The organism is Rhodohalobacter sp. SW132 (assembly GCF_003390325.1).
Classification (GTDB): Bacteria; Bacteroidota; Rhodothermia; order Balneolales; family Balneolaceae; genus SW132.
Genome location: NZ_QUOK01000005.1, coordinates 1 through 115,343, shown reverse-complemented (window position 1 = coordinate 115,343; position 115,343 = coordinate 1). Strand labels below are relative to the sequence as shown.

Below are 115,343 nucleotides of genomic sequence, written 5' to 3'. Positions count from 1 at the left end.
CTTTTACCGTTTCATTTTCAACCAGTAGAATATTGGGATCATTACCAAATAGTTTGAGTAGTAATTCGTAACCATTATCAAACGTCAACGTAATCCAGCGATCCCGGTCTGCCAGACTTACGTCAATAATTAAATTTTCTTTAAGAATTTCGAAAAATTCAGTTACGTTCGATTTTTTTGGATTTCTGAAGGAGTCAGCGAAAAGTGCGGTCTCATTACTGTGGGCACTGAAAATCAAACGAAAAGTTTCTTTTTTTGTGGAGAAAAAGCCTTCCCATACATTTTTGTGGGGTGAATAACTGTAAGTTAAACTGCTCCCTGAGCATTTGAGTTTTAGGTACTCAGTTAGGTATATTAATACATAAAAGTTATTCATTACGGGATCTATAGCAACTAATTAATAGATTAATTGTTTTAATATGGAATATCCTATTTTTCAATCGATTGTTAACACAATTGATAGTTCGTTAAACAAGAGAAATATAAACGTAACGACATTTAAAACATGGGAGGAATCGAAAATAAACGCCACAGGTCTTGAAATTTTCATTGACCTGAGCAACTCTACGAATCACCTGGAATCGCTTTCTATTAATTTCGATTGGGACCGGTTTCGGGAAGCGTCTCTCGCTCGCCAGCTAAATGGTACGGGTAATCACCCGGTGCTGCAATCAGAAACGTTTGCCGAAACAAAAGTAGACCCGGTGATTGATATCGAAGTTACATGGCATTTTCGGGAAGACCGCTGCCAGCCGCAACAAACCAATGGCGATGCAAATTACCGGATTCAGAAAGCAAGTGAGTGGATGGATCATGCCAGCAGAGAAGTCAATGAACTGCTGCTCACCGATGATATCATTACCCGTTGGCACCTTGAGATTGATGGTGACCAGCATGGTAAATATCTGAACGCGATCAACCTGATTTCCTATTTCCAATACTCATTTCAGGGACTAAGCAGCCTGAGCGATGTTCAAAAATTCGTTGAGCGAAAACTCATCCACATACTTTTCAGGGCAAAACGTGTAGTTACGATCGTGGATGATACTGTACATGAACACGCAGCCTGATACAAAAAAAGGTGCGCAATGCGCACCTTTAAGTTGATAGGATGTTTAAACGAAATCGTTACTTTTTCTTCTTGTGTCGGTTTTTTCTAAGACGCTTTTTCCGTTTGTGCTTAGCAATCTTTGCGCGCTTTCTTTTCTTTCCGCTTGGCATAAATAATCACCCTGTAGAATTAAATTGAAATTGGTTTATCTGAACAGTTGAGCAAAATACAAAAAAAGTACATAACTCAATAATCGGGTTTCCTTCTTCTCCTCACACCTGCCCAGAACGTTTCGATAAAAGTGAATTAGTGTATTATTCTCGTTCCGAAAGTATTCCTCGCAAGGCATTTTTTTATCGTGTTTTAACAGGTACACAGAACGCCGTGAGTATACATCAACGGATTAACTGTGGCACTCAACCGAGGAAAGGAATGAGCTTGTATGTATCAACAGGCCAGAACCCGCCATAATTCACTAAAACGGAAAAAAGGTGCTTTTGCCGATTTCCTGTAGATCCAAATAAAATTATGCGCGAATCTGATCTGATAAGAAGGTGCTAAATCTGTATATTGTGAAGCTCTGAATCTCAAGAATAAATAAAAATGCCGGATCTGATAAAAGTAGCTAAGTTTGGCGGCACAAGTATGGCCGATGCTGAAGCGATGAGGCGAAGTGCCCAAATTGTTGCCAACGACCCCGATAAACGACTGATTGTTGTTAGTGCAACTTCAGGAACCACGAATCATCTGACCTCTTTTTGTGAATCGGTTACTATTCCGGAAAAAGAGGAACTATTCCGGACGATTCAGAAAAAACATACAGATATTTGTAACGAGCTTCAGCATCCTGAAAACGTACGTAAGAAGCTTGATGATGTCCTGAATGAACTCCGGAAATACACCAAAATTCAGGTGATTGGAGCCCGGGAGAAAGATGCGATTTTGTCTTGCGGTGAGAGGCTTTCTTCCCTGCTTTTTACAGAAATTGTGAATGAGGCAGAATCCGGTGCTACCTGGTTTGATGCCCGGGATGTGATCATAACAGACGATGCACACGGAAATGCCGAACCCGATATTAAAGAAATTGAAAACCGGTCGGCAGTAAAGCTCCGGAATCTGGTGAAGGAAAAACGCGTAATCACCCAGGGGTTTGTAGGTTCAACACCGGAAGGTGAAACCACAACACTGGGAAGGGGTGGCAGTGATTATTCTGCCGCACTTTTTGCAGAAGCTTTGAACGCTGATGTGCTTGAGATTTGGACGGATGTTACAGCCATATACACCACTGACCCTCGTATAGAACCGAATGCGAAGCCAATTACTGAAATTAGTTTTGATGAAGCCGCTGAGCTTTCAGTATTTGGCGCGAAAGTGCTCCATCCTGCAACCCTCAAGCCGGCCATTCGAAAGTCGATCAAAGTGTATGTTGGGTCGAGTTTTCATCCCGATCAGCCCGGAACATGGATTGTGAAGGAGACATCGGAAAAACCGGTGATCCGGGCCATAAGTTTGCGGCGTAACCAGACTCTTTTAACGGTTCACAGCCTGGATATGCTTCATCGTCACGGTTATCTCGCACGCCTGTTTGAGGTGTTATCAAAATATAAAATCAGTGTGGATTTGGTTACCACAAGTGAGGTGAGTGTTTCTATGACGCTCGATACGGATGTGCAATCTGCCGAACGAAATCATCTTTCTGAAAAGGTGCTGAATGAGCTCCGGTCATTTTGTGATGTAAATATCGAAAAAAATCTCGCCCTGGTAGCTTTAGTGGGGAATAATTTGCATGCTACAGCAGGGTTAAGCGGGCCGGTTTTTGGGGCATTGCAAGAGACGAATATCCGTCTGATTTGTCATGGTGCAAGTTCGCATAACCTCTGTTTTCTTGTGGATGAAACGAAAGCGGAAGATGCAGTTCGCACACTTCATCAAACATTTATTAACAAATAATCTGATCTTTTACTGAACATGAAAATATCTGTTATCGGTACCGGCAAAACAGGGGGTGCAATTGTTGATCTGTTGGGTGATTCAGCAGTACCTTTTAATGAATTAAATAAACCAACGGTTGAAAAACTAAAAGAAACAGACGCAGCGATTGTATTTGTGCCGGGTGATGCGGCTGAAGAGATTTTAGAGTTGCTTCTTCAAACCGACATTCCTGCCGTCTGGGGAACCACAGGGTATCAATGGCCGGAAAACCTGCCAAAAAGGGTGAAACTGGCCGGCAGCCGTTGGATTATTGGATCTAATTTCAGCCTTGGCATGAACCTGGTCCGGAAGGCTCTTCACATATTTGGCAGCGGAAGTGAAATGCTTGATTCCCCTGAGTTTCATATTCACGAGATACATCACACCAATAAAGTGGATCAACCGAGTGGTACCGCACTTTCATGGAGGGAATGGCTGAACCGTGATGCATCCATTTCGTCAAACCGGGTAGGCGATGTGAAAGGTGTGCACGAATTGCACATTAAAACTCAAAATGAATCGATTTACCTCAAACATGAGGCACACGACCGAAAACTGTTCGCTGAAGGTGCGATCTGGGCGGCGAAACAGCTGATCAATGACTCTACAATCATGCCCGGACTTTACCCGTTTTCAGAACTTTTTGATAAGGAATTTGCTCTGCAATGATGACCGATCTAAAACAATGGACAGCACTGATTACTCCTATGGAGAACGATGGGAGCATTCATTTTGAAAGCTTACGGCGGATGGTGGAGCGCCAGGAGGCTGCCGAAAATGGCATTTTACTGATTGGCAGCACCGGAGAAGGACTCGCCCTGAGCGACAGTGAGAAAAAGGAAGTTGTAGATTTTGTATCCGGTATAAACCCGGATGTTCCGCTGATGGTTGGAGTGGGAGGTATGAACCTCTCTGTACAAACCGAATGGGTTGAGTATTGCAATACGTTGAATATTGATGCATTCCTGATGGTAACTCCGCTCTATTCAAAACCCGGGCCGGAAGGGCAGTACCAATGGTTTAAAGCGCTGCTGGACAGATCTGAAAAACCTTGTATGTTATACAATATCCCGTCCAGAACCGGGATCGATCTGCCGTTTGTGGTAGCCGAAAAACTTGCAGAACACCGAAATATGTGGTCAATTAAAGAGGCCAGTGGCAGTCTGGCGGTCTTTCGTGAGTTTCGGGAACGAGTGCCGGGTATACCTCTTTACAGCGGTGATGATGCACTCGTTTCAATATTCAGGCCTTATGGTTGCAGCGGATCGGTCTCGGTTGCGTCGAATGCGTGGCCTGAAGCTACAAAATTGTACACTAATTTATGTTTGAGTGGAAAAACGGAATCTCTTTTTCCACTATGGAACCGGGCAGTTAAGGCGCTTTTTTCGGCATCAAACCCTATTCCTGTAAAAAAATTACTTCACAGCCGCGGTGAAATATCTTCGGCGACTCTTCGTCTTCCATTAACAGAAGATGAGCTGACTGATCTGACCGAATTGGAAACGATTGACAATGAAATCAATAACTGGTACAAAGAAAACTACGAACAATGAGCTGGAATAAAATTTTAGATCAACTTGAAGCCGGAACCATAAGAGCTGCTGACAGAGACGGTGATACGTGGATTGCCAATGTTAAGGTAAAAGAGGCAATCCTGGATGCATTTAAAGCGGGTAAAAATGTTAGTTATGGCGGTATTTATGAAGGTTTTGTAGATAAAGATAATCTGCCGCCCAGAATCATGCACCCCGATGAAGGTGTACGTCTTGTGCCGGGAGGATCCTCAATTCGTCGCGGCGCATATGTTGCTGAAGGTGTGATTCTGATGCCGCCTGCGTATGTTAATATTGGTGCCTATATAGATGAAGGTTCTATGGTAGACAGCCATGCACTGGTGGGATCCTGTGCTCAAATTGGTAGAAACGTACACCTGTCTGCTGGAGTTCAAATTGGCGGAGTGCTGGAACCTGTTGGGCTGAGCCCGGTAGTAGTGGAAGATGATTGTTTTGTCGGTGCCGGATCTGTAATTGTTGAAGGCATCCTTGTAAAACGAGGCGCAGTAATCGCACCCGGAGTTACGCTCTCAAAATCTGTTCCGGTCTACGACTGCGTACATGAAAAACTCTTAGGTAAAGGAGCACCAATACCTGAACGGGCAGTGGTTGTTCCGGGATCAAGACCGGTCTCGAACGAATGGGGAAAATCGCAGGGTTTGAGTATCTCCTGCCCGATTATTATTAAGTACAGAGATGAAGGAAGCAATGCCTCTCTGGAACTGGAAGAAGCACTTCGTTAAAAAAAAGTGTAAGGGATTCCCAATTTTTCAACCATATATACAGTATTTAACTTTTAATAAAACGAGGAGTAAATCATGAGTTCATTAAATAAAGCAATGATAATCGGGAGACTTGGTGCTGATCCGGAAGTTCGGTATACGCAATCGAATACAGCAGTTGCAACGTTAAGTGTGGCAACAACGGAGCGGTACAAAGACAGAAATGGTGAACAGCAGGAGAGTACAGAATGGCATCGGATTGTAGCATGGGGCCGTCTTGCTGAAATTTGCCAGGAATATCTGAAAAAAGGCTCTCTTGCCTATTTTGAAGGCCCGATTCAAACCCGTCAGTGGGAAGATAAAGATGGGCAGAAAAAATATACCACGGAAATCAAAGCATTGAACATGCAAATGTTAGACAGCCGTGGCAGTAACACCGGTGGTGGTACCGGTGCTCCGGCTGCAGCTTCAGCGGGTAATTCACCCCAGGGAAGCAGTGCCACGATCGATAACAATTTCGACGATATGGACGATGATTTGCCGTTCTAAGGTAAATTATCCGAAATAATGCGATATAATTGATAAATTGGGTGGCAGTTCCATTTGACTGTCACCTTTTTTTATTCAACTTTATTAAAGAATTACACTCAAAACAGCTTTTTGGATACATTGGACGAACCTCCAGGAGACCCTCTTATTTATATTTTCCGGCATGTGATGTTTGCTTCTGCTGAATTTGGTGAGGCATTAAGCTGGGGCGTGATTTCTATAGAAGCCGCGATAATGGTTCTGGGTTTACTGATCAGTGCTCTCTACTCCGGATCAGAAGTTGCGTTCTTTTCTCTCGTAAATCAACTTGATCAGCTGAACCGGGATCCCGATCACTCCGGCGCAGATTCCCGGATCACAAAAATGCTGGAAAAACCCAGGCGACTGCTTGCCACTATTCTGATTGGGAATACATTTGCCAATATCGTTAGCTCAGTTCTCGCAGCGGTTATAACCGGAAAAATAGTAGCTGCCTATGGTCTGCCCTCGACTTTCGTTTATGCAGTGGAGATTATAGTGCTGACATTCATGATTCTGATTCTCAGTGAGATTACTCCAAAAGTGATCGCAATCAATAATCCGCTGAAAGTATCCCGGCTGATGAATACATTTATTTATGCCAATTTTGTTCTTCTCACCCCGGTATCCAAAATGATCGCCGAGAGCACAATGACGCTCGAACGGGCCCTTCCAAAACCGTCGAATAAAATGACGACAGAGGATATTAAAACCATGGCCGAGGTTGGCGAAAAAGAGGGATCCATACATGGTGATGAGCGGGAAATTATCGAAAATGTAATTGAATTCGGGAATATTGCAGTTCGGGAAATTATGACATCGAGAGTGAATATTGTTGCTGTTCCCGTGGATGCTACTCTCCCCGATGTGATTGAATTGATTAAAGAAAAAGGTCTTTCGAGAATGCCGCTGTACGACAGCGACCTGGATTCTATTATCGGGGTTATTTATGCAAAAGATGTTCTTCCTTACATTAATACTGAAATGCAGGATACCATCATCAACTGGAAAACCATCGCGAGAAAAGCTCTGTTTATACCGGCCACGAAAAAGCTGGATGATCTGCTGCGCGATTTTCAGCACGAAAAAACACACATTGCAACGGTTGTTGATGAATATGGTGGCACCGAGGGAATTGTTACCCTCGACGATATTCTTGAAGAGATAGTTGGGGATATTGTGGATGAATATGGAGATACTGAAGAGAAACTCTTCACGAAATTTAAAAGCGGCGTGTATGTTTTTGATGCTAAGATAGACCTGGATGATCTGGATGATATCCTGGATGTGAATATCTCATCTCCCGAAGATGAATTTGAAACGTTAGGGGGATTGGTCTATCACCTGACGGAACGAATACCGAATGTGGGAGAGAGGATGGTCTACAAAAATCTTGAGCTTACAGTACACTCACTGGAAAATAACCGGGTAAAAAAAGTTCGCGTGAAATTGAGAAGCCGCTCAGAAGTAGAAAAAGATTCCATTAAATAATGAGCAGTCGTTCAGAGTCGTTGATGAAGAAGCCGGAAATCCAGAAAAATGTAAATCTTGCCAGCCTTAATTCTATGGGGGTGGAGGCTGTAGCAGGTGAATTTATCGAAATCAGAGATCATCGGGAGCTGGCCGCGTTATATGAAAATCACTTTTTTAGCCGGTATTCCCCGCTGGTTCTTGGTGGTGGCAGCAACATGTTGCTGATCGATAATCCCCTTCAACCGGTCATAAAAATTTCCATTCCAGGTGTTCATTTTGATAAGGAACCAGACAGTTCAGATACGGTTTTGATGCGTGCCGGCGCAGGGGAAAACTGGCATCAGCTGGTTCATTCAGCAGTTGAATTAGGATACGGAGGCATCGAAAATCTTGCGTTAATTCCCGGTACGGCTGGTGCTGCTCCGATTCAAAACATCGGCGCGTATGGCGTGGAATTAGAAGAAGTTTTCGTATCTCTGACAGCTTTAAACACCGAAACCGGAGAGTTCGAGATTTTTGAAAAAGATGATTGTAAGTTTGCGTATCGGGATAGTGTTTTTAAGCGCGAATTGAAAGGGAAACGGATTATCACCGAGATTAAGCTGAGGCTCACAACCTCTGCTCACCGTCTTGAAACCGGCTACAGTGCACTGAGTAATTATCTGGAAGAAAAAGGGATCAAAAAGCCCGCTACCCGTGATATCTTTGATGCCGTGGTATCTATCAGACAATCAAAATTGCCTGATCCAAAAGACATTGGAAATGCCGGAAGTTTTTTTAAAAATCCGATCGTTGATTCTGAAACTTATACCCGGCTATTGAAAGAAAACCCCGGAATTCCATCATATGAGATGGGCGGAGGTGAACGAAAAATACCGGCGGCATGGCTCATTGACCAGGCAGGCTGGAAAGGGAAACAGGTTGGAAACGTTGGGACTTTCAAAAACCAGGCACTCGTTCTGGTGAATATGGGTGGAGCCACCGGCAGGGAAATTTATGATCATGCGATGAGAATTCGCGACTCCGTTAAATCAGCATTTGGTGTTGATCTGCAGCCCGAAGTCAATATTATTGGTCAATCTGTTTGAAAACATCCCAAAAAGAACATATCAGAGATTATACATTCAGAGAAGCGATCTCTTGTCCGCTGAAGCTCTCATTTATCCGACAGGAGTCCTATAACGAAGGCCGGAGTGATCTCTTCAGAAGAAAATCGAAACGACTGCTGAGAGAAGCTGCAGCACAACTTTACGGAACTGTTCAATACACATCCAACTCCACAGCAGCTGCTGATAAAGAGACTGAGGTGTGGCTGCAATCAGATGAAACGGTAATCTGCGGGGCTGTAATCGTTTCAGGAACGTATCAAACGCGTATTCCTATTCTTGTCAAAAAGGGAAATAAGCTGACGATAGTGCAGGTTCATGGGAAAGCTTTAAAAACAGATTCTGAAAATCTGTTCAAACGAATTCCGCAAAGCCGTTCGCTGAACCGCTACCTTCTTATGGCAGCGTACCGGAGACACCTCTTGAAATTGCAGTATCCGGATCACATAATTGAGTGCAGGTTTCTTTTTCCAAAGAAAAAATTTACAGCAAATTCAGACCGTCTTTTTCATCAAACCACGGGAGAGCGAAATATCAAAAAAGAGAGACTTGATGAGATTGCCCGGCTTTTTGCCGAAATTGATGGAACCCGGGAAGTTCAAAATACAGCAGAAAGTATTCCGACTGATGTATCACATCATACCTTTAACGGTATGTCTGTGGAAGAGGCACTTCAGCAAATAGACGAAATTTACCGGCTGGGTGGAAAACAGTTTGTGAAAACCGTTCATTCAGCCTGTAAGCATTGTTCACACCGCAGAAGACCAGAAAGCGGCGTGAAAGGGTGCTGGGATATACATTTCCAGGAGTCGAACCTGCTGAATAGTGATCTGCATCAATACGAACTAATTGGTCACAGTGTGAATATGGATGAGGAAAAATCCGCATTGTACCAGGAGAAACTGAGCCATCTTCCCGGATTAAACTCCTCTCAAAACATCATAAGCCATACTGATGAAACCATAGGGCTTTCTCACCGAAAAGCTATGCAAATCTTACATGCGAAAGATCAATCGCTGCCTCTTATTTTTGCTAAACCCTTTTCACGGTTTCTGAAATCAATCCGCTTTCCGGTCCACTTTCTTGACTTTGAGGCTGCCACAAACCCCATTCCGTTTCAAGCAGGTAAAAGACCGTACGAGCCGCTGATCTTCCAGTTTTCATGCCACACACTTTCGGACAGCGGAGAGCTCACACACACCCAATGGCTGGATGTTGACAGGCACTCCGATGTGCACCGGGAGCTGTTGAATAAACTTTCTGAGATTCCGGAATATGAGAAAGGAACAATTATCCAGTACTCGCCGTTTGAGAAACAAGCTTTAAACAAATTATACCGCGAATTCAAAACCGATCCGGTCGCTAATCGTAAAGAGGTTCGCATCCTTGAAAATATATTGCAGACCCGATCTGCATATCACGGGGGAAGATTCATTGACATGAGCAAAATTCTCCGCGATGGGTACTACAATCGATTTATGAATGGTGGATTGAGTTTGAAAGAGATTCTCTATTCTGTATTGAGAGTTGAATTGATCCTCAAAAGGTTTCAAAACCCCGTGATGACAGTTAGCGATACTGATATCAACCTGTTGAAAACCTGTGAGAATGGAAATTTAATTGATCCGTACGAGCAGATATCAGACGAAAGGTGCCAGATCAGGGATGGAATTACTGCGATGCACGCGTATATTTGTATGAAAGCGGGTGCCCTGAACAAGGAGCAGAAAGAGCTGGTGCCCACACTTATGAAACGGTACTGTTCGATGGATACACTTGCATTATATCTTATTTTTGATCATCTGGTTCACCTTGCAGAAATGAACGGGGGAGAAGGTGATATCGTAATTGAAGGGTAATTGAAGATGTGAATATCTATTTGATGTTGTACCTTTTACTAATCCACAAAAAAGGAAGGTTGCCATGAGACAGATTATACGACACTCCGTTCTCTTTTTATCAGTAATCCTTTTTGCCAGTGCATGTTCTGTGCAAAAAAATCCGGTTTCCGGAAATCAGCGCCTTATGGCGTACTCCTGGAGCCAGGAAGTGCAGATCGGCCAGGAAGTTGACCGCGAGATGGTCGCTGAATTTGGCCTGTACGATGATGAAACTGTTGCAAATTACATCACCGAGCTTGGTGAAAAAATACTTGCTGAAAGCCACATGCGCAGAGAAAGCACCGACCAGCAGTTTCGCGAAACGGAGTTCTATTTTCGCGTACTCGACAGCCCTGTTGTCAATGCTTTCGCACTGCCGGGAGGATATGTTTATTTCACCAGGGGACTTATGGCTCATATGAATAACGAGGCGCAGCTGGCCGTGGTTGTCGGGCACGAAATCGGACATGTGGCCGCCCGGCATGCATCACAGAGAGCGTTAAGGCAACAGTTCGGGCAGATTGCAATTCTCGGAGGGGCGATTCTTGGACAGGAATTCCTGGGTCTGCCGGGTGAAAGTATTCTGAACCTCAGCAGTCAGGCAGCCCAGCTCATATTTCTAAGTTATAGCCGGGATGCAGAACGGGAATCAGACCGATTGGGCGTTGAGTACACTGCAATGGCCGGGTACGCAGCTGAAGAAGGCGCTGCTTTTTTTACAAGTCTCAAACGAATTTCTGAAGAATCGGGTCAGGCAATTCCCACTATGTTATCCTCTCACCCGGATCCCGGTGAAAGGGAGCAGAACATTCCCAGACTTGCAGAACAGTGGCGAGAACGGGGTTATGAACAAAATATTCGAAACCAGGAGGAGTACCTGAGTTTACTGGAAGGGATGGTTTTTGGAGAAGATCCGCGGCAGGGATTTCAAAATGAGGATCAGTTTGTGCATCCCGAACTCGAATTTCAGTTTCCGATCCCGGGTAACTGGCAGCTCATCAACCAGCCTCAGCAGGTGGTACTTGTCAGCGACGAAGGAGACGGTGTAATTATTTTTAGAATTGACGGAGAATCCGAATCCGCTGAACAGTCTGTTCGCAGTTTTATTCAGCAGGATGGCATCTCAGTTAACAGCCAGAATGCAGCTACGAGCAGCGATGAATACACTGCATACTATGCCGATATTACGGTGTCACAGCAGGAAGGAGATCTGCGCGCAATTATTTACTCTGTTGAGTTTGATGGCAGAGTCTACAGATTTGTCAACTATACTTCACCTAATCGGTTTTCAGCGTACGAATCAGCGCTCACAGGTGTTCCAGGGCAATTTGACCGCTTGACGGATCAGGAGCTCTTAAATATACAGCCGGCACGAATTCAGCTCGTTACGACGGATCGCTCCGACACCTTTCGCAGTTTTTTACCCGATGAACTGCCCATGAATCTTACCCCCGAACGGTTGGCGATCATTAACCAGGTTCACCTTGATGATACGATCGAGGCGGGTACCACACTAAAAATTCCATCCCAATAATTTTAAAATAATTTATGATTGAACGATATGCACGCCCCGAAATGTCAGAAATATGGTCTGAACAAAATCAATTCCAGGCGTGGCTTGATGTTGAACTTGCCGCCTGCTGGGCGTGGAGCAAGCTGGGCAAAATCCCTTCTGAAGATGTAGATAAACTGTACAAAAATGCCCGGTTTGATGTTGACCGAATCCATGAAATAGAAAAAAAGACCCGGCACGATGTTGTGGCGTTCACCCGCTCTGTTTCCGAATCTCTGGGTGATGAAAAAAAATGGGTTCATTACGGTCTCACATCTACCGATGTGGTTGACACCGCTAACGGCTACAGGCTCAAGCAAGCTAATGAACTGCTGCGCGAAGGACTAAACCGAATGGTTGAAGCACTTGCCGCCAAAGCGAAAGAACATAAGCTGACCGTGATGATGGGGCGAACCCACGGCGTGCACGCCGAGCCGACAACTTTCGGGCTGAAATGTGCTCTTTGGTACGCAGAAATGGAACGGAATATCGTCAGATTTGACTCCGCAGCGCGGGATGTGGAGTTTGGAAAGCTCTCCGGCGCAGTTGGTACGTTTGCCAATATCCCTACCGAGGTTGAAAAATATACCTGTGAGAAACTGGGAATTCATCCGGCGCCTATCTCCACACAGACTCTTCAGCGAGATCGCCATGCTTATTATATGGCAGCACTGGCTGTGATCGGCGGTACACTTGAAAAAATTGCGGTGGAAATTCGCCATCTTCAGCGAACTGAACTGCGCGAGGCAGAGGAGTTTTTCCGAAAAGGTCAGAAAGGATCCTCGGCTATGCCGCATAAGCGTAACCCGGTCAGCTCTGAGAATATCACCGGTTGCGCCAGAGTTCTTCGCGGTTACATGGTCTCAGCATACGAAAATATGCCGCTCTGGCACGAGCGCGACATTTCACACTCTTCCGTCGAACGGATCATTCTTCCGGATGCCACAATTCTGCTCGATTACATGCTGAACCGATTTTCGGGTGTGATCGAAAAGCTGATGGTCTACCCGGAGAATATGAAGCTGAATATGGATAAAACCCACGGGCTTGTATTTTCACAACGTCTGCTGCTGATGCTGATTGACAAAGGGATCAGCCGGGAAATAGCGTACGATACGGTCCAGCCGCTGGCGATGAAAGCGTGGGAAGAGCATACGGCATTTCGCCCGCTGGTGGAAGCCGACCCAACGATTCAGGAGCATCTTTCCGAAAAAGAAATCGAAAGCGCATTCGATCTCACGCACCATACGCAGCGTGTGGATGAAATTTTTGAAAGGGTAGGGCTTTCGTGAATCGAAAAACCCTAAACCCTCCAAGGGTTTGAAACCCATGGAGGGTTAAATTCATACCCCAGAAACTATTTTTAAAATATTTAAAGAAGGGGTGACATTAAGTTGTCACTCCGCTGTTTTATCATACGGGTGAACATCAATCAAACCACTCAATTATGATGAATGCAGCTTTAAAAACACCCCGACTCTTTCGCCCTGAACCTGTTCTCCGATCAATTTTCAGGGAAGCTGAACTCGAGCACAGACAAATCCTTGAAATGTTTAATCTTCTCGGATGGGGAGAACTGCCTGAGGAGTTAAAGTATACCATCAAAGAAGATGTGAAAGGGTATATTGATGAACTGAACGGGAATTTCTCGACAAACTGTCCGCTGGTCCAAAAACGACGGGAAAGTGTGGATTTCTGGGTCAGAAGTTTTCAAGACGGTACCTGTACTTTGGATACAGCTGTAGGGGCATTGAAAACTACCCGTCTCCATTAAAAACAGGGGAGTTTCGGTTAAAGAAGTTGATTCGGTTTTCGTATCTTTACTAAAATGTAAATGAAACGATTCTCCCGACATGAATAATCACTCCCCCTTTAAAAAAATTACACGGCAGGGTCTAACCTACGACGATGTGCTCCTGGTGCCCAGCCACTCCAAAGTACTGCCTCGTGATGTTGATCTGTCCGTTAAACTCACCCCTTCCCTTGAGTTGAAAACTCCCATCATCAGTGCGGCGATGGACACAGTTTCTGAATACCGGCTTGCAATTGCCCTGGCCCGGGAAGGCGGTATTGCTATGCTGCACAAAAATATGTCGATTGAGGATCAGGCTGAGCATGTTCGCCTTGTGAAACGGAGTGAAAGCGGCATGATCGTAGACCCGGTAACTCTGCCGCCCGATGCAACGGTAAAGGATGCCAGAGCACTGATGAGAATGCATAAAATTGGCGGAATCCCAATTGTTGAAAATGGTAATAAACTAATCGGTATCGTTACAAACCGTGATCTGCGTTTTGAGCATTACGTTGATAAACAGCTCAGTGAGATCATGACAAAAGATAACCTTATCACTGCTAAGCAGGGAACGGATCTAAAACAGGCTGAAAAAATTCTGCAGGAATATAAAGTAGAGAAACTGCCGATTGTAGATTCCGGTGATACTCTCGTGGGGCTGATCACATTCAAGGATATAGAGAAAAAGATGAATTTCCCTAACGCCTGTAAAGATAGCATGGGAAGACTTCGTGTGGGGGCTGCAGTTGGGGTAACACCCGACACGATGGACCGCGTGACAGCACTTGTTGATTCCGGTGTGGATATTATCACTGTAGACACTGCACATGGCCATTCGGATGGCGTATTGAAAATGATTTCCAAAATTAAATCTGTCTATAAAGATCTGAACGTCGTTGGCGGAAATATCGCAACCCGTGCGGCGGCAGAGGCACTTGTTGACGCAGGTGCAGATGTGGTAAAAGTAGGGGTTGGACCCGGCTCAATCTGCACAACACGTGTGGTGACCGGGGTTGGGGTGCCTCAGCTTTCTGCGGTGATGGAGATTGCCGAATATACTCAGAAACACGATATCGGCTTGATTGCTGATGGCGGAATCAAACAAACCGGCGACATTCCCAAAGCGATTGCGGGCGGAGCACATGCCGTGATGATGGGATCGATGTTTGCCGGAGTGGATGAAAGTCCCGGCGAGACGATTATTTATGAATCCAGAAAATATAAATCATACCGCGGCATGGGAAGCCTCGGGGCCATGGATAAAGGTTCAAAAGATCGATACTTCCAGGACGTTGAAGACGACCTGAGAAAACTAGTGCCGGAAGGAATTGAAGGACGTGTTCCTTATAAAGGATATCTTGGTGAGGTTGTTCATCAAATGAATGGCGGCATTCGAGCCGCAATGGGATATGTTGGCGCTCCTACAATTGAGGAGCTGCAAAACGCAGAGTTTGTACAGATTTCGGCCGCCAGTTACAGGGAAAGTCATCCGCATTCCGTTCAAATAACAAAAGAAGCTCCGAACTACTCAGTGTCGTAACATTGAAAAAAAAGGTATTAATGATCGCGTACTACTTTCCCCCAATGGGGGGGAGCGGCGTGCAGCGGCCACTTAAATTTGCGAAATACCTGAAAAAATTTGGCTGGGAACCGATCGTTCTTGCCCCGGAACCCGGAATGTATCACACCTTTGATGATTCACTTCTGCAGGAAGCAGCACAAGCTTCCATTCGGATTGAAAGAGTGGAAAATAGCGCCATATTCCAGCCCGGCAAGAAGAAGCGATCAGCGAAACCCAAAGGGCGCCTGCTTTCATTCTTTATAAAGTGGATCACTTCCTGGTTTTTTCTGCCGGACAATAAGAAAGGCTGGATTGAACCTGCCGTTGAACGCGGACTTGAAATCATCAACAAAGAGACTATCCACGCCATATTTTCAACCGCGCCACCTTATAGCAACCTGATAATTGCTCATCAGCTGAAAAATAAGACCGGACTGCCGGTTGTGATGGATTTGAGAGATGACTGGCTCGGCAGCCACTGGATCAGCTATCCCACAAGGTGGCACTACCGGAAAATGAAAAACATTGAGAAACAGACACTCTCAGCCGCGGATGCAATCACTGTGGTGAATGATACCTACAATAAGAAAATTAAAAAGAGACTTGGTGAAAATTCGCCGCCAATCCAAACCATTCCAAATGGATACGACAAGGAGAACTTCAGAAAGGCGATTCCTGCCCGTGATCGTGAATCGTTCACAATACTTCACAGTGGCCTTTTTTATGATCGAATAAAACCAGACTCGTTTTTGAAATCGATAAAAAAACTGATGGTTCGTGATGATGAGTTCAGGAAACATGTTGATCTGCAGTTTCAGGGAGGACTCAGACAAACACACTGGAAAATGATCAATCAATTGGGCCTGACAAAATATGTCACCGATTTTGGATATTTGAATCATCAGGATGCCGTTCAAAATCTGGTCAATGCCGATCTGCTCTTTCTCACACTCGGTAAAATACCCGGTATTGATGCTGTTACTCCGGGGAAAGTGTTTGAATACATGGGGAGTCTGAAACCGATCCTTGCCTACGTTCCGGATGGAATTACCAAAAAGCTGCTCGAAAATTACGGGGCAGCAACAGTAGTTGGAATAGAGAGTGTAGATATGGGGGCAGACGCTATTCAAAAATACTTTTTGCAGTGGAAAGCCGGAAAACTCCCTTCCGGCGACATTAATTACACTTTGCAGTTTGAACGCGAATTTACTGCTAAACAATTATCAGAAATATGCGATAACGTAGGTATGAAAGATACAGCAAAATCGAATTTTTATAATTGACGACTGCCTGATACATTAATATATGTGGGATTTTCTAAAGAAAATATTTTCAGAGCGTGAAGGAGATGTGACGGTAGTGGTTCTTGATGATCAGAATCCCGACGGTTCCAGTTCGTTCAAACTTGCAGCGCAGGATATAGTGAAAATAACACTGTTTGTGGTTATCGTATCCGTGCTGTTTACAACCATTATTTTTTTTGCGACTCCGCTTGGTTCACTCTATCAGCGCCAGCAGGATGAATCGCTTAGGACTGAGGCGATCGCAATAACTGAACGGCTCGTTTCTTTGCAGGACTCTCTTCAAGCGAGAGACCGGCAGCTGACCGATATGAAAAATGTTTTGCAAACAGTTCCGGATACAACCTTTGAAGTTTCGACATCGAACCGTGTGCAGCAAACGCAGTCAGGCGATGGATTTACAGAAACTCCATTTATCAATGCTTATGACATGCTTTCACAAAGTGAAATTATCTTTTCAGGCTCCTTCGAAAGGGCACCCGAGTTTCCGGCTGCATTTCCGGTGAACGGTTCATTAAGCCAGAATTTCGAACCTGACCGCGGACATTTTGGTATCGACATTGCTGCCCGAACGAATTCTAATTTTACAGCACTTGCCGATGGTGTTGTAATCCATACAGAGTGGACTATAAATTACGGATATGTTCTGTATTTACAGCATAGCGAAGGAATTGTAAGCGTGTATAAACACGCGTCAAAAATATTGAAACAACAGGGCGATTTTGTACTAAAAGGCGACATATTGGGCACAGTGTCCGATACCGGCGTATTGAGCAGCGGATCACACCTGCATCTTGAAATTTGGAAAAATGGAATCCCCCAGAATCCAGTTATGTATTTAATGAACTAATCAAACCATCCATGTTTAAAAAAGAGGATAAAAGAACAGTGACCGGATCAAAAAATCAATCACCTACGCTGAATATGATCAGTGAAGGGACCACACTCACAGGAAAAATTACAACCGAAAACGATATCCGAATTGCCGGAAAAGCAGATGGCGAAATCGACTCAAAAGGTAAATTAATCGTTACCTCAAGCGGCGTCGTTAAAGGCGGTTTCCAGGCACAGGATGCGGATATTGCAGGAAAAGTAGAAGGTGAAATAAGGGTCAGTAATAAACTTACGCTTCGGCAATCTGCTGTGATAAACGGCGATATCTACACGAAAACTCTGATTGTTGAGGAAGGTGCTGAAATGAATGGCGAATGCAGAATGGGTAAACAGGCTGACGAGAAGAAATCGCAAGCCGCCGTTTCGGCATCAGGGAAAACAGGTGCAGCGACTCTCAGAGATAGCTCAGGAACAAAATAACGGATTTGGAAACACCCCGGGATAAAACATACCTGCAATATTTATCACTCGGGGTTGAAATAGCCGCGGGTTTAAGTATACCTATATTGGCGGGTTACTGGGCTGACCGTACCTGGGATACACTGCCTTGGCTTACATTTCTGGGGATTCTTATAGGAGTAGCAACAATGCTGGTCATTATGATTCGTGTAGCCCGCGATGTTTCGGGCGATAAAGGGAATGATAAAAATCAATCATGATAAAAGCCGGTACAAATCTGCCCAAATTAATACTCGCAGGTTTAGCTCTTTTTTTTTTAATCTCAGGTTTTCTAATGTCCGGTGATTCAAGAACCGGATGGTTTGCAGGGTACGGTGTAGGACTGCTTGCAATAATACTGCATTATGTAACTTCATTATTCTCAAAACGTTGGAATGATGAACTGTTTTTTGTCGTCTATACACCGGCTATTTTTGTGCGCCTTATCATTGTTCTGGCAATCTTTATCGGTCTTTTGGTTTGGGAAAAATTCGATCAATTTAGTTTTACTGTTAGTTTTTTAATTTCTTATATTTGTCATTCTGTAATCAATATTATTCTACTGAATAAAGAACTAACAAACCGATCGGGTTGAAGTAAATAAAAATGCGACAAGCTTTGCGCCATTTACTGATCTTTTCTCTACTTATTTTGGTGCTAAATCCTGCTGCTCACGCAAATCAGAGTGATGCTGATACCGGGGATGAACCGGTTATCGATGTGATGGGTAAGGTTGTTGATCATGACTACCTCGAAGTTTTGGGAGCGAAAATTTATCTTCCAAAAATTCTTCTTGTAGACGGCAGCTGGTACTTCTATTCCAACACACAAAGTGCTATTGAATCCGGTGATTTCCAGCGTGTGGAAGGCGCTATTGTACGGAGCGATGGCGCGCCTGTCACGCTCGACATGTCCATCACCTCACATCTGATGTATGTATGGTTTGGGATTATTTTAACTCTATTCTGCACAATTTGGGCTGCCAGAAGATATCGAAGGGGGATTGGTGAATCCTCTGAGCCAAAAGGGGCTGCTCACAATATATTTGAAGTCTTTTTTGTTTTTATTCGGGATGATATCGCTAAAGAATATATCTCACCGGACAAGTATAAACGCTATGTGCCATATCTGTTTTCAGTATTTATGGCGATCTCTTTCATGAATTTGTTTGGTCTTTTCCCTTGGGGAGTTTCTGCCACAGCAGATTTGACCGTAACGGCAACCCTTGCGGGTATCACATTTTTTATTACTCAGTTCAGCGGCAGTAAAGACCATTGGCGGCATGTATTTCTCTTTCCCGGTGTTCACCCGCTGATTCGTATCATTCTGACCCCGGTTGAAATTCTCGGACTTTTTACAAAACCATTTGCCCTTGCGATACGTCTGTTTGCAAACATGCTATCCGGTAAAATACTGATCGTTTGTATTCTGGGATTGATATTTATTTTTACAGATATTTTCGGGCCGATGATTGGAGTCGGCTCCAGTGTGGTGTGGGTGGCATTAACTGCCGCGCTTTATATTCTGAAGGCGTTTATTGCGCTGTTACAGGCATATATTTTTACGCTTCTGTCTGCGGTATTCATTGGGATGGCCGCAGAAGAACATCACCACGAAGAGCATGATACTTCTGTTGCAACGGCAACAGAAGTAAAAACATAACAACTACTACAACTTAACAAAACAACAAAGGTAAAAGATATGGGATTCTTAGCAGCAGGACTTGGAGCTGGACTTATTACACTCGGTGCCGGAATCGGAATCGGGTTGATCGGTAAAAGCGCGGTAGAAAGTATCGCACGTCAGCCTGAAGCAGCAGGAGACATTCGTGGCGCCATGATTTTGACGGCAGCTTTTATTGAGGGTGTTGCTCTCTTTGCAGCTGTGGTTACCGCTATTCTGGCTCTTAATATTACTGTCTAAACCATTTCACTATGTTCTTTATAGCAAGCGGAGGAGGTATCCTTTCCTTTAATACGGGCTTTGCAATATGGGTTCTTATATCCATGGTTGTATTTCTGATTATTATGGGGAAATATGCGGTACCTCCTATTATGAAGGCGCTCGATGAAAGGGAAAGGCGGATCAAAGATTCGCTGGCATCTGCCGAGCAGGCTCTTGCAAAGGCGGAGCAGATCTCTAAAGACAATCAGAAAGCGCTGAAGGAGGCTGAAGTAAAAGCTCAGCAAATCCGAAAGCAGGCTCTCGAAGAGGCCGAACTTCTCCGCTCTGAAAGGATTGATAAAGCCAGAAAAGAAGCTGTGAAGATCGTTGAGGATGCAAAGCGCACGATCGATCAGGAGAAAAAGCAGGCTTTAACTGAACTCAGAAATGAGGTTGCAGAGCTTGCTGTGCAGGCTGCATCAAAAATCATAGACGCAGAACTGGATCAGTCAAAAAACAAAAAGCTTGTCGATTCTTTTATTGGTGATCTTTCTAAAAACTAACATACAATGATGGTTTCAAAAGCAGCCAGAAGATATGCCAAGGCACTTCTGCAATCCGCTCTGGAGCAGGATAAACTTGCCGAAGTTGAAAAGGATGTCCGGTTTATTCAAAGTACAATTGATGACTCAAGGGAACTTAAAGTCTTTTTGAGAAGCCCGGTCATCAAAAGCGAAGATAAGCTTGAAGGTCTACTTGCTATTTTTGGATCACACGTAACAGATGAATTAAAAAGTCTGTTTCGGTTATTGTCTGAAAAAAGAAGAGAAGATCTGCTGGCTGATATCTGTTCCGGCTTTATAAAGTTGTACAACGAACACCAAGGTATTATCCGGGTTGATGTTGAAACTGCGTATGAGCTGAAGGACACCCAGAAACAGGCGCTTCACAAAGAACTTACTGATAAGACAGGTAAAAAGGTGAAGATGAATGTTAGTGAAAACAAGGACCTGATTGGCGGACTTGTGGTCAAAATTGGTGATACTGTCATCGATGGCTCGGTAAAATATAAAATCAATAAGCTTAAAAAACAGTTTGCAGTAGGAACTGCAGTTTAAAAAATTAAGGTACGAATATGAGTCAAGTACGACCTGACGAAGTTTCAGATATTTTAAGAAAACAACTCTCCGGTTTCGATAATGATGCTGAATCATACGATATGGGGACCGTTCTTGAAGTGGGTGATGGTATTGCCCGGGTTTATGGACTCTCCAAAGTCCAGGCAGGTGAGCTTGTCGAACTGCCTGATTCACTGGATCGGGACGGAAATCCTATTCGCGGAATGGTTTTGAACCTCGAAGAGGACAATGCCGGGGTTGTGCTTTTTGGTAATTCTACTACTGTTGAGGAAGGGCATACCGTTAAACGAACAAAATCCATCGCATCACTCCCTGTGGGAGATAGTATTCTTGGACGGGTTATAGATCCTCTCGGGAGGCCCATTGACGGAAAAGGTGCGATTACAGGCGACAAAATTAACGTACCACTTGAACGAAAAGCACCCGGTGTGATTTATCGGCAGCCGGTGGATGAACCGCTGCAAACCGGTATCAAAGCTATTGATTCCCTGATTCCAATCGGCCGTGGTCAGCGTGAGCTTATAATTGGTGACCGTCAGACTGGGAAAACCGCTGTTGCAGTGGATACGATCATCAATCAAAAATACACACAAGATTCCGATAAACCGGTTGTTTGTATTTATGTTGCTGTTGGACAGAAAGGTTCTACCGTAGCGAATATTGTAAAAACCCTTCAGGAAAATGAGGCGATCGATTACACAGTAGTTGTTTCTGCTCCGGCCAGTGCATCTGCCCCCATGCGATATGTTGCTCCGTTTGCCGGCGCTGCAATTGGCGAATATTTCCGCGACACCGGCCGGCATGCGCTTGTGATTTATGATGATCTTTCAAAACAGGCTGTTGCATATCGTGAACTTTCACTCTTGCTGAAACGTCCTCCGGGCCGTGAAGCATATCCCGGTGATGTATTTTATCTGCATAGTCGTCTGCTCGAAAGGGCTGCAAAAATCATCGATAATGATGATGTAGCAAGAATGATGAACAACATCCCTGAAGAGCTTAAGCCTATGGTTAAAGGCGGGGGATCTCTAACGGCGCTTCCTGTTATTGAAACACAAGCGGGTGATGTTTCTGCGTATATTCCAACAAACGTAATTTCAATTACCGATGGTCAGATCTTCCTGGATACGGATCTGTTTAACTCCGGTATTCGCCCGGCAATTGATGTTGGTATTTCTGTGTCTCGTGTAGGTGGATCAGCGCAGGTTAAATCGATGAAGAAACTTTCAGGTACCCTGAAACTTGATCTGGCCCAGTATCGCGAACTGGAAGCTTTTGCAAAATTTGGTTCTGATCTGGATGCAACAACACAGCGTCAGCTCAAACGTGGAGAACGGACCGTTGAATTGATGAAGCAGGGTGAATATCAGCCGCTTCCGGTTGAGCAGCAAATTGCTCTTTTAAAAGTGAATAATGCAGGCTTACTGGATAAATTGCCGGTAACAAAAATCAGTGAATTTGAGACAATGTTTCTCGAAACACTGGGTGCTAAGTATAGCAAGAAGATGAGTGATCTGTCGGTTTCAGGAATACTTAATGATTCATTTGGCGAAGAAATCATTGAAACGGCCAACAGCGTTATTGATCAACTACTGGCAGCAGAAGGAGTGAATTAATGGTAAATCTTCGGGACATACGTAACCGGATTTCATCGGTAAATAATACCCAGCAAATTACCAAAGCCATGAAAATGGTTGCTGCTGCCAAACTGCGTAAAGCGCAGAACAGGATGACTTCCATGCGCCCTTTCGCCAATAAGATGAAAGAGGTTGTTTCGAGACTCGTTTCATCATCCGATTCATCGAACAAACTCCTGAGGAAACCCGAGACAACCGATCGTGTGCTGATGATTGTTGTGGGGTCAGATAAAGGATTGTGTGGTGGTTTTAATAACAATCTGTTTAAAGTCGTCGAAATATACATCACCAAGCATCTCTCTGATTTGCGCGACAGCGGGAAGCTGGATTTGATAACTTTAGGAAAAAAGCCAACAGCTTACTTTAAGAAGCGTAATTACAAGGTTGTAAAATCATTTCCTGGATTTTTTGATAATCTGAATTACGACGATACTGCTGCAATCATGGAAGATGCACTCGATGGTTTTACCAGCGAAACGTATGATAAAATTATTATCGGTTACAATGAGTTTAAAACCGTAATTGCACAGAATCGTATCATCAACCAGGTTCTGCCGGTAGATACCGAATCTTTGAAAAAAGATGAGAATAAGGATGATTCTTTGTCCACAACAGATTATATTTACGAGCCTGATTCGGATGCGATTCTGGATGAAATTCTGCCGGTGCATTTGATAATGCAGCTATGGAAAGCAGTCCTCGAATCGAATGCTTCCGAGCAAGGTGCCCGAATGGCCGCGATGGATAACGCGACTGAGAATGCTAAGGAACTCGAAGAAGAGTTAACCCTTAAATATAATCAGGCACGCCAGAGCGCAATTACAACCGAGATATCAGAAATTGTTTCCGGTGCCCAGGCACTTGAAGAGTCTTAGATATTGATTTACTGAAATTAGGGTGTGATTCAATTCATATCTTACTACGACCGGAGGGATGGCAGAGTGGTCGAATGCGGCGGTCTTGAAAACCGTTGAGGCGCAAGTCTCCGGGGGTTCGAATCCCTCTCCCTCCGCTTATTATTTTTTATATTTTAAAGCTCCAATTAAAAACTGGAGCTTTTTTTTTAATATTTCACCTCTTTCTTCGTTTGTGCGATGCAACCTTATTCATGAATTGAAATAGAACCGTAAATGAAGACTACTTTTCTCGCCACACTTTTTTCAATATTCTTTTTATTATCTACAATCACACATGCGGTTGCTCAGGATACGGTAAGGGTGTCTCTCCCGGAGTTTATCGAACGCGGGCTGGACCGATCGGGTCAAACGGATTACCTTTATAATGAGGTAGACCTTGCAAACAACCGGGTTGAACAGGCCAGAAATCAACGATTTTTGCCCCGAATTGAACTGAGTACACAGCACGGTGTAATACCCGGCGTTGTGAGTCAGGAAGATTTGAGCCCTGGACAGTACTATCTCGACCCAAACTTATCAAACGACTGGGAAGACTGGGCCATCTTTACACGGGCAGAGCTGAGTGCTGTACAACCAATTTATACATGGGGAGCTATTGATAACGCAATTGAAGCGGCTACTCTCGGTGCACAGGCTGCTGAGTTTCGGTTTGAAGCCGAACGTAAAGAGATTGAAATTCAGCTGTATGAGCTCTATTACAGCTATCAGCTGGCTGAAGAGATGAATAGAATTCTGGGAGACGCAGAAAGCCAGATGCGCCAGGTTGAACGGCAGCTGCGGGAGATGGAAGAAGAGGGTGATCCCGACCTGAAACAATCCGATATTTTTAAATTTGAGCTGTTTCAAGCTGAATTTGTAGTTCAGCGTGTTGAAGTAGAGCAAAGCCTCCAATCGATAAGAAGAATCTGGAATTATGCAATGGGCGGTGATGCAACCGTTGTTTATATACCTGAACAGAATTTTATTGAAGCCGTACCTTTTGAACTTGAACCGTACGATTATTATGAAACTTTTGCAATGGAAAGCAGGGCTGAATTAAAAGGCGCGGATGCCGGAATTGCAGCAACACAGCGATCGATTGATGCCACAAAAGCACAAAATTACCCGGCACTTTTCCTGGGGATCACCGGAAGTTATGCAAATACACCCAATCGTCCCCGCCAAACCAATCCGTTTATTATCAATAGCACAAATTACGCATCTGCGGCAGTGGGACTCAGCATTCGCCAGAATCTGAACTTCAGATCAAATCGAAACAGTGTTGAAAGGGCCCGAATTGAAAACCGACGCGTACAGAATCTCAAAGATGCATTAACAGACGGCATTATTCTTGAATTGAACGAACGGTACCGCGAAGCATTGGTGGCACAAACACGGGTTACACAACTTGAGGAAAAGCTTACCATATCCCGGAACTGGGTTCGTCAAGAACAGCTGGACTACGATTTTGGTTTTGGCGAAGTAGATGATTTAATTGAATCTGTACAGAATGAACTCGAAACTCGTGTTGAATTGAAACAAAATGTCTTCGAATTGAATAAAAGAGTAGCAACGCTATACAAGGCTGCCGGGATTCCAATCTCACAGCTCGGCATTAATTAATATTACGACTATGCATTTAAAAAATATTTTAGCTGTATTTATTTCACTACTGTTGGCATCCAGTTTAATCGCTCAAAATGGTGCTGATGAAATACGACAGATGCTTGATGACAGAGATGAGGAGATCAAAGAGCTTTTGGGCCCAAAGGGAAGCACCTACACCCAGGAGCAGCGTGATGAGCTTAAAGAAATCATAAACGGTGTCATTGATTTCAGATCGATGGCAGCTTATGCACTCGATGATACGTTCAATGAAATCAGCAGTGATCAGCGAGAGCGTTTTGTATCACTCTTTTCAACGATTGTACGCGATCAGTCACTGAACCGTCTCGATATTTACAGGGCTGAGGTTACATATGAAAATATTTCTGTTGACGGCAGCACAGCACGTGTAGAAACCATCGCCCAGCTCGAAAACGTTAGAACACCTGTAAATTACGATATGGAACGGCAGGATGGAGAATGGATGATCATCGACATGGAGATTGATGATGTATCCACCGCCCAATCGTATCACAGGCAGTTTCAAAATATTATTCGTCAGCGTGGTTTTGATGCTCTGATGGACAGTCTGGAGCGACGTGCATCTCGCTCATCTACCTGATTTAACATTGCGGAATGGCAGACAAATTTGCGGAAAAAAAACTTGGGGCTGAAGGGTACGTTTACAATAGTTATGGTAACGAAAAGTATTTGAAATATGCTGTTACGAGCGTACAGACGCTTCGAAGGTATGATGCGTCCCGGCCGGCAGCGATTTTTTGTACTGAAGAACATCGTAAAATTCTCGATCAGCCTCACCTGAAATCCGTTTTTCAGCACATCTTTATCCTGCCTGAACAAAATCGGTCTATCACAGGGTTCAAGCATAATATTTGTGATTTTATGCCGTATGAGCGGAATATCTACCTGGATGGTGATATTGTCGTATGCAGAGATCCCGACCGTCTGTGGCAGACGTTTTCATCTTACCCATTCACCGCAACCGGCAACCACTCCGCCGATAATTTTTTTGGAGGCCCGAAAGGAGTCGGGATCATCAAAGATATGCTGCTTGGCAGGCGAAACCGTACCCTGAAACGATTTGGTTTGACCTACCTTCCCAGAATTCAGTCAGGTGTGATGTATGCTGCGGATTACAATACCGCAAAAGCCGTTAGTGATAAAGCAAAAGAAATGCTGTACCGAAAGGCGGAAACGCATTTTCGAAGCCGGACAGAAGAGGCGGGAAGGAGTGAAGAATCGTGCGAGTGGAGCCTGGCGATGGCAATGGCAGACCTGGAACTGCAGATACACCCCTGGTTTAACAGTTATGAAAGTGTGCAGCTCGATTTCATTGATGATTTCACCGTGTATGATTCTGAATTCAAATCGGTTTCCTGTCTCTATTACAAAAAAAAATTCGTGTATAATTTTCGTGGTTTCCCGGTCCGCTGGCTGCAAAAACTGCTGATACAAATGTTTACTATCCTTCCCGGATCGGGCGATTATCACTATGTTACTCCCTATTTTCTTCATTTCGGATGGTATCATCAAAAAAAACCTTTCTTTCAGCTGGCTGATCAAATCTGGAACGATCTTCATCAAAACGGCGGACCAGTTGCGAGCGAAAGCTGATTCGATTCGGACGTTTTATCTCTACCTGATGATGCCTACCTTCCTGCAATGAAAACGGTTTTCATGATAGCACCCTATTTCGTACCCCGCAGGCGCGTGGGTTCACTGCGTCCATACAGATTTGTAATTCATTTGCAGTCGTTTGGATGGAAACCGGTTGTATGTACCATCCAGGATCAATCACAGGAAAAAACCGATGCCGAAATACAAGCTCTCAAAAATGTTGAAATTCTGGAGCTCAAGCCGCCCTTTGACAGAACAGGCGGGCCGCCGGCATCGTCCGGTATGAAGAAAAAGCGCACTCTTTCCTCTAAGGCGGCTGATGCGCTCGCTGAATGGTTTGATAGTCAGGTACCGATGGATACCTGGATTTTTCTTTTCAGAAGCTCCTACGGCAAAATACTGGAGAAAGCGAGGGCCGAAAATCCCGACATCATCTGGAGTACCGGAGATCCATGGTCGGGGCACTGGGTTGGGCATAAACTTTCACGGGATCTGAACAAGCCGTGGATTGCTGATTTTCGTGATCCCTGGACCCAAACTAACCTGAACCTGCGAAGGCGTTCCCGCTTTTCAGATTGGAGAGATCGTAAGCTTGAAAAGAAATTTATTTCAGCGGCTGATCGTGTTGTATTTACTTCAAAGGCGACAGAACGGGCCTACCAGCAGCATTACAGACTTGACGAAGAAAAAACAGCAACGATTTATAACTCCTATCATCCTGTTGATCAAGAATCCAGCGATGGAGAATGGGATGCCGAGATAGATTCATCCAGGGTGAACCTTCTTTTTTTTGGGTCATTTCGTCGTCTGAGTCCGGCGGCACCGGTGGCAAATGCTGTCGGCAAACTAACGCCGGAAGAGAGAGAAAAGATTCGTATTCACTCCTTCGGAAATCTTGAAGAGAGCGATACAGAATATCTCGAAAAAATGAGGTTGAAGCATCAATTCATAACACACGAAAAAGTTCTGCCCACCATGGCTCCCTCGGTTTTCAAAAAGGCGGATCTTCTCTTATTGAGCACCAGCAGAGAGCGAAAACATATTATTCCCGCGAAACTCTGGGAATATCTGAACAGCGACAAGCCAATTCTGTCAATCGCTCCAAACCCGGAGATCGGGGAGATTCTGGCCCGGGCGGGTGCCGGGGTCCATTTTGAAAATCAGGATAGTGATGCCATTGCCCGGTTTCTTTCAGCTGCAGTTCAGAAAAAAGAGAAAGGTGAAAAACCGGTGGAGATTACCCGAAAACCGAAAACGGACCTGGAATTTTCACCTGAATATACGACCCGTCAACTTGCCGGCATCATGGAGGAACTGACCACAGATGGGTGAAAAGAAGAAAGATAATCTGACCGAAAAAGCGGGAGTTGTGGTATTTGCCCGGATCATTACCACGGTGATTGACCTGGCAATTGTAATCGCGACAATTCAGATTCTCTCCAAAACCGATTTTGCGATCATCGGGTACCTGCTGATGATACACGAGGTTGCGCGGAATCTCGCTACGCTTGGTTTTCCAGAGAGCATATTTTACTATTTCGAGCGGATCAGCGGGAGTGCAAAGCGCGGATTTTTTGCCCAGACTACAGCTATTCTGCTTTGTACCGGCCTCATAGCGGGTGCTTTTGTTTTGATTGTCGCTTACTTCGCGCCGAATATGCTCACGGAATGGGATCCGCTTAGCGTAAATCGCGTGCAGGATCTGCTTCCCTGGATGGGGCTTCTGGCCGTACTCGAAATTCCGACCTGGCCGGTTACAAATGTTTTGCTTGCAATCGATAAGCAGCGGCAGTCTGCCTGGTACGAAATGCTAACCAGCCTCCTCTCTTTTGGCTGCCTTGTGGTGCCGCTTGCGCTTGGATATCCGCTTGAAATTGCGGTTTACGGGTTGGTAATCTACGGTGTGATCCGCTTTTTCGGTTCATTTATCTGGATCCATTATGCCCTGCCGGATGGCAAACTGAGCGAATCAGAAGTAACCATTAAAGAGCAGGCTGATTTTTCGCTTCCGCTCGGGTTTTCCTCACTCACAAATAAGATCAACCGGTACGTGGATAAATTTGTGGTATCGATTTTGCTGCCGGCCGCTGCGTATGCCGAGTATACCATCGGAGCGCAGGAGGTGCCGATAATTCGTGTGATTCCGTTTGCGGTGGGTTCGGTTCTGATCAGCCGCTACGTGAGCCTGCAGCTCGATGAAAAGAAAGAGGAGCTTCTCGAGCTTTGGTACAAAGGCGTGGAAAAAGTGAGTCTGCTGGTGATACCTCTCACGATTCTTTCGATTGTCATTGCCCCTGATTTGGTGTCACTTATCGCAGAATCAGAAGGGACTGATTACTCAAATGCTGTTCTGCCGTTTCAAATATATAACCTCATTGTGTTAATGCGGGTTACGCACTACGGCAGTATTTTGCAGGCGTTTGGTGATACGAAAGGTGTGTTTTATGTGAGCCTTAATCTTGTGGCGGCAAACATCATCCTGAGTATTCCATTTACAATGATCTGGGGCATCAACGGAACAGCCACCTCAACACTCATTGCCAATTTCTATAACTGGTTCGTGGTGCTGCGAAGAATTGGCGGGCATATGAATCTGCCTGTTCACAAAGTGCTGCCGTTTCCATTCTACTTCAAAGTGCTCGGAACGTCCGTTCTGGTGGCAATTCCTGCCTGGTTTGCCCGCTTTACACTTTTTGACCCCGATATGATTATCCGCGGACTTGGATTCAGCATCGTCTCATACCTGCTGATGTTCGCTATAGCCGGAACCCTTTTCAGAGTGATTACTCCTGACGACTGGAGCAAGTTTAAGAACTGGATTATGCTGAAGTTTTTGAGTTCTAAAAAAGAAGAGTGATTTTTCGGAAATTGGATTACTTGTTTATAAATGCGTTATTAAATTCACATTTCTGATTTTAGCTCTGTAAATGATGTTTTAGGATAACTAATTATAAATTTTAGGACTTTTGTAATTGTGTTTCTTAAAATCTGCGTGGCTTCTGCGTGGATAACTGAAATAGGGCTTAGAGAGCGTTACAGGCTAAGAAAGTATATATGAGACAAATCCTGTTTTATGATTGAGGTAACATGAAGAACCCATTAACGAAAATAAAAAGATCTGTAAAATTTCATTATTACAGAGTTAAAAATGATTGGATGTTTCCTGAGGGTACATCACACTTAACCGGGGGGGATATAGCGAAGGGTGATTATGAGCCTATGATGACAAAAAATGTCGAAAATTATTTGAGCGAGGGAGATCTGTTTATCGATGTAGGAGCCAATGTAGGCTATTATTCAAGGATTGCTTCTGATAAAGTTGGAAGCGATGGAGCAGTTTATGCATTCGAAGCAGAAACCAATAATTTTTATGCTTTGTATAAAAATACTCAATTGTTAGATAATGTAGTTGCGATGAATTTTGCTGCTTCTGATAAATGTGAAATCGTAAAATTATATCAAAGCAGGCATCCTTCTTCGCATAGTATGCACCAATCGAGTAGAAATCTTGATGGGAAACGTTTTACAGTACCGACAATCACATTAGATGATTTTTGGGAAAAGTATCTTTCAAAATCAAAAATTAAACTCATCAAAATTGATGTTGAGGGTGCTGAACTAAACGTTCTTCGCGGTATGGAAAAAATACTTTCATCAGGGGCTGTAAACAATATTCTGATAGAATATCACAGGAAAATTCTTCACAATAAGGATGAGATATCAAAAGAAAAATTCAATGAAATACTCTCTCTGTATACCGTAACACTGTTAGACAAAAAAAATAGGGTTAACACCAAAATCACAACGATCGAAGATTTTCTAAAAATTACAGAGTATGAAAAAGATGATGAGTATCAGAGAAACATAAATTTTATCATCTCATTAACTAAAGTGAACTAAAATTTCCGATACCTATTTACAATAAACTTTTGTAAAGTTTTTCAGTTTTGGTGACTTGAATATCAATATTATGCTCCTCCATCACCTTTTTCCTCCCCCCATGACTCACTTGTTTTACGATTTCAGGTGATTGAATCAGCTTATGCATCGCAAGATACAACGCTTCCGGATCACGTTCCGGAACCTGAAGACCGGTTTTCCCATCATCGATTAATTCCGGAAGCCCAGCGTGGTCTGTGGCAATGACCGGTATTCCCGTCGCCATCCCTTCAACGGTAGTCTGCGGGATGCCTTCTCTGTCGCCATCTTTGGCCTGTACACTTGGCACAAGAAGCATATCGTGATGATATAGCTGACGGATAATCTCATCATTATTTGTGAAACCCTTAAAGTGGACACGGTTTTCAAGATCCAGTGCAGCAACTTCCAGTTTTAAAACTTCAAGAAGTTCACCGTCTCCGAAAATATTCATTTGTGCTTCGGGGTACTTTTCGCGGAGCATACTTAATGCTCGAATTGCGAAAATAAATCCTTTTTTCTCAACCAGGCGCCCAACCATCATAATGTTCAATCCGGCAGAATCACGCTGCTGAAACTGAATCTTTTCCAGGTCCACGGCGAGTTTGATGGTCTGAATCCGCTCCGGATTAAATCCCAGGTCAATCAGGTTGCTCTTCATATCATCAGAACCTGCAATGGCGAAATCGAGATGCTTTTTCAGCCGGTTGTACCTTGCCGTCCATCCAAATTCTTGCGGGAGCCGGATAACATCATGACCGTAAAAATTAACAATAAATGGTGTTCCAAATTTTTTTATGACCGGGATCAACCGATAAGAGTCGAGTCCAAAATGACCGTGCACCACATCCGGCTTCTCCTGTTTAAAAACCTTATACAGAAATTTAGGACTGCTATTGAGCTTGAGCTGAATGGTGTTTACCAATCCCGCAAAGCCAGATTTTGGCATCTCATGAATGTTTAAACCTTCCGTAAACGCTAGTTTATTGCATGTTGCAATAACGGGAGAAAACTCCTGATGATTTCGTACCAGGCGATCGATGAATGTTTCAGATTCGTTCAGGTACGTCGTTTTAAAATGGAGTACTTTCATAAATTAAACGTTAATCTGCACGGGGTAGAGTTCCTATTATCAGATCGAAGAGGGTTCAGTTCCATAAATAATTAAGTTTTCAGTAATTTATAGAGTCGTTCTATCAGAAAGAACATAAAAAATTATAGTTGGAGTGATAGAATAATATTGGAGAAATTTATCCTGCTGATATGAAGTCTACTCAAAGAAAAACAGTTAAACGAATTTTTATTTTTTTTCTCTGTTATCTGCCGATCCAATACGGTCTGGTTGGAGTTATTGGCTACTATCAAGCCGAACCCTGGCCGGCATTTGTGTTTCCCGGGTTTAAAAATGTTTATGTATACGACGGACATTATGCGGTAAATCAATTTTTTATTGAGGTATCTCACCCCGATCAAATTGAACCCACCCGCCTTACGCTGCAAACTTTTTTTGATGATATGCCGCTCTCTATGATTCCCGCTTTCATGCGCAGCAACCTGTCGGACCAGGAGTATGTCAATACGTTTTCTGATGAAACGCTGGATTGGTTTAATCAACGCGCAAGTGAGAAAACCGGAAGGGAAACGAACGAAATTCAGATGCTTCATGAAAGAAGCTTCATGCAGCGAACGGCAGACGGACTTGAGCAGGATTCGGTACAGGTGATTCAGCGCGTGCAGATTTTGAGAGGGGAGTAGCTGATGCAGAAAAATAAATTTGAGCAATGGATCTTCGAGAGCTACTCACCGGGTGCAGAAGGTCTTGCCATCTACCGCATATTTGCATCGCTGTTGTTCCTGTTTTTCCTTCTGCCGGATTTTGGTCTCTATTCTGTTCTCACAAGTTATCCGACTGATTTTTTCACGCCTCCGCCCGGTCCTATGATGCTGTTTGATGATTTTCCTCCCGAGATCTTTCTTCAGGCCGTGCACATTCTGTTAATTCTGAGCTGGATTGGGGTACTTCTGGGTATCTATACGAAAATCTCATCCGTCACTGCCGGCATCTCCATGCTGATTCTCCAGGGATTTATGTTCAGTCTCGGTAAGATCAATCACGAACTTCTGCTTTCTGTTACGCCAATTATTATGGCGTTTAGCAACTGGGGTGCAGCCTTCTCCTTCGATTCAGCGAAAAGAAGGGTATCTGAAAAAACGGAAGGGTGGCCGCTGGTTCTGCTGGCCCTGTTTATTGGCTTTATGATGTTTACTGCCGGTTTTCCAAAAATCCTGGGCGGCTGGCTTGATCCAACCACACAAGCTACAAAAGGCCACCTGTTAAACCAGTATTTTATGAGAGGCCGGCAGGACCTTCTCGCTGATGCAGCTGTTCAGATCGATTCAGCCTGGATCTGGGAATTCCTCGACTGGGCTACCATTCTTTTTGAAGTCGGATTTCTGGTTGCGGTTTTAAAAGCCGGATGGTTTCGACTGTTCTGCTGCTTTGCCGTGATGTTTCACTTTTCAACGATGATGACCTTGAACATCGCGTTTCTGCCCAACTTCCTCGCTTATGCGGCTTTTTTCAAATGGGATGATCTGGCTGATAAGCTGAAAAATCAGAGCCTATCCACAAAAACAAAACAGAATTCAGCCCGGATGGCGCTTTATTTCGGCGGCGCACTCTTTCTCTTTTTCTTTGTGCTCCGATGGGTCAGCGACCGGGGATTGCTGATTAGCACAACCGAACCCACACTTCATGAAGTGGTATTGATCAGCCTATTTCTTTTAATCGTGATTTTCCTCGGGATAAAAAAGCTGATAAAATTGCTTAACAGTACAGGCGAGGTTTGATTTTGGAGTGAAATCAAATGCGCAAACAAACGGCGCGATATCTGATACACCCTTTTCTGCAGGTTTGCTGAACAGCTGAAAGATGATTAAACTCCCGCTCATTCCGGAAAACCGGACGTAATATTTGTGGTCGCAAATAAAGAAAACTATTCGAGCGACTCAGATTTTTGAACTCTTAATTAATCGAAACAGACAAGATGGATTTGAAAAAAAGTAAACGGGGCACAGCATCGGTATGGGCGGGTGAAGAAGAACTGTTTCAGGACGGCAGTTCAACAGTACCTATTGTGAATACCGTTACATACGCTTACAAAAATCTTGATGAATGGGTTGATGTGGCGTTGGGCAAAAAGCCGGGCTTTATCTATAGCCGAAATACCAATCCAACCGTAGCCGTGCTGGAAGAGAAAATCAGGTTGCTTGAAAATGCAGAGGCGGCTACGTCATTCTCTACAGGAATGGCAGCCATCAGTAACACTCTGTTTGCGCTTCTTAAACCGGGTGATCGGGTTGTTTCTATAAAAGATTCGTATGGCGGTACAAGCAAGTTATTCCTGGAATTTCTGCCGAAACTAAATATAGAAGTTCAGCTCTGTGAGACGGAAGACCACGAACAGCTTGAAAAGGAGATTGCCAAAGGCTGTACGCTGGTTTACCTGGAGTCGCCCACAAATCCCACGCTGAAAATCATAGATCTTAAGCGAATTGCTGCTGCATCAAAGAAAGCCGGGGCTTTGGTTGTTGCGGACAATACCTTCGGCACACCGATCAACCAGAACCCGCTGGAGCTGGGCGTTGATCTTGTAATCCACAGTGCTACGAAATTTCTTGGAGGGCATTCTGATACACTCTGCGGGCTGGTTTGTGGTGAAAAATCGCTGGTCCATAAAATCTTTCAATACAGGGAAATAACCGGGGCTACCCTGCATCCGGAAACGGCGTACAACGTGATACGGGGAATGAAAACCCTTGAACTTCGCGTAAATCGACAAAACGAAAATGCGTTGAAGATTTCCCGGTTTCTCTATGATCACCCCAAAATTTCCAGGGTATTTTATCCCGGGCTCGATACGCACCGGGGTCATGACATTGCCAAACGGCAGATGAAAGGTTTTGGAGGTGTGCTGAGTTTTGAACTTGATGGCGATTATGAATCCGTGAAGACGTTTCTGCATCATCTTAAGTTTGTTCACCTTGCGGCAAGTCTGGGATCAGTGAGTACGCTTGCGGGACCTCCAAGTGTCACGAGCCATGTTGAACTCTCGGAGCAGCAGCGTAAAAAACTTGGTATTTCAGAGAGCTTGATTCGCTATTCGACCGGTATCGAAAACAGCGAGGATCTGATTGATGATCTGAAACAGGCGCTTGAAAAAATTTGATTCAGAAGTCATTCAGGCAAGCTCATGGTTGACCGCAAATTCATCTTAAAAACAGTTCAGGACCTGGTTCAGATCAACTCCGTAAATCCCGGTCTTGAAGAAGACGGAAAGGGCGAAGCCGGGGTTGCCCGATATATCAGCAAAATCCTGGACGATTTGAAAATTCCGTATGAGATTGACGAGCTGGGGCCAGACCGTGTGAACATTACGGGAATCATAGAAGGTACCGGAGGTGGCAAATCCCTGGTTCTTAATGCTCACATGGATACGGTTGGAGTGGAGGGGATGAGCGATCCGTTTTCCGGGAAAATCGAGGGTGACAAACTCTACGGAAGAGGAGCTTACGATATGAAAGGGAGTATTTCGGCAATTGTCGGGGTGGCAAAGGCTGTAAAGGATCATCGGGTGAAGCTGAAAGGAGATCTGATACTTTCATTTGTGGCGGATGAAGAATTTGAGAGTATTGGTGCGAATGCACTGATACAGAAAATCAGCGCTGATGCCGCAATCGTCACTGAGCCAACCAACCTGGAACTATGCATGGCTCACAGAGGATTTTGCGTCTTCAAAATTACAACGGAAGGAAAAACAGCCCATGGAGGCTGCCATAATGAGGGAGTTGACGCCAACCTGAAAATGGGAGCGCTGCTCGTGGAACTGAATAAACTGGCAAATCATCTTCAGAAGGAGCGAAAGCATCCGCTTTGCGGGGAGGCATCCATGCATGTGCCTATGATTTCGGGAGGACGAAGCCTCTTTATCTATTCAAACAGCTGCACCATTCACGTGGAGCGGCGAACAATTCCCGGAGAAACACCTTCCGGAGTTGAACAGGAACTGAAACAGATTATCAGAAAAATACAGGATAAGGATCCCGAAATTAGCGCCTCTCTTGAGTTGATGATGTGGAGAAGCCCATACGAGGCGGAAGAAGGAATTGGAATTGTTGCTGCGGCAGATACTGCAGCCGAAGGGGTATTTGGGAAAAAACTAAAAAGGACGGGACACACCTGGTGGGAAGACTCAGCCATTTTTGGTGAAGCGGGAATTGAAACGATCATTATCGGCCCAAAAGGCGGCGGTATCCACGAGGAGGTTGAGTGGGTTGAGCTGGATTCTATACATCAGCTGGCAGAACTTCTGTTATCAACTGCGAAGAAATTTTGCTCGGTTAGTACACTTGATTAGGAAGAAGCCGGCTCTGGGTGATGAAAATTTTTTTAATTAGGTATTGCCGGTTTTTGAGGTGTAATAAAAGTGTAATGATATCCCAATCAATTCCAGCCTATGCTTAATCGAATAATTTTCCTATCCATCATTTTTTTTGCAATGGTAATGTTACCAGGTTGTGATCTTTTTAATTCGGCGGATGATACAGATGAACCGCGCCGGGAATTGCCCCGCGAACTGTCTGTTCATGAGCTGATGATCTCTGAAGCATCAAATGATTTTAGTTTTCGCCTTCTGCAAACATTGATGGAAAAAGAGGGAGGTCAATCGTTTTTCGCCTCACCGCTTAGCATCTCCACTGCGTTTGCGATGGCCCTGAATGGGGCGGAAGGAGAAACCTATGATCAGATGCGGGATTTCTTTGGTTATACGGGAATGACCAACAACGAAATCAACCAGGCATACAAAGATTTGATCGAGCTGCTTACTACCCTCGATGCACAGGTGGTGATGAATATTGCCAACTCCATTTGGATCAGGGAGGGGTTTCCGGTTCTGGATGATTTTCTGAACAGCAACAGTGAATATTTCAATGCGGAGATAAGCGAACTCGATTTCAGTTCGCCTCAGGCGCCGGATATCATCAACGGTTGGATTGACGAAAAAACCAACGGATTGATTGAAGAAATGATAGAAGAAATTGACCCGCTGGTAGTGATGTACCTGATCAATGCCATCTATTTTAATGGTGACTGGACGGTTCAGTTCGATCCCGAAGAGACCCGCGACGCACCCTTTTACCTGGCAGACGGTACCCAAACCGAAGTGCCTATGATGCAGGCCCGCCAGGAATTTCGCTATTACGAAGACTCAGAATGGACAGCTCTGGATATGTGGTACGGAAACGACGGATTTTCATTTACAGCCCTGATTCCCACAGATAACAAAGTGCTGGAAGAACAGCTGCCTGAACTAACAGAAAGCAGGTTTTCATCCATCACACGTCAGCTCGAACAGGATACCCTCAATGTTTTTGTGCCAAAATTTGAGCTGGATTATGAAATTGAAGGCTTTCCCGAGATGCTAAAAGAAATGGGACTGACGCTGCCATTTGGTGAACCAGAAACCGATTTTTCGAGAATAAACAAAGATGAATATCTATACATTTCGGATGTAATGCACCGGGCAGTCATTAAACTTGACGAAGAAGGCAGCGAGGCGGCAGCTGTTACTGTAATCGGATTTTATACAACATCAGCAGGCGGAGGCCAATCGTATAAAACCATTCGTCTTGACCGGCCATTTGTCTTTTTTATCCGCGAAAACAGTTCGAATACCATATTGTTTATGGGGGTTTTTAGCGGGAGGTAATGATTTTCGTCAGACCCCTCTAATATGCATGAAAGCGATCTGCTTTCACGGCTTTTGTTTAGCCATCCTGCTTGCCGGTTGTGTCTATTTGAATCAACAGGAGATGATAGAAATCAGAACGGATTATTTTTGGCGCGAATTGCCGCATGTCTTATTCCGCTCAAGAGACAGCATAAATTGAGGGTTCAGACGCATTCGGATTTATCATGATGAACAGAATTCATGAACACGATTCCGATTAAACCAGTCCAGTAAAGTCATTTCTAAACGCAGTTTTACTCTATTTACAGAAATAATCAGAACTCACGAAAAAAGACCGTATATTTAAGGCTATCAAGTTTTCGGTTTGCAGCCCATAGTCGGAGAGATCGAAAATCACCATAATTATACATTTTCCCGGGCAGTACGCGCGGACACATCACACACTTTTATGATACAGGACATTCGAAATATCGCCATTATTGCTCACGTAGATCACGGAAAAACCACACTGGTGGATCAGATGCTGCGGCAGAGCGGAACTTTCAGAGAGAACGAACAGGTTGCAGAGAGGGTCATGGACTCCGGAGATCTGGAAAAGGAGAAGGGCATTACCATCAGCTCAAAAAATACAACGATTGTGTGGAATGGTACTAAAATCAATATCGTGGATACCCCCGGTCACGCCGATTTTGGCGGTGAAGTAGAGCGTATCCTCAAAATGGTAAATGGTGTGATTCTGCTGGTGGATGCTGCGGAAGGACCTCTGCCGCAAACAAAATTTGTGCTTCGTAAATCACTCGATCTTGGGTATCAGCCAATTGTTCTGATCAACAAGATCGACCGGCAGGATGCACGTCCGGATGCCGTGCTGGACATGGTTTTTGATCTGTTTGTGCAGCTTGATGCAACGGATGAACAGCTCGATTTCCCGGTTCTTTATGCTGCCGCTATCGATGGCTATGCCAAAGAAGAGCTGGAAGATGATGATGTGGATATGGCTCCGCTGTTTGATAAAATTGTAGAGCACATCCCCCCGCCAAAACAGGTGATGGATGCTCCGTTTAAAATGCTGGTCAGCAGCGTTGACTGGAACGATTACGTGGGACGGATTGCGATTGGCCGTGTGGAGCAGGGGACCATCAAAACCAACCAGGAGATTGTTCTGATGGACCGCAAGGGTACTCACAAGCAGAAAGCCAAGGCAACAAAACTGTTTACATTTAACGGTTTGAACCGTGAACCGGTAGAAGAAGCAGTAGCAGGTGATATTTTTGCACTTGCCGGATATGAGGATGTGGAAATCGGTGATACACTGACCCATATTTCTGACCCGACTCCGATCGAATATTTTGATATCGATCAGCCGACAATGGCCATGTATTTTCGGGTCAATAACTCGCCGTTTGCGGGTCTGGAAGGCGATTATGTTACATCAAACCAGATTAAAGATCGTCTGAATAAGGAGATTCGTACCAACGTTTCAATCCATGTGGAACAGACAGACAACCCCGATATTTTTCGCGTTGCGGGAAGGGGAGAGCTTCAGCTTTCAATTTTGATTGAAACGATGCGCCGTGAAGGGTTTGAATTTTCTGTATCCCGTCCCGAAGTTCTTTACAGAGAAGTGGACGGCGATCTGCATGAGCCGTTTGAAGAAGTTGTGATCGATGTTCATTCTGATTACAGCAACAGGGTGATTGACAATCTTCAGAAGCGGAAAGGGATTATGACCTCAATGGTCCAGGAAGGTGAGAATAATCGCATTGAGTTCAAAGTTCCCGCTCGCGGACTTATTGGGTTTCGTGGTGAGATGCTCACCGAAACACGCGGCACCGGAATTATGCATCAACAGTTTTTAGAATACGGACCGTACGCAGGTGAGATTCCCGGACGCACACGCGGCGCGCTAATCTCACTGGAGAAAGGCGACGTAACACCCTACGCTCTTGAGGGACTTCAGGATCGCGGCAACTTCATCGTAGAACCAGGCGATCCGGTCTACACGGGTCAGGTTGTGGGAGTGAATAACCGTGCGGATGATCTGGTAATTAACGTGGTGAAGAAGAAAAACCTCACAAACCATCGTGCCACGCAAACCTCCGATTCGGTTAAAATTTCACAGGCACGAAAGATGAGTCTCGAACAGTGCATCGAATTTATCGACAACGATGAATTGCTTGAAGTAACCCCTAAAAGCCTGAGAATCCGGAAAACGCACCTGGATCACAACGAAAGAAAAAGAGCTGAGAAAAAGAAGGAGACGGTTTAACAGCTCCGCAATTCGAAGTGTATATTTTGATGTAAGCTGCAACTCTATTTCTTCAAATGAGAAGGAAAAACTGCCTCAAAATTATGAGGCAGTTTATAGTAAAATTGAATGGCAAAGTATTTGTAATCCCTACGGCACCGGTTCGCCCAGTGATGCTTCAAGTAATTTGAACCAATCCTGGCGATCAAGGTCCATTTTACTGGCTTTAACCGCTTTTTCGATGTGCAGAATCTGGCTTGTTCCTACAACAGGGAAGGGCTGAACCGGAAGCTGAAACAGCCATCCAAGCGCAATTACATCAAATGTGCACTCATACTTCTCCGCCAGTTTTATAAGTTCAATCCGTACCCGAACGGATTTATCCTCCTTGCCCTCGAACAATTCCCCTCCATTCAGGGGTGACCAAATCATCGGCTTGATCCCATTCTCTTGCAAATGGTCAAACACTCCGTTAAATAACGGTTCAGTGTGAAGGAGTGAGGCCTGTACCTGGTTGGTTACCAAAGGTATATCGAGGTACGACTGCAGCCAGTCGAACTGGCGTGGCGTGAAATTAGAAACCCCCACATGTTTCGTCTTTCCCTCATCCACCAGTTTGGTTAGTACTTCTGCAACATCTTCAATCACCATCAGCGGACTTGGACGGTGCAGCATCAGCAGGTCGAGATAGTCTGTATGAAGATCCTTTAAAGTGGTTTCAACAGAATCACGAATATGTTCTTTCGTGAGATTATAGTGATTTACCTCATGGCTGGGCTTGTTTTCTGATGTTAGTACATTCCCGCATTTGCTGGTTAGTTGAATTTTTTTGCGAATGCCGGGATTATCTTTTAGCATTTCACCTAAAATTGGCTGACTTTCATATTCACCATAAATATCGGCATTATCGATGGTGGTGACGCCAAGTTCAATACAGGCTTCAATATACTCTGCGAGTTCTTTTTTTGAATAATCCCATTCCGGTAACCGAAGCATTCCTACTGATACTCTGGAAACTTCCGGCCCGTCAGGGTGGATCTTTTCGAGCAGTTCACTCATCTCTTGTTCTCCTTTTTTATTTAACTAAATTGTCATTTTAATAATGAATTAATATACAGACGATAATAAACTATATCGAAATATTCATTCAGATTTAAAGATTTTATACATTTATAGTTAATATCCGATTAAAATAAAGCCTTTCGGAACAATGTGTAACAGAATGTGTTAAAAATCGGTTATAGAGTATTTAAACTGCTCTTTTACGAGTAATAATAAACCTTAAAATGATTAAAATCATGAGAAAAATACTAAGAACATTTGTAGGCAGCGTCATCATTGTTTTAAGTGCAATAACTTTGAGTGAGGCACAACTGGTAGTAGAGGAAGTTATTGAGGAATCGGTGAGCAGCGAAAAAACTGATTTCAGGATAGTAAAAGTAGTTGAGGGCCTGGAGCATCCGTGGGCAGTGAACTGGCTGTCTGATGGAAGGATGATCATCACAGAGCGCCCCGGAAGACTGCTAATAGTTGATGGGAATTCAATTACTCCTCTCACGGGACTGCCCGAAATTGATACCGATGAGGATCAAAAAACAGCGCCTGAGGGTGGAAACCAGGGTGGTTTACTTGATGTGGTTCCGCACCCTGAGCATGCGGAAAACGGGTGGGTCTATTTTACTTACTCAAGCCCTGGTGATGACGACTCAAATTTTGGTGATGAAGATTACGCCACAGGTACCGCACTGGCACGGGCAAAAATTAACAGCGATGGAACCGCTCTTGAAGATTTAGAAGAACTCTATACACAGGTGCCTCGAACTGAACCCGGCAGGCACTATGGCTCCAGGATTGTATTTCCGGGAGATGGAACGGTAATTTTTTCAATAGGAGACAGGGGAATTCGCTATCCATCTCAGGATCTTACTGATCCGGGTGGCGCAATGATCCGTTTGAATGAAGATGGCGGTGCGGCGGATGATAACCCATTTGTTGAAATGGAACCCGGTAACCTTCGCCCGGAAATCTACTCGTTTGGGCACAGGAACAACCAGGGGCTTGCAATTGATCCGGATAATGGGAATATCTGGACAACAGAACACGGCCCGTATGGCGGCGATCTTGTGCATATTGTCGTTGAAGGCAGAAACTACGGCTGGCCACAGGTAACACAGGGCGTTGAGTATGATACCAAAGCTATGATCGGCATAGGAAAATCAGCTCCCGGTGTGGAGGAACCCAAACACATTTGGGAAGAATCCATGGCACCATCCGGACTGGCTTTCTACCACCAAGGTGAAATTGAAGAATGGAATGGCAGCCTTTTTGCCGGATCACTCTTAAAAGAACAGCTGCACAGGCTTGAGATCGATGGGGAAGAAGTTGTGCATGATGAGGTTCTGATAACAGAAGTTATTGGCAGAATCCGCGATGTTAGAATGGGCCCTGATGGAAACCTTTACCTGGTTACAGATGAAAGTGATGGCGGAGTGTACAGGATTGAAGCGCAATGAGTTTTGATGATATCATGAAAAAAAACGGGCTTAACCAAATGGATCTGCCGGTTTGAGCCCGTTTCACTTTATATGAACTCATTCACATTTCATACCTGGAAGTTCGAATAATTATGTCTTGTTTAATTTTAGAATCGAACTCAGAAAAATAATTAAACCTCACTACATGAGGGCTTTACAAAACCAGGGATTTTGTCATAGTTCAAGACCAGAGTGGAATCGGAACCGGAGCGTATGTACAATACGTGAGGAATTCGATTCCACAATAACGCCGAAATCTGGCGAAAGCACGGTTTTGCTAAGCCCTCTGCAAATTCTTAGCGAGGGTGAGATGATAGAGATGCAAAATTATGCAGTCTCTTTGGGTTTCGTTTTTTGAAATTCATGAATCATGGCTTTGTTAAAAGCTGGAATATCATCGGGGTTACGGCTGGTTATGATATTTCGGTCTATCACAACTTCCTCATCAACCCAGTTTGCGCCTGCGTTTTTAAGATCCGTTTTTATGGCGTGATAAGATGTCATTTTCAGGCCATCTACTACATCTGCTTCAATTAAAAGCTGGGGACCGTGACAGATTGCAGCAACCGGTTTATCTGATTCGATAAAATCCCTGATAAATTGAATGGCCTTCTCCTCAGTTCGTAACTGGTCGGGATTCAGAACACCGCCGGGAAGCAACAATGCATCGTAATTTTCGGTATCTGCTTCATCAAGAGGTACGTCCACTTTATACTCACTGCTCCACTCTGTATGCTTCCAGGCACGAATCTGATCCTGCTTTGGAGATACAATATGCGCAATCATCCCGGCATCTTTCAAAGCATTGCGAGGTTCACTTAATTCTGACTCTTCAAATCCATCTGTAGCAAGAATTGCTATGGATAACTTATTTTTAGGTTTCATAATCCTGATATTTGGTTTCTTGATTAATTTAGAAGCTCTTATAACGTTTTAATGATTTTCTCTGTGAGGTGTTCCCTGTAAACTCCATTCTGATAGATGTACCAATTAATTCATCAGAACATTTCCAATAATTTGTGGTACATGTCTATACTTAATTGTTAATATAAAATGGAGAAAACATGCCGTACGACCGATTATCCGACCTTCCGGATTCTGTAAAAGATAATCTGCCCAAACATGCGCGGGAGATCTATAAGGAAGCCTATAACAGTGCCTGGGAGGAATATAAAGATCCCGCGGACAGGCAAGGTGATGCTTCCCGCGAAGAAACGGCCCATCGTGTAGCCTGGGCTGCAGTAAAACAGAAATACAAAAAAGAAAACGACAGGTGGGTGAAGAAAGAGTGATACTTTTAAATCACTCTTCTGCCACCTTAAGCTAACTTTTATACGACCTGCTTTACTTTTTGTGGCAACTGCCCCCTGATATGGTCTATTTGCTCTTCCGAACAATATTTTTCCAGTGAGTCAAGTACTATGGAGATAATTTCCTCGGTGGACTTGCCCCATGGGAAATCCTGTTCGCCATATTCATTTTGTAGATGTTTAACCCGGGTTTTCATCTGCTCGATAGTCTCATATGTATAGGGCGGTGATTCGCTGTATTTCCATCCGAGAGTAAACATCCCTTTAAGAATCAATGGCAGCGAAGAGAGCAGGTCCAGTGACTCTGAGATCTGAATGCGATCGCGGATCGTATGCATTACAGCACGCCAGATAATCATCACCCTTTGTTTTTCTTCCGGGTGTCCGAGATCACTTGCTAACTGATTAATATATTCATGAGTTTCATGTACGAATTTTTCTAACTCTATATTTGAAGATTCCATAATATCCTGATTTTTTGATTCGGTTTCTCTCTGAATTCCTAAACGGAATGATTACTGTAAGATTTCCTCATAAATTTCCATGGTAGAGATCAATAAAAAATGAATCTGAGAATAAAATGGTGGTTTATTCAGCCTATGATTTTTGAGCTTTCAGCTTATTTATAAGTTCATCTCTATCTAATTCAATGTAGTTTTTCAGACCTTCCAATCGGGCTTGCCTGTGGAGTTCTTCCAGCTTCATATTCTCATATAATGGTTTCCCCGCATCAGAAGATCCCGGCTCCTTTTTTTCAGCGATTCCCTCATCTATAAATTCTTCCTGAGGTTCCTTGAGTATTTCTTTTTTCTTTTTATCTGACATAACAGGTTGATTATTTTTTTAAAAATCTGAGGATCACTATTAGTACTGTTATCTTTTATATAGTTTGTAATGGGAATTGTTTCTATAATTAACAGGATAAAGTGCCAGATAGTTTTATAGAAATTAATTAAAGGTGCCAACAGGGCCAGGATCAAGCGTATACACAAAAAAAATGAAGTAGAATCTAAACAAGGGAAAAGTCGCACGAATTAATGCAGATCTCCTGATAGAAACCGGAACTCTATTTCATTACTTCAGTTGGATTTGAGTGAAAATCTGCAAAGATTTAATTGGTGCAGTTTTTTTTAGAAATGCATACTATCCAAACTAAAATATCGATTTGTACGGATTGAGGAAGTTTATATTACCGTGCAATGAGAGTCTTTCTTTTTTAAAATTATGAGTGATATTCCAGCTTCAGCAAAGTACTTGATATGGCTTTTATTGGCTATTGCAATTGTGTTTTTACTGAATGTTCTGCAACATCTGCTCGTGCCCCTGTTATTCTCCATTCTATTTGCTTATCTCCTGTACCCGGGAGCAAGACGTATGGAAAATGCAGGCATCCCCAGGATATTAACCAACTTGTCACTCATCATCGGTGCGCTTCTTCTCATTGCAGGCATTTTCTCCCTTCTTGGATTCCTGATTGCTAATTTTACTGAGGACTTCTCAGATGTAAAAGAGCAAATTGAAGAAAACGCAGCATTTTTTATAGGTTCTGTAGGTAACTTTTTTGGCGTTAGTGAAGATCAGATGCAAGATGCTGTTGAGAATATTGACGGTCTTGCTGAGTATGTTCTCGAATTTTTCACTGCCACAACTAATACGATTGTTGCCTTCGGGTTGATGCCGGTTTACACTTTTCTACTGCTTCTTTATAGAAATAAATTTCAGACTATACTTCTTGATATATCTTCAGACAAGAACCGGAGAACGGTTCAAACAATCATCCGTGAAATCGCCGAAATTGTACCCCGCTATTTGAAAGGGCTGATTGTGGTGGTAATTCTTCTGATGTTTATTAATAGCGGAGTATTCTGGCTGATCGGGCTGGACTATCCCATATTGCTGGGTGTGATTGCGGCTCTTTTTAACCTGATACCCTATCTGGGCACTATTTTGGGATATGCTTCTGTGCTCATACTTGTGCTTGCAACTCAGGATCCTTCTCTGGCATTTTGGGTAGTGGTTGCTTTTTTTCCGGTCCAGTTTTTTGAAAACAACATTCTTACCCCCAACATCACGGGATCATATGTTCGGATGAATCCACTGATTATTATTCTGTCACTGCTCGCAGGTGCGATGTTGTGGGAACTTGCAGGCATGCTTCTGGTCATTCCTTATCTCGCCATGCTAAAAATTATATGTGATAATGTGGATTCGCTCAAACCGGTTGGGTTTCTGCTCAGCAGTAATGGCACGGAAGAGTTTATGCCTTCATTAAATGGGGTGAAAAAGTGGTTTAGTTCCAGTGAAAGCCATTCCTGATTGTCGGGAATTGATTCCCGGAGCAGATTGTTTTTGACATCATGAAAAATTTCAATAGCGATCGGGTCTTTCCACGTAATCAAACCGAACCAAACGCAGAGGGAGAGTACGTACTCTACTGGATGCAGATTAACAGAAGGTTTCACTACAATTTTGCCCTCGAATATGCAGTAGGCTGGGCAAATAAATTGAACAAGCCGCTTCTCATACTCGAAGCTTTCTCGTGTGATTATCCCTGGGCTACAGACCGTTCCCACACCTTTATGATGCAGGGGATGAAAGAACATCTCAATTATGCCCGGGAACAGGATCTCAATTACGTCTCCTTTGTTGAGGCAGAACCGGGTCAGTACGACAATCTTCTTCGGAAACTCTCTTCGAAAGCTTCAGTTTTGGTAACCGATGAATACCCCGTATTTATCATGCGGAAACGAAATGAAACGTACCCGGATGAGCTGAAAATTCCATACTACACGGTTGACAGTAACGGTTTGATACCGCTCGGTCTCACCGATAAAGATCCCTACAGCGCCTACTTTTTCCGCAAGATCATGCAGAAGAATTTTATCGAAGCGTATACAAATCCGCCTCGGCAAAATCCCCTGGATGATCTTGAAAACAGGGAATCGATTGAACTTGATGGATCCACCTTCAGCAATCTGCCGGATGCTGAAGATGCCCTGAATTCCATTCCCGATTTTATTTCCGGACTCGAAATCAATCATGATGTGCATCCGGTGGAAATGAATGGGGCACGGTCTGCAGCCACCGGAAAACTGGGCAGTTTTATACGGAACGGATTGCATGTATACGACGAGAAGCGGAATCATCCCGATGAAAATATAACAAGCGGACTGAGTCCCTGGCTCCACTTTGGAAAAATTTCTGAGTACGAAATTGTTCGTGCGGTTCTTCAGCATCAGCCAGAAGGGTGGGACCTGGATAAAATTTCGTTCAATAAAGGATCCACTGGCGGTTTTTTTAATGGCGATCCGAATATCGATGGTTTTTTGGATGAGGTGATCACCTGGCGCGAGGTCGGGTTTCATTTTGCTCACCATCGCAAGGATTATGATGCGTATGAAAGCCTGCCAGATTGGGCTCTTAAAACGATGGAAGAGCATAAAGATGATCCTCGGGAACATATCTACTCATACGAAGAGCTGGAAAATGCGCAGACAGGTGATGATATCTGGAATGCTGCACAAACTCAGCTGCGCAAGGATGGTATCATCCATAACTACCTGCGGATGCTTTGGGGAAAGAAAGTAATTGAGTGGACACCTGACCACAGAACAGCCCTTCAATATCTTATTGATCTCAATAACACATACGCTATTGATGGACGCGATCCGAATAGTTACTCGGGAATTTTCTGGTGTTTCGGGCGGTTTGACCGCGCCTGGCAGGAGCGGCCGATCTTTGGGAAGCTGCGCTATATGACCAGCAATAGTACGCGTAAAAAAGTGAAACTGAAACAGTACTTAGATACATATGGGAATCAAAAAACACTGTTATAGCACAGTTATCTCACTTCTTACGCGGCCGATCATTACGGGTATATATTATCGTCCTATTACACGATAATAGATAATTATCGTTAAATTAGACGATAATTTGAAAATATCGTTTAAAAAGACGATATTGAGATATGATCGCCACCATAACAGGAGATATAGTTCAATCACAAACCGTTAGTAATCCATCAATCTGGATGGATCCGCTAAAAAAATGGTTTCAAAGCCTGGGAGAAACTCCAACAGATTGGCAAATATACCGGGGTGATAGTTTCCAGCTTGAAGCAAATTCTGAAGATGCACTGCGTGTGGCGATTGTCATTAAATCAATCATCAAAAAGTTAAACCACAAAAAACTTGATGTAAGACTTTCGATAGGTGTAGGAGAACGAGGGTACAGGGAGGGGTACATAAGCGAATCGAGTGGAGATGCCTTTGTGTACTCGGGTACGCTTCTGGATGAATTGAAACAAGAAAATGTCCATCTGGGCATCCGAACACCCAGTGAAAGTATAAATAAAGAACTAAATTTGATGTTTAAGCTCGCCCTGGTGATTATGAATTCATGGACGAGTAAAACGGCCGAAGTATCTGAATTACTGTTTAGCGAACCCGGGATTACTCAAACAGATATTGCGGATAAACTGGGAATTGCTCAATCAACTGTAAATGAAAGGATTAAGCGAGGTTCCGTTCATGAGATTATTGAGTTAGAGCAGTATTTCAGGGATAAGTTAAATAACGAATATAATTGAAAGTCTCGTAGGGATGATACTTGTAAAATTACTTTTAGCGCACCTTGTAGGGGATTTTATCCTCCAGCCAAAAAGCTGGATTAAAGACAAAAATGAGAGAAAATGGAGATCACCCTGGCTTTGGGTACACTCGCTCATTCATTTTTTGTTAATAATGGGGGTGCTTTGGAATTGGTCGGTTTGGTCTGTTGCGCTTTTCATCGCCGGAACTCATCTTGTAATTGATGGCATAAAACTTACATTCCAGCGCGAAGAAACCCAGTTGCGGTGGTTTACGATCGACCAACTTGCTCATCTGACTATTTTATTATTGGTCTGGAGTTTCTACTGGGAATTTTCAATGGTTGATGTACCGGTGAATACAATTTGGGTTGTCTTAACCGGCGTTTTGTTTGTCACCTATCCAGCAGCTATCATCATACAGCGGTTCATGCAGGGGTGGAGTCAACAGTTTGAATCAAATGATGACGGGACTCTAAGGGGAGCGGGAACATATATTGGTATTCTTGAGCGGCTCTTTATTATTATCGCAATGCTTACATCAAACCTGTCGGTGATTGGATTCCTGCTTGCCGCCAAAAGCGTATTCAGGTTCGGTGACTTGAGCCGATCTGAGGACCGAAAACTGACAGAGTACATTTTGATCGGTACGCTTCTCAGTTTTTTTATAGCGATACTCACCGGCTTGGCAATGATTTGGGGACTTAGACTTATCCAATGATCACACCAGGTCGCAGCAGTTACAATTTTTTTACCAATTCCGTCACTAACCGGGCAAAATCTTCTTTTCGGGTTTCGGCTGCTATTTTTACCTCGGAGTGATCGAGTTTTCCTTTCACCACGCCGGCGGCCATGTTGGTAACCATAGAGATAGCCGCAGCTTTCAGATTCAGCCGAGACGCCTCGATCAGTTCCGGTGCAGTACTCATGCCCACCACGTCGGCGCCGAGCACTCTGAAGGCGCGTATTTCGGCTTTCGTTTCGTAATTCGGTCCGTTTGCAAAGAGATATGTGCCCCTCTGGAGGTCAAGCCCGATAGATGCCCCGATTTTTCGTACATCGTCGGCGATTTTATACAGATTGTATTTGAATCGGGGAGAAGATGTTGAGGCGACAGAATAAAACGGCCTGAACACATCATCAATCACCATCAAATCGCCTACTTTAAACCGCGTATTGATTGCTCCGGCGGCATTTGAAATAATCAGTTTTTCAACATCAAACGCTTTTGCGAGGTGAACCGGCAGTACGGTGCGCTCAAACGGATGCCCTTCGTAATGGTGAAATCTGCCCGAAAACGCGAGAATCGGTTTGTCGGCCACTTCACCAAAAATCAACTCACCGGAGTGTCCCTGTACAGACGTTTCGGGAAAGCCGGGAATAGAATTGTAGGGAATAGCCGTATAATTTTTGATTGATGATGAAAACCCGCCCAGGCCGGATCCGAGAATTACAGCCGCTTCCGGAGATTCTGAAACTCCATTTTGGAGCAGGTACTGTTTGATCGGTTCGATAGTAGCGGGATAGCTCATTCAGTCTGATTTTCAATGTTATACCCTTTGTTTTCGCTGTAATCAGTCAGTTTGAAAACGGGATGGTCCGTCTCATGATAGGCCAGGATAGCGTGGTTTTTCTTGTAGGCAAGTTCCTGAATTCTCTTACGCTGTTCCATGCTTTGCTTCGGATCAAAATCATACTTGGCCGCGTAGGTACGGTTTACAGCTCCCCGGGTGCCGATCACATCGCCGGCCATCACAAATTTGGAATCTCCGTTTTCATAAAACAGTGCGTTGTGATATTCGGTATGTCCGCCAATTCGTTCAACCCGGACATTGGGAATCGGCTCTTCAACATCACTTTCAAAAAAATGAAGGTCGGCATGGCTGTCGACAAAGTAGAAAAAATCGCGCTTACTGTCGTCCTGTTCATCTATGATAGATCGCAGTTTTTCCCATTCCGCTTTTGAAACCCAAATAGCTGCGTCGGGGAATGTAAGTTCCCAGTATCCATTTTTTTGATTGGCGATTCCCGCGATATGATCAAAATGGAGATGACTTAAAAAGATATCGGTAATTTCGTAATCCTGAACAGAATGGTTGTCCAGGTTTTCGAGAATGGTGTCGATGGTAGTATCGTTGCCAAGCAAATCACCAATTCCTGCATCAAACAGAATATTCCGGTCGTTATCCTGGATCAGAAACGGGTTGATTGAAAGTTTAAGGGCTCCTTTTTTGGGAGGGTCGTTTCGGTCAATTCGGTTAAATTCTTTATCGAGGCCAACAGAAAAGGTGCCTTCGTAGAGGGGTGTTACGGTAGCCATAATTTTTTTGAATCTCTTCAGATACGATTATTTATCTCTTTTTACTTTCATATTTATCGTATGCATCAATGATATCACGCACGAGTTTATGGCGAACGACATCATCCTGATTAAGGTAAGCAAAGGCTATTCCGTCGATGTTTTTCAGGATTTTCTGTATGGTGATTAATCCGGATTCCTGTTTTCGGGGAAGGTCGGTTTGTGTGATATCACCGGTAATGATCGCGCGGCTGTTGAAGCCAATTCGTGTTAAAAACATCTTCATTTGTGTGTTTGTGGCATTCTGCGCCTCATCAAGTATCACAAATGCGTTGTTGAGTGTGCGGCCGCGCATGTAGGCAAGCGGTGCAATTTCGATGATGTTTTTTTGCAGCTGAAATTCAAGCTTATCAAATTCAATCATCTCTTCCAGTGCATCATAGAGCGGACGCAGGTACGGATCGATTTTTTCTTTGAGATCTCCCGGCAGGAACCCAAGGTTTTCACCGGCTTCCACGGCGGGTCTCGCCAGGATAATTCGTTTCACTTTGCGCTGTTTGAGAGCACGAACTGCAAGTGCTACCGATGTGTAGGTTTTCCCGGTACCGGCCGGACCGATCGCAAACAGGATGTCATTATTTTCAGATTGCCGGATGATATTAAGCTGTCCTTCAGTTTTTGCGGCAACAGATTCCCCTGTATGGGTGTGAAGAATGATATCTCCGGTATCTTGCTTAAATGGAGTTTTTTCCGGCCTGGATTTTCCCTCTACTTTGTTTGCCAGTGCAAGAAGGGTAGATACATCGCTCTTTGTAATCTCGCCACCGCGGCGTACCATCGAGATCATATCATCCAGGATATCAGAGAGAGTTTCCACCTCGCCACCGGGGCCCTTCAGTTTGATTTTGCTTCCCCTGGCGGTAAGAGTAGTATTGGGAAATGCTTGTTCAAGCTGCGACAAATTTCTGTCGTCAAATCCTAAAACAACAACAGGATCTGCATCTTCGATGAGTACCGTTTTTTCTGTAATATGTTCTTTGGTTTCGATATGTATTATTAATTTTTTGAATGATAGGAAAACAATCCTATAAAATAGTCAGAATTCAGCTTTATTTAAACCAAATCAGCGCGGCCCGCATTCATTTTAGATCTCAGGCCCTGAATTGCCTCTGAAATGCTCTCTTGTTTAAAAACACTGCTGCCGGCAACGAGCACATCTGCCCCTTTTCTAACCAGCTGGGTGCAGTTCTCCCGGTTTACGCCACCATCAACCTGAATCAGAAATTCCATTTGTGTTTGTTTTCTGATCTCATTGAGTTTATAAATTTTCTTCAGACTAGATTCGATGAACGACTGACCTCCAAAACCCGGATTAACGCTCATCACGAGCACAAGGTCTACATCTTCAAAAATCGGGTAGAGCGTATCTACCGGAGTTGCCGGGTTGATGACCACACCGCTTAAACATCCCTGGTTTTTAATATGCTGAATGGTGCGGTGCAGGTGCGGACAGGTCTCCTGGTGTACGGATATAAGGTTGGCCCCCGCATCAGCGAAGGGTTCAACAAATGCATCGGGGTTTTCAATCATCAAATGCACATCCAGAAAAGTTTCCGGCGCTGCACGGCGGATCGCTTCCACCACAAACGGTCCGTAACTTATGTTGGGTACAAATTTCCCATCCATGATGTCGCAGTGCAGCCACCTAATTTCTGAGTCCAGGCAGGCTTGAATTTCGTCACCCAGTTTGGTGAAGTCAGCTGCCAGAAGCGAAGGGGCAAGAATGGGAGAGTCAAATGTCATATCGGTATCTGGCTATTCGTTATCATCAATTCGTGTGGTATCTGGGGGTGCCTGGATGGTGGTGTCGGTATCTACAGCACCGGTTTCGGCTTCCTCCCGGGCATCAAACCGTTCGGCAACAACAAGTGTGAGTGTTTCGCCTTCGGTTAGTTCCTGAGCTTCAGGGGATACTGAAAGTACGGTATTCGGTTCTTCACGGCTCGATTCAAACCGGATTTCGCCAACCCGTAACCCGGCCTGCCGAATATTTTGCTGCGCTTGTGATAAGCTCAAACCGGTAATCTCGGGAACGGTTACAATGCGGTCACCCAGTCCGTCGCTCACCACAAGATTAATCACTGCGCCCCGGTTTACTGTATCGCCGGGAGTAAGCGACTGCCTCATTATCGTATTCCTAAATCGGGAAGATTCGTAGCTTGTTGTTCCCATCGTGAAACCATAGTTCTCGATTTGGATTCGTGCATTTCTGAGCGACAAATCAACAAGATCAGGAACCACAGCCGTGGGCCGGACCTCGGTGTTCACAGTAAGATACACTTTGCGGTTCGGTTTAACCAACTGACGGGGAGAAGGAGATTGATCGATAATATAATTTGCAGGATATGCTGCATTGGCTCTTCGGTCGAGTACTTCGTGACGCAATCCATACTCTTCGAGTAATTGTTCAGCTTCTAACAAAGATATTTTTGTGATATCTGGGACCGTAACCCCTTCATTATAATTTGTATAGTTCGGCATGATCACAAAATTCAGTAATAGTGCTGCTACTGCCGCAAATGCAATCAAACCGCCTGTAAAAATATACAGGTATTTGTTTGTAAATATTCTTTTTAGCAAGTCCATATGATTAACTGCGGATTTTCGGGAGTCATTAAAAGTTATAGGTGAGCTGAATATAGCTCGCGGGAGACATACTTGTAGCTGCCTGCAGCCGGTTTTGTTTCAGCTGAAAGGTAAAGAAACTATCGAAAGCGGAAATAACATGGTTTGCGATCAATAGCATTTTGAAGTTTTTGGATGTTCTGAAATCTTCATTGAACTGTTCTGCCAGCGAAATTCCTTCTGAAAAAAGAGGGCTCGCTTTATCTCCATCACGCGAAATGCGGTACGGATTTGAATTATTGGCACTGTGATACCCGTAATAATCTGCCCACCCTGCCTGGTATTGGTAATATTTTGATATCAGCTCGTAATACTGCTGGGATCCATATCCGGGTAAGATATGGGAAAAATTACTTGTTCGATTCGCATCAGGCGTAATAAACGGGGTGTTTCGCTCCACATCCCTGAGAATGTCGATATCAATTTGCTGCCAGTCAACGGAGGTATCAAACGCTGGATCGATACCCTCTACCATGTTTCTTAGCTGTGCAAGGTTGGCATTATTAATGCCGTTTTCATCGTGATATTCCACAAGCCACTGTGCATACTGAGTAACACTCCAGTTTTGATCGGCAAAATTTTCGTATCGCTGTTCACCACGGTTTCCGCGATTATGGTACTCCACAATCATATAGATTGATGCGATCTCAATAGCTGCGAACAGTCCGCCGCGAATCCAGTTGTTGTTAATCATCTGGCCGCTGCCGGGCAGAATTGCCGATGAGAGTAAACCAAGAGCAGGGGTTTCGGTAAATCTTCTCTGAAGAGAATTATCGAATGTTTCATCGGAATAACTTCGGGAGAGTACCGGAGAAATAAAGTCAGAGATATGAACTGTTTCTGATTCAGCATCTGCCTGCAATACGGATTCGCTGAGATTGCTTTTCAGCGGCTGACCGGCCAGCAGCAGTGGGAGTAAGCTGAGTATGACAAACGAAACTACAAGTTTCATAAAAGGTCGAAATCAAATGTTAATCCAAAGTAAAACAGGAATTCCCGTCCGTAAGATACCTTGTTATCGCCCGATCCGGTAATAAAATCATCAGAAAAGGTAACGTCAAAACGGTTCAGACCATACGTTCCGTTTACAAAAAATTTCATCGGGAAAAGATAATAGCTGTTGAACGACATTCTCAGCTCTGCTCCGATCCCGGATTTGAGCTGATTTCCGATATCCAGAGAGCTGCCCCATCCATTTCCGGTTTCGGCAAACAGGTGTGCAAAAACTTTATCAATCGTGTAGGCTCCAACCTGTTTGTTGATCGACTGGAAAATTGGTGTGAGGTATGATGCGCGCATGAATGCGGTTCGCTGCCCGCCAATTGAGAAAAACGGGTAGGATCTCAATCCGGTGAGTCCGCCCAGGTAATCAAGGTAAAAAAGATCTTCGGGATTATTCAGGTACGCAAATCCGCGGGTTGTAATCATACCAGCATCGTCGCCGCCAAGCCGGAATCCCCAGCGGTGACGGAGTTCAAGAGAGTGGTTTCGGTCTGATTTGTAGACCGGAGAAAGTATGCCGTCATTAACTTCAAATTCATCGAGCAGCCGGCTGGGTTCATACTGGTACCGCAGACTGCTACGGATACCAATCGGCGTTATATCCATATTACGGGATGGTTCTATCAATTCCGCTATATAGGATGCCGAAAATCTGTGTCCGCGAAAATATTGCGATGTACTTCCGGGAATAAATTGCTGAAGTTCATCAGATAGGAATCCTTCGGTTGAAACACTGTAAGGAGAGTATGCAGCGCCGAATTCCAGAAGGCTCCATCGGTTCAGTTTACTTCGCAAAAACAGGTTTGCTTCCCAAACGGAATACCGGATGTCTATATTTTTGGTTTCGGGCAGGCAGGATGTGCAGGGAAATTCCTCGATGGACAGCCCGTCACGAACGTTTCTTTTCAGGTTGTACAGCTCAAGACTTACGGTAGGGGACCAGCTTCTTTCGATAAACGGAATTCCGCGGTGTTCGATAATCAGGAATATATCGCGATCCAGGTCGTTGATCCGGCTTGGTGAGAAAAAGTCCCCGATTCCACTTGCAGGCGTTGAGCCAAAACCGATCAGTCCGCCGCCGAAAATGCTCAGCTTTTCCGTTACATCCCGCGAAGATAAATAGGCGCCGACTTTCATATCCCGCCACAGATTTTCTCCCAATGAACCGAAATGTCCGGCGGTAAGCAGCCGCGAGTTACTGCCATTTATTTTGGAGTAGTTATCAAACCGAACCACTGGAAATACGTTCAGACTGGTGATGGTTTCACTATACGGACTCCAGGTTCGCCGGTCGGATTCAAATTCAGTCTCAATTTCAAATTCAATCGGCTCATCTTCATACATACCGGTATCAAATGGCAGATCTCCGATAATGCTGTCATCGATTTCATTCATTTGCTGAATCCGATTCAGTCCGGCCGCGCGATCGTACTCACTAAAAATATTGTGGCCGTGCGGATGCGTTATGGCTACCGGCTCGTAAGAATCTTTGAGACCGGTTTTAGATATTTTGTAACCGTCGTTGATGTAGTGGGAATAGTAGAGTGTATCATTCTGAACGATTGGCATAAATGCACCACCGGTAGTTGTAGTCAACTGTTCCGTTTGATTTTCGGAGAGATGTTTGCGGTAGATATTAAAAATGCCATCGATATCGGATGAGAAATAGAGATACTGACCGTTCGGATCCACCCAGGGATCACGATAATCAATCAGTGTGCTTTCAAAAATGGTTTCGGTTTGCCCGGTTTCAGTATCAATACTAAACAAGTTTCTGTTTCCATTGCGGGCACTAGCCATATAAACAGTTTCACCGCTGGGATGCCATACCGGGGTGTTAATGGTTTCGCCTGCAGTGAACTGCGTGAGAGAGGTGATATCATGCGTATCCAAATCGATCATCACGAGATTCTGTGTGCCGTCGTGCTGTTTCACGGCTACAGCCCGGTTCTGGCTTGGATGCCATGCCGGTTCCTGAATCCGCTGACTGTCGGTGATCTGTTCGTAATCTTCATCCGCAAAGGTGTAAATGTATAGATCCTGATATGTTTCTCCATAACGGTTTTTTTCTGCTTTGCTGTAGAGAATTTTATCGCTGCCGGGAGAGAAGGAGAAACGGTTGCTGATGAAATCGAGCGCGAGATTTGCACCCATTCCATGCGACATTTGGTACAGCTGATCGGAGTCGAGCTGCTGTTCACCACCTACTTCATCAATTGTTACCACAGCTGTGTCTGTACGAACCACCAGCGCAGTTGCTGCAAAATCACGCCCAAGGTTGGAGAGATAAGCAAAAGCCGCGGAGTCGGGACTAAATTGAGGATAGAAATTGAAAAAGCCAATCGATACAACATGTTCAAAATCGGTTGGCTCGATATGCTCGGTTTGACGGGCGTAGAACTCTTTACGGTCTTCAATCCAGTCTGCAAATAGCGCTGTACCGGAATGACCGGTAGCTGCTTCTATAACTTTTGAAAAATCGTTTTTTCCGCTCTCAGCTGCCGCCCGAGATATATCAGCCACGACCTCTTCACCAAAACGATCCACAAGATAGATAACGAATGCAAAGCCCTGGTTGTAGTTGGTTTCGCGCTCAATACTCGTTTTAGAGGAGAATATTCCCATCTCATTAAAATCGAGATAGGTGTCGTTCATGATGCGTGACCGCAGAAGCATATCGCGGTGGGAATCCCAGTAGTCGTAGGTTAATCCCGATCGCTGATATTGCGCGGTACCTTCAGCAAACCACGCCGGTATACCAACGGTAGCAAACGGCATGGTTACAATTCCGTTGGGGAATCCGTAGAGTACATCCGGGCGGCGCACGCCTTCGTACGAGAGCCACTGAAAATAGATGGCCGGAATCGTACGAGACCGTTTCATGGAGGCCTGAAGCTGAACAATATGCGTGAATTCGTGAGTAATTACATTGCGCAGCCAGTTGTGTGTACCGCGAAGGGGAGTATCGAGGGCAGGGACCCAGATTTCGATTTTGTCATCAAAGAAAAATGCAGCTCCGTTCGAATAATCTTCCCTGTCGCGCAACACAATGCTGACTTTGCGGCGCGGTTCCAGGCCGTAGAGCGATGTGATCGGTTCGTACACTTCCTCGGCAATTTTTGATGTCACCTGTGCAGTTCGTTCACTCCCTTCCTGGTAATGGACCTCAAAATGATCGCTCTCGATAGTAAACCACGGGAGATGATTTTGGGGATAATCCAGGAATTGCGGACTGATTTGAGCCTGAACAGAACCGGCAAATGCCAGCAGGAGAATAAACCAAACCAATCGGTATGTATGCTTTAGGTAGGTCACTTATTTGGCAATTGCAATTTTAACAAGTTTACGTTCAGTCTGTCCGTTTACGGTAGCTGTCACAACAGCAAGATACCCGCCGCTTCCCCATCCTGAGGTGTCAATCATAATCTCTTCCGGCCCTGATCCGCGGCTTTGTACCGTTCGCTCGTAAATCAAACGTCCGCTTGTGGTGGCAATTTTAATCTGCACATCACCGGGGGATTCTGTCTGGAATCGCAAATAGGTTTCATTTCGGGCGGGATTCGGCCAGTTGTAGGTTTCTTCGTTATTTAAAATTCCAAAATCGGGTGTGGCAATTGTTTCGGTCAGCAGCCGGCCAGTGAGTTTGTTACTTCCGGTGTTACCATATTTTGAACCCCATAAGGTGGTGCTCAAATTTGGAAATCGCCAGACCCGGAGATCTCCATCCGGGCTGATGGCCGAGAGATATTGATCTCCAATTGCCGGGTGAACCGGATCATCATCCTGCGTTGAAACTCCTCCCACCAGGAGAGGAAACTCATTGACCTGGCTGCCATTTGAGCGATATCCGTATACATTCAGCGATTGTTGATCCTGACCGGATATGATAATTTCAAACTCTCCATCTCCATCCAGGTCAGCAATCAAAGGAGTTCCGGTAAACCTTACTCCACCGGGTGAGTCGATAGGGAAACCAGAAAGCATGGCGCCATTTTGGTTTTTTGCGATAAGCTGGTTTTCAGCCCGATCTATAAATATGAAATCTATGGTTCCGGATCTGTCGATATCGGCAAGTGCGGGCCAGTCCATATTTTCAGATGAGTGAATTGTTCTTCGCTCCAGTTCACCCGATGTGTTCCGGAACAGGTACAGATCATTCTCAAGGATCAGAAATGTATCAAAATCTCCATTCTGCTGTTCTGCCAAGCCGATATGTTTTCGGAGGAACGGTTCATCGGGAACACTAATTTGCGTAGTGCTTGTTTCGGCCGGGGTGATGAACGTAATCTCACCGCTATTCGAAATGAATGATTCAAATCCATTGATCTGCTCTGAACGGTGTCCGGCTGTGGGATAATACTCCTCATCGATGGTTTGGTTACTGATTCTTGCCCGGGCCGTAGTTCCATCAAATTGAATAAAATCAGAAAGCGGAGAACTTATCAAGCCGCTATTGGCCGCTGTTTCAAAATTCCAGAATTCAGTAAAACCGGTTGCACTCCGTTCAAATATTGTGGTGGTAATTTGCTGATCTGACGGGCCAGGATTTGATCCAATCGTGAGTGTCTCGGTGTCGCTGTTGTATAAAGGCTGCTGGTAGGAGTTTTGCCCGGAAGGTGTTATCGGAATGATGTCCCCCTGGTGATCTCTGTATAAAACCTGGTCCGACCCCGGAAGGATCAATTCCGATTGCTGACCCGTTGCGATGATAGAGAGGGGATAGCGGCTCCAATACGGATTATCGCCGGGCGTGGAAAAATTGATAGTTGGAGTGATCTGTGTGGATTCCACAACTTCGTAAAGATCCCCACCCGTACTAAAAGGCTGAATCTGAAAGGTTGCTGTTGGCAGGTTTTCGGAGAATTCGATGAGTTCGAAAGCTGATTTTGCCCCTGAATTGCTGTTGTTATTGGGCGTGGTGTCAGGGCCAAAGCGATTATCATATAGCGTGATGGTACCGGTTTGGGTAATGACCGACGCATCATTTCCGCTCCACCAGAAATCGAATGCCGACCCGTTTACCTCATTCTGGAAAAACCCGATTGCAGTGGGGCGTCCGATATCCTGTGCGCCGTCTGCTTCAACGAGATGTACACCTCGCCGGGTTGGATCGTCATTGATTCCTCTGCGAAGGGATAACTGGCGATCAATAATTCCCTCATCGATATGCCAGATTAAGATACCACCGTTCAGCATCCGGCTGTCGTCTTCATCGGTTTCATCTAAAAGTTCAGCAGGTCCTCCGGGAAGAGCAAAATCGTAGTTGGAGACATCCACAACCACTCCGGGCTCAAGGAGTTCTACAAAATCAGACTGTTGAAATACAAAAGCGGTGTCAGCATTGGTGAAGGTTTGTGATTCACGCGTGCCGTCAGGCCTCTGTATCGTCAGTGTTGTACCGGTTTGATCGGCTTCACGGTGCCGGTTTTCGATAAGAAAATATTCGCTTGCCGAGATTGAGACTTTGGCAATACTGTTTGGCTGGCGTAATGATGCAGCCGCAAGTGAAATGGGGTCTGGGTGATTATAATCAATCTCAAATGGAGTTTCCCATCCCATATAGACCTTTTCCCAGGCGGAGAGTTCGGGCGGAAAAAGTCCGTTATAAGCAAAAATTCCAGCGCCATCCATCAGACCAAACCTGCCGATACCCGATTCACCGGTTTCTGTATTGAACAGGTCCGGCAACCCGATGTGGCTTCCAATCTGTGCAGTAACCATACCATTGATGGATAGCTGCAGAATTACTTCAGATCCTGTCACATCCTCCCCGGCTCTTGTAAGTGTTCGTGGGAGAATCAGTGTGTTATCTACAATTAAATTTCCGTTGTCAATCGGGAAACCGCTGAAGGATGGATCATCAAACAGCCTCTGAAAGGCGTTTTTGCTGATATACACGGATGGAATATCCTGTGGAGTTTTTTCAAGGATGGTGCCTGTCAGTTCCACATCACGGCCAACTCCGGCGTGAAAAACGACAAACGCTATACGGTCTCCGCTGTTCAGGTTCAGGTCTAAAGAACCCAGATTCTCAACATCGGTCCATACATCTCTTGCAAGCTCTGCCAGTGGTTCGGATGATGGGTCGACACCAATCGGAGAGTACTCTTTCATCTCATGCGGCAGCCTGAAAACCTGGTCGAGGACATGGTACTCAATTTCAAGAGCACCGGAAGACATTTTAGAGTAGTAGTTTTTGGCAAATTCCAGGTGTGCTTCAAAATAGGGCTTGTTGTGCGGAAGCGGGTCGATGGTAATTTCATCACTATTCAGGTAGGAGATGCTGTTCGGACCAAAAGTTCCATCACCGGATGTGAACCGGTTTGTGTCGGGCTGGAATTCAGTCATCACGGCAACAATGTGCAGTGTTCCGTCAGAGATCACAGAGGAGGCTTGTGCAGCATTCTGCGCCGGAATCGAATACGATCGGTCAAGCGTTTGAGAATAGATTGTTGTACCCGCAAAAAAAAAGAAAATGAACAGTACCGTGGATATTCTGGTACTGTTCATCCAGTTGATAAATACCATAGATGGCCGCCGGGGGAGTTGAAGCTTAGTTGAAAGTTAGCAGTAAACTTAAGCGGATTGTATTTGCAAGCGGGTGATCTTCTTCGAGAGTGTAAATGTAGCTGAAGTCAACTCCAACGATATTGTATCGAAGTCCGGCACCGAAGGTCATAAAACGGCGGTTTCCATTCTCTTCGTGTTCGTGGTAATATCCGCCCCGAAGCGCAAACTGGTTATTGTACCAGTATTCAAATCCGCTTCCAAACATAAGTTGATCAACCAGGCTGAGGGTAACGGTTTCACTTCCGTTGAATCTATCAAAAGAACCCCATGAATTGAAAATTGCTTCAAGTGAGCCCATCGCTTCATAGGTATCGCCGCCTTCACCGTCACCGCTGATGCGTTCGTTGCGGGCCATAATCTTGGATACATCATTGGCAATGGTAAGGGTGTTATATCCGCGGGAGTCCAGTTCTGTGGTGAATGCCCAGCCGGCTCTTAATACAGTAGGAAGCGGATCTTTCTGGGCGTTATCGGTATACTGGATACTCGGTCCGATATTAGAAAGGTTCATGCCGAAGTTTACATTGGCACTTCTTGAACCGATGGAGAAAGGATCCGTTTTGTAGAGTGCAGCGAGATCAACTCCCACACTTGCACCGGGATTTACTTTTTGACCGGCCACGGTTCCATCCGCAAGAGAACTATAGATAAAGCGGAATCCGGTACCGAGAGCTAAATTTCTTGAAAGTTCAAATCCGTAAGAGAGACCACCGGCAATTTCAAAACTGTTAAATCGGCCAAGTTCAACATTGTCTTCACTGGTCCGGATTTGCTGTCCAAGATTCAGAAAGGTAATATGCCCGCCAATCGTGCCAATTCCTTCAACATAGTAGGTGCCAACGAGGTAGTCATAAAAAAGGTCGGCATTGAAGGCAGGAAGCCAGTTCGCATGTGTAATGCTGATTTGGTTTTTGTCCTGAAAAGCAAGACCTGCTGGATTCCAGAACATTGCAGATGCATTATCGGCTATGGCAACTCCGGTATTTCCCATTCCGGCACCCCGGGAATCGGGCTCAATTTGCAGAAAGGGAACAGCAGTAATTCCAACCTGTGCGTTGGTCACTGAAAATGCTCCGGTGAGTAGAAATACGGCTAAGAAAGGTAAAACTAATTTTCTCATATAATAGGATGTTTAATTTTGGTAAATATAACGCAAATAAACCTTTTTTAATGTATGGTTATCTGATTATGACAAGTTTTTCGATTTTTTCCTCGGTTTGCTTTCCTTCTGGGGTATCTGCTCCAACCCTAAGCACATAAATATAAGTACCGTTAGCCAGGCGATCATAATCGCGGTCAAGACCATTCCATTCAATGTTAGCATATGAATTCGATGTTATTTGTGATTCTTGCAGGTGCATAACCGGGAGTCCGCTGAGTGTATAGATTCGGATATCTATATCCAGCAGATTACCGGGTTGATTGTGTTCAAATACGAAGCGCGTGTTCCGACTCATTGGATTGGGATAGTTATACACATTTCGGATTTCAAGCTGATCGCTGTCGGCCACCTCAAAATGGATAGTGGCCTCTTCCGGATTATTATATACATCCCACGCCCGTACATTTAGCGTGTAACTCCCCGCCGATAATTCATCGAGGGGATACTCGATACGTCCTTTTCGAAAATCATCCAGATCACTCTGGTAGAATTCGTTTAACACGATGGTTTTTCTTGGGTTTGTATCGATTGTAGCTATGATCTCATGTCCAACTCCTGTTCCTGTTGTATTTATGCCAGATTCATCTTCAAGATCCACAATGAGCATTGATGAACTGCCCACAAGATTACCGTTTACAAAATTCGGGTCGTTCAGATAAACGTCAATCGTCGGCCCCTCTGTATCCTGCCCCTCTGCATCTTCATTCACACCGTTGAAAACGATATTATCGGCAGATCCGGCACCATCCATACCGTTTGATGAAGTGTAGGCTAATATTCTGCCACGATCCTCGGAAAATGTGATATCGCGGGGTACAATAAATTCTGATTGAAAAGTACCGTTGCGCACAGATGCTCGGCCGTTGAACAGGATGTCGTTTTCTACTGTATATTGGCAATTGGGCTGAAAACATCGCCCTTCCTGAACCCAGTATTTATCTGGCAGGTTAACAACTCTTTCTGAGTCGAAAACCGTAATTGTGGTTTCTCCATTAAAATCAGGCAGCGGATTGCCCTGCCGGTCCGTCATCATTCCCTCGATGGTCATTTTGTCGAGAGCTCTGATCTGTAAAACTGAATCCGGTGATGCCTGAAGGTTTGTTCCGTTGATTGAGGTAATTTGTGTTTTCGCTTCCGGCAGGCCGATTCTCATCGCTGGATCACCGAGCAGAATAAATTTTCTGCCGTTTAAACTGCTTGCCTGGTTCGTGTTTTTTGTTCTCCGGTAGATATCTCCAAGCCGCTGCGGCCTGCCATCCTGATCTCTTTCAAGCATCTGCCGGGTAAGCTGAATATTCAGCCCGTAATTATTGCTGCCGGGGGTCGGGCTGGTAAATACAACCCGTGTGGTAGTAAATGACGCTACTGTTCCGCCCTGGCTCCAAAGCATCGTCTGTTCTGCACCCGAATTTGAATCGGTATCATCATAGCGGCCGTACTGACAGGTGGCGGTAACAAATATGGAGAGACGGTCTCTGTTGTTTAGCCTGGGGATCATCTCCTCGGTAAATAACCGCTCGTCGGCAAGCACGAACTGGTTTCCATGACCTGAGTAATTGATGACCAGTGATCCCTCGTTAAAAGCGCTGATAAAATCCTGGGTTGCTCCGGGCACCCGGCGCCCGGCAGCGGATGTTTCAACAGGGTAGGAAAGCATGTGAATTTTGTTCACCCGTGTTGCCGTTGATGTTTTATCGATTTCGCGTGCCGTTCCGTCAGCATTCAGCAAGTGCATATCGCGATTTGTTTCTACTTCAGGGAAGTCGTCATCAGATACAAAGGTAAAATTTGTACGCCAGTCGCCGGATGTTTCTCCGCTTTCATATTCACGCGTTTTATCCATCACAACACGTGCTTCCCCGATGGTATTGACCGGAAAACGACCAATCCCAATGTCAATCCGCTCGGAGGTATTTGATGGCAGCCATTCACCTTCATTGTCTCCCATCAGTCCAAAATAGTCATCACTCCCGTAGCTGTTAATTCGGTTCAGTGACTCCTCGCTCTGGAAGGTGAACACATGGTTTGTGATGGGACCTTCCACAATATTTCGAAAATCGTAAGTGGCATCTCCGAACAAAAGAAGATGTTGCAGCGGCTCTGTACCGGCGTTTAAAGCACGGTCGTACAGAAATTTTATATAGTCGCGAATTGCGGTTACATCAGGTGTTCCGCCCGAGAATTCGTTAAAAATCTGATTTTGTGTGACGACCACGGTTTCAAAATTATCGCGGTCGCGCCGATAGTCGGCCCATTCATTGGCGAGATCGAGAAAGAATTCGGAAGTAACAATCACGTAATCGGGGTGAGACTGAATACCTCTCAGGTTTTGGTTGATAATTCTCGTGCCCGGTTCCGGAGTGTGAAATCGGTTCTGGGCAATAAAACGGTTCTGATCCTGGTGCTGATAGGAGAAACTGTACTGAGAACCTGACCCGGTTACACGAAGGAGCCGGGGATTAACCGGATCGGAAATTTCCATCACAACCGGTGTTCCGGTAAAGCCTTGCATCTGGTAGGTACCGGCCTGGTTCGAAACGGCAGCGGGCGAAAAGATTTCAAGAATGTCATCATCTGCCCGGAGTTCTCTATCGTATGTAAGCCGGATCCAGTCGATGAATCCCTGGCTGTTCTGGGCCGATGCGTTGATCTGTGCAACTAATTCAACATTTTCAGAGCCCTGGGTTGTTGTGGTTGTATTAAAACTTCTGAGATATCCGGATTGCCCTTCTTCTGACTGGTAGTTCGAAATTCGCGGAACGTTTGATGAAGTTCCGATGGACGATCCGTTATAGAAAAACCCGAGGGACATACTTTGCGTGCTTCTTCCCACAAATTGAATTTCTACGCTCATGTCTCGCCCGGGGATGAGGCCGGGAATAGTTTCATCAAAAATTGTGCGCTGTTGCTGACCAGAACTGTTTGCAAGAGTGATGCCGTACCAGTTTAACCCTGATCGAATTCTCGGTTCTGATTTTACGAGGTCTTCTTCAAACCATTTGAAATCACGAAATTCAGTAATGGTTGTACCTGTTCCTGCAGGAGTTTCTTCTGTTAACCGAAGAGAAGTTTCGTTGTTTGATACATGAAGATAGACGTGATGCTGCTCGCTGTACCGGTGCAGCTGATGGGAGTAGGTGTTTGAATTACTGTTTCGGGAAACGATGTGAGGCGAATCGGCATAGAAAAGCAGTTCATTTCCCTGGGAAAACGAATTGCCATCCGCCTCAACAATGATAGGTACCTGTTGCAGCTGGGGCCTCTCCGCTGAATTCAGGCGGGGAAGCTCTCCGCCGGGCACACCCCAAATCTGCAGCTGCCCGGGGTTGAGCTGCGATGGATTTATCCCTAACTCTACCAGGTACTCATAATCGATACGGTGTATACCCCCGTTATGGATGGGGATTTTATACCACTCGCCATCTGCAAGGGGAGAAGATTCTGACTGAACGGCTCGTGCTGCCTGGGTTGAAAATTGCCTGCCGCGATCGGATTTGTAAACTCTGAATCGGGCTTCCTTCACAACAACCAGCTCACGGGGATTGGATGCTGAAAAACGAACCGGGTGAAAGATCAGGTTTGCAACTTCTATGCCACGGCTGATACCCGGATTCACAATATTGAAAAGAGGGGTGTTGCTGTCGCTTAAGGCGTAGGCTTCAATTACGGATGATGCATCCCTTTGCAGCGTATGGGTAACTGTCTGCTGTTGGGTGACAGTGTAGACTGTACTTGAACTGTGTTCTACTAAAAAATCATAGGAATGGACAACCTCAAGACTGTCATTCAGGAAATGGTATTCGATAAACTGGTCAGTCTCAGCAACCACCTTCAATGTTTGTCCCTGCACATTTATAGCACAGAAGAAGAACAGAATTCCGGCTACGGTATTGATGAAAAAATTTGGCATAGCGTTACAATCGGATAAAACCTAAAAGCAGTTTACATTAGTAAGTAATGTTTGCGTAGTAGCTCTAAGAAATAGGCAGATTCTGCTTTAATGGATTGTAAATAATTGAAGAGGAGACACCAACTGGAAGTTGGTACAGGTATAGAAAAAGCTGCAGCATGATCACAAAGGGTTAATTAAAAAATGATCGTAGCTTTAGTCTATAGAGAGTGGGTTGATTTGAGTTTAATTCGTTCTAAATAATACACCCCTCAAAATTGAAAATCAACGACCGATTTACTTTTTTTTGCAAAAATGGGTTTTTCAACAGCAGGAAGCGTATTTGGGTGCCAGAGAAGGGATATTGTGATAGAAGTATTTAAAACGTATAAAAAAGATCTTCCTATTTCTTGGATTCATAGGAAGATCTGAAGAGAAGCTTTTATCAGGCAGATTCGAGAACCATAGCTGATGCTCCGCCACCGCCGTTGCAGATTGCTGATGCTCCAAGTGATACTCCTCGTTTCTTCATGGCATGCAAAAGAGTAACCAGAATCCGGGCTCCTGAGCACCCGATTGGATGACCAATACTTACAGCTCCGCCATTCACATTTACAATGGCCGGATCCAGTTCAAGTTTATGATTATTTATCAGAGAAACGACTGAAAAAGCCTCATTGATTTCAAATAAACCGATCTCATTTTTTTTAACTCCTGCGCGCTTAAGTGCTATCGGCAGTGCATCTGCGGGAGCTGTGGTAAACCATTCCGGCGCTTTGGCCGCACTGGCATGACTTCTGATCAGGGCCATCGGTTCAAGGCCAAGCTCTTTTGCTTTATCCTCACTCATCAGTAAAAGGGCTGCAGCTCCATCATTTATGCTGCTTGCATTTGCGGCAGTAACGGTTCCTTCCTTATCAAATACAGGCCGCAGTGTTGGGATTTTGTCAAAATTCACCTTACCGAGCTCTTCATCGGATGTGACTTTCGTTACATCACCTTTTCGGCCTTTCACTTTCATTTCGATTATCTCGTCATCGAACAATCCGTTATCACGCGCCTGGATTGCACGTTTGTATGAAAGCACAGCGTATTTATCCTGGTCTTCCCTGCCAATACCGCACTCCCTGGCACAAAGTTCGGCAGCGTTGCCCATGTGATAATCATTATAGACATCCCACAATCCATCTTTGATGATTCCATCTTCCGTTTGTGAATGGCCCAATTTTGCTCCAAATCGCTGCTTACTGTTGTAGTATGGAACGTTACTCATACTCTCCATGCCACCTGCTATTATGATATCAGCCTGACCGAGAGCTATTTGATCCGCCGCAATCATTACAGCTTTCATTCCCGATGCACAGACTTTATTCACTGTAGTTGCAGGTGTGATATTCGCTAATCCCGCTTTAAGGGCAGCCTGACGTGCGGGTGCCTGCCCAACTCCGGCTGTGAGAACATTCCCCATCACAACTTCCTGCACATCCTCAGGTTTAATACCTGCACTTTTGATGGTTTCCAGGATAGCAGCTGAACCAAGTTCCGGTGCTGAAAATGAGGAAAGTGATCCCCCGAATGATCCAATGGGTGTTCGTTTTGCGCTAACGACTACAACGTTTTTCATAGTTTCGGTGGATTTAACGGTTCAATGTTTGTTTTAAATCATCTATAAGATCATCCGCATCTTCTATTCCAACAGAGAGACGAATCAGCGAATCGAACAACCCGGCTTTTTCACGAACGTTTTTGGGAATAGATCCGTGTGTCATCGTTGCGGGGTGACTAATGAGTGATTCTATGCCTCCAAGACTTTCGGCGAGAGTGAATACTTTCGTACGGCTCATCAGGTTGTTAGCTGCTTCGATGGAATCGTCTTTGAGGCTGAAAGATACCATCGCACCAAAGTCACGCATCTGTTTTTTTGCAATGTTGTGTTGGGGGTGTGATGGCAGTCCGGGATAATGCACGACTTCCACCTGGGGCGAATCTTTCAAAAAATCTACAATTTGTACAGCATTCTCTACAGAGCGCTGCATCCGGACAGAAAGTGTTTTAATGCCTCTGAGCACCAGGTAGCAATCCATAGGGCCGGGAACCGCACCGGTGGTTTTAATTTGAAACCGAAGATTTTCTTCCACTTCCGGGCTGGATGTTGCTACCGCACCGCCAATAGTATCAGAGTGCCCGCCCAGGTACTTTGTAGTTGAATGCATGGCAATATCTGCACCGAGATCCAGTGGCTGCTGCAGGTATGGCGATGCAAATGTATTGTCAACGGCTGTAAGCGCACCGCATTTTTTTGCGATCTCAATAACTCCGGCGATATCCACTACACGGAGCAGCGGATTAGTAGGAGTTTCGATCCAGATTAGCTTCGTTTTTTTGCTAATCGCATCCTGAACGTTGTCCAGGTTAGTCATATCAACAAAGGAAAATGTAATACCAAACGGCTCAAACATTTTTGTAAACAAACGATATGTGCCGCCATATAGATCGTTGCTCGCCACCACATGATCACCTGGCCTGAACATCCGGATAATGGCGTCAATCGCGGCTACACCACTTGAAAAGCAGATTCCATGGTCTGCATTTTCAAGACCGGCGATCATTTTTTCAAGTGCTGTTCGGGTAGGATTGCCAACCCTGGCATAATCATATCCCTGGTTAACGTTGGGTGCTTCCTGTGCATAGGTTGATGTTTGAAAAATCGGCGGCATCACAGCCCCGGTAGTCCGCTCAGGTTCTTGTCCTGCGTGTATCGTTTTGGTATTAAATTTCATAGGTAGATTTAAAAATTGATTTGTCGCTCCAACGTTTCGGCTTCATGCTCCATTCCTAACTGGTTATATATCCGTATCAATCTCTGTGCATAGGCTACATTATCAGCATTTGATTCGAATAAGGAGCGAAGGTAGGGCAGTGCATTATGCAGATGAGCTTCCGCTTCATCGCTAACTTTCTGAGATAAGTCGGAATCCGCCTCCGCAACTGTTCCTAATTCATTCAAAAGACCGGATGCGCTGATATGAAATTCTGCAATGCGTTCATTTCTCTCTTCTGAAGTGGGAAGTGCATTATCAATATCACTGTAAATCGTTGATATATCATTGATAGCCGTGACATAGCGATCTGCATCTTCTTCAGAAATTTCCTCTGCAGCCATTTGGTTCCGGGCCTCTATTTTTAGCAGGTAAAACCGTTCGGTAGCAAGTGCCTCCCTGTATTCTGCCCGGTTTGGAAATTCTTCAGCAAGCTGTTCAAGAAGTTCAATGGATTGACCATGGCGTTCGCCAAGAATATATGCGTTGACCAGCCCCTGCCGATAAATTTCACTCTCGGGATGACTTGCAGCAAGCTGCTCATAAATTTCAATGGATTGGTCGATCATACCAGCTTCCAGGTAGAGGTAAGCAAGTTTTTCCTCGGTTTCCGGGGGACGATTGTAACCGGATTTCTCAATGGATTCAAGCGTTTCGATCGCTTTTCCAAGGTCGTTGTTTCTGAAGTGCGTTGTAGCTTTTAGATTGTAAGTTACGATACTATCGGGGATGATGGTTATCGCATTCGAAAAGTGAGCAATCACCCTGTCAATATCTGTGTTTTCTTCCTGCTGAAGCTGACGCACACCTTCACTTTGTTCATGCGACCAGGCTGATTTTAAAACACTATCAGATTTAGCGGTAAACTGATCCGTAGAAAAGCGGAGCTCATCGGCCGTGCTTCTTAAGTTTTGGTACAGCAGTTGCCTGTCAGAAGGCGAACGCTCATGGATAGCATAATCACGTAAAATCTGCGTTTTCAGCAGTGTAAGCTGGTGATTTTCCGGATCATCCGCTAATTCACGGTCCACCTTTTCTAAAGCGGCGGCGTATTTATTTTGATTGTAAAGATTTTCGGCATTTTCGCCGGTTGAAAACAGAGATGCACAAGAGAGGGTAAAAAAAATCCCGAAGACAAGCACGAAGCCTGTCATTCGGGTTGGATAATTAATCATATAAAACTCAGTTCAATGTTGTCATTACATGTCGGCGCGTTCCATCGCTTCGCGGGCTTCTTCTTCCATTCCCAGATTTGTGTAAACCTGCAGGAGTGATTCCCAGTACTCAGCAACATTTGGATCAATTTCAGCGGCTCGCTCGTAGTTGTGGCGGGCCTGTTCAAGGGATTCACGGGCCAGTTCATCCAGTTCCTGAACTCTTTGCTGATCATCAACAATGCTGTTACGCTGATCGAAATAGAGGGCGGCCTGATTTTGATAAATGATACCAAGAATATTGTAACCATCATCATCATCGGGGTTCAGGCGAACCACCTCTTCCATATTTTCGATAGCAATATCCGTAAGTTCTTGTGATTCAGCTTCGAGTTCAGCAATTTCTTCTCTCAGCTGTTCCACTTCGTTCATCGCCCGTTCACCTTCTTCACCTGAAAGCTGACGTGCCTCACGCTCTTTCTGGAAAACCTCGTCATATTTCTGGGAGATTCGGTCATTTATGGAAGTAACATTCTGATAAATCTGGGTTCCCAACACGCGGTAATACTGTGGGTTATCAGGCTCATCGGCAATCAATTCCTCAATAATAGAAATTGCTTCATCCATATTTCCCTGCTGGATGTAAATATCTGCCAGAAACTGGATAAACTGTGTGTTATCCGGATGATTTTCAACTGCTTCCTGCGTAAGGGCTTCAGCATCGTCGAAACGGCCCTGATCAATATAGAGGCTGATCAGGAATTCATAATCTTCAACTTCAGGCGTTTCCATACGCTGCATCGCCATTTCATACGTCTCAATAGATGCCGGAACATCTCCCTGGTTAAACTGGGTGGAGGCGAGGACGATATAGCTGAGAGAGCTATCCGGCTGAATGGTGATTGCATTGTTGAGGTGGCCGATTGCATATCTTTCCGGATCATCAACTGTTGCCCGGAGGCTGTCATCTGTTAGATAACCGACAGCCTCATTGTGTTCTTCTGCCCAGAACCCGGTAATAATTTCATCAATTTCTTCATATTCACTCGGGCGGCTTTCTGCTCGCTCCATCCATTCTTTTGCTGAAACAAAAGCCTGGCGTGAATCAGCGTAGCGTTCCGTTCTTTCCCAGGGAAGTTCAATATCATAAGCTTGTGATCCGTAGGCAAGTCCGCGGTAGAAATACGCCAGGCTATTGCTTGAGTCTTGTTCAAGTGCCTGGTTTGCGGTTTCAAGTACGGCATCGTAGTTGCCAAGTAGCGAGTTGGTCTCCATTTCACTTACAAGGGGATCAGTAGCTTCACATGCCCAGATAAATCCAGCCAACAAGAATGGAAATAGTATAAATTTTAGGCTCTTCATATTTTTATGAGATGTCGGTTAATATTTTTTTAGAGTTGTTCAAAAGTAAACATTAGTTCAGCATATCGCAATCAACGAAATCATCAGGAAGAAATTTAGCGGAGTTCACGATTACAGCCTTATATTAAAGTTCGGATAAAGTAAAATGTTTCAATTCTAAAAAATCTAAATGACATGAATCACACTGTAGTTCAAACAAAAAAAGCGCCGGCAGCGATCGGACCTTACAGCCAGGCTGTTATTCATAACAATATTGTGTATTGCGCCGGTCAGATTCCGCTGGATCCCGCATCGATGGATGTTGTTCCGGGTGGTGTTCAAAAACAGACGCGTCAGGTGATGGAAAACCTGAAACAGGTACTTCTGGAAGCAGGCACCAGTTTTGGTAAAGTGGTGAAATGTTCAATTTTCCTGGATGACATGGGAGATTTTAAGGAAGTAAATGAAATTTACAGCGAATATTTCGGCGAAAATCCTCCGGCCCGCGAAACAGTAGCTGTTGAAACGCTGCCTAAACACGTAAAAGTTGAAATCAGCTGCATTGCATACATTTAATGTGGATACCTGCCGGGTTTCATAATGCTGATACCGGCAGGGTCTTTACTTATGGGTGGGAGATCGTGAATAATCGCGTATTACGATTTCCGCTTCTGTCGTAGACAGTTGCCGAAATCTGATGGGTTCCTGTACCGGGCTTAAACTCAGGATGATAGTAAATCAGAATTTTTTTATCCCGGTCAAATTCAATAATACCGGGATTTCCGTTTACAGTAATCTCTGATCTTCTGTAATCAATTCCTGAATCAGTGTCAGTCACCGGCAGGTGTACCACATAGCCATCATCAACATCAAGTGAGATTTTCGGAGTTCCGATCCAGGGGGCAATCTGGTCCTGCCTGATTCTTAGTTCAGCAAACTCGTTTATAGTTGCTTTTAAAATTCCGTTTTCAATTCTTGATGGAATAAACACATACCGGTTTCGGAATTCATCGTATGAATAAAGACCCAATCCATTTAAATTTCTGTGTGATTCCGGTAGAATCATGGTTATATCCAGCGGACGGTTTACCGGCAGCCGGTTTGGAGAAAAACGAATCGCCGGGATGTCTCCTGTCGTGTTGTACGTCATGGTTACGGAAAGTGTATCATAAAGAGCATCAGCCGGGATGTCCATCCAGGCGCGGTTATTGATGCTGGGCAGCGTGCTTTTTCTGCCGGGAATTAGCGTTTTACCGGCGGATTCCGGGTTTGATCTGTCAGTGAATATATACCTTCGATCACCGTTGGCAGATGGCCCGCCGGTAACCGATTCAGTAATAAAATAGGAGGGTGCGGGTTTTGCAGAATTAGGATGCCCCTGGGAGCGTTTTCCTGCTTGCCGAAAGTTATGGTACGGGTACGCAGGTACTGAACTGATATTCAGATCAGAAATATCGTTTTCGAATTCAACATTTACGGTGGCTCTGCTTTCATTGCCATAGATGTCTTTCGCAATGATATCAATTTTATGTATTCCGGCATCAAGCGCTAAAACTCCCCGGTTCTTAATGGATTTATAGAGTGGCAGCCGGTTACCGTTCACAACGAAGAGCCGCTGATAGCCTCTTCTTGTCGCTGCAAGTATTGGGTAGGAGCGATCCAGAAACATCATTTGCGATTCTCCAAACCCAAAACGGTCCGCTTTGGAGTGAAAAAGCGTATCACCATCCGCAATCGTCATCAACTCATAAACGGCGTAAACATTCGGGGTGCGGTTTGCACGATCGTGAACATTTACAGCCAGGCCGATCGGTTCGGAGGTTTTGATGGTTCCGAAATCAGTAATTCCCGTTTGATTGCTTTGCGGCTGGACCCTTCGGTATTCTTTAAAGTGCAGAGTTTCCGGGTGGAGAACTTCCACGGCAAGCCCGTTGAAAACCGGTGGCAGATTGTCGGCTACACTCAAGTTTGTAAGAAGCGGATTGAATGGTTTAAAATCCGGCGTTCTGAGTTCAAAATGAAGATGCGGGGGGCCAACTCCTGTTGATCCGGTATACCCGATGATGTCCCCGCGATTAAACCTGAAGTTTTCACCTTCAATCACACGGTCGATTTCAAATCGATAATCTTGCAGGCGGACAGAATCAGCATAGGCGCGCAGTTCTGGTTCAAACCGATGCAGGTGGGCATAAACCGAAAATGATCCGTCATCATGCTTCAGGTAAATAACTTTTCCGTAACCGTTTGGGCTGATACCAATTCTGTGAACAATTCCATCGCGCGTAGCATACACCTCGTAGCCTTCACGACCCCATGTTCGAATATCTATACCTGAGTGAAGATGCGCAGAACGTGTCTCCCCAAATGTTGAAGAGAGATAGGGACTGGCATTGGTAGGCCAAAGGTAGGAGACCGAGTCGCTTAGAAAAGAGAGGTCCTGTGTCTGTCCGGGTATGGCGGACGAACTCCAAAAGAGCAAAACCAACAGGCAATGAAATAATTTTTGTTTACTGAACATCTACATCAATGGTTGAGAGGCCGTCGCCGATTTTTCCCGTTATGATATCGCCTCTTGTAACGGACGAAACACCTTTTGGCGTACCTGTGAAAATTAAATCACCAGGAGTGAGTATAAATTGATGTGATAAATATGAAATGATCTCCGCAGAGTTGAAGATCATCAGGTCTGTGTTGTCATTCTGGCGGTTTTCACCATTTACGGTCAGCGTTAGTTGTAAGCGGTCAATATCTGTATTGCCATCATAACCAATAAGGTTGCCCACAGGTGCAAACGTCCTGAAGCCTTTGCAAAGGCTCCATGGTTTCCCGTTTTTCTTTGCATCATTTTGAAGATCCCGTGCCGTAAAATCGATTCCCACTCCAAAAGCTTCGATACAATTCAAAGCATTGTCCGGAGAAACATTTTCTGTAGTTTTCCCAATTAAAAGCACCAGTTCAACTTCGTGGTGTACATCAGAAGATTGTTTGGGAATGACAACTTTCTCTCCGGAATGAATGATACTGCTTCGGGGCTTTAAAAAAACCACCGGATCTTTGGTCCGGCTGCTTTTCATCTCTTCAATATGTTCCGAATAATTTCTGCCGATGCAGTACACGGTGCCGTAGGAGAGATCGGGAAAGTCAGGTATTTTGTAGTTCATGGGCTCAAAATAAAAAAAGCCTCAACACAGATAAAGTGATGAGGCTTTAAAATTATTATATATAAACAATCAGGCAGTTGGCTCTACGGATACAAATTTACGTCCGTTTCCTTTTCTCCTGAATGTTACCGTTCCGTCGGAGAGCGCAAAAAGCGTGTCATCTCCGCCGCGTCCTACGTTTATTCCGGGATGGAACTTGGTGCCGCGCTGGCGTACAATAATATTTCCGGCTTTTACAACCTGACCGCCAAATTTTTTAACACCAAGACGTTTGGATTCTGAATCCCGTCCGTTTCTTGTTGAACCTTGTCCTTTCTTATGTGCCATTGTTAAACTCCTGTTTTAAGAAATTTTTTCAATTTTGAGCTGAGTAATCGGCTGCCTGTGGCCATTTTTAACCCGGTAGCCTTTTCGTCGTTTCTTTTTGAAAACGATTACTTTATCACTTTTCAGGTTGTCGAGAACTTTGGCCGTAACCGTTGATCCCTCAATGGTCGGCTGACCAATTTGAACATTTCCGTCGGCATCCTTCAGAAGTAAAACGTCTTCAAGGGTGACGTTTTCATCTTCAGTTGCGAGCCGGTTTACAAAGATCGTCTGACCTTCTTCAACCTTATACTGATGCCCGCCAATTTTTACGATAGCGTACATAATTAAAATCCTTTATATTGCTTTTTTAGATAGACACGAAAGATAGGGTATTTTGATTTAATTCAAAAAAACTAAAATCACCTTTTTAACTTTTAATTATTAGCGGTGAACACCATGAGTAAAGAATTACCGGATCTGCACAGGCAGGCATTCAAATATAAAAACTCAAAAAAGCTTCAGCACGACGGGGGACGAGCCTGGATTAAAGATTCACAACTTTATGAAGCCAGACATGGAGTGAATGGGAAATTGCTTACACGGGTGGATAAGCAGCTGAAAGAACCCGGTACACCAAGTGATAAGGTAAAATCAATCTGATAGAAAGAGTGCAGATTCTGAATCCGGATATTTATCCGGTTCAGTTAACTCGCTTTCCGTGCGGGAACAGCCCGGTGAATACCGTTTTTGTTCACGTGCCCAATATATTTTCCGATGATACGTACTTCTTCAAAAATGTCGGGTTCAACTATAATATCACTGAATTCGGAGTTGGCAGGTTCCAGCCGGAGTCCATTTTTGCCATAGTAAATTTTCTTGAGACTGGTTTCTCCGTTAAACAGAACCGCTCCGATATCCCCGTCTTTAACATCACTATCCATCAAAAGAACAAAGTCACCATCATATATTCCGGCATCTTTCATGCTCATTCCCGAAACCCGGAGGGCAAAAAGGCTCTCTATATTCGGAAAGAGTGTTTCGAGGGTGATTTCACCCAGATCAGATTCCACGGCTTCCTGCAGATAACCGGCTGCAATTAAACCCTTTACCGGGATTCCGGTGCTTTTTTTATCGTCAAGAACCTCGCCATATTCCGGATGGATATCGTACTCTTCATCCTCACCTTTAATGAGATATCCTTTTTTTAGCAGCGCCTGAATGTTTTGTGTTACGCTGTTGGGTGATTTATAATTAAATTGATCCGAAATTTCCCGATAGGTTGGCCATACATCATACTCCATTTTATAATCTGTTATAAAATCAAAGAACTCTTTCTGTTTTCGGGTTAATTGTGCGTGGTCCATGGGAATATGAGTTAATGTATTACGCTTTTAACAGCATAACGATTTTATGTATAATATATGTGCAAGAAACAAATAACTTTTTTAAAAAACAACGAGATCGTGAATATTCTTCATTCATCTTTGGGGATCGTATCATTCAGTATCATCCTTTTACTGCTGACCAACTGTTCCGGTCAGCCTGAACCGATTTACACAAATCCTGTTATTGTAGATGTGTATCCCGGTCTGGCAGAAGCTGTGGTTAGCCGTGATTTTGATCAGCTTCATGGTTATCTCTCCCACGAAGATGAGAATGTGAGAGCTGCAGCTTGGCATGCGATTGGGAAAAGTGAGACCGATCAAACCGAAAGACTGTTAACTGCAGTTATTCGTGAAAATAGTATTGCTGCGTGGCAGGCACTCTCTTTTTATGAAATCGATGCGGAAGGTGTTGAGCAAGTTGATGAACTATTGCAACGCGAGGACAATACATACATCAAAGCGTGTGAATTTTACCGGCGGCAGGGGGATGCCGACCACATTCCAATGTTATTGCAGAAAAAGGATCCATCAGAACATGCCCATCGATGTGCTGCGGCGATTGGGGCGATTGTTTCCAGGGTAGAAATTAATGATGAGATGAAACGCGATATTTTAAATCGTGCTTTTGAGTCTGAAAATCCCGAATACCGAAGAAATCTGCTGTATGGATTTTATCGAAGCGGACTGAACCGTCCTGAACCCGAAAGTGAATTGCGGCAGGCGATTTTGGATGATTGGCTGGAGACAGTGTTCGGCAGTGAAAAAGAAACCGATCGCTACATGGTGAGAATTCTTGGTGAAAAAGCCGCTGAAAATCTTCTTGAACTACACGGTGGAATCCGCCGGGTCAATGATATTCCGCTGGCTGTGGAGATTGCCCGAAACATTCCCCTGACCGGAGATGAGCATTCTGATGTAGACCGGATAAAATCATTTCTGAGCCACTCCAACCCACATGTGATTGCACAAACTTTGGAAACACTCAAGCAGCATGCGTTTTCTTCAGATGAATTAAACGATTTTATTTATAGTGAGATCACGGTTCCTACCCGGAATCCTGAAGTTTTTATTACATCCCTGGAATACCTTCAGCAGCAAAATATAAATCTGTCGGGATTAGCTGAAAAACAGCTCTTTGCTGAAAAAGCCGGACCATACCTTACCCATCGATACCTGGAATTTTACAGGACTGAAAAGTCACCTGATGAGTACCTCCGTAAAATTGAGGAACATATCAAAGCGGGTGAGATCCGATCCCTTCACGCAACGCAATCTCTTTCACAATTCTGGACAGAGAATGATGCGGATGCCCATCGGGCAGAAATTCACCGGTTAGTCCGGATAGCGGTAGAATCTCAAAGCCGAAGCGCCATTTCGGGATTAAACACGCTGCTGAATGATGAAGTCATAATTGAAGAGACTGATTTTGAATGGCTGGACGGCGTTTATACAGATGCTGTTGAGAATGGATATGATGAATTTGCGGAGCAGCTGGGTCAGAATCTGGAGAGCCGCTTTCCTGATCGATACACTCAGCGGCATGATGCATTTCAAAAAGAGTTCAGAATGCCCGATTGGGATCGATTGCATGCGCTGGGTACACGTCCCCACTGGCGGCTCGAAACCAGCCGGGGAGTGGTAGAGGTTCGGCTTGATCCGCTCACGGCCCCGTTCACCGTATCATCCATCGACAGCCTGACGCGCGCAGGCGCTTACGAAGGAGCAGCGTTCCACCGGGTTGTTCGGAATTTTGTGGTTCAGGGCGGAGATTTTGATCGAAGGGATGGATTTGGGGGACCGGACTATCGTATTCCAACGGAACCATCAACCCGCTCTTTTGAACGCGGCTCTGTGGGGATTGCAAGTTCAGGCACCGACACCGAGGGCGGACAGTTTTATTTCATGCACATTTGGGCACCTCATCTCGATGGAAGCTATACGCGGTTTGGTGAGGTTGTTCGGGGGATGGATGTTGTAGACAAACTCAGAATTGGCGACAGGGTGGAGCGTGCCTCCATTTCTGTCCGTTAGTTTAGAGTTGAGTTTTCTTTGTATATCAAATCAAAAGAAATGCTCATCACCGAAACCGGAATATAAAAGTGTTGTTGAATGGAATGATTTAGTCCAGAAAAAGCATTATGTTTAATGTTAAACTAAATAAGAAAAAGCATTATGGAATTAGGACTTTATACATTCGTAGAAAACACACCGGTAGCGGATACAGGGCAAACCCTTCATCCATCTGAACGCCTTCGCAATTTGATGGAGGAGATTGAACTGGCTGATGAAGCGGGACTTGATATTGTAGGGATTGGTGAGCATCACCGTTCGGAATATATTTCATCCGCGCCCGCGGTAATTCTCGCGGCAGCCGCTGAACGCACGAAAAAGATTCGGCTCTCCAGTGCGGTAACAGTATTGGGTTCCGAAGATCCTGTTCGCGTATTTCAGCAATACTCCACGCTTGATCTGCTCTCGCAGGGGAGGGCTGAAATTATGGTCGGCCGCGGTTCCTTTGTAGAATCCTTTCCGCTTTTCGGACAGGACCTGGAAGATTATGATGAGCTATTTGCAGAAAACCTGGAACTGCTGCTGAAACTTCGGGAAAATGAAACGGTGAGCTGGAGCGGAAAATACCGGCCATCGATTAGCAGCCGGGGAGTATATCCGCGCCCGATGCAGTCTGATCTGCCCATCTGGATCGCTGTTGGCGGAACTCCACAATCTGCCTATCGTGCGGGAGCACTCGGAATTCCGATGGCCCTTGCTATTATTGGCGGAGAGCCCGCCCGGATGAAACCGCTTGCTGACCTTCATCGCCGCGGAGCTGCAGAAAACGGGCAGGAGAAGCAGCCGCTGAGCATCAACTCTCACGGATTTCTTGCCGATACTTCACAGGAAGCCCACGACATCGCATTTCCGGCGTTTAAAGTTCAAATGGATAAAATCGGCAGAGAAAGAGGGTGGCCGCCAATGAGCCGCGAGCAATTTGAAGCCTCAACCACTCTGCACGGCGCAAATGTTGTGGGAAGCCCGGAGCAGATCATTGAAAAAATATTACATCAGCACGAGATATTTGGTCATACCCGATTTCAGCTGCAGATGAGCGTCGGCAGTATTCCACACGAAAAACTGATGCGATCCATCGAGCTTTTTGCTACAAAAGTGGCTCCGGCGGTGCGAAAAGAATTGAAGGCGGTAGAAGCCTGATTTAAAATATCGAATATCGAACACTGAATATTGAACGGATCCTTTCGAAATTCTGCGTTCATTATTCATGATTCGATATTCCGATTCTCTGCTGCCGGTTATCACACATAGCATAGTGTAGTTTTTGTAAATATTCTGTCAAGAAGCTTTCCTGCTTTCAGCACTTCAATATATCCGCCTCTGTTTGCCGGATTGATCCGTTTTCCAGAACGTTAAAAAATTAAAAAAAGATGTGGAATCCTTAACGGTTATCAAAGAATAGAGTATCTATTAACATGCCGGAGCTGTTATCATATAAATTCCTTTCATGAAAACCGTATAGCTGCATGGACGTTACGAACCGCAGTTCAGTATCTCATCACAGTTTGCTTACCCTGTTTACGTTTTTCTGGGGTGCGAACTTTATCTTGGCCGAAATCGCGCTGAGGGAAATGTCACCCATCTCATTTAGTGTTAGCCGTTTTGCAGTTGGCGGAATCATGATGCTGATGGTACTGTATGCTCAGTGTTATGCAGATGCCAAACGGGAAAATAAAGCCTTTCAATTTTTCCCGAAGATTGAGAAAAAAGACTGGGGAAAATTGCTGATCGTAGCCGTTTTGGGCGCAACACTTGCGCCATGGCTCGGAATTGAAGGGCTGGACCTCACACACGGTTCACGCGCTTCGATCTGGCTGGCGCTCGGACCCGCAATCAGCACAGGATGCGGTCTGCTGATGAGAACCGAAAAACTGGGCCGATACGGTTACATCGGAATTCTGCTTGCCGGAGTCGGCACCCTGATCATGGCGTTCGACGGACTTCGTCCCGGTCAGGGTTACTGGGCCGGCGACCTTCTTCTGCTGGTGGCCCTGGCCATGACCGTTGTAGAACTGCATCTGATCAAACCGCTGGCAAAAAAATATGGCTCGATCAGTATGGTGGCGATGCGAACGGCAATTGGCGGTTCTCTCTACCTGGTTATCGCATCACCGTCACTTGCAGGTGAAGAGTGGCTGACATTTGGATTCTGGACCTGGTTTGCCATAATTGCGGGTGGCGGAATTGGGGTTGGTATCGGGCAGTGGGTGAAAGTGAGGGCTCTCCGGCAGCTGGGGCCCACCCGAGTGGTCATCTATGGTAATCTCGTTCCGCTCGCTGCAATGTTTATAGCATGGCTTTCAATAGGTGAAAACCCTTCGGTTTTCGAAATAGTAGCCGGGGGATTAATTATTGCCGGGGCAATCCTTATCCAGGTAATTGATGTTATCAAACGTAATAAAGTAACGACGCCGGATGAAGATCAGCTTTCGGTAGTTAGCAGCGGGAAACAGGATTGATTACGATCAGTTTTTTGAGAAACGGTATCATCAAATCAATAAACCTATAACACGAAATGAACACGCAATGCAGTAAAAAATCAACCCGAACACTTCCATTGAACGAATAAATGGTTATTTTAAAAAAATTGGTCAGCATCGGATTCGAAACAATTTCCTCAAGAAATATTCAATGATTAAGAAAAAAGTAAAAGTGCTGAATGAAGCCGGATTACACGCCAGGCCATCGTCAATATTGGTAAAAACTGCATCCCAATTTAAATCAGATCTGTTTATCGAAATGTATGGCTACAGGATAAACGGCAAAAGTATTTTGGGGTTGATGACACTTGCCGCAGAGAAAGGGTCTGAAATGGAGTTGATTATGGACGGACCGGATGAAGAAGAGGCTATGGAAGCTGTTACAGAATTATTTGAGAATAAATTTAAAACCGCGTAATCGTGAGTACGAAAGATACAATTAAACAGCGTACGCTGTTGGGTACGCCGGGAGCCGGAGGTCGTGGTTTAGGCAGACCTGTAGTTTTAAATCGTGAAAAAACCGTTGTAAAGCCAGAAAAAATAGAAAAGGGTGAAGAGGAGAATGAGTTGCGCTTCATCAACCGGGAGATTGATGAGCTTAAGAAGGAGTTTTACGATCTGAAATTGGTGAGCAATGAGAGAGATGTGGAGGAGGTGATTGAATCGCAAATACAGGTTTTAGACGATCCGGAACTCCGGGAAAAAATCCGTGAGATGATCGAAGAACAGCATTACAAAGCGATTTATGCCGTCTTCTCTTCATTTAATGATTATATACAGATATTGGAGAATTCCGGTGCAAAATGGCTGAACGACCGTACGGTGGATATCATCTCCATTCGTGATCAGCTCATTGACCTTATCCGAAATCATCAGCCTCGGGAGCTGGATGCCGATAATGCTGTGATTTTTGCGGTTGAACTTTCGCCTACCGAAATGGTGAAACTCAGTAAATTGAATCCGGCAGGAATTGTCTCTCAAAAAGGCGGACTTACCTCTCATATGGTCATACTTGCTCAATCACTCGGTATTCCCTGTGTGATTGGCGCTGACTGGCACCTGATCAAACCTGAACGATTTGAATCTGTATTGATTGATGGTGACGTGGGATCGGTACTTTTTGATCCCACAGATAAAATAATTGATGAATTTGAGGAGTATCAGCAAAATCAGTATAGGAAAGAGAAACTTGCGCTGAAGTGGGCAGAGGAGGAAAATAAAACCCGTTGCGGTAAGTCGTTTACCATCCGCGGAAATATTGAATTTGTGAATGAACTCCCGCGTCTCTCAACCCGGGGGGCGAGCGGTGTGGGATTGCTTCGAACAGAAACCATTCTGTTTGAATCAAAAGATTTTGATGTGCAGACACAGATTGAATTTTACAGGCAAGTTGCACAGGCGTCTGGCGATCATCCCGTAATCATCCGCCTCTTTGATGCCGGCGGGGATAAACTGCCTGATAATCACGAGGAAGAGCACAACCCGTTTCTCGGATGGCGCGGCATACGTATGCTGCTCGATAGCCCCGATCTGCTTCGGCAGCAGTATGAGGCAATTCTTAAAGTATCGGCAGAATTTCCGGGAAGGATAAAAATTCTGGTCCCTATGATTTCTCATATTGAGCAGATTAACCGTTCAAAAGAGATACTTAAGGAAGTAAAGAATAAGCTTAGTAAAGAAAAGGTTCTGTTTGATGACACCATTCCGTTTGGTATCATGATAGAAGTTCCCGGTATCGCGCTTATGGCATCTGAAGCTGCAGATATGGTTGATTTTTTCAGCATCGGTACGAATGATCTGACGCAATATATGCTGGCGGTGGACCGGGGAAATGGAAAAATATCTTCGCTTTATCAGCCGGGCCACCCATCCGTTTGGCGGATCATTAACCGGGTGATTAAAGTTTGCCGAGACAAAGATTTGCCGTTATCTGTTTGTGGCGAGATGGCGTCAAACCCGCTGTATGCCGCATGTTTCATGGGGATGGGATTGAACGATCTGAGTATGACCACAAATTCTATTCCGGCAGTAAAATCAATGCTCTGCACACACGATATGAGTGAATTCAGGCAGCTTGCCTGGTCGGTTCTGAAAGCAAAAACATATACCGAGGTAGAATTGCTGTTTACGGAATGGCAGAAAAAGGTTGAGTTACAGCAGTAGTAACCACCAGGAACTTTCTGAGCTACTCATTTTTTGGAAATTGATTATGAATTCACAATTTGACCTGAACCGATACAGAGCAAAGTTGAAAACCCGGTGGCTGGGTGCGGATTTTGTCTATGAACCGGAGCTGAAATCCACAAATACCTATCTGAAAAAAATGGATTCTTCCGGGTTTGACCACGGAACGGTCCTGCTTACCGATCATCAAACCCAGGGACGCGGGCAATACGAGCGCAGCTGGGAATCACAGCGTGGAAAGAATCTGACATTTACAGTTGCTTTCAAGCCGTCATCAGGGGATCGCCTGCCGCTATTAACACTCACCTTCGCATTTGGAATTGTACGCGCTTTAAAACGGCTGGATATTGAAAACGTACGGATCAAATGGCCAAATGATATTCTGATTAATGGCAAAAAAGTGGGCGGGCTGCTGACCGAAACGGTGTTTCTTGGACAAAAGCCGGATCGTGTGTTGATTGGTATCGGCCTGAATGTGAATCAGGAAACGTTTGGCAATGAGCTAAACTACGAAGCAACTTCAGTTAAGCTGGAAAAGGGGAAAGAGGTTCGGCGAGAAGATTTGCTTTGTTCACTGCTACAGGAGTTTGAACATCAATATACAAGATGGACGCGCCGTGAGAGCGACCTATGTAAAGATGTGAATAGTACAATTGAGGGCTTTGGCCAGTGGGTAACCGCATCCATGAACGGCACTGTTAAGGAGGGAGAGTTCAAGTTCCTGGGAATGAATGAAAAAGCTGAATGCGTGATGCTGAACAAAGAGCTGGATGTTAAAACGTTTTCCTATGAGCAAATTCGAATCTTCCCCCGTCGTTAAATCTTTTCGGGAAAATATTTCTAAGCTTGAACGAAACGGGACAGAGCATCCGTCAGTAATCTGCGGGGTAAGCGGGGGCGTGGATTCAATGACCCTTCTCTATCTGATTCAACGCCACAGTATAAACTGCACAGTTGTGCACTGCAATTACCGGCTGCGTGGCGAAGCTTCGGAGAAAGACAGGGAGCTGGTTGAGCAGATCTCAGCCATGTGGAACTTAAACTGCATCACCGCAACGTTTGATCCATCAGAAGCTGAAAACGAAAATACACAGGAGTGGGCACGTACAAAACGATACCGGGTTTTCAGGGACCTGAAAAAACAGATCGGGGCGGATTATATTTTTACGGCACATCATCAGACAGATAAAATTGAGACGATTCTGCAGAAGATCTGGCGCGGATCGGGCATGGCCTCATGGAACGCACTTGACCTGCAGGATGGCGACCTGGCCCGGCCTTTGATCGATCTTACAAAAGAACAGATCAAAACATTTGCAGAAGAAAACCACATTCCGTTTCGCGAAGATGAAACGAACGAACGTGCTGAATATGCCAGGAATTTTATAAGGCATGATCTCTATCCCGAAATGGATCGGTTTTTCCCCGGATGGCAGGATAATGTATTGAAGCTGACCCGGCGCGCAGAGGAATTTTCCATAATGGCCGACCTTTTGCTGGATGATATCGTATCAGGGGAAAATGAGATTTCCAGGGAGAAGCTTCTGCATAAACCGGAAGTAATCCGGCCGTTGCTTTTACACCGGTTTATATCAAAAAATCAACCAGGTGTATCTCTTTCAGAAGGAGTGATAAACCGGTTTCGGGAGATTAGTGAGCTGCAGACCGGCGGGGAGATTGCGATCAGTACGGAATGGAAAATTGTGAGGGACAGAAAGTTTTTCAAAATGGTTTCTAAGTCAAAAAGTGAACCGGAGAGTGAAATTTGCATCAGCCGAAAGGATATTGGAGATGAGCTTCGGCTGAACAGCTGTTCATTTCGATTAAAGAAATGGGATGAAAAAATTCAACCGAACCTTCTGCAATTGGATGCGGATAAAATCGACTGGCCCATAACAGTCCGAAAGTGGAGGGATGGAGATAGAATTACACCTCTGGGCATGACAGGAAGCAAGCTGGTAGCGGATCTGCTTTCTGATCATAAAATCTCCACCACACAAAAAAGACGCGCCTTTTTGATAGAATCTTTTGATGGAATTGTCAGCGCCGTTATATTCCCGCACTACAATTCCGGCGGTCATGCGGGAATCATATCGGAGCAGGTAAAATGCAGCTCCGGCACACAAACGATTTTAGAAATAGAAAAAGATCTCTGATGGACCAATTTTTACCTGAAAAAGTAAATATAAATGGAGAACAATTTCGGGTGTATCTCACCCAGGAAGAGATTCAGCAGCGGTTAAAAAATCTGGGCAAGCAAATCAGCCTGGATTATAAAGATAAACGCCCCATTTTTATCGGTGTGCTTAACGGTGCATTTATTTTTTTGGCTGATCTGATGCGATATGTTTCAATTCCATGCGAGGTCGATTTTCTGAAACTGAGCAGCTACGGAGATGAAAAAGTATCCTCAGGAAATGTTACTGATCTTAAAAATATCGATGCCGATATCAAAGGCCGGCATGTGATTCTGGTTGAAGATATTGTAGATACCGGCCTTTCCATGAATTACCTGTTTGAAAAGTTGAAACGGTTTGAACCGGCTTCTCTTTCTGCTGTAACGCTGCTGCATAAAGCTGAAGCAACACACCACGATGTTGAATTAAAATACACCGGTTTTAAGATCTCAAATCTTTTTGTACTGGGATACGGATTAGATTATGCACAGGAAGGCAGAAATCTCGCACAGATCTATATATTGGAAGAGTGATTTATACGGACTGGAACCGCCTGAGAAAATTATTGAAAAGAATGTTGCAAAGGCGATGAAAAGCTTCCTATATTTGATGCTCTTCAGAACAGGATTTATCCTGATTTGACCACACGGAGAGATGGCTGAGTGGTCGAAAGCGCTCCCCTGCTAAGGGAGTATACCCTCAACGGGGTATCGAGGGTTCGAATCCCTCTCTCTCCGCTGAAAAGCGCAATTTGAATAACCCATTCGGATTGCGCTTTTTTTTGTATTCTGATCTATTGATTCCGGGAATCACCCGCCCAGCCGGATGACGATATCACACAACTCCAGTTCATGCGGCTGATTTGACGCCAGCAACACGATCCCCCCATCAACTACAGCCTGGTCCGTCATGTTGCGAACCAGGTGATGACCATCTTCATCGAGATTTGTGCCGGGTTCATCCAGGCAAAGAATTTTAGGACGGTGCAGGACGGATGCCGCAAGTTTAACCCGCTGGCGCTGTCCGGATGAGAGAGAGCCGTAAAGCGAATCGAAGAATTCAGAAATCTCAAACCGTTTAATCAGTTCAGGAATTTCTGCGCAATCCTGATCGCTTCTGAGATCCCGGATAAATTGCAGGTTTTCAGCGGCTGTCAGTTCTTCATACAGTTCAACGTAAGGTGCTGAAAATCCAAGAAATGGCTGAATCTCAGTGGCTGAATATTTATTTTGGTCAACCGTCCACTCAATTGTACCTGAATTAGATGGGATCAACCCGCTTATGCAGCGCAAAAAAGTGGATTTACCGGCTCCATTTGATCCCGCAACCCCTACTTTTCTGTTTTCAGCCTGAACCGAAAGATCTCTGAAAACCGGTTTGCCAGGGTACTGTTTTGTAAGATTTTTTACAGTGAGTGCTGTCATGCAGAATAAAACTGATCAGGAAAAAATGTAAATACAAAGATACACGGAATTTTTTCTGATGTGCGAATGAAATATCAGAGATTATTTTCGTTGAAAGGTATTGAAACCATATATTCCCCAAAAATTAGATCACAGGCATGGAGCGACTCATACGCAATCTCACAAAAAAATATACAGGACTGCTTCCGGATGGAACCGCATTTTTTACTCCGGATGATCTCAGAAAACTGGATATCCCGGAATTTGTCATTCAGAGAATTGAGGTCGAAATCTACAGAAATTTAAATGAATCGATTGTACCTCCCGATTCTGAATGGGCGGACATGTCTGCTCCGGACGTTGAGAATGCATGGGAGATGTTTATCAACGCGATTGTGGCTGAAGTTCGGATGCCTGCATCATATGCGTCGTCGGTTTTCGAGACGTCTATTGCTGATGTTCTGGAGATGATCATACAACCCCGAAAATCGATACCCGCGATCTTATTCGGGCCCGAGCAAGAACTCTCAAGGAGTGAAATTTTGAAACGGAGCCGGTTTATTACAGTTCATACCCATCTTTCTGATGCGGTAATCCGCTATATGGACCGAAAAGGCAAGGAGCGTGTTACGCGTGAACAGAGCCAGAAAATCGTGGAACAGGTTGATAACCGGCTTACCGAAAATTACAACTCACTTAACTGGGCTCAATTTCTTCATCCGCTTTTTCTGCTTGCCGGACCAAAGGTTGATTCAGAGCATCTTCGAATTTTTTTCCAGGACCGTAATCTCAATAAATTTGCAAGAAGATTCGATCTTACCGAACAGCCTGTGAATAAAACGGAATTTATTGAAATCCTGAGCTCACCTGATCTTCTGAATGAGGATAGCTATGAGGATGAACCATCAACACTTTTTGATGTTTCATCAGCTCCCTTTTCATCCGGTACGGAAGCTGAAACCGAACAACAAGAACAAAGCACCGATATCAGAAAGGAAGCAGAACAAAATCAAGACAAAAAACCTGCGGGGAAAACAGGTGACCGGGAACGTCAGGACACTGACAAAGCAGACCAGGAAGAGACTCCCTGGTATGCTGAAGAAGAAGAAGATTTGCACGTTGATGAGCCGGAAGAAGATACACTTCTCTCATCTTTTCAGAATAAACGCCTGGAAAGTGAGGAAAAGGACGAAGAGCCGGATGCAGAACAATTTCATCCCGGAATTCAAGATGAAGAGGTCGAGGAGGATAATGCAGAAGAAAATGAAGAAATTTCATCTCTGTATAACCAGTTTTTTTCCGATGACGAGGAAACTGAAGATCCTGATGAATCGGATCATCTTTTTCCCGATGAAGAAACATGGGATCCGATTTCCCGCGATTACGAAGAAAAGCCTGATGAGTCTGTTGCAGAATCAACATCCGAGGAGTTAAAACAGCCAAAACCGGTGGAAAAAGAACAACCATCGAGCGACAAACGGACGCCTGAGGAAGATCTTGAAATGAATTTATTCGGATCGGATGAACGGGATTATGTTCGGCCGGATGAGGGTTCAGCTTCGGATGAGAAACCTATCTGGCAGTCGTTTCTTGGAGATGAAGAGCACATTTTGGATGATGATATTGAGGAGCCTGAATACTCCGCATTTTCTGAACTTAATGAGTTTGAGGAAGATGAGCCACTGATCGATCTGACGAAAAACCGGGACGAAGAGAATGGCAATGCTGAAAAATTAATCGGTTGGATGGAAGATGACGAACAGCGGTTTACGAGCTCAATATTCAGCGGTTCAGATAAAGCATACGAACAAGCCCTGATGGAGTTGGATGAATTTGAGAATTGGAAAAAGGCAAGTACCTACATTGAGCAAGAGATCTTTGCCCGAAATTTTGTGGATATGTACGACGAAGATGCGGTAGATTTCACCGATCGGATGCAAACCTATTTTGATCAGTATAAATCATAAAAAACTTTAAATGAGTAAACAGGATAAAATTGAGCGGCTAAAAAAACTTCGCGAGGAATCACGATTAGGCGGAGGAAAAAAGCGAATTGAAAAGCAGCATGAAAAAGGAAAACTCACGGCAAGGGAGCGCATAGAAATTCTTGTTGATAAAGGCAGTTTCCAGGAAATCGATGCTTTTGTAACTCACCGGAGCAACGCGTTTGGTCTTGATAAGCAACATATTCCCGGCGATGGTGTGGTTACGGGATATGGAAAAATCGAAGGCCGCCCCGTCTATCTTTTCAGCCAGGATTTTACTGTTTTTGGCGGGTCACTGTCAGAAACACATGCCGAAAAGATTTGCAAAGTGATGGATCTGGCCCTGAAAAACGGGGTTCCCATCATCGGGCTGAACGATTCGGGTGGTGCAAGAATCCAGGAAGGCGTTAGCTCGCTGGGCGGTTATGCGGAAGTATTCTGGAGAAACTCGATGGCATCCGGCGTTGTGCCTCAGATTTCTGCTGTTATGGGGCCTTGCGCTGGTGGAGCAGTTTACAGTCCGGCGCTTACTGATTTTGTGTTTATGGTGAAAGATACCAGCTATATGTTTGTAACAGGCCCGAATGTGGTAAAAACCGTTACACATGAAGAAGTAACTTCGGAAGATCTTGGCGGTGCATCCGCACACGGTACAAAATCGGGTGTGGCACATTTCGCCAGTGACAACGATGCCGTTTGCCTCCACGATATACGGAAATTAATGAGCTATCTGCCGCAAAACTGCGAGGAGAAAGCACCCGCGGCAGACCCGATTCAGCCAGATAAATCAAAAGCTGAAAAGCTGAATGAGATCGTACCCGATAATCCTAACAAGCCGTATGACATCAAGGATGTTATTGATGGGGTGATGGATAAAGGTTCATTTTATGAAGTGCATGAAAACTACGCTGATAACCTCGTCGTTGGGTTTGCACGGCTTGATGGCCGGTCGGTTGGAATCGTGGCAAATCAGCCGCTGTCACTCGCCGGGGTGCTCGATATTGACGCATCTGTGAAAGGTGCACGATTCGTTCGCTTTTGTGATGCATTTAACATTCCGCTGGTGGTTTTTGAAGACGTGCCGGGTTTTCTGCCGGGCACCGACCAGGAGTGGGGCGGAATCATCAAACACGGTGCAAAGCTGCTTTATGCGTTTTGTGAAGCTACGGTCCCCAAAATGACCGTCATCACCCGAAAAGCGTATGGCGGGGCGTATGATGTTATGAACAGTAAACATATTCGCGCCGATTATAATGTTGCCTGGCCATCTGCCGAAATTGCGGTGATGGGCACAAAAGGTGCTGTGGAGATCATTTTCAGAAAAGAGATTGCCAAAGCGGAGAATCCGGAAGAAAAACAGAAAGAACTCGAAGAGCAGTATAGCGCCGAGTTTGCTCATCCGTATAAAGCGGCCGCAAGAGGATTCATTGACGATGTAATTCTGCCGGAAGAGACCCGCGAAAAACTGATTAGCGCCTTTGAACTGTGCCAGAACAAAGTAGATACTGTTCCCAAAAAGAAGCACGATAATTTACCACTCTGATTGCTTTCGTTTCTAAAAATCAGATGACAAAAAGTGAAATCCCGTTCTTTTAGCGGGGTTCACTTTTCTATTTATATTCTGGATTCACTAAGACATATACCCGCCACCGGTAGCGATATAATCCCGTAAAGAGTCAATTTCGTTTTTTTGCGAGCGGATTACGGCTTTTACCACATCTCCAATGGAGATCACGCCTACTACTTTTTCATCGTTCAAAACCGGCAGGTGCCTGATTTTTTTATTTGTCATTAACTGCATGCAGAGATTGATATTATCCGTTGGTTTTACAGCAATTACCTTATCTACCATTATTTCAGAAACTTTCGTCTCTTTTGAAGCTTTTCCTTTTAAGATGATTTTATTTCTGTAGTCCCGTTCCGAAATAATCCCAAGCAGTTTACTGTCCTTCATTACCAACAATGCGCCGATATTGTGATCAGCCATCTTAGCGATGCATTCGTAAACGGTATTTTCAGGTTCTGTGTAGAGTATATCATACCCTTTCTCATCAAGTATATCTTTTACCTTCATAAGCCCTCAATTTAATCGTGGTTACTGTCTGATACCTTAATAAACAAAAAAAATGAGGATTTGCAACTGAAAACTTCTGGAGATCATTCTGAGGACTCAAAAATTGATTTCATCATGTTCCTGTAGGCGGGTGTCAATTCAATATCCCTACGTGCCATCATTTTTTGCATTGCAGATATCGCTTTATCAAACCGGTAAGTGGCAGCGCCGTTGTTACTCAACCAGCTAAACGATCGGATTAACTTGGGGTGATATTCAACAGCAAATAGATTACAGCTAACCCCGCAAACCGTGCCGGTAGTAAGCATTGCATTGATTCCGGTTTTGGAATGATCCCCCATAATTGTACCCAGAAACTGCTGACCCGTATCTATCTCTTCACCCGATTCCCAGTCGTTGATTCGTATATTGCTGTAGTTATTTTTGAGGTTTGATGTGTTCGTATCCGCTCCCAAATTACACCACTGGCCAAAAATTGAGTTTCCTGTGAAGCCGTCGTGTGCTTTATTGGAATAGGAATGGAAAATAACGCTGGCAATCTCACCACCAACCTTGCAGACCGGACCGATCGTAGTATCCCCGTAAATTTTAGCACCCATTTTTACAGTTGCGTGATCACACACGGCGGTCGTTCCGCGAATGACGGATTGCGCCATAATCCGGGCATTTTTACCGATGTAAACCGGCCCGTCGTCTGCAATAATAATTGTTCCGGGTTCAAATGTGGCGCCTTCACGAACAAAAATCTGCTCGCTGTTCACAAATGTTGCACCGGGAAAATCATCAGGGTTGACAGGTTTAACATGATTCAGACGCTTAATATCGTTTTTAATCTCTTGTCCGTTTTGCTGGAAAAGATCCCAGCTATTGGAAAGCAGGCTGCAAGACTGGTTGGCTTCAACCTGTTTTAGCTCCGTGTAATCAATACCGTTTGAAAGCCAGCGATTATGAGTTTTATGATCAATTTTTGCGGCAATTAGAGAATTATCATGTAAACAGGCAGAATTGATAGCAAGGTTTTGTACTGCATTTACGACATGTTTATCTGGCAGAACCCTTGGGTTTATCCAATATGCTATGGTATCATCATGAAGCACTTCAGATTCACTGAACAGACCATTTAGAGGATGGCGGACGATTCCGGAGGGTTTATTTTCAATCTCAAGATCATGATTCCATTTTTCGCCCAGTGTCAGAATTCCAAGACGAAGATCAAAAAGAGGGCGGGTAAGCGTTAAGGGATGAAAATTTTTCAGGAAATTGTCTTCAAAATAAACCGTAATTTCAGCCATACTTATAGAAATAAATAATTTTATGTCGGGATTCTGATTTCTAAATTAGGCAAAAATCATTGAAGACGATAAACAATTAATGCAAGTGTATTAGTATGTGTGGAATAGTAGGATATGTAGGCGAAAAAGATGCCGGCGAAATACTGGTGAAAGGTTTGAAAAGGTTAGAGTACCGAGGGTACGATTCAGCAGGTATCGCACTGATGAATGGAGAGATGCAGGTTCACAAGGGAAAAGGAAAGGTTGTGAACCTTGAAAACCTGATGATCAAAAATAATGCCCACGGAAAAATTGGTATTGGACACACACGCTGGGCTACGCATGGTGAACCGAACGATGTGAATTCACATCCCCATCTGAGCGAATCAGGAAATATTGCAGTTGTTCATAATGGAATCATCGAGAACTATACTTCTCTAAAAAAGAAACTGATTGAGCGCGGAAGAACGTTCAAGAGCGATACAGATACTGAAATTGTTGCTCAGCTCCTTGAAGAAATTTACTCAACATCCGACGTTACATTTGAGCAGGCAATTCAGCTTGCCCTGAAGCAAATTGTTGGAACATACGGTCTGGCAATTGCGAATATGGATGAGCCGGAAAAACTATATGTAGCTCGTAAAGGCTCACCTCTTCTGCTCGGTATTGGAGATAACGAGATGTTTATTGCATCGGATGCATCACCAATTGTAGAATATACAAATAAGGTAATTTACCTGGATGACGGTGAAATGGCCGTGATCACCAAAGACAGCTACCAGGTGAAAACGATTGAAGATGTGGAGCTCACTAAAGAGATTCATGAACTGGCTATGGGGCTCGAAGCGATTGAAAAAGCGGGCTACCCTCATTTTATGCTGAAGGAGATTTTTGAACAACCCCGATCCATTGCTGATTGCATGAGAGGCAGAATACACCCGGAGAATGGGACCATTCAACTGGGTGGATTAGCCGACGTGATTGATAAACTCGCTTCAGCAAATCGAATTGTGATTGCCGCATGTGGAACGAGCTGGCATTCCGGGTTGGTTGGGGAATATCTTTTCGAAACACTTGCGCAAAAGCCTGTTGAAGTGGAGTACGCATCAGAATTTCGATACCGCGATCCGCTGATTGGTGAAGGAGATGTGCTTCTGGTAATCTCTCAAAGCGGGGAAACAGCCGACACACTCGCTGCACTTCGCGAAGCTAAAAAGCGCGGTGCGCTCGTGCTTGGAATTTGTAATGTGGTTGGATCAACCATTTCACGCGAGACAGATGCCGGGGTATTTACGCACGCCGGTCCGGAAATTGGAGTCGCTTCTACCAAGGCGTTTACAGCCCAGGTTGTAGTTCTGACCATGATGGCCATCCGCCTCGGGATGGATAAAGGTATAATCTCAAAAGAGCGCGGAAAAGAACTTGTTGAGGAACTGAATAATATTCCCGGTAAAGTGGAACAGATTTTGGAAGAGAACAATGAGCCGATTAAAGAGATGGCAAAACTGTTCACCTATGCTCCGAACTTCCTTTATCTTGGGCGGACTTACAACTTCCCGGTTGCCCTTGAAGGCGCATTAAAACTGAAAGAGATATCTTACATTCATGCTGAGGGTTACCCTGCTGCAGAGATGAAACACGGTCCAATTGCGCTGATTGATGAGATGATGCCGGTTGTGGTGATTGCTGCCACGGATCATACCAACGATAAAATGATATCGAATATAGAAGAGGTAAAAGCCAGAAAAGGAAGAATCATCTCCATCATGAATAGCGAAAATGGTGCGGTGAAGGATCTGTCGGAGTTCTCAATTCAAATTCCATCCACAGAAGATTGTTTTTCACCGTTGCTGACCGTTATTCCGCTTCAGCTGCTTTCGTATTACATTGCTGTGAACAGGAAATGTAATGTGGATCAGCCCAGAAACCTGGCGAAGAGCGTAACGGTGGAATAGGTGATTATTTATTAATCTGACCAATCATCTTTATTCTGAAAATCTGAGTTCGATTGATAATACTTAGTTTTAATGTTAAAAGAGTAGCTGATGCTGTCCAAAATGGGCGTCATCTCGTGCTCGATGCGAGATCTACTATCTCTAATACAGACCAGAGATGCCGGATCTGAGTCCGGCATGACGGTACTAAGATAAATGACAAATTCATTGTTGTTCGCCCGATTTGGACAGCATCAGCCACTTCTTTACTCAATTTCAAAATCGAACTCGGGTTGAAACTCATTTTTTCCATACATTGTTAAATCTATATGGAAAAAGTTATCAAAAATATGGTTTGTCCGCGCTGTGTCGAATCGGTGGATTCCATCACGAAAGAGATGGGTTTGCCGGTTTCGAGTGTAGAAATCGGCAGCGTGGATTTTGACCGAAGGCTATCTGAAGATGAACTCACCCGCTTTTCGGATGAATTGCAGAAGAGGGGATTCGAACTCGTATCAGATCGTGAAACGGAACTGGTTAACCGTGTAAAATCTGCTCTGATTGCATATCTCAACCATCTTGAAACCAGCGAATCTCCACAAAAGGTTTCTGTATTTGTATCAAATAAAATCCACTATAACTACTCATACCTGAGCCATATTTTTGCAGAAAATGAGAAGACTACGATTGAGTCTTATCTCATAAAGTTAAAAATCGAGAGAGTGAAAGAGCTGCTTAGCTTTAATCGCTACACGCTTAGCGAAATTGCTCATCGGCTCAAATACAGCAGCGTACAGTATCTGTCGAACCAGTTTAAAAAAATAACGGGTAAAACAGTTACCGAATATAAGCAGCAGGGCAGAGGTTCGAGAATCTCCATCGATAAGTTATAACCAAAAATATTACACATCTGCACCGGATTTCTGTGAGGGTGAATGTGATGGGTTTCATTAGTTTTTATGTAAAAAGAAAAAGCTATGAAACAAACTTATCCTGTGAAGGGAATGATGTGCGCAGGGTGCACATCATCAGTTGAAAAATCCATTCGAAATCTTAATGGTGTTGAATCCGTATCCGTAAACCTGGCTTCGGAAAAAGTCTCCGTAAATTTTGATGAAAATAAACTTTCGGAATCTGAAATTGCCGGTGCGGTGAAGGATGCAGGCTATGAGCTGGAGATCCCTAAAAAGAATAAAAATGGTGTAGCGCTCCAGATTGACGGCATGCACTGCGCAGGCTGTGTTTCAAGTGTAGAGAAAGCGCTGAAATCTGTGAGTAGTGTGAGAGAGGCATCCGTTAATCTATCGTCTGAAAAAGCATTTGTGGATATTGAAGATGGCGGTGATTTAGATGAGCTGATTGATGCCGTTACATCCGCAGGGTACAGCGCCAGCATAGTAAATGGTGAGAAAGAGAATAAGTTAAAAGAGAAACGGTCGCGTGACGAGAGTAAACTGAAAGATGCGCGTCAAAAAATGGTTCTGAGCTGGATTATCACGTTGCCGCTGATGATCTGGATGTTTGTAGAGATGGTGTTTGGGATTACAATTACCGGGCACACAACCATGGAGTTTGTGATGACAATCGCTGCCTCCGTAGTTATTTTTTATCCGGGGCTTGATACGCTGAAAGGGGCGTGGAGATCGGCATCAAACCTGAATCCGAATATGGATGTACTCATCGCTATCGGAACAATCGCCTCACTGATTACCGGCGGAGTCGCCCTGGCGTATCATCTTGGAATTAGTTCGGTACAGATGTATAGTTTTGCCGGTATCGCTGCGATGATTATGGCATTTCATTTGACGGGCCGCTACATAGAGACGAAAGCAAAGGGGAGAGCTTCTGATGCAATAACCAAACTGCTAACACTCGAAGCCGAAGAGGCCCGGGTTATCCGGAACGGAAAAGAGGAGATGATTGACCTGAAAGATGTTAAAAAGGGAGATGTGGTGCTGGTAAAACCGGGTGAGAAAATTCCTGCTGATGGTGACGTGATAGATGGAAAAAGTACCGTCAACGAATCGATGGTCACGGGAGAATCGATGCCGGTGGTGAAAAGTGAAGGTGATTCAGTGATCGGTGGAACCATAAATACGGAAGGAGTTTTACGCTTTCAGGTAACGAAAATTGGTGAAGAGTCATTTCTGAACCAGGTTGTGCAGCTTGTTGAAGAGGCACAGGGATCAAAAATTCCAATTCAGGATTTTGCCGATCGGGTGACTGCAGTATTTGTGCCGGTAATTCTGTTGCTGGCCCTGCTAACTTTTATTACATGGGTTCTGTTTCCCGGCTTTTACATCCCGATTCTTGAGTTTGGTGACCAATTCGTGCCCTGGATTCTTACCGATCTGCCGGTATGGAGCCAGGCGTTTTATGCCACGCTTGCGGTTTTGGTGATTGCATGCCCGTGTGCACTCGGCCTGGCCACACCAACCGCACTGATGGTTGGATCCGGTCTTGGAGCCGAAAACGGAATTCTGATTCGAAGAGGTGAGGCAATTCAGCGTCTCGAAGAAGTGACAACCATCGCATTCGATAAAACCGGCACATTAACCGTGGGCCGGCCGGAAGTTACGGACCTGCAAATGATTGGTGAAGCTGACAAAGAACAGTTGAAGCGTGTAGCTGCTATTGAAAAACAGTCTGAACACCCGGTTGCGGGAGCGATTGCAAGATATTTTGAAGCAGATAATTCTTCCGAAGAAGTCCGTGATTTTAAATCTCATACCGGGATGGGTGTTGAGGCAAGAACAGGAGATCACCATTATATAGCCGGAAATATTGATCTGATGAATGAATTTAAAGTCAACATTCCAACTGATGCAAATGAGACTGCAAAAGGATATATGAAAGAGGGCAAGAGCGTGATTTTTGTGGCTGTGGATAACATGTTGATATCTCTGATTGCCCTGCAGGATACGCTGAAGGAGGGAGCCCGCAACTCGATCGACAAAATTCATCAAATGGGCTACGAAACATTGATGATTACGGGTGATCAAAAAGAGGCAGCTGAAGCGATTGCACATGAGGCCGGGATTACCAGTGTGAAGGCACAGGTAAAACCGGGTGAGAAGTCTGAAATTATAAAGGAGCTGCAGTCGGAAGGACAGGTTGTAGCTATGGTTGGAGATGGTATAAATGATGCTCCGGCCCTGGCGCAGGCTGATGTAGGTATAGCGCTTGGAAGCGGTACGGACATCGCTATTGAGTCAGGCTCCATCATACTAATAAAAGGAGATTTAGATGGGGTGATTAAAGCCATAAATGTAAGCCGTATGACAATGAAAAAAATACGTCAAAATCTCTTTTGGGCTTTTTTCTATAATGTGTTGATGATACCAGCCGCAGTCGTTGGCTGGATGCATCCCGTGCTTGCTGAAATTGCAATGGCGATGAGTTCAATTAACGTGGTGGGCAATTCAAAACGACTGGGTAAAAAACAACCGTGAGCAGGAGAGGGAAAATTAAAATTCTCTAATTTGTAACATTTCTTTGCCAAGATACTCTTGTTTATGTAAAGGGCGTTGGCAGCCGATAAAAATATTAGCAAAAATTAAACTTTCTTTGTGGATAAGTTGATCTTAAGCTGAACTTTTTATACCTATTAGCCCCTTAAAATTATCTAATATCTAAAACTGCTCTCAAACATGAAAAACTGGAAATCACTGCTTTTTAAAATTGCTCTGCTTGTAGTGATCGCAATCGTTATCTCTACAGGTTGATTCTCTTATAAAAGACTGGATACCTAATCTTGAATTTCCTTGTAATTTACAAGCATTTGAAGATGAGGTATCCCGTCCACATCATAGATTTCTGAATCAGTTTTAAAACCAAACTCTGAATAGTAATCTTCAAGATGTGCCTGCGCTTCGATGCGTATCATTTCTGAACCCTTTTTCGCAGATTCTTCCAATCCTTTTTGGATTAGCTCTTTCCCCAATCTTTTTCCGCGATACTTTTTTCTGATTACAATCCGGCCGAGTGATATTTCATTAAATTTTTCACCGGCAGGTACCATACGCAGATAACCCGCCAGAATAGCATCATCAAGCATTAAAAGGTGGGAAGAGACGTAATCGATGCCGTCTATATCATCATAAATACAATCTTGTTCAATTATAAATACTTCTTCGCGTAATTTTAAAATTTCATAGAGGTGGGGTATAGTACACTCTTCAAGTGAGTTATATAAAATCCATTTCATTCTCATAAAACTTTTTTGAAATTATTCCGTACGATCTCCAAACGACAAGTTAATAAAGGGTTTATGATAAAAACATTATTGATCAACAGTATCGTAATTTTTCTCGGAGCTCACCTTCTTTCGGGGGTTACCATCAAAAATTACTGGACGGCAATCGGCGTGGCCATTGTTCTTGCTATTATGAATATGTTTATCCGCCCGCTCATTGTGCTGCTTACACTCCCGCTGACTATAATCACGCTCGGCCTGTTTGTGCTGGTAATTAACGCTTGGATACTTATGCTGACGGATAAATTTGTTGATGGTCTCAAGATTAAAAACTTTGGCTGGGCAGTTCTCTATGGCCTGCTGATATCCGTTCTCAACAGCTTCTTATTATTCATTTTTTAATTTTCTTCTATTATTTTTTCATACTGTAATTCCATTTGGCCGTGTACACTCCAGAACCCTTTTGGAGAGTTTTCTTCCAGACGGTCAAGCAGAATATCGAGATGCGTATGCCAGCCGGCACCAACACTGATGAGAATCTTGAGGTCGTCTCCCAGCTTGCGGTGGGTCAGGCGCAGCAGAACTTTATTCTCCTCTTTGGGAATTAGTTCGTACGTCACAATCGATTCTTCACCGGTTTCTTCTCCCCAGGTGTAACTGAGCTTTTTGTACGGGTTCCACTCAGTTACCTTTCCTTCAAAATAGGTGCCGTCCTGCATATGCTTATACTTTTCAGGAATGGGTTCATCGACGTCGGAGAGGTCATTGTGTTTGAACCGAAATTCGACTTTTCCGCCTACGCGTGGTTCCACATCACCTGCGGAGAGCCATTTCTCCTTCAGTTCCGATTTGGTGAGATAATCCCAGATCCGTTCCGGCGGGCCGGGGAGGAGGCGTTCGAATTGGACGGTTCCGGGTTCGGGAAAAATGCCGTGCTTTTTGTTCATAAAGTTTGATGTTAGAGGTTGAAGAAAAACCGTCCCGAAATTTCGGGAAGACATTACGGATCAGAGTTGAAAATACCTCCAGGGTTTCAAAAACCCTGGAGGTCTGATTAAGTTTAATAATCAAAATTTCCGTTCCTGAAACGGAATTCCTTTCCCCTCTTCGCAATAGTTTTTCAGGCTATGGAGAAAAAAGCTCCAGTTGTAGTTGCACCATCGGTAAAACTCGGTTATTTCTTTCCATCCACCGTGCACCAGAGTTACTTTTGTTTTCCCGTTTTCTTCCCTGAGATCGAAAGAAACATTCGTTCCAATCCACTCCGGGTCCGATTCGGTGCAGTGCCATCGGAGGGTATGGCTGGGTAGAAGTTCTGTGATTTTAAATTTCGTGGGATCTTCATCACCGAAACCGAATGTACAGGTATAACCGGTTTCGGGTTTTACATCACACTGGCGAGTCCAGACTTCCGAGAGCCCTTTTTGAGTGGTGAGGGCTTTGAACACGGCCTCGCCGGGTGCATTTAGATAGTTGATGATTTCGATATTAGGCATAGGTTTTTATGAGTTGAGATGGTCTTAATTAAAAACCCTCCAAGGGTTCCAAACCCTTGGAGGGTTTAACTTACCAAGTTATTCAAATTCTAACGCCCCGTAATTCAACTGCCAGGAGACCCCGAACCGGTCCTGAACCCAGCCGAACTTAGTGCTGAATCCATAATTGTTGAGCGGCATTGCCACTTCGCCGCCGTCACTCAGTTTTTCATACAATTTGTCAATCTCTTCTTCGGAATCGCATTCTACAAACAGCGAGATGGCGGGTGTGAATGTAAAATCGTGCCCATAGCTGTCAATTGCTATGTATGGTTGTCCCTTCAGGGTGAAGAGGGCGTGTTGTACGGTGCCTTCAGCGTCCGGCCCAAACTGTCCGTCAGGCCCGTATTTTGCAATACGAACGATTTCGGAGTCATCAAACAGAGATGTATAAAATGTAATTGCTTCTTCTGCATCACCTTCAAACATCAAGAATGTGGTGATTTTTGGATTCATATCTTGTGCATTTATGGTTTGTATTTGTATTGTTACAACGAATAGAATAGTTGCCAGAAAGGTTATGGTTTTCATGGTTATGGATGGTTTGTTCAGAGTTTTTAATCATATTGGTCCATTCTTATTTTGGGAAATTCACTTGGGGTCTCTTAACAGTTTTGGCAGTGGATCGCTATAATCCTGTATGAGCGTATCAAACCGAAAAGAGTGCAAAGACTTTTCATCTCGTAAAAAAAAGTGGTTGAAAATAAATGAATTCTATTCTTGTTTATTTTTCCAGGCAGCAGCCATCAGGTCGAAACCCTGCTGCCATCCCTTTTCGCTTTCTGAAACCGCACCCTCTGGTAATTCATGAAGTTCAGCCGCAATATCTTTTCCCGTTTGCACGAATGTAACTACACATCCTTTCCTATCCGGTTTGATGTCTATCATGATAACGTCGCTGTTGGGCGAGAACTGTGGCATAGCGATAGTATATTTCAGCCGGTGCGGCGGATCCACTTCGAGGTACTCACCGGTCATGGTTAGTGTCATGTCATTTTCTTCCCGAGTGATGGTCCATTGCCCACCAACTTTCAAATCAATATCAAATTCTGTGTCGCTGGTCCACCATACCCGCATGGCCTCGGGTTTTGTAAAGGCATCGAATACTTTTTCCGGGGCCACATCGAATTTGCGGACTATCTTAAGAGCTGAGTTTCTATGGGAATTCTTCATAGATCAGTTTTAATTTTATTCAATATTTTTTTGATCCTCTGCCAAAGCTGTTTCCAGTGCATCCAGTCGGGTATCCCAGAATTTTCGGTATCGCTGTAACCACTCCATTACATCCTGCAGCTTTCGCGTATCGGCACGGCAATAGCGCTTTCGCCCTTCTTTTTTGATCACCACCAGCCCGCACTCATTCAGTATTTTAATATGTTTGGATACGGCAGGACGGCTGATCTCAAACCGCTCCGCCACATCATTTACAGGAAGGGTGTTATCGGCAAGGAGATCGATGATCTCCCGGCGGGTCGGATCCGAAATTGCGTGGAAAAGTTTTTGCGACATAGTCGTTTATAAAGTGTAACCGTTTGGTTACTAATTTATATGTAACTATTTAGTTACGCAAATTTATTTTTTATCAAAGTTGACTATATCAGTCTAAAAGAATAGGAATCACTCTCTTTACCATTCATAATCACAGAAACTTTTTGCTGCCCCGGGTAGTATTTGCGGGTACTGATAGGACGAAAGCTCTGTTTCCGGGTGATGGATAATTCTTCTCCCGGCTCAATTTCCCGTTCACTTATTTTAAATACTTTCTTTGAATGGGTGCCATTTTTTCTCAGAAAATAGAGTGCGTACTCCAGCCTGAGAAGCCTTGATTGTTGATCTCTGTTTTTCACTGAGAAAGAAAATTCTAATACATCTCCTCGTTTTACCCGTGGAGTGTGGATTACAAATTCTGCACACTCCAGTTTTTCGCTGCTGAATCCGAAGAGGTTCATGACCTCCATATCTCCTTGTTTGAACAGAGTGCGGCAGCCGTGTTTAACCAGTGCGTCGGTCTCAGCGGAGGTGTCGAGCCAGCGGACTGCAATGGATTTCGTAACTTTCGGGTTGTCTTTTGAGATGTCGTTCAGGTTGTTCGCCACACTTCTGCGAACATATTCAGATGGATCTTCCTTCAGGTTTTCCAGGATCGGCAGGATGGGAGCCGGGTCACTTTTTAGCGGGGGAAGTGCCATCGCCCACGGCAATCGCGGTCTTGATCCCTCGCTGGCAAGCCGCCTCACGTGGTGATTTTCATGATCTGACCAGGCCTGCATCCGGTCCAGCATTTTTTGATCGTATTCCAGAATGAACGGACGAACTGCAAATTCGCAGCTGGTAAACTGTGTGATGAATTCCATCGCATCAACGGAAGGTTCAAAATGGTTCAGTCCGTACTGTTCCACATAATCCGGGAAAAACATGAATTCCAGTGAGAGTTTTTTCTGCTCGGTTTGCCGGAGATTTTTGATGATATCTTTGATCTGAACCATGGCCTCAGGAAAATCATCAGATAGAAACTGATGCATTACGGTTGCGGTATGATGCATTCTATCTTTCAGTTCATACGTATCAAATTCATCATTAAAAATGAGGTGAATGAATTTTTCCTGATCAAAAGAAGGGATAGTTTGATATACCGTTTCGGAAAAACTCTCATAAAACGGTTTTGAATAGATATTTTTAAGGAGTGTAGGCATGGAATTTTGATATTCTGAAGGATGAAGTGTCGTGTCAATAATAACATATTGAGAAATCACCAGGTGATTTATGGATGACTGTAAAACTGAAAACCTATGACACGCCAGCAGGGTTGGTGGATGATATAATTTGAAAAAACTGGTTTTGGAATTTTATACGTTTGAAAAAGGATCGATTGGAAAAGTACTTCGCAGTTTTGACACCCTTATGTCAATCGATAAATAAACCGCGGAATTTTTGGTTTCAGTTTCTATTCGAACGTATGGCATCAATGTTTGAAAACGATGTCGATTAATAAGAATACGCACAGTATTTGAAGATTTTCTTAATTTATTTTCAGAAGAAATCTTCAAATGAGCATTTATAAGCGAAATTTTAAACAAATAAAAGCGCTTTTTTAGTTTGCATTATCCAAATATGATAGTTTGAAGTCATCGGGAAATTTAAATTTCAATCAATTTTGATATATAAGTTAATTGTTATTAATCTGCTTGCAGTGATAGAAACCAAGTAAACATTTTCAAAATATGAACAGCCAAGTTTTAAATCTGAATATCGTTATGATGTGTAGCCCGATGGCTATGATGTGCTGTATGTGCATGCATAACGATAGCGGGTTAAAATGACTGGTTGATTTATAAATAACTTTTCAAAAAGCCCGCTATCCGGCATAGATAGCGGGCTTTTTTTATGTTTAAATTTTGCTCTTCTATCTCTGCTGACGCTGGCTTTGTGAATTAATCCTAAACCGCAAACCGTAACACAAAGCACTTTTATTATGTCTGCAACACTCACACAAGAAAAAACACTGGTATCGACCGACTGGGCCGCCAATCATCTGACCGACGAAGGAGTCCGGTTTGTAGAAGTTGATGTGAACACCCGATCCTACGACTCGGGCCACATTCCCGGAGCCATTGGCTGGAACTGGAAAACAGAACTGCAGGATCAGCTTCGGCGCACCATCGCCTCAAAAGAAGATTTCGAAAACCTGCTTTCGAAATCCGGAATCAGCAACGATACCACCATCATTCTGTATGGTGATAACAACAACTGGTTTGCCGCATGGGCCTACTGGCTCCTGAAATATTACGGCCATGAGGATGTCCGAATTCTGGATGGCGGCCGCAAAAAGTGGGAAGCTGAAAACCGGGAGTTAACCACAAAAACCACCGAAGTTGATCCCGCGGATTATACGATTGAAAATGTAAGGGAGGAATACAGGGCGTTTCGGGATGATGTTGCCCAGACACTTGGCAGCGATAAACACGGCCTGGTGGACGTTCGTTCTCCGGATGAGTTTAGCGGGAAAATCCTGGCACCTGAGGGTCTCAATGAGTTGTCTCAGCGAGCCGGTCATATCCCGGGAGCAAGTAATATTCCGTGGTCGAAAGCTGTGAACGAAGACGGGACTTTCAAATCCAAAGAGGAACTCAAATCCTTGTATGAAGAAGAAGGAATTACCCCTGATAAAGATATTATCGCCTATTGCAGAATCGGGGAGCGTTCGGCACACTCCTGGTTTGTATTGAATGAACTGCTGGAATTCCCCAATGTTCGGAATTACGATGGCTCATGGACGGAATGGGGAAACCTAATTGATGCACCTATCGAACGATAACTTAAGCAGTGTAACCTCAAGCCTCCGTGGTTTATCCATAAGGATAAAACCTGTGGTCTGAAATCCCGGAGGTTTTTTTAAAAACATATATATATGAGAAAAAAGAGCAAAGTTGAAGTTATAAAAGAGAACAGTAACTATTTACGCGGCCCTCTTGCTGAAGAGATGGAAAACGATGAACCGTCAATCAGCAAGGAAGCCTACCAGATATTAAAATTTCACGGCTCGTATCAACAGGATGACCGCGACCTCAGAAAAGGGAGGGACAAACACTGGATGTTTATGATCCGTGGTCGGATTCCGGGCGGACGAATCACAGCCGGGCAGTACCTTGCGATTGATGATATTGTTGATCAGTATGGTGATGGCACAATTCGCGCCACTACACGGCAGACGTTCCAGCTCTACGGAGTCATCAAAAAAGAACTGAAAGCCACACTTCAGGATTTAAACCGGGCAATGATCACAACCGTTGGTGCGTGCGGGGATATTGTGCGAAACGTAATGGCTACCCCGGTGCCGGATATCGATGGCCGTCAATCCCAGGCCCAGGCCTTTGCAGACCGATTATCAGATGAACTGCTCCCGGCAACCAACGCCTACCACGAAATTTTTCTTGATGGAGAGAAGGTCTACTCCGGTGAGGAAGAGGTAAAAAATGGAGAACCGCTTTATGGGAAAGATTACCTGCCCCGAAAATTCAAAATCGCTGTTGCACTGCAGGGTGACAATAGTGTAGATCTGTATACTCAGGATATCGGACTGGTGGCATTTTTTGATGAGAGTAATACGATTGAAGGGTTTAATGTAGTGGTCGGCGGCGGAATGGGAATGCACCATAAAAAAGAGAGTACGTTTCCGCGACTGGGTGATCATATCGGATATATTCCGGCGGAGAAAGTGAGCGAGGTGGTGAAGGAAATCATTGCAATTCAGAGAGATAATGGAGATCGGAAAAATCGCAAACAGGCTCGCATGAAATACCTGATCCATAATTGGGGGATTGAAAAATTCAAAGCCGAACTGGAAGAACGTCTGGGTTATTCACTTGAACCGTTTCGCGATATGCCAAAATTTGAACTGAATCTCTACTTAGGCTGGCATCAGCAATCGGACGGAAAGTGGTTTTTAGGACTTTCCATCGAAAACGGCAGGATTAAGGATGATGAAGATCGTCAGCTTAAAACGGGACTTCGCAAGACGATCGAGAAATTTCAGCCGGAAGTCCGTTTCACTCCCAATCACAACCTGCTGCTCACGAACATCGCTGAAAAGGATAAAGCTGGTGTTGATAAGTTACTTCGTGAACATGGAATTGTATGGGGCGAAGAGTATTCAAATCTGCTCAAACTCTCCATGGCATGCCCGGCGCTGCCAACCTGCGGGCTGGCGATTACCGAATCGGAACGGGTGTTTCCGGATGTGATTCGTGACCTGGAATCCGTGATACACGATCTGGGTCTTGAAGACGAAAATTTATCGGTGCGAATGACCGGCTGCCCGAACGGCTGTGCCCGTCCATACGTGGCGGATATCGGTTTTGTGGGGCAATCGCTGAATAAATATTCAGTATTTATTGGTGGTGATCCGTCTGGAACCCGTCTGAACAGCTTGTATAAAGAACTGGTGCCGCTCGAAGATCTGATCAGTGAAGTAACCCCGTTGCTGCGCCGCTATAGTGAAAACCGGAATGAAGGAGAATCTTTTGGCGATTTTTATGAACGAACAGGATTACTTGAAGAAGCAGAGGTGGCAGAATGAGTATACTTAACAGAACATCTTATCAACCGAAAGGTAAAGTATTTCTTGTGGGAGCTGGCCCGGGGGATCCCGATTTGATTACCGTTCGCGGCTTGAATACCATCAAAAAAGCGGAGGTTCTGGTTTATGATCGGCTGGCAAACCCTGAACTTCTGTCGAATGCACCGAAAGATTCTGAAAGAATTTATGTAGGTAAACGACCTGACAAGCGGTCAGTTTCGCAAGAGCAGATCAGCCGGATTTTGGTTGCGAAAGCAAAAGAGGGAAAAACGGTAGTGAGACTGAAAGGAGGCGACTCTTTTGTTTTTGGCCGCGGAGGGGAGGAGTGCGAGGCCCTGGCCAAAGAAGGAATTCATTTCGAAATTGTACCCGGAATCAGCAGCGCAATTGCCGCTCCTGCATATGCTGGTATTCCGCTTACACACCGGGGACAAGCGAGATCGTTTACTGTGGTTACAGGCTACACAAAAAATAAAGATGAGTTGTTCGAAAACTGGGAGAATATTGCCCATTCTGACACCCTGGTCATTTTAATGGGAATGAAAAATTTACCAGCCATTATCAGCAAACTGTATCTCTATGGAAGATCTCCTGAAACACCGGTTGCTATAATAGAAAAAGCGACTTACGATTGCCAGCGAACAGTAATCGGCACACTGGACACAATCGTAGATAAAGCGGCTGAGCTTTCACCGCCGGCCACCATTGTGATTGGAAAACTGGCAGCACTCGGTCACGATTTTGCATGGTTTAAGGAGCCTTATGAGAATAAAAATCATCTTCAGATTGAACAACGAAAAACAGTAACCGGCTAAGTGGGGAGATACCCATCATGAAAAATGAAACAGATATACAGATTGCTTCAGACCTGCTTTTTGAACCTGATACAGAATCCACATTCATTAATAAAAGTGAAGAAGTCAGTCAGCGGAAAATCGATCTGGATCTGATCCGGGATCTTAACCGTCGATTTGAAAATCGCCATCCGGATGAATTACTCAGCTGGGGATACCGGGAATTTGGGCGCGAGATTGTCCTTGGAACCGGTTTTGGCCTATCGGGTGTGTATTTGATCCACCGACTGGTAACACAGCAGATCCCGATTCGAATTTTTTATCTCGATACACATCTTCTTTTCAATGAAACGTATCAATTGCGGGATAAAATTGAGGCGCGGTTCGGGATAGAAGTTGAAAGGGTGAGCACAAATCTTACATTGGATGAGCAGGCTGAAACTTATGGCGGGGAGCTTTGGAAATCAGATCCGGACAGATGCTGTCATATCAGGAAAGTGCTGCCTTTAAAAAATTATCTAACCGATAAAAGAGCCTGGATTACCGGGGTTCGGCGTAACCAGGCCGTAACGAGAAAAAAGACTCAGGTGATTGAGTGGGATCCGCTGAATGAAGTGATTAAAATCAACCCGCTTGCCACTTGGAGTAATGATGATGTTTGGGAATATATCAACAAACACAATCTTCCCTACAATCCGCTTCACGATAGCGGTTACCCCACGATTGGCTGCATCCCTTGTACGGAACCGGTTGAAGGCAATGAACACGAACGAGACGGCCGATGGAAAAATAATACGAAAACGGAATGCGGAATCCATCTGCCAACGCAGAATTTTAAAAATGGTCATCATAGCAAATAGTGCGATATTCGAAATAGTAGAAATACCGGATTATTTTGCGGCAATCTGTCTAAAACTTTTGATTTATCCGGCTTTTAAAACATTAAGCGCCCACTAAAACCACAAATTCATGCATACCTATCCAATCTATTTAACCCAGCTTCACAAAAAGAAAACCGTGTTGATCGGAGGCGATCACGAAGCGGAGAGAAAAGCCGGAGAGCTGCTGGAGCGTCACGCGAAGTTAACGGTGATCAGCCCAAAATTGAGCGATACCTTACGGGCATGGGCTGATGAGGGACGATTTGAATGGATCAACCGCCGATACCATGAGGGCGACCTTGAAGGGGCATTCCTGGTGATTGCGGCTCAATTTGAAGCCGATGAAAATAAACGAATTTTCAATGAAGCGGAAGAGCGGGGCATTCTTGTAAATGTGATGGATGACATACCACACGCTAATTTTTCATTCGGATCGATCGTAAAAAGGGGACCGCTTACCCTGTCGATCTCTACCAGCGGTGCAGCCCCAACACTTGCGGTGCGGTTGCGTGAACGGTTTGAAAAGGAGTTTGGGGAAGAGTACGATACGTTTTTGACACTCATGCATAAACTTCGGGACCCGATGAGCCGCCATTATGATGATTTTGAAACACGGAAAAACCTCTGGTATCAGCTGATCGATTCAGATGCCCTGGACCTGTTTCGAGAAAATAAGCCGGATGAAGCCATTCAGAGAATCCGGGAAATTCTCGGAGATCCCGTCGTGGATGATGTGCTTGCAGCCGAGGCAGGGTGAATTCTAAACAGAAGATATCAGAAATTCTACCCGTATGATCGGAGATAACCTGTCTCCATCCAAGAGATTTTTTTGTGATCGGTCAATTCACGATGAATCCATGGTCCCCTTGAGGTACGCTTTCCGCTTATTCTTTGGCAGCTTTTCAATGGCATACCGGAGCATGGTTCGGGGCATGTTGCCGTAACGGGGCTTTAAAAATGATTCCAGTAAGGGTTCATTTTGCTTGCCAATTTCACGGAGCATCCACCCGGTGGCTTTATGAATAAGATCGTGCGGATCATCCAAAAGCAGTTCGGCTATCTTTAGCGTATCCTCAAAATCGTTCTGTTTGATGAAGTAGAACGTAGCCATGATGGCAATACGCCGTTCCCAAATGTTATCAGATTTTGCCAGTTCAAAAAGGATATTCCTTGACCGGTTCAGCAGCCATGCCCCCACAATTTTCGGGGCTGAACTGTCCACCAGGTCCCAGTTGTTAATCCGGTCTGTGCTGGACAGGTAGAAGGAATAAATCTTTTTTTGCAGGTCGGGATCAGTTTTTGGAAACCGGTACACAAGAATCAACAGGGCTGTGAGCCGCTCTTCGTGGTAGTCTGACTGTAGAAGAGTTTGCACTTCGTTAAGTGGCAGGTCGCGATATTTTTTTGCAATTTTTCGCTGTTTTGGTACCCGAATTCCGTGAAAAACGTCCCCCTCACCATATTCCCCCTTTCCGGTTTTGAAAAAACGGGCCGAGTGTTCGGCTACTTTTGGATCTGCCAGTTCCCGAAGCTCTTTTTGGATGATGGTTGCAGTCATCTTGTGTTGTGTAATTGATTATTTAAAGTGGCATCTTGTATTAATGTCCGTTGTCAATGGAATGATAAATTATCAATAAATTTAACTGTTAAATCAAAAGATAGGAGTTAATTAGCTATGAAATTTGGAAGTACTGATAACCCAGAGGGTATTGATTTTTCACTGCCGGATGATCATCCCGGGACCGCTGGTGTTTTATCAGCCCGGAAAAAGGAAGGAATCCCCTCCGTGTATGTTGGATGCGCAAAATGGAACAGGCAGGAGCTAAAAAATTTCTATCCGAGGGGTACAAAAGATGAACTGGAATATTATGCCACGCAGTTTAACGCCATTGAACTGAACGCCACGTTTTACCGGAATTTCCCAGAAGAACAGGTGCAGGAGTGGTATGAGAAAACTCCGGAGGATTTCAGGTTTTTTCCGAAAGTATATCAAACCATTAGCCACAGAAGATGGCTGAACAATATCGAAGGAGATATCGAAGAATTTTTCGATAGTATTGTACACTTTAAGGAGAAGCTTGGCACTGTATTTTTGCAGCTGCGCGGTAATTTTTCCCCGAAACATTTTGGCCGTGTTAAAAACTTTTTTGAACTGTGGCCCGGTGATGTGCCGCTTGCCGTTGAATTCCGCCATACGGATTGGTTTAACGATCCGGAAATAGCAAAAGAGCTATATGCGCTTTTAGAGGAGAATAATGCAGCCAATGTGATTGTGGATACCGCCGGCCGCCGCGATCTGCTGCATATGCGATTGACCAACAACGAGGCGTTCATCCGGTATGTGGGTGCCAATCACAAAACCGACTACTCCCGGCTGGATGATTGGGCCAGTCGGCTGAAAACGTGGACCGACCAGGGGTTGCAAAACATCCATTTTTTTGTGCATCAGAACGAAGAGAAAGAATCACCGGCGCTTGCGGCGCATTTTATTAAAGCTCTGAACAGGGACATTGGGACTGATTTGACCTTGCCCGGGAATTCCAATGGTGGAGACCAGACCAGTCTGTTTTAGGGGTGGAATTTGTAGCCTTGGCTTAAACCTCCAAGGATTTTAAATCCTTGGAGGTCTGGTTCAAAAAGATAATCATCAATCCAACTTAACTGACTCGGGGTCTGTAGAACCAAACTTTCTTTTGAAAGTGAGTTATTATTTTAGGTAATAGAGTGTGTATTCAAGCCGGAGGAGTCTTGTCTGGCTGACCCTGTTTTTTATCGAAAAAGGAAATTCTAAGTTATCCCCTTTTGTATGGGCAGAGTGCGATAGCCGTGTTTAACCAAGGCGTCAGGTTCAGGATAAAGTTTACTCAACAGCTTCAAGCATCACAGTGAGGTTTTGTAACGTTTCACTCTCCGGATCTAACCGTTGACTATATCCATCGAAAGCCTGCTGCAGATAAAATCGGGCTTCAGAGTTCAATTCCTGGCTAAGGAAATATTCACCTATCGACTGGTAAATTCTAAGACAACCGGGAGACTGGGCTCCTCGTATTTCAGAACATTTCTCCCCGGCTTTGCGATAGGTTTCAGATGCAAGTTCTGTTTGATCTGTCTGCTCGTAAAGTAATGCCATAGAAAAAAGAATATCAGGATGAAATTGATAGGGAGCTTCCAGGTTTTGCATGATGAATGCGGCTTTTTCAATCGCAGAGACAGCCTGGTCCAGTCGCCCGGTATCTTTTAACAGTTCAGCCAGATGATGCCAGGAAACCGCAACCTGTGGGTGGGTTTCTCCCAAAACATTTTTGCGTGCATCAATCAATGTGTGGAACATCTGTTCTGAGCGTCCGTAGTTTCCTGCCCGATGGTACGCAACCGCCAGACTTGATTGGGTTCGCAGCAGTTCGGGATGATTTTCTCCCAATACTTCCCGGTAGATTTCAGCAGATTCTTCATAGTTCTGGATGGCCAGGTGATACTCTCGTTTCATCATTTTAATGTAGGCCAGGTTATTTAGAGATTCGGCGAAATCTTTGTCGTAGTGATCGAGAGAAGCTCTTCGCCTGGTTACGATATCCTGGAAGAGGGAGTCGGCAAGGTTGGTGTCGCGGGTGCGATAAGCATGAACTCCGGCCCATTCGTCCAGGCTCCGAATGCTCAGCGGATCGTCTTCACCTAATACAGATCTTCGGTTATCGAGTGCCAGATGGTATAGGGAATCGGCGGCGGGAAGATTTCCCATGATTCTCATATTGTATCCGAGCCTGCTTTGTAGATCCGCTATCAGAAGCAGATCCGGAGGGTTCTGATTCATGGCTTTTTCCAAAGCAGCCTCAAACAGTTCCGCACTTTTATAATGGATGCCCATACCATTGTATACTCTGCCCAAAACTGACAATAGGTGTAGTTGCACAGATGATTCCCCGGGCGATTCAAGCGCCTGAGCTACACCACGTTCAAGCAGTTGGTCGATCGTAATAGTTGCACCCTGGGTTACAGCAGGATCACCCGATTCAAACAGGTTGACGAGAAAATCGGTAACCTGGCCCGCTATCTGTGCCTGGGTTTCTGCACGTTCAGCAAACATTTTGGTTTGATGAGACTGCCACAGAGTACCGATCAAACCTGCACTCAGTGTAAGTATTACAAGTGCAACAGCAGAAAGTCCCCACCTGTGACGGGTGATATATTTGCGAGCCCGATAACGGATCGTAGGTGCCCGTGCGATAACCGGTTTACCCTTTACATAATTTTCAAGATCATAAGAGAACGCCAGGACGGAAGCATAACGTTGAGAGGGTACTTTTCTCATCGCTTTCTGTACGATTCGGTCAAGATCTCCTGAAAGTCGTCTTCCAAGCTGTTTTTGAGAGATATTATGATGCCCGGCGATTTCTAATTCATTAATCGTACATTTTTGGACGATGGAACTCGGTTTGGGAGGTTCCTGTATGCAAACAATCCTCTCCACTTCAAGCATTGAAGTTGTTTGAAAACGATATGGATGTTTACCGGTGAGCAGAAGATAAAGCAGAACACCGAGAGAATAGATATCTGAAGCGGTAGAAACTGCTTCACCCCGCACCTGCTCCGGACTGGCATATTCTGGTGTCATGACCCGCATTCCTGTACGTGTTTTAAATACGGCAGATTGAACCGGTGTTGGTTCCTGTAATTTAGCAATACCAAAATCGATCAGTTTTATCTGGCCATCTTTCGAAACCAAGATATGTTCCGGTTTGATATCCCGATGTACCACAAGATTTTGGTGTGCATAATTCACAGCTCTGCAAACAGTTTGAAAAAGTTGAACCCGTTCTTCAATGGTCAGCCGGTTGAGGCTGCAGTATCTGTCGATAGGAATTCCATCGGCAAGTTCCATAACCACATACGGTTCACCTGTGTCGGAGAAACCTCCTTCAATTAACCGGGAAATATTTGGATGATTAAGAGTGGAAAGGATCCGCTTTTCCTCCTCAAACCGGTGGCTCGAAAAGGAGTCGGTCAGAATACCGTGAAGCAATTTCAGGGCAGCTTTTTGGCCGTTGAATAGCTCGATCAGGTAAACCGTTGCGCTGCCGCCTGCTCCCAGTTTTTGAAGGACCTTGTAACCGGCTATCTCTTCAGGCAGGATGGCTTCCGTAGCAAGAGATGATTTTGTAAGAGTATAGATTCTCTTCTGCAGGTTTTCAACAAAATCACGGGCATTTCGATTTTGACCGGCAATTTTTGTGACTTCTTTCCTGAGTTCCGTATCGTTGCCGCACCAATCCATAATCAGTTGATCCCAATCTGATTCCGGATAATCAAGCAGCCGTTCGGCTAATTCAAATGCGGTGTCAGAATTCAAGGCACAGGCATCAGGGTTCAGGTTATGACTTCATCTTTAACTACAGAAATTGATTGTACAGAAGCTCACTACATTGTTTCGTTATAGATCCAGTTACAGGCCGCCTGCCAGTCTCGTTTTACCGTAGCAGGAGAGATGTCTACTGCAAATGCGGTCTCTTCAACCGTCATTCCTCCAAAGAACCGGCACTCAAAAACTTTCGCCTGGCGTTCATTTTCTCTTTCAAGCTGGTTCAGGATTTCATTTATCTCAAGAAGTTCAATTGCTGCCTGATCATCTGCTATCAGTTCAATCTCACTTGCAGAAACCGGAACAGCGTTCCCGCCTCTTTTCTGGGCAGCCTTTTTTTCAGCATAATTGATCAGAACCTGGCGCATCGCTTTTGAAGCGATTGCCAAAAAGTGACGACGGTTTTCAATCTGGTCAGGCTGATGTTTCCAGAGTTTCAAATATGTTTCATGGATCAGGGCAACGGTGTTCAGGGTATTCATACCGTTCCACCGGTTTCGCTGCCTGCGGGCTACACTATGAAGCTCTTCGTAGATCAGCTCAAAAAGCTGATTCAGGGCGGTACTATCGCCGGCAGAAAATTCTTGTATAAGCCTGGTTGGAGTATGGGTTTCAGGGTTCAAGGTGCAGAGTTCAAGATGTTGATGCCTAATCTGCTTCAGGTAGTTAAACAATTTACCTGTGAAAGCATGCGAAACAGAAAGTAATAAAAAAAAATTAAAGAGAGATGAGCCGGGTTATGGTTTTTTCCTGTAATTAAGGTTAGCAGAGCCCTGCACCTTGAACCCTGAAACCTGCATCCTGAACCTCATGAAAAAACCGATCCGCTATTCAATTTATTCTTTGGCTTTTATTCCAATCCTTATTGTAGTTGTTATCGGCTATGTAAAGCTGGTTTTACCCGATGTTGGACCAGCACCGGAAATCCGTGTAGAGATCACCGATGAAATTGTAGATCACGGAAGATACCTGGCAAATCATGTTATGCTCTGTATGGATTGCCATGCGGTTAGAGATTTTAGTCTGTTTGCCGGGCCACTCAAACCGGGCACCAAAGGAGCGGGGGGCGAAGTTTTTGATCGGGATAATTTGGGAGTGCCGGGTAGTTTTGTTGCTCCAAACTTAACCCCTGCAGCGTTGGGCGACTGGACCGATGGTGAGATCTTCAGGGCTATAACTTCCGGTGTGTCAAAAGATGGATCTGCACTTTTTCCAATTATGCCATATCCAAACTACTCCCAGCTGGCCGAAGAAGATGTCCACGCTATCATTGCCTACCTTCGAACTCTTGAGCCGGTTGAATATGAACGCCCCCCTTCAGAATATGATTTCCCGGTGAATTTCCTGATAAATACCATGCCGGTGAAACCCAACTTACAGCCAAAACCGGAAAAAGAGGATGTTAATAATTATGGCAGATACCTTGTTAATGCCGCTGCCTGTGCGGACTGCCACACACGGATTGAAAAGGGTTCGTTTGTAGGTGAAATGCTTGCCGGAGGTAATGAATTTAAGCTGCCGGATGGTTCGGTCGTACGCTCAGCGAATATAACACCACATGAAACGGGAATCGGGAACTGGACCAAAGAACAGTTTGTCACGCGGTTTAAAGTGTATGCCGACAGCACATACGTTCCACGCAGAGTTGAACCCGGGCAGTTTCAGACCATGATGCCCTGGCTGATGTATGCGGATATGGAGAGCGAAGATCTGGAGGCGATCTATGAATATTTAAGAACGATAGAGCCGGCAGATAACAGGATAACCATTTTTAGCCCTTCGGATTAAGAAATTGGCTGTTAAGGAAATGATCTGATTTATGCATGGGGGAGTTAAACTGCAGAATCCGATTCATAATAAAAAAACAACTAAACATAAATATTGGAGATTGGTATGGCTAAATATAAACTACTAAAAAAGGAAAACAGGATGATTCAGACCTCTTTGATCAACCGACTCGGCCTGATCGCTATTTTGGCAATATTTTTAACAGGATGTGATGGTAACCAACTTACAAGTCCGGTGGCTGATACCGACAGGAATGCAGAGATTTATATATCGGATTCAAAGACTGATAAAAAGTATGAGGGCGTCGATTCAGATTTAATTAAGCTGGTCAGGCGTGCAACGGCCCGATATCACTCCACAACACAGGCTGTTCGTGCCGGTTACGAAGGGGATGATCATTGTGTAGAAGTTCCGGGTTTAGGTGGCATGGGATATCACTGGGCGAATGAAGACTTGGTGGATCCAATTTTTGATCCGGCGAACCCTGAGGCTCTTCTCTACGAACCGGATAAAAACGGTAATTTAAAGCTGGTAGGTGTTGAGTACATTGTGATTAACATTGGCCAGGATCAACCACATTTTGGCGACCATCCATTCGATATTGATGGTGTTCCGCCATTAATGGCTCAGGAAGTGCCACACTGGAGCCTGCATGTCTGGCTTTACAAAGACAATCCAAACGGGATGTTAGTGCCTTTTAATCCGAAGGTATCCTGCTGATTCTTGAAATGAAACTTTGGATAAAGACCTGATCAGTTTTTAAAACCTGATCAGGTTTTTTTGTAAACTCCAGTTGACGTTGATATAGTCAGGGAATAGGCAAATATTTGGGGAAGTATCAAAAAGCTTTATCTGGATCCACTGGATATATAATTTCTTTCTGTAATGAAAGTATGATGGAGGTTGAGATTTTTATATCAACATCATGTTGCTGTAATTCTTTGGTGAGAGTTTTTAAAAGGAGATAGTGAAATTATCGGTGAGAGGTAATCCACCAGGTATTTCCATTACTGTCTTTCACACCGCCGGTACGTCCGTATTCTTTGTCGGAAAGTTCCAGCACTGTTTCGGCTCCTGCGTTCAAAGCTTTTTTAAAAATTTCATCAGCCGAGTCTACATTTACATACAATCCACCAGGCTGAGAACTCCAGTCTTGATTGCTTTCACCCGCCATCAGTGTGCTATCACCAATCGTAATTTCGGTGTGGACAATGCGTCCGTCATCATCAGTGTGTTTCATCTTAACGTCAGCCCCAAACACCTTTTGTGTGAAATCCAGGAACTCATTTACATCCTTTACGATGAGATAGGGCATTACGGTTTGGTAGTAATCGGGAGTTTGATTATTGTGATC

General features: G+C 44.6%; 105 protein-coding genes and 2 tRNA genes (1 of these 107 running past the window's edge). 68 read left to right on the top strand and 39 right to left on the bottom strand.

Features of this window, described 5'->3' with window-relative positions; translation table 11 throughout:
• Positions 1-238 carry the 5' portion of an NFACT RNA binding domain-containing protein gene (locus DYD21_RS11185; protein ID WP_158551573.1) on the bottom strand. The gene continues 1,211 nt to the left of window position 1, outside the view, so 238 of the gene's 1,449 nt are visible here — the first part of the coding sequence; it begins with the start codon at positions 236-238; the stop codon falls past the left edge of the window.
• A 181-nt stretch (positions 239-419) separates the two neighbouring features.
• Here DYD21_RS11185 and DYD21_RS11180 point away from each other — a divergent pair, with 181 nt between their 5' ends.
• From DYD21_RS11180 to DYD21_RS11030, 31 genes are all read left to right on the top strand, one after another.
• Positions 420-1,070, top strand: a complete 651-nt coding sequence (locus DYD21_RS11180; protein WP_116036615.1) for a hypothetical protein — start codon at positions 420-422, stop codon at positions 1,068-1,070.
• Positions 1,071-1,654: 584 nt separating this feature from the next.
• Positions 1,655-3,001 carry a lysine-sensitive aspartokinase 3 gene (gene lysC, locus DYD21_RS11175; RefSeq protein ID WP_116036612.1) on the top strand — a complete coding sequence of 449 codons (1,347 nt, stop codon included), beginning with the start codon at positions 1,655-1,657 and terminating at the stop codon, positions 2,999-3,001.
• Between the two features lie 18 nt (positions 3,002-3,019).
• A complete protein-coding gene (locus tag DYD21_RS11170; protein ID WP_116036610.1) occupies positions 3,020-3,691 on the top strand; it encodes a dihydrodipicolinate reductase C-terminal domain-containing protein in 672 nt (223 codons plus the stop codon).
• The gene (dapA, locus tag DYD21_RS11165) at positions 3,691-4,575 is read left to right on the top strand and encodes a 4-hydroxy-tetrahydrodipicolinate synthase (protein WP_199535516.1); all 885 of its coding nucleotides are present in this window, start codon (positions 3,691-3,693) and stop codon (positions 4,573-4,575) included. The genes DYD21_RS11170 and dapA overlap by 1 nt, the downstream gene beginning before the upstream one ends.
• Entirely contained in the window at positions 4,572-5,318 is a 747-nt protein-coding gene (locus DYD21_RS11160; protein ID WP_116036605.1) for a 2,3,4,5-tetrahydropyridine-2,6-dicarboxylate N-succinyltransferase, read from the top strand. The genes dapA and DYD21_RS11160 overlap by 4 nt, the downstream gene beginning before the upstream one ends.
• 75 nt (positions 5,319-5,393) lie before the next feature.
• Complete coding sequence (locus DYD21_RS11155) at positions 5,394-5,846, top strand: single-stranded DNA-binding protein (protein WP_116036602.1); 453 nt, start codon at positions 5,394-5,396, stop codon at positions 5,844-5,846.
• 120 nt (positions 5,847-5,966) lie between these two features.
• Positions 5,967-7,355 carry a hemolysin family protein gene (locus DYD21_RS11150; RefSeq protein ID WP_233505524.1) on the top strand — a complete coding sequence of 463 codons (1,389 nt, stop codon included), beginning with the start codon at positions 5,967-5,969 and terminating at the stop codon, positions 7,353-7,355.
• Positions 7,355-8,425 (top strand): UDP-N-acetylmuramate dehydrogenase, encoded by a 1,071-nt coding sequence (gene murB / locus DYD21_RS11145; protein ID WP_233505522.1) that lies wholly within the window; start codon positions 7,355-7,357, stop codon positions 8,423-8,425. The genes DYD21_RS11150 and murB overlap by 1 nt, the downstream gene beginning before the upstream one ends.
• Positions 8,422-10,302 carry a DUF2779 domain-containing protein gene (locus tag DYD21_RS11140; protein WP_116036598.1) on the top strand — a complete coding sequence of 627 codons (1,881 nt, stop codon included), beginning with the start codon at positions 8,422-8,424 and terminating at the stop codon, positions 10,300-10,302. The genes murB and DYD21_RS11140 overlap by 4 nt, the downstream gene beginning before the upstream one ends.
• A 64-nt stretch (positions 10,303-10,366) precedes the next feature.
• Positions 10,367-11,857: a M48 family metalloprotease gene (locus tag DYD21_RS11135; RefSeq protein WP_116036595.1), complete on the top strand. Its 1,491-nt coding sequence runs from the start codon at positions 10,367-10,369 to the stop codon at positions 11,855-11,857.
• Positions 11,858-11,871: 14 nt separating this feature from the next.
• Positions 11,872-13,167, top strand: a complete 1,296-nt coding sequence (purB, locus tag DYD21_RS11130; protein ID WP_116036593.1) for an adenylosuccinate lyase — start codon at positions 11,872-11,874, stop codon at positions 13,165-13,167.
• A gap of 155 nt (positions 13,168-13,322) precedes the next feature.
• On the top strand, positions 13,323-13,649 hold the full coding sequence (locus tag DYD21_RS11125; protein ID WP_116036590.1) for a hypothetical protein: 327 nt from the start codon (positions 13,323-13,325) through the stop codon (positions 13,647-13,649).
• A 79-nt stretch (positions 13,650-13,728) separates the two neighbouring features.
• The gene (gene guaB / locus DYD21_RS11120; protein WP_116036587.1) at positions 13,729-15,207 is read left to right on the top strand and encodes an IMP dehydrogenase; all 1,479 of its coding nucleotides are present in this window, start codon (positions 13,729-13,731) and stop codon (positions 15,205-15,207) included.
• Positions 15,208-15,227: 20 nt separating this feature from the next.
• A complete protein-coding gene (locus DYD21_RS11115; protein WP_116036584.1) occupies positions 15,228-16,511 on the top strand; it encodes a glycosyltransferase in 1,284 nt (427 codons plus the stop codon).
• A gap of 22 nt (positions 16,512-16,533) precedes the next feature.
• Positions 16,534-17,379, top strand: coding sequence for a M23 family metallopeptidase (locus tag DYD21_RS11110; protein ID WP_116036581.1), 846 nt, complete (start codon positions 16,534-16,536; stop codon positions 17,377-17,379).
• A gap of 11 nt (positions 17,380-17,390) precedes the next feature.
• Entirely contained in the window at positions 17,391-17,843 is a 453-nt protein-coding gene (locus DYD21_RS11105; protein ID WP_116036578.1) for a polymer-forming cytoskeletal protein, read from the top strand.
• Between the two features lie 5 nt (positions 17,844-17,848).
• Entirely contained in the window at positions 17,849-18,082 is a 234-nt protein-coding gene (locus DYD21_RS11100) for an AtpZ/AtpI family protein (RefSeq protein ID WP_158551570.1), read from the top strand.
• Entirely contained in the window at positions 18,079-18,456 is a 378-nt protein-coding gene (locus tag DYD21_RS11095; protein ID WP_116036573.1) for a hypothetical protein, read from the top strand. Before DYD21_RS11100 ends, DYD21_RS11095 begins: the two co-directional genes overlap by 4 nt.
• A 59-nt stretch (positions 18,457-18,515) precedes the next feature.
• Entirely contained in the window at positions 18,516-19,523 is a 1,008-nt protein-coding gene (gene atpB / locus DYD21_RS11090) for a F0F1 ATP synthase subunit A (RefSeq protein ID WP_233505538.1), read from the top strand.
• 39 nt (positions 19,524-19,562) lie between these two features.
• A complete protein-coding gene (atpE, locus tag DYD21_RS11085; protein WP_116036567.1) occupies positions 19,563-19,784 on the top strand; it encodes an ATP synthase F0 subunit C in 222 nt (73 codons plus the stop codon).
• An 11-nt stretch (positions 19,785-19,795) separates the two neighbouring features.
• Positions 19,796-20,308: a F0F1 ATP synthase subunit B gene (gene atpF / locus DYD21_RS11080; protein ID WP_116036565.1), complete on the top strand. Its 513-nt coding sequence runs from the start codon at positions 19,796-19,798 to the stop codon at positions 20,306-20,308.
• A 6-nt stretch (positions 20,309-20,314) separates the two neighbouring features.
• Positions 20,315-20,863: an ATP synthase F1 subunit delta gene (gene atpH, locus DYD21_RS11075; RefSeq protein WP_116036562.1), complete on the top strand. Its 549-nt coding sequence runs from the start codon at positions 20,315-20,317 to the stop codon at positions 20,861-20,863.
• A gap of 17 nt (positions 20,864-20,880) precedes the next feature.
• Positions 20,881-22,500, top strand: coding sequence for a F0F1 ATP synthase subunit alpha (gene atpA / locus DYD21_RS11070; protein WP_116036559.1), 1,620 nt, complete (start codon positions 20,881-20,883; stop codon positions 22,498-22,500).
• Positions 22,500-23,396: an ATP synthase F1 subunit gamma gene (atpG, locus tag DYD21_RS11065; RefSeq protein WP_116036557.1), complete on the top strand. Its 897-nt coding sequence runs from the start codon at positions 22,500-22,502 to the stop codon at positions 23,394-23,396. Before atpA ends, atpG begins: the two co-directional genes overlap by 1 nt.
• 52 nt (positions 23,397-23,448) lie before the next feature.
• Positions 23,449-23,533: transfer RNA gene (locus DYD21_RS11060), tRNA-Ser, on the top strand.
• Between the two features lie 118 nt (positions 23,534-23,651).
• Entirely contained in the window at positions 23,652-25,040 is a 1,389-nt protein-coding gene (locus DYD21_RS11055) for a TolC family protein (protein ID WP_116036554.1), read from the top strand.
• 10 nt (positions 25,041-25,050) lie between these two features.
• On the top strand, positions 25,051-25,644 hold the full coding sequence (locus tag DYD21_RS11050; RefSeq protein ID WP_116036551.1) for a phospholipid-binding protein MlaC: 594 nt from the start codon (positions 25,051-25,053) through the stop codon (positions 25,642-25,644).
• A gap of 14 nt (positions 25,645-25,658) precedes the next feature.
• The gene (locus DYD21_RS11045; protein WP_116036549.1) at positions 25,659-26,657 is read left to right on the top strand and encodes a hypothetical protein; all 999 of its coding nucleotides are present in this window, start codon (positions 25,659-25,661) and stop codon (positions 26,655-26,657) included.
• A gap of 63 nt (positions 26,658-26,720) precedes the next feature.
• A complete protein-coding gene (locus DYD21_RS11040) occupies positions 26,721-27,992 on the top strand; it encodes a glycosyltransferase (RefSeq protein WP_158551567.1) in 1,272 nt (423 codons plus the stop codon).
• Positions 27,985-29,517 (top strand): oligosaccharide flippase family protein, encoded by a 1,533-nt coding sequence (locus DYD21_RS11035; protein WP_116036544.1) that lies wholly within the window; start codon positions 27,985-27,987, stop codon positions 29,515-29,517. Before DYD21_RS11040 ends, DYD21_RS11035 begins: the two co-directional genes overlap by 8 nt.
• A 230-nt stretch (positions 29,518-29,747) precedes the next feature.
• Positions 29,748-30,560, top strand: coding sequence for an FkbM family methyltransferase (locus DYD21_RS11030; RefSeq protein WP_116036541.1), 813 nt, complete (start codon positions 29,748-29,750; stop codon positions 30,558-30,560).
• A 16-nt stretch (positions 30,561-30,576) separates the two neighbouring features.
• On the opposite strand, the gene DYD21_RS11025 is transcribed toward DYD21_RS11030, so the two are convergent.
• The gene (locus DYD21_RS11025) at positions 30,577-31,671 is read right to left on the bottom strand and encodes a glycosyltransferase (protein WP_116036539.1); all 1,095 of its coding nucleotides are present in this window, start codon (positions 31,669-31,671) and stop codon (positions 30,577-30,579) included.
• Between the two features lie 170 nt (positions 31,672-31,841).
• Here DYD21_RS11025 and DYD21_RS11020 point away from each other — a divergent pair, with 170 nt between their 5' ends.
• From DYD21_RS11020 to typA, 6 genes are all read left to right on the top strand, one after another.
• Entirely contained in the window at positions 31,842-32,333 is a 492-nt protein-coding gene (locus tag DYD21_RS11020) for a hypothetical protein (RefSeq protein WP_116036537.1), read from the top strand.
• A gap of 3 nt (positions 32,334-32,336) precedes the next feature.
• A complete protein-coding gene (locus tag DYD21_RS11015; RefSeq protein WP_116036534.1) occupies positions 32,337-33,428 on the top strand; it encodes a hypothetical protein in 1,092 nt (363 codons plus the stop codon).
• 197 nt (positions 33,429-33,625) lie between these two features.
• Complete coding sequence (locus tag DYD21_RS11010) at positions 33,626-34,807, top strand: cystathionine gamma-synthase family protein (protein WP_116036531.1); 1,182 nt, start codon at positions 33,626-33,628, stop codon at positions 34,805-34,807.
• A gap of 24 nt (positions 34,808-34,831) precedes the next feature.
• The gene (locus DYD21_RS11005; RefSeq protein ID WP_116036529.1) at positions 34,832-35,995 is read left to right on the top strand and encodes a M20/M25/M40 family metallo-hydrolase; all 1,164 of its coding nucleotides are present in this window, start codon (positions 34,832-34,834) and stop codon (positions 35,993-35,995) included.
• A gap of 99 nt (positions 35,996-36,094) precedes the next feature.
• Entirely contained in the window at positions 36,095-37,348 is a 1,254-nt protein-coding gene (locus tag DYD21_RS11000; RefSeq protein ID WP_116036526.1) for a serpin family protein, read from the top strand.
• 430 nt (positions 37,349-37,778) lie between these two features.
• Positions 37,779-39,599: a translational GTPase TypA gene (gene typA / locus DYD21_RS10995; RefSeq protein WP_116037117.1), complete on the top strand. Its 1,821-nt coding sequence runs from the start codon at positions 37,779-37,781 to the stop codon at positions 39,597-39,599.
• 129 nt (positions 39,600-39,728) lie between these two features.
• On the opposite strand, the gene DYD21_RS10990 is transcribed toward typA, so the two are convergent.
• On the bottom strand, positions 39,729-40,637 hold the full coding sequence (locus DYD21_RS10990) for an aldo/keto reductase family oxidoreductase (RefSeq protein WP_116036523.1): 909 nt from the start codon (positions 40,635-40,637) through the stop codon (positions 39,729-39,731).
• Positions 40,638-40,876: 239 nt separating this feature from the next.
• Here DYD21_RS10990 and DYD21_RS10985 point away from each other — a divergent pair, with 239 nt between their 5' ends.
• Positions 40,877-42,091 (top strand): PQQ-dependent sugar dehydrogenase, encoded by a 1,215-nt coding sequence (locus DYD21_RS10985; RefSeq protein ID WP_199535514.1) that lies wholly within the window; start codon positions 40,877-40,879, stop codon positions 42,089-42,091.
• Between the two features lie 348 nt (positions 42,092-42,439).
• Here the strand turns inward: DYD21_RS10985 and DYD21_RS10980 are convergent, their stop codons facing one another.
• Positions 42,440-42,997, bottom strand: coding sequence for a type 1 glutamine amidotransferase domain-containing protein (locus DYD21_RS10980; protein WP_116036517.1), 558 nt, complete (start codon positions 42,995-42,997; stop codon positions 42,440-42,442).
• A 179-nt stretch (positions 42,998-43,176) separates the two neighbouring features.
• Between DYD21_RS10980 and DYD21_RS10975 the strand changes: the two genes are divergently transcribed.
• Positions 43,177-43,404 carry a ChaB family protein gene (locus tag DYD21_RS10975; RefSeq protein WP_116036515.1) on the top strand — a complete coding sequence of 76 codons (228 nt, stop codon included), beginning with the start codon at positions 43,177-43,179 and terminating at the stop codon, positions 43,402-43,404.
• 38 nt (positions 43,405-43,442) lie between these two features.
• Here the strand turns inward: DYD21_RS10975 and DYD21_RS10970 are convergent, their stop codons facing one another.
• Together DYD21_RS10970 and DYD21_RS10965 are read right to left on the bottom strand one after the other, a co-directional pair.
• Positions 43,443-43,886: a DUF2267 domain-containing protein gene (locus DYD21_RS10970; RefSeq protein WP_116036512.1), complete on the bottom strand. Its 444-nt coding sequence runs from the start codon at positions 43,884-43,886 to the stop codon at positions 43,443-43,445.
• 133 nt (positions 43,887-44,019) lie between these two features.
• On the bottom strand, positions 44,020-44,247 hold the full coding sequence (locus DYD21_RS10965) for a hypothetical protein (RefSeq protein WP_116036510.1): 228 nt from the start codon (positions 44,245-44,247) through the stop codon (positions 44,020-44,022).
• A 399-nt stretch (positions 44,248-44,646) separates the two neighbouring features.
• On the opposite strand from DYD21_RS10965, the gene DYD21_RS10960 reads away from it, so the two are divergent.
• The 4 genes from DYD21_RS10960 (at position 44,647) to DYD21_RS10945 (ending at position 48,731) form a co-directional block, all read left to right on the top strand.
• Positions 44,647-45,738, top strand: coding sequence for an AI-2E family transporter (locus tag DYD21_RS10960; RefSeq protein ID WP_116036508.1), 1,092 nt, complete (start codon positions 44,647-44,649; stop codon positions 45,736-45,738).
• 41 nt (positions 45,739-45,779) lie between these two features.
• Positions 45,780-47,258: an FAD-binding domain-containing protein gene (locus tag DYD21_RS10955; RefSeq protein ID WP_116036505.1), complete on the top strand. Its 1,479-nt coding sequence runs from the start codon at positions 45,780-45,782 to the stop codon at positions 47,256-47,258.
• Between the two features lie 131 nt (positions 47,259-47,389).
• Positions 47,390-48,010 carry a SatD family protein gene (locus DYD21_RS10950; protein WP_116036502.1) on the top strand — a complete coding sequence of 207 codons (621 nt, stop codon included), beginning with the start codon at positions 47,390-47,392 and terminating at the stop codon, positions 48,008-48,010.
• A 13-nt stretch (positions 48,011-48,023) separates the two neighbouring features.
• Positions 48,024-48,731, top strand: a complete 708-nt coding sequence (locus DYD21_RS10945) for a DUF3307 domain-containing protein (protein WP_116036500.1) — start codon at positions 48,024-48,026, stop codon at positions 48,729-48,731.
• 19 nt (positions 48,732-48,750) lie between these two features.
• Here DYD21_RS10945 and DYD21_RS10940 read toward each other — a convergent pair whose 3' ends face one another.
• From DYD21_RS10940 to DYD21_RS10875, 14 genes are all read right to left on the bottom strand, one after another.
• On the bottom strand, positions 48,751-49,542 hold the full coding sequence (locus tag DYD21_RS10940; RefSeq protein WP_116036498.1) for a purine-nucleoside phosphorylase: 792 nt from the start codon (positions 49,540-49,542) through the stop codon (positions 48,751-48,753).
• The gene (locus DYD21_RS10935) at positions 49,539-50,330 is read right to left on the bottom strand and encodes an MBL fold metallo-hydrolase (RefSeq protein ID WP_116036495.1); all 792 of its coding nucleotides are present in this window, start codon (positions 50,328-50,330) and stop codon (positions 49,539-49,541) included. The genes DYD21_RS10940 and DYD21_RS10935 overlap by 4 nt, the downstream gene beginning before the upstream one ends.
• A 31-nt stretch (positions 50,331-50,361) precedes the next feature.
• Entirely contained in the window at positions 50,362-51,270 is a 909-nt protein-coding gene (locus DYD21_RS10930; protein WP_233505521.1) for a PhoH family protein, read from the bottom strand.
• Between the two features lie 152 nt (positions 51,271-51,422).
• Positions 51,423-52,112 carry a ribulose-phosphate 3-epimerase gene (gene rpe / locus DYD21_RS10925; protein WP_116036490.1) on the bottom strand — a complete coding sequence of 230 codons (690 nt, stop codon included), beginning with the start codon at positions 52,110-52,112 and terminating at the stop codon, positions 51,423-51,425.
• 12 nt (positions 52,113-52,124) lie between these two features.
• A complete protein-coding gene (locus tag DYD21_RS10920) occupies positions 52,125-52,955 on the bottom strand; it encodes a PASTA domain-containing protein (RefSeq protein WP_116036488.1) in 831 nt (276 codons plus the stop codon).
• 28 nt (positions 52,956-52,983) lie between these two features.
• Positions 52,984-53,946: a hypothetical protein gene (locus tag DYD21_RS10915; RefSeq protein ID WP_116036485.1), complete on the bottom strand. Its 963-nt coding sequence runs from the start codon at positions 53,944-53,946 to the stop codon at positions 52,984-52,986.
• Positions 53,943-57,311, bottom strand: a complete 3,369-nt coding sequence (locus tag DYD21_RS10910) for a hypothetical protein (RefSeq protein ID WP_233505520.1) — start codon at positions 57,309-57,311, stop codon at positions 53,943-53,945. The genes DYD21_RS10915 and DYD21_RS10910 overlap by 4 nt, the downstream gene beginning before the upstream one ends.
• Entirely contained in the window at positions 57,312-60,506 is a 3,195-nt protein-coding gene (locus DYD21_RS10905) for a T9SS type A sorting domain-containing protein (protein ID WP_158551564.1), read from the bottom strand.
• Between the two features lie 43 nt (positions 60,507-60,549).
• Entirely contained in the window at positions 60,550-61,686 is a 1,137-nt protein-coding gene (porV, locus tag DYD21_RS10900; RefSeq protein WP_116036480.1) for a type IX secretion system outer membrane channel protein PorV, read from the bottom strand.
• Between the two features lie 58 nt (positions 61,687-61,744).
• The gene (porU, locus tag DYD21_RS10895; RefSeq protein ID WP_116036478.1) at positions 61,745-65,638 is read right to left on the bottom strand and encodes a type IX secretion system sortase PorU; all 3,894 of its coding nucleotides are present in this window, start codon (positions 65,636-65,638) and stop codon (positions 61,745-61,747) included.
• Positions 65,639-66,062: 424 nt separating this feature from the next.
• Positions 66,063-67,241 (bottom strand): acetyl-CoA C-acyltransferase, encoded by a 1,179-nt coding sequence (locus tag DYD21_RS10890; RefSeq protein ID WP_116036475.1) that lies wholly within the window; start codon positions 67,239-67,241, stop codon positions 66,063-66,065.
• A 13-nt stretch (positions 67,242-67,254) separates the two neighbouring features.
• Positions 67,255-68,397, bottom strand: a complete 1,143-nt coding sequence (locus tag DYD21_RS10885; RefSeq protein WP_116036473.1) for a cystathionine gamma-synthase — start codon at positions 68,395-68,397, stop codon at positions 67,255-67,257.
• Positions 68,398-68,405: 8 nt separating this feature from the next.
• Positions 68,406-69,611 (bottom strand): lipopolysaccharide assembly protein LapB, encoded by a 1,206-nt coding sequence (locus tag DYD21_RS10880; protein WP_116036470.1) that lies wholly within the window; start codon positions 69,609-69,611, stop codon positions 68,406-68,408.
• Between the two features lie 24 nt (positions 69,612-69,635).
• Positions 69,636-70,952: a lipopolysaccharide assembly protein LapB gene (locus DYD21_RS10875; protein WP_116036467.1), complete on the bottom strand. Its 1,317-nt coding sequence runs from the start codon at positions 70,950-70,952 to the stop codon at positions 69,636-69,638.
• A 174-nt stretch (positions 70,953-71,126) separates the two neighbouring features.
• On the opposite strand from DYD21_RS10875, the gene DYD21_RS10870 reads away from it, so the two are divergent.
• The gene (locus tag DYD21_RS10870; RefSeq protein ID WP_116036464.1) at positions 71,127-71,507 is read left to right on the top strand and encodes a RidA family protein; all 381 of its coding nucleotides are present in this window, start codon (positions 71,127-71,129) and stop codon (positions 71,505-71,507) included.
• 49 nt (positions 71,508-71,556) lie between these two features.
• On the opposite strand, the gene DYD21_RS10865 is transcribed toward DYD21_RS10870, so the two are convergent.
• From DYD21_RS10865 to rplU, 4 genes are all read right to left on the bottom strand, one after another.
• Positions 71,557-73,449, bottom strand: a complete 1,893-nt coding sequence (locus DYD21_RS10865; RefSeq protein WP_116036462.1) for a M23 family metallopeptidase — start codon at positions 73,447-73,449, stop codon at positions 71,557-71,559.
• Complete coding sequence (locus DYD21_RS10860) at positions 73,439-74,092, bottom strand: fumarylacetoacetate hydrolase family protein (protein ID WP_116036459.1); 654 nt, start codon at positions 74,090-74,092, stop codon at positions 73,439-73,441. Before DYD21_RS10860 ends, DYD21_RS10865 begins: the two co-directional genes overlap by 11 nt.
• A 69-nt stretch (positions 74,093-74,161) precedes the next feature.
• The gene (gene rpmA / locus DYD21_RS10855; RefSeq protein ID WP_116036456.1) at positions 74,162-74,419 is read right to left on the bottom strand and encodes a 50S ribosomal protein L27; all 258 of its coding nucleotides are present in this window, start codon (positions 74,417-74,419) and stop codon (positions 74,162-74,164) included.
• Positions 74,420-74,434: 15 nt separating this feature from the next.
• Positions 74,435-74,743: a 50S ribosomal protein L21 gene (gene rplU, locus DYD21_RS10850; protein ID WP_116036453.1), complete on the bottom strand. Its 309-nt coding sequence runs from the start codon at positions 74,741-74,743 to the stop codon at positions 74,435-74,437.
• Between the two features lie 114 nt (positions 74,744-74,857).
• On the opposite strand from rplU, the gene DYD21_RS10845 reads away from it, so the two are divergent.
• A complete protein-coding gene (locus DYD21_RS10845) occupies positions 74,858-75,061 on the top strand; it encodes a hypothetical protein (protein WP_116036451.1) in 204 nt (67 codons plus the stop codon).
• A gap of 44 nt (positions 75,062-75,105) precedes the next feature.
• On the opposite strand, the gene lexA is transcribed toward DYD21_RS10845, so the two are convergent.
• The gene (lexA, locus tag DYD21_RS10840) at positions 75,106-75,765 is read right to left on the bottom strand and encodes a transcriptional repressor LexA (RefSeq protein ID WP_116036448.1); all 660 of its coding nucleotides are present in this window, start codon (positions 75,763-75,765) and stop codon (positions 75,106-75,108) included.
• A gap of 99 nt (positions 75,766-75,864) precedes the next feature.
• On the opposite strand from lexA, the gene DYD21_RS21200 reads away from it, so the two are divergent.
• The 9 genes from DYD21_RS21200 to DYD21_RS10795 all read left to right on the top strand — a co-directional run bounded on the left by DYD21_RS21200 (position 75,865) and on the right by DYD21_RS10795 (position 85,434).
• On the top strand, positions 75,865-77,817 hold the full coding sequence (locus tag DYD21_RS21200; RefSeq protein WP_199535513.1) for a peptidylprolyl isomerase: 1,953 nt from the start codon (positions 75,865-75,867) through the stop codon (positions 77,815-77,817).
• 141 nt (positions 77,818-77,958) lie between these two features.
• Positions 77,959-78,996 carry an LLM class flavin-dependent oxidoreductase gene (locus tag DYD21_RS10830; protein WP_116036446.1) on the top strand — a complete coding sequence of 346 codons (1,038 nt, stop codon included), beginning with the start codon at positions 77,959-77,961 and terminating at the stop codon, positions 78,994-78,996.
• 326 nt (positions 78,997-79,322) lie between these two features.
• A complete protein-coding gene (locus tag DYD21_RS10825; protein ID WP_116036444.1) occupies positions 79,323-80,315 on the top strand; it encodes a DMT family transporter in 993 nt (330 codons plus the stop codon).
• A gap of 172 nt (positions 80,316-80,487) precedes the next feature.
• Positions 80,488-80,754: an HPr family phosphocarrier protein gene (locus DYD21_RS10820; RefSeq protein WP_116036441.1), complete on the top strand. Its 267-nt coding sequence runs from the start codon at positions 80,488-80,490 to the stop codon at positions 80,752-80,754.
• Between the two features lie 2 nt (positions 80,755-80,756).
• Positions 80,757-82,499, top strand: a complete 1,743-nt coding sequence (gene ptsP, locus DYD21_RS10815; protein ID WP_158551561.1) for a phosphoenolpyruvate--protein phosphotransferase — start codon at positions 80,757-80,759, stop codon at positions 82,497-82,499.
• Between the two features lie 46 nt (positions 82,500-82,545).
• Positions 82,546-83,340 (top strand): biotin--[acetyl-CoA-carboxylase] ligase, encoded by a 795-nt coding sequence (locus DYD21_RS10810; RefSeq protein ID WP_116036436.1) that lies wholly within the window; start codon positions 82,546-82,548, stop codon positions 83,338-83,340.
• Complete coding sequence (gene tilS, locus DYD21_RS10805; RefSeq protein WP_158551558.1) at positions 83,309-84,676, top strand: tRNA lysidine(34) synthetase TilS; 1,368 nt, start codon at positions 83,309-83,311, stop codon at positions 84,674-84,676. Before DYD21_RS10810 ends, tilS begins: the two co-directional genes overlap by 32 nt.
• Positions 84,676-85,230 (top strand): hypoxanthine phosphoribosyltransferase, encoded by a 555-nt coding sequence (hpt, locus tag DYD21_RS10800; RefSeq protein ID WP_116036431.1) that lies wholly within the window; start codon positions 84,676-84,678, stop codon positions 85,228-85,230. The genes tilS and hpt overlap by 1 nt, the downstream gene beginning before the upstream one ends.
• 115 nt (positions 85,231-85,345) lie before the next feature.
• A tRNA-Ser gene (locus DYD21_RS10795) sits at positions 85,346-85,434 on the top strand.
• A gap of 72 nt (positions 85,435-85,506) precedes the next feature.
• On the opposite strand, the gene DYD21_RS10790 is transcribed toward DYD21_RS10795, so the two are convergent.
• Positions 85,507-86,121 (bottom strand): ABC transporter ATP-binding protein, encoded by a 615-nt coding sequence (locus DYD21_RS10790; RefSeq protein WP_116036428.1) that lies wholly within the window; start codon positions 86,119-86,121, stop codon positions 85,507-85,509.
• Positions 86,122-86,258: 137 nt separating this feature from the next.
• On the opposite strand from DYD21_RS10790, the gene DYD21_RS10785 reads away from it, so the two are divergent.
• A complete protein-coding gene (locus DYD21_RS10785) occupies positions 86,259-88,067 on the top strand; it encodes a hypothetical protein (protein WP_116036426.1) in 1,809 nt (602 codons plus the stop codon).
• Positions 88,068-88,077: 10 nt separating this feature from the next.
• A complete protein-coding gene (locus DYD21_RS10780; RefSeq protein WP_116036423.1) occupies positions 88,078-89,628 on the top strand; it encodes an acyl-CoA carboxylase subunit beta in 1,551 nt (516 codons plus the stop codon).
• 87 nt (positions 89,629-89,715) lie between these two features.
• On the opposite strand, the gene DYD21_RS10775 is transcribed toward DYD21_RS10780, so the two are convergent.
• Both DYD21_RS10775 and DYD21_RS10770 read right to left on the bottom strand, forming a co-directional pair.
• Complete coding sequence (locus DYD21_RS10775) at positions 89,716-90,159, bottom strand: CBS domain-containing protein (RefSeq protein ID WP_116036421.1); 444 nt, start codon at positions 90,157-90,159, stop codon at positions 89,716-89,718.
• An 83-nt stretch (positions 90,160-90,242) separates the two neighbouring features.
• On the bottom strand, positions 90,243-91,451 hold the full coding sequence (locus tag DYD21_RS10770; protein WP_116036418.1) for a putative sugar nucleotidyl transferase: 1,209 nt from the start codon (positions 91,449-91,451) through the stop codon (positions 90,243-90,245).
• Between the two features lie 95 nt (positions 91,452-91,546).
• On the opposite strand from DYD21_RS10770, the gene glmS reads away from it, so the two are divergent.
• From glmS to DYD21_RS10755, 3 genes are all read left to right on the top strand, one after another.
• On the top strand, positions 91,547-93,385 hold the full coding sequence (gene glmS, locus DYD21_RS10765; RefSeq protein WP_116036415.1) for a glutamine--fructose-6-phosphate transaminase (isomerizing): 1,839 nt from the start codon (positions 91,547-91,549) through the stop codon (positions 93,383-93,385).
• Between the two features lie 308 nt (positions 93,386-93,693).
• Positions 93,694-94,257: an AraC family transcriptional regulator gene (locus DYD21_RS10760; protein ID WP_116036412.1), complete on the top strand. Its 564-nt coding sequence runs from the start codon at positions 93,694-93,696 to the stop codon at positions 94,255-94,257.
• An 84-nt stretch (positions 94,258-94,341) separates the two neighbouring features.
• A complete protein-coding gene (locus DYD21_RS10755) occupies positions 94,342-96,816 on the top strand; it encodes a heavy metal translocating P-type ATPase (protein WP_116036410.1) in 2,475 nt (824 codons plus the stop codon).
• Between the two features lie 296 nt (positions 96,817-97,112).
• On the opposite strand, the gene DYD21_RS10750 is transcribed toward DYD21_RS10755, so the two are convergent.
• Positions 97,113-97,571 (bottom strand): GNAT family N-acetyltransferase, encoded by a 459-nt coding sequence (locus DYD21_RS10750; protein ID WP_116036407.1) that lies wholly within the window; start codon positions 97,569-97,571, stop codon positions 97,113-97,115.
• Positions 97,572-97,634: 63 nt separating this feature from the next.
• On the opposite strand from DYD21_RS10750, the gene DYD21_RS10745 reads away from it, so the two are divergent.
• Positions 97,635-97,961: a phage holin family protein gene (locus DYD21_RS10745; RefSeq protein WP_116036404.1), complete on the top strand. Its 327-nt coding sequence runs from the start codon at positions 97,635-97,637 to the stop codon at positions 97,959-97,961.
• On the opposite strand, the gene DYD21_RS10740 is transcribed toward DYD21_RS10745, so the two are convergent.
• The 6 genes from DYD21_RS10740 to DYD21_RS10715 form a co-directional block, all read right to left on the bottom strand.
• A complete protein-coding gene (locus DYD21_RS10740; RefSeq protein WP_116036401.1) occupies positions 97,958-98,506 on the bottom strand; it encodes an SRPBCC family protein in 549 nt (182 codons plus the stop codon). The two genes, DYD21_RS10745 and DYD21_RS10740, sit on opposite strands and share 4 nt — an antisense overlap.
• Before the next feature lie 120 nt (positions 98,507-98,626).
• Positions 98,627-99,055 carry an SRPBCC domain-containing protein gene (locus DYD21_RS10735; protein WP_116036398.1) on the bottom strand — a complete coding sequence of 143 codons (429 nt, stop codon included), beginning with the start codon at positions 99,053-99,055 and terminating at the stop codon, positions 98,627-98,629.
• 78 nt (positions 99,056-99,133) lie between these two features.
• Positions 99,134-99,550: a VOC family protein gene (locus DYD21_RS10730; protein ID WP_348636186.1), complete on the bottom strand. Its 417-nt coding sequence runs from the start codon at positions 99,548-99,550 to the stop codon at positions 99,134-99,136.
• Positions 99,551-99,808: 258 nt separating this feature from the next.
• Positions 99,809-100,267 (bottom strand): SRPBCC domain-containing protein, encoded by a 459-nt coding sequence (locus DYD21_RS10725; protein WP_116036395.1) that lies wholly within the window; start codon positions 100,265-100,267, stop codon positions 99,809-99,811.
• Positions 100,268-100,282: 15 nt separating this feature from the next.
• On the bottom strand, positions 100,283-100,603 hold the full coding sequence (locus DYD21_RS10720; RefSeq protein ID WP_116036392.1) for a helix-turn-helix transcriptional regulator: 321 nt from the start codon (positions 100,601-100,603) through the stop codon (positions 100,283-100,285).
• A gap of 83 nt (positions 100,604-100,686) precedes the next feature.
• Positions 100,687-101,787: a DNA alkylation repair protein gene (locus DYD21_RS10715; protein WP_116036390.1), complete on the bottom strand. Its 1,101-nt coding sequence runs from the start codon at positions 101,785-101,787 to the stop codon at positions 100,687-100,689.
• Positions 101,788-102,566: 779 nt separating this feature from the next.
• Between DYD21_RS10715 and DYD21_RS10710 the strand changes: the two genes are divergently transcribed.
• The 5 genes from DYD21_RS10710 to DYD21_RS10690 all read left to right on the top strand — a co-directional run bounded on the left by DYD21_RS10710 (position 102,567) and on the right by DYD21_RS10690 (position 107,602).
• Positions 102,567-103,409, top strand: a complete 843-nt coding sequence (locus DYD21_RS10710; RefSeq protein WP_116036387.1) for a sulfurtransferase — start codon at positions 102,567-102,569, stop codon at positions 103,407-103,409.
• Positions 103,410-103,502: 93 nt separating this feature from the next.
• On the top strand, positions 103,503-105,170 hold the full coding sequence (locus DYD21_RS10705; RefSeq protein WP_116036385.1) for an NADPH-dependent assimilatory sulfite reductase hemoprotein subunit: 1,668 nt from the start codon (positions 103,503-103,505) through the stop codon (positions 105,168-105,170).
• On the top strand, positions 105,167-105,985 hold the full coding sequence (gene cobA, locus DYD21_RS10700) for a uroporphyrinogen-III C-methyltransferase (protein WP_116036382.1): 819 nt from the start codon (positions 105,167-105,169) through the stop codon (positions 105,983-105,985). The genes DYD21_RS10705 and cobA overlap by 4 nt, the downstream gene beginning before the upstream one ends.
• 17 nt (positions 105,986-106,002) lie before the next feature.
• Positions 106,003-106,824, top strand: a complete 822-nt coding sequence (locus tag DYD21_RS10695; protein WP_116036380.1) for a phosphoadenylyl-sulfate reductase — start codon at positions 106,003-106,005, stop codon at positions 106,822-106,824.
• Positions 106,825-106,933: 109 nt separating this feature from the next.
• A complete protein-coding gene (locus DYD21_RS10690) occupies positions 106,934-107,602 on the top strand; it encodes a bifunctional precorrin-2 dehydrogenase/sirohydrochlorin ferrochelatase (RefSeq protein ID WP_116036377.1) in 669 nt (222 codons plus the stop codon).
• Positions 107,603-107,689: 87 nt separating this feature from the next.
• Here the strand turns inward: DYD21_RS10690 and DYD21_RS10685 are convergent, their stop codons facing one another.
• Positions 107,690-108,403 carry a DNA alkylation repair protein gene (locus DYD21_RS10685; protein WP_116036375.1) on the bottom strand — a complete coding sequence of 238 codons (714 nt, stop codon included), beginning with the start codon at positions 108,401-108,403 and terminating at the stop codon, positions 107,690-107,692.
• A gap of 117 nt (positions 108,404-108,520) precedes the next feature.
• Between DYD21_RS10685 and DYD21_RS10680 the strand changes: the two genes are divergently transcribed.
• Entirely contained in the window at positions 108,521-109,417 is an 897-nt protein-coding gene (locus DYD21_RS10680) for a DUF72 domain-containing protein (RefSeq protein WP_116036367.1), read from the top strand.
• A gap of 288 nt (positions 109,418-109,705) precedes the next feature.
• Here the strand turns inward: DYD21_RS10680 and DYD21_RS10675 are convergent, their stop codons facing one another.
• Both DYD21_RS10675 and DYD21_RS10670 read right to left on the bottom strand, forming a co-directional pair.
• Entirely contained in the window at positions 109,706-112,192 is a 2,487-nt protein-coding gene (locus DYD21_RS10675) for a serine/threonine-protein kinase (protein ID WP_116036365.1), read from the bottom strand.
• Between the two features lie 68 nt (positions 112,193-112,260).
• The gene (locus tag DYD21_RS10670) at positions 112,261-112,824 is read right to left on the bottom strand and encodes an ECF-type sigma factor (RefSeq protein WP_158551555.1); all 564 of its coding nucleotides are present in this window, start codon (positions 112,822-112,824) and stop codon (positions 112,261-112,263) included.
• A 187-nt stretch (positions 112,825-113,011) separates the two neighbouring features.
• On the opposite strand from DYD21_RS10670, the gene DYD21_RS10665 reads away from it, so the two are divergent.
• Entirely contained in the window at positions 113,012-113,989 is a 978-nt protein-coding gene (locus DYD21_RS10665; protein WP_116036359.1) for a cytochrome C, read from the top strand.
• A 105-nt stretch (positions 113,990-114,094) separates the two neighbouring features.
• A complete protein-coding gene (locus DYD21_RS10660) occupies positions 114,095-114,709 on the top strand; it encodes a hypothetical protein (RefSeq protein ID WP_116036357.1) in 615 nt (204 codons plus the stop codon).
• 253 nt (positions 114,710-114,962) lie between these two features.
• On the opposite strand, the gene DYD21_RS10655 is transcribed toward DYD21_RS10660, so the two are convergent.
• A partial coding sequence (locus tag DYD21_RS10655; protein WP_209388414.1) for a glyoxalase/bleomycin resistance/extradiol dioxygenase family protein occupies positions 114,963-115,343 on the bottom strand: 381 nt, incomplete at its 5' end.

What these genes read in the sequence shown, in the direction of transcription:
- DYD21_RS11180 (WP_116036615.1), top strand. Translation starts at nt 420, where the DNA reads ATGGAATATCCTATTTTTCAATCGATTGTTAACACAATTGATAGTTCG.
- lysC (WP_116036612.1), top strand. Translation starts at nt 1,655, where the DNA reads ATGCCGGATCTGATAAAAGTAGCTAAGTTTGGCGGCACAAGTATGGCC.
- DYD21_RS11170 (WP_116036610.1), top strand. Translation starts at nt 3,020, where the DNA reads ATGAAAATATCTGTTATCGGTACCGGCAAAACAGGGGGTGCAATTGTT.
- dapA (WP_199535516.1), top strand. Translation starts at nt 3,691, where the DNA reads ATGACCGATCTAAAACAATGGACAGCACTGATTACTCCTATGGAGAAC.
- DYD21_RS11160 (WP_116036605.1), top strand. Translation starts at nt 4,572, where the DNA reads ATGAGCTGGAATAAAATTTTAGATCAACTTGAAGCCGGAACCATAAGA.
- DYD21_RS11155 (WP_116036602.1), top strand. Translation starts at nt 5,394, where the DNA reads ATGAGTTCATTAAATAAAGCAATGATAATCGGGAGACTTGGTGCTGAT.
- murB (WP_233505522.1), top strand. Translation starts at nt 7,355, where the DNA reads ATGAGCAGTCGTTCAGAGTCGTTGATGAAGAAGCCGGAAATCCAGAAA.
- DYD21_RS11135 (WP_116036595.1), top strand. Translation starts at nt 10,367, where the DNA reads ATGAGACAGATTATACGACACTCCGTTCTCTTTTTATCAGTAATCCTT.
- purB (WP_116036593.1), top strand. Translation starts at nt 11,872, where the DNA reads ATGATTGAACGATATGCACGCCCCGAAATGTCAGAAATATGGTCTGAA.
- DYD21_RS11125 (WP_116036590.1), top strand. Translation starts at nt 13,323, where the DNA reads ATGATGAATGCAGCTTTAAAAACACCCCGACTCTTTCGCCCTGAACCT.
- guaB (WP_116036587.1), top strand. Translation starts at nt 13,729, where the DNA reads ATGAATAATCACTCCCCCTTTAAAAAAATTACACGGCAGGGTCTAACC.
- DYD21_RS11115 (WP_116036584.1), top strand. Translation starts at nt 15,228, where the DNA reads ATGATCGCGTACTACTTTCCCCCAATGGGGGGGAGCGGCGTGCAGCGG.
- DYD21_RS11110 (WP_116036581.1), top strand. Translation starts at nt 16,534, where the DNA reads ATGTGGGATTTTCTAAAGAAAATATTTTCAGAGCGTGAAGGAGATGTG.
- DYD21_RS11105 (WP_116036578.1), top strand. Translation starts at nt 17,391, where the DNA reads ATGTTTAAAAAAGAGGATAAAAGAACAGTGACCGGATCAAAAAATCAA.
- DYD21_RS11095 (WP_116036573.1), top strand. Translation starts at nt 18,079, where the DNA reads ATGATAAAAGCCGGTACAAATCTGCCCAAATTAATACTCGCAGGTTTA.
- atpE (WP_116036567.1), top strand. Translation starts at nt 19,563, where the DNA reads ATGGGATTCTTAGCAGCAGGACTTGGAGCTGGACTTATTACACTCGGT.
- atpF (WP_116036565.1), top strand. Translation starts at nt 19,796, where the DNA reads ATGTTCTTTATAGCAAGCGGAGGAGGTATCCTTTCCTTTAATACGGGC.
- atpH (WP_116036562.1), top strand. Translation starts at nt 20,315, where the DNA reads ATGATGGTTTCAAAAGCAGCCAGAAGATATGCCAAGGCACTTCTGCAA.
- atpA (WP_116036559.1), top strand. Translation starts at nt 20,881, where the DNA reads ATGAGTCAAGTACGACCTGACGAAGTTTCAGATATTTTAAGAAAACAA.
- atpG (WP_116036557.1), top strand. Translation starts at nt 22,500, where the DNA reads ATGGTAAATCTTCGGGACATACGTAACCGGATTTCATCGGTAAATAAT.
- DYD21_RS11055 (WP_116036554.1), top strand. Translation starts at nt 23,652, where the DNA reads ATGAAGACTACTTTTCTCGCCACACTTTTTTCAATATTCTTTTTATTA.
- DYD21_RS11050 (WP_116036551.1), top strand. Translation starts at nt 25,051, where the DNA reads ATGCATTTAAAAAATATTTTAGCTGTATTTATTTCACTACTGTTGGCA.
- DYD21_RS11045 (WP_116036549.1), top strand. Translation starts at nt 25,659, where the DNA reads ATGGCAGACAAATTTGCGGAAAAAAAACTTGGGGCTGAAGGGTACGTT.
- DYD21_RS11040 (WP_158551567.1), top strand. Translation starts at nt 26,721, where the DNA reads ATGATAGCACCCTATTTCGTACCCCGCAGGCGCGTGGGTTCACTGCGT.
- DYD21_RS11035 (WP_116036544.1), top strand. Translation starts at nt 27,985, where the DNA reads ATGGGTGAAAAGAAGAAAGATAATCTGACCGAAAAAGCGGGAGTTGTG.
- DYD21_RS11030 (WP_116036541.1), top strand. Translation starts at nt 29,748, where the DNA reads ATGAAGAACCCATTAACGAAAATAAAAAGATCTGTAAAATTTCATTAT.
- DYD21_RS11025 (WP_116036539.1), bottom strand. Translation starts at nt 31,671, where the DNA reads ATGAAAGTACTCCATTTTAAAACGACGTACCTGAACGAATCTGAAACA.
- DYD21_RS11020 (WP_116036537.1), top strand. Translation starts at nt 31,842, where the DNA reads ATGAAGTCTACTCAAAGAAAAACAGTTAAACGAATTTTTATTTTTTTT.
- DYD21_RS11015 (WP_116036534.1), top strand. Translation starts at nt 32,337, where the DNA reads ATGCAGAAAAATAAATTTGAGCAATGGATCTTCGAGAGCTACTCACCG.
- DYD21_RS11010 (WP_116036531.1), top strand. Translation starts at nt 33,626, where the DNA reads ATGGATTTGAAAAAAAGTAAACGGGGCACAGCATCGGTATGGGCGGGT.
- DYD21_RS11005 (WP_116036529.1), top strand. Translation starts at nt 34,832, where the DNA reads ATGGTTGACCGCAAATTCATCTTAAAAACAGTTCAGGACCTGGTTCAG.
- DYD21_RS11000 (WP_116036526.1), top strand. Translation starts at nt 36,095, where the DNA reads ATGCTTAATCGAATAATTTTCCTATCCATCATTTTTTTTGCAATGGTA.
- typA (WP_116037117.1), top strand. Translation starts at nt 37,779, where the DNA reads ATGATACAGGACATTCGAAATATCGCCATTATTGCTCACGTAGATCAC.
- DYD21_RS10990 (WP_116036523.1), bottom strand. Translation starts at nt 40,637, where the DNA reads ATGAGTGAACTGCTCGAAAAGATCCACCCTGACGGGCCGGAAGTTTCC.
- DYD21_RS10985 (WP_199535514.1), top strand. Translation starts at nt 40,877, where the DNA reads ATGAGAAAAATACTAAGAACATTTGTAGGCAGCGTCATCATTGTTTTA.
- DYD21_RS10980 (WP_116036517.1), bottom strand. Translation starts at nt 42,997, where the DNA reads ATGAAACCTAAAAATAAGTTATCCATAGCAATTCTTGCTACAGATGGA.
- DYD21_RS10975 (WP_116036515.1), top strand. Translation starts at nt 43,177, where the DNA reads ATGCCGTACGACCGATTATCCGACCTTCCGGATTCTGTAAAAGATAAT.
- DYD21_RS10970 (WP_116036512.1), bottom strand. Translation starts at nt 43,886, where the DNA reads ATGGAATCTTCAAATATAGAGTTAGAAAAATTCGTACATGAAACTCAT.
- DYD21_RS10965 (WP_116036510.1), bottom strand. Translation starts at nt 44,247, where the DNA reads ATGTCAGATAAAAAGAAAAAAGAAATACTCAAGGAACCTCAGGAAGAA.
- DYD21_RS10960 (WP_116036508.1), top strand. Translation starts at nt 44,647, where the DNA reads ATGAGTGATATTCCAGCTTCAGCAAAGTACTTGATATGGCTTTTATTG.
- DYD21_RS10955 (WP_116036505.1), top strand. Translation starts at nt 45,780, where the DNA reads ATGAAAAATTTCAATAGCGATCGGGTCTTTCCACGTAATCAAACCGAA.
- DYD21_RS10950 (WP_116036502.1), top strand. Translation starts at nt 47,390, where the DNA reads ATGATCGCCACCATAACAGGAGATATAGTTCAATCACAAACCGTTAGT.
- DYD21_RS10945 (WP_116036500.1), top strand. Translation starts at nt 48,024, where the DNA reads ATGATACTTGTAAAATTACTTTTAGCGCACCTTGTAGGGGATTTTATC.
- DYD21_RS10940 (WP_116036498.1), bottom strand. Translation starts at nt 49,542, where the DNA reads ATGAGCTATCCCGCTACTATCGAACCGATCAAACAGTACCTGCTCCAA.
- DYD21_RS10935 (WP_116036495.1), bottom strand. Translation starts at nt 50,330, where the DNA reads ATGGCTACCGTAACACCCCTCTACGAAGGCACCTTTTCTGTTGGCCTC.
- rpe (WP_116036490.1), bottom strand. Translation starts at nt 52,112, where the DNA reads ATGACATTTGACTCTCCCATTCTTGCCCCTTCGCTTCTGGCAGCTGAC.
- DYD21_RS10920 (WP_116036488.1), bottom strand. Translation starts at nt 52,955, where the DNA reads ATGGACTTGCTAAAAAGAATATTTACAAACAAATACCTGTATATTTTT.
- DYD21_RS10915 (WP_116036485.1), bottom strand. Translation starts at nt 53,946, where the DNA reads ATGAAACTTGTAGTTTCGTTTGTCATACTCAGCTTACTCCCACTGCTG.
- DYD21_RS10905 (WP_158551564.1), bottom strand. Translation starts at nt 60,506, where the DNA reads ATGAACAGTACCAGAATATCCACGGTACTGTTCATTTTCTTTTTTTTT.
- porV (WP_116036480.1), bottom strand. Translation starts at nt 61,686, where the DNA reads ATGAGAAAATTAGTTTTACCTTTCTTAGCCGTATTTCTACTCACCGGA.
- porU (WP_116036478.1), bottom strand. Translation starts at nt 65,638, where the DNA reads ATGCCAAATTTTTTCATCAATACCGTAGCCGGAATTCTGTTCTTCTTC.
- DYD21_RS10890 (WP_116036475.1), bottom strand. Translation starts at nt 67,241, where the DNA reads ATGAAAAACGTTGTAGTCGTTAGCGCAAAACGAACACCCATTGGATCA.
- DYD21_RS10885 (WP_116036473.1), bottom strand. Translation starts at nt 68,397, where the DNA reads ATGAAATTTAATACCAAAACGATACACGCAGGACAAGAACCTGAGCGG.
- DYD21_RS10880 (WP_116036470.1), bottom strand. Translation starts at nt 69,611, where the DNA reads ATGATTAATTATCCAACCCGAATGACAGGCTTCGTGCTTGTCTTCGGG.
- DYD21_RS10875 (WP_116036467.1), bottom strand. Translation starts at nt 70,952, where the DNA reads ATGAAGAGCCTAAAATTTATACTATTTCCATTCTTGTTGGCTGGATTT.
- DYD21_RS10870 (WP_116036464.1), top strand. Translation starts at nt 71,127, where the DNA reads ATGAATCACACTGTAGTTCAAACAAAAAAAGCGCCGGCAGCGATCGGA.
- DYD21_RS10865 (WP_116036462.1), bottom strand. Translation starts at nt 73,449, where the DNA reads ATGTTCAGTAAACAAAAATTATTTCATTGCCTGTTGGTTTTGCTCTTT.
- DYD21_RS10860 (WP_116036459.1), bottom strand. Translation starts at nt 74,092, where the DNA reads ATGAACTACAAAATACCTGACTTTCCCGATCTCTCCTACGGCACCGTG.
- rpmA (WP_116036456.1), bottom strand. Translation starts at nt 74,419, where the DNA reads ATGGCACATAAGAAAGGACAAGGTTCAACAAGAAACGGACGGGATTCA.
- rplU (WP_116036453.1), bottom strand. Translation starts at nt 74,743, where the DNA reads ATGTACGCTATCGTAAAAATTGGCGGGCATCAGTATAAGGTTGAAGAA.
- DYD21_RS10845 (WP_116036451.1), top strand. Translation starts at nt 74,858, where the DNA reads ATGAGTAAAGAATTACCGGATCTGCACAGGCAGGCATTCAAATATAAA.
- lexA (WP_116036448.1), bottom strand. Translation starts at nt 75,765, where the DNA reads ATGGACCACGCACAATTAACCCGAAAACAGAAAGAGTTCTTTGATTTT.
- DYD21_RS10830 (WP_116036446.1), top strand. Translation starts at nt 77,959, where the DNA reads ATGGAATTAGGACTTTATACATTCGTAGAAAACACACCGGTAGCGGAT.
- DYD21_RS10825 (WP_116036444.1), top strand. Translation starts at nt 79,323, where the DNA reads ATGGACGTTACGAACCGCAGTTCAGTATCTCATCACAGTTTGCTTACC.
- DYD21_RS10820 (WP_116036441.1), top strand. Translation starts at nt 80,488, where the DNA reads ATGATTAAGAAAAAAGTAAAAGTGCTGAATGAAGCCGGATTACACGCC.
- DYD21_RS10810 (WP_116036436.1), top strand. Translation starts at nt 82,546, where the DNA reads ATGAATTCACAATTTGACCTGAACCGATACAGAGCAAAGTTGAAAACC.
- tilS (WP_158551558.1), top strand. Translation starts at nt 83,309, where the DNA reads ATGAGCAAATTCGAATCTTCCCCCGTCGTTAAATCTTTTCGGGAAAAT.
- hpt (WP_116036431.1), top strand. Translation starts at nt 84,676, where the DNA reads ATGGACCAATTTTTACCTGAAAAAGTAAATATAAATGGAGAACAATTT.
- DYD21_RS10790 (WP_116036428.1), bottom strand. Translation starts at nt 86,121, where the DNA reads ATGACAGCACTCACTGTAAAAAATCTTACAAAACAGTACCCTGGCAAA.
- DYD21_RS10785 (WP_116036426.1), top strand. Translation starts at nt 86,259, where the DNA reads ATGGAGCGACTCATACGCAATCTCACAAAAAAATATACAGGACTGCTT.
- DYD21_RS10780 (WP_116036423.1), top strand. Translation starts at nt 88,078, where the DNA reads ATGAGTAAACAGGATAAAATTGAGCGGCTAAAAAAACTTCGCGAGGAA.
- DYD21_RS10775 (WP_116036421.1), bottom strand. Translation starts at nt 90,159, where the DNA reads ATGAAGGTAAAAGATATACTTGATGAGAAAGGGTATGATATACTCTAC.
- DYD21_RS10770 (WP_116036418.1), bottom strand. Translation starts at nt 91,451, where the DNA reads ATGGCTGAAATTACGGTTTATTTTGAAGACAATTTCCTGAAAAATTTT.
- glmS (WP_116036415.1), top strand. Translation starts at nt 91,547, where the DNA reads ATGTGTGGAATAGTAGGATATGTAGGCGAAAAAGATGCCGGCGAAATA.
- DYD21_RS10760 (WP_116036412.1), top strand. Translation starts at nt 93,694, where the DNA reads ATGGAAAAAGTTATCAAAAATATGGTTTGTCCGCGCTGTGTCGAATCG.
- DYD21_RS10755 (WP_116036410.1), top strand. Translation starts at nt 94,342, where the DNA reads ATGAAACAAACTTATCCTGTGAAGGGAATGATGTGCGCAGGGTGCACA.
- DYD21_RS10750 (WP_116036407.1), bottom strand. Translation starts at nt 97,571, where the DNA reads ATGAAATGGATTTTATATAACTCACTTGAAGAGTGTACTATACCCCAC.
- DYD21_RS10745 (WP_116036404.1), top strand. Translation starts at nt 97,635, where the DNA reads ATGATAAAAACATTATTGATCAACAGTATCGTAATTTTTCTCGGAGCT.
- DYD21_RS10740 (WP_116036401.1), bottom strand. Translation starts at nt 98,506, where the DNA reads ATGAACAAAAAGCACGGCATTTTTCCCGAACCCGGAACCGTCCAATTC.
- DYD21_RS10735 (WP_116036398.1), bottom strand. Translation starts at nt 99,055, where the DNA reads ATGCCTAATATCGAAATCATCAACTATCTAAATGCACCCGGCGAGGCC.
- DYD21_RS10730 (WP_348636186.1), bottom strand. Translation starts at nt 99,550, where the DNA reads ATGAATCCAAAAATCACCACATTCTTGATGTTTGAAGGTGATGCAGAA.
- DYD21_RS10725 (WP_116036395.1), bottom strand. Translation starts at nt 100,267, where the DNA reads ATGAAGAATTCCCATAGAAACTCAGCTCTTAAGATAGTCCGCAAATTC.
- DYD21_RS10720 (WP_116036392.1), bottom strand. Translation starts at nt 100,603, where the DNA reads ATGTCGCAAAAACTTTTCCACGCAATTTCGGATCCGACCCGCCGGGAG.
- DYD21_RS10715 (WP_116036390.1), bottom strand. Translation starts at nt 101,787, where the DNA reads ATGCCTACACTCCTTAAAAATATCTATTCAAAACCGTTTTATGAGAGT.
- DYD21_RS10710 (WP_116036387.1), top strand. Translation starts at nt 102,567, where the DNA reads ATGTCTGCAACACTCACACAAGAAAAAACACTGGTATCGACCGACTGG.
- DYD21_RS10705 (WP_116036385.1), top strand. Translation starts at nt 103,503, where the DNA reads ATGAGAAAAAAGAGCAAAGTTGAAGTTATAAAAGAGAACAGTAACTAT.
- cobA (WP_116036382.1), top strand. Translation starts at nt 105,167, where the DNA reads ATGAGTATACTTAACAGAACATCTTATCAACCGAAAGGTAAAGTATTT.
- DYD21_RS10695 (WP_116036380.1), top strand. Translation starts at nt 106,003, where the DNA reads ATGAAAAATGAAACAGATATACAGATTGCTTCAGACCTGCTTTTTGAA.
- DYD21_RS10690 (WP_116036377.1), top strand. Translation starts at nt 106,934, where the DNA reads ATGCATACCTATCCAATCTATTTAACCCAGCTTCACAAAAAGAAAACC.
- DYD21_RS10685 (WP_116036375.1), bottom strand. Translation starts at nt 108,403, where the DNA reads ATGACTGCAACCATCATCCAAAAAGAGCTTCGGGAACTGGCAGATCCA.
- DYD21_RS10680 (WP_116036367.1), top strand. Translation starts at nt 108,521, where the DNA reads ATGAAATTTGGAAGTACTGATAACCCAGAGGGTATTGATTTTTCACTG.
- DYD21_RS10665 (WP_116036359.1), top strand. Translation starts at nt 113,012, where the DNA reads ATGAAAAAACCGATCCGCTATTCAATTTATTCTTTGGCTTTTATTCCA.
- DYD21_RS10660 (WP_116036357.1), top strand. Translation starts at nt 114,095, where the DNA reads ATGGCTAAATATAAACTACTAAAAAAGGAAAACAGGATGATTCAGACC.